Source organism: Amycolatopsis sp. cmx-8-4 (genome assembly GCF_046548675.1).
Lineage (GTDB): Bacteria > Actinomycetota > Actinomycetes > Mycobacteriales > Pseudonocardiaceae > Amycolatopsis.
Genome location: NZ_JAEBDZ010000015.1, coordinates 1 through 110,701, shown reverse-complemented (window position 1 = coordinate 110,701; position 110,701 = coordinate 1). Strand labels below are relative to the sequence as shown.

114 protein-coding genes and 2 pseudogenes (1 of these 116 cut by a window edge) are annotated in these 110,701 nt (G+C 71.3%); 52 read left to right on the top strand and 64 right to left on the bottom strand.

All coding sequences use genetic code 11. The features are described from left to right. The 6 genes from ACLJQZ_RS29265 to ACLJQZ_RS29240 all read right to left on the bottom strand — a co-directional run. On the bottom strand, positions 1-858 hold the 5' portion of the coding sequence (locus ACLJQZ_RS29265; protein ID WP_410623077.1) for an FAD-dependent oxidoreductase. Its footprint begins 570 nt before the window's first position; the window shows 858 of its 1,428 coding nt (coding positions 1-858); it begins with the start codon at positions 856-858; its stop codon lies off the left edge, out of view. Continuing rightward, positions 855-2,903: a molybdopterin oxidoreductase family protein gene (locus ACLJQZ_RS29260; RefSeq protein ID WP_410623076.1), complete on the bottom strand. Its 2,049-nt coding sequence runs from the start codon at positions 2,901-2,903 to the stop codon at positions 855-857. The genes ACLJQZ_RS29265 and ACLJQZ_RS29260 overlap by 4 nt, the downstream gene beginning before the upstream one ends. Positions 2,904-3,229: 326 nt before the next feature. Then, a complete protein-coding gene (locus tag ACLJQZ_RS29255; RefSeq protein WP_410623075.1) occupies positions 3,230-4,027 on the bottom strand; it encodes a TIGR02569 family protein in 798 nt (265 codons plus the stop codon). Between the two features lie 144 nt (positions 4,028-4,171). Continuing rightward, complete coding sequence (gene moeZ, locus ACLJQZ_RS29250) at positions 4,172-5,347, bottom strand: adenylyltransferase/sulfurtransferase MoeZ (protein WP_410623074.1); 1,176 nt, start codon at positions 5,345-5,347, stop codon at positions 4,172-4,174. A 153-nt stretch (positions 5,348-5,500) separates the two neighbouring features. Next, the gene (locus ACLJQZ_RS29245; protein ID WP_410623073.1) at positions 5,501-6,661 is read right to left on the bottom strand and encodes a DUF3152 domain-containing protein; all 1,161 of its coding nucleotides are present in this window, start codon (positions 6,659-6,661) and stop codon (positions 5,501-5,503) included. Positions 6,662-6,741: 80 nt separating this feature from the next. Then, positions 6,742-7,641 carry an alpha/beta fold hydrolase gene (locus ACLJQZ_RS29240; RefSeq protein ID WP_410623171.1) on the bottom strand — a complete coding sequence of 300 codons (900 nt, stop codon included), beginning with the start codon at positions 7,639-7,641 and terminating at the stop codon, positions 6,742-6,744. A gap of 213 nt (positions 7,642-7,854) precedes the next feature. Here ACLJQZ_RS29240 and ACLJQZ_RS29235 point away from each other — a divergent pair, with 213 nt between their 5' ends. Next, positions 7,855-8,481 carry a TetR/AcrR family transcriptional regulator gene (locus tag ACLJQZ_RS29235; protein WP_247061100.1) on the top strand — a complete coding sequence of 209 codons (627 nt, stop codon included), beginning with the start codon at positions 7,855-7,857 and terminating at the stop codon, positions 8,479-8,481. 95 nt (positions 8,482-8,576) lie between these two features. Here ACLJQZ_RS29235 and ACLJQZ_RS29230 read toward each other — a convergent pair whose 3' ends face one another. Both ACLJQZ_RS29230 and ACLJQZ_RS29225 read right to left on the bottom strand, forming a co-directional pair. Next, positions 8,577-9,491, bottom strand: a complete 915-nt coding sequence (locus ACLJQZ_RS29230) for an alpha/beta fold hydrolase (protein WP_410623072.1) — start codon at positions 9,489-9,491, stop codon at positions 8,577-8,579. Continuing rightward, on the bottom strand, positions 9,488-10,396 hold the full coding sequence (locus ACLJQZ_RS29225) for an AurF N-oxygenase family protein (protein ID WP_410623071.1): 909 nt from the start codon (positions 10,394-10,396) through the stop codon (positions 9,488-9,490). Before ACLJQZ_RS29225 ends, ACLJQZ_RS29230 begins: the two co-directional genes overlap by 4 nt. Before the next feature lie 55 nt (positions 10,397-10,451). On the opposite strand from ACLJQZ_RS29225, the gene ACLJQZ_RS29220 reads away from it, so the two are divergent. Together ACLJQZ_RS29220 and ACLJQZ_RS29215 are read left to right on the top strand one after the other, a co-directional pair. Further along, positions 10,452-11,225 (top strand): TetR/AcrR family transcriptional regulator, encoded by a 774-nt coding sequence (locus tag ACLJQZ_RS29220; protein WP_326951771.1) that lies wholly within the window; start codon positions 10,452-10,454, stop codon positions 11,223-11,225. Next, positions 11,222-11,539: a DUF4873 domain-containing protein gene (locus tag ACLJQZ_RS29215; RefSeq protein WP_247061095.1), complete on the top strand. Its 318-nt coding sequence runs from the start codon at positions 11,222-11,224 to the stop codon at positions 11,537-11,539. Before ACLJQZ_RS29220 ends, ACLJQZ_RS29215 begins: the two co-directional genes overlap by 4 nt. 159 nt (positions 11,540-11,698) lie before the next feature. On the opposite strand, the gene ACLJQZ_RS29210 is transcribed toward ACLJQZ_RS29215, so the two are convergent. The 4 genes from ACLJQZ_RS29210 to ACLJQZ_RS29195 all read right to left on the bottom strand — a co-directional run bounded on the left by ACLJQZ_RS29210 (position 11,699) and on the right by ACLJQZ_RS29195 (position 14,632). Beyond that, positions 11,699-12,154, bottom strand: coding sequence for a pyridoxamine 5'-phosphate oxidase family protein (locus tag ACLJQZ_RS29210; RefSeq protein WP_410623070.1), 456 nt, complete (start codon positions 12,152-12,154; stop codon positions 11,699-11,701). Between the two features lie 57 nt (positions 12,155-12,211). Continuing rightward, positions 12,212-13,045, bottom strand: coding sequence for a DUF418 domain-containing protein (locus tag ACLJQZ_RS29205; RefSeq protein ID WP_410623069.1), 834 nt, complete (start codon positions 13,043-13,045; stop codon positions 12,212-12,214). Between the two features lie 583 nt (positions 13,046-13,628). Next, positions 13,629-13,859, bottom strand: coding sequence for a DUF3107 domain-containing protein (locus ACLJQZ_RS29200; RefSeq protein ID WP_410623068.1), 231 nt, complete (start codon positions 13,857-13,859; stop codon positions 13,629-13,631). Positions 13,860-13,978: 119 nt separating this feature from the next. Next, positions 13,979-14,632 (bottom strand): ferritin-like fold-containing protein, encoded by a 654-nt coding sequence (locus ACLJQZ_RS29195; RefSeq protein WP_410623067.1) that lies wholly within the window; start codon positions 14,630-14,632, stop codon positions 13,979-13,981. 439 nt (positions 14,633-15,071) lie between these two features. On the opposite strand from ACLJQZ_RS29195, the gene ACLJQZ_RS29190 reads away from it, so the two are divergent. Both ACLJQZ_RS29190 and ACLJQZ_RS29185 read left to right on the top strand, forming a co-directional pair. Next, positions 15,072-16,700 (top strand): DEAD/DEAH box helicase, encoded by a 1,629-nt coding sequence (locus ACLJQZ_RS29190; RefSeq protein ID WP_410623170.1) that lies wholly within the window; start codon positions 15,072-15,074, stop codon positions 16,698-16,700. A 24-nt stretch (positions 16,701-16,724) separates the two neighbouring features. After that, positions 16,725-18,068: a hypothetical protein gene (locus ACLJQZ_RS29185; protein WP_410623066.1), complete on the top strand. Its 1,344-nt coding sequence runs from the start codon at positions 16,725-16,727 to the stop codon at positions 18,066-18,068. Between the two features lie 110 nt (positions 18,069-18,178). Here the strand turns inward: ACLJQZ_RS29185 and ACLJQZ_RS29180 are convergent, their stop codons facing one another. From ACLJQZ_RS29180 to ACLJQZ_RS29150, 7 genes are all read right to left on the bottom strand, one after another. Continuing rightward, positions 18,179-18,664, bottom strand: coding sequence for a hypothetical protein (locus ACLJQZ_RS29180; RefSeq protein ID WP_410623065.1), 486 nt, complete (start codon positions 18,662-18,664; stop codon positions 18,179-18,181). Between the two features lie 12 nt (positions 18,665-18,676). Continuing rightward, entirely contained in the window at positions 18,677-19,528 is an 852-nt protein-coding gene (locus ACLJQZ_RS29175) for a RecB family exonuclease (RefSeq protein WP_410623169.1), read from the bottom strand. Between the two features lie 162 nt (positions 19,529-19,690). Continuing rightward, the gene (locus ACLJQZ_RS29170; RefSeq protein ID WP_410623064.1) at positions 19,691-22,177 is read right to left on the bottom strand and encodes an alpha-L-rhamnosidase C-terminal domain-containing protein; all 2,487 of its coding nucleotides are present in this window, start codon (positions 22,175-22,177) and stop codon (positions 19,691-19,693) included. A gap of 128 nt (positions 22,178-22,305) precedes the next feature. After that, the gene (locus ACLJQZ_RS29165) at positions 22,306-22,935 is read right to left on the bottom strand and encodes a MarC family protein (RefSeq protein WP_328444842.1); all 630 of its coding nucleotides are present in this window, start codon (positions 22,933-22,935) and stop codon (positions 22,306-22,308) included. Position 22,936: 1 nt separating this feature from the next. Beyond that, a complete protein-coding gene (locus tag ACLJQZ_RS29160; RefSeq protein WP_410623063.1) occupies positions 22,937-23,800 on the bottom strand; it encodes a PHP domain-containing protein in 864 nt (287 codons plus the stop codon). 48 nt (positions 23,801-23,848) lie between these two features. Continuing rightward, complete coding sequence (locus ACLJQZ_RS29155; protein ID WP_247061076.1) at positions 23,849-24,409, bottom strand: PH domain-containing protein; 561 nt, start codon at positions 24,407-24,409, stop codon at positions 23,849-23,851. A gap of 20 nt (positions 24,410-24,429) precedes the next feature. Continuing rightward, a complete protein-coding gene (locus ACLJQZ_RS29150) occupies positions 24,430-24,594 on the bottom strand; it encodes a hypothetical protein (RefSeq protein ID WP_167379843.1) in 165 nt (54 codons plus the stop codon). A gap of 195 nt (positions 24,595-24,789) precedes the next feature. On the opposite strand from ACLJQZ_RS29150, the gene ACLJQZ_RS29145 reads away from it, so the two are divergent. Next, the gene (locus ACLJQZ_RS29145) at positions 24,790-25,203 is read left to right on the top strand and encodes an NUDIX hydrolase (protein WP_410623062.1); all 414 of its coding nucleotides are present in this window, start codon (positions 24,790-24,792) and stop codon (positions 25,201-25,203) included. An 89-nt stretch (positions 25,204-25,292) separates the two neighbouring features. Here the strand turns inward: ACLJQZ_RS29145 and ACLJQZ_RS29140 are convergent, their stop codons facing one another. Further along, positions 25,293-26,399 carry a DUF2332 domain-containing protein gene (locus ACLJQZ_RS29140; RefSeq protein WP_410623061.1) on the bottom strand — a complete coding sequence of 369 codons (1,107 nt, stop codon included), beginning with the start codon at positions 26,397-26,399 and terminating at the stop codon, positions 25,293-25,295. A 7-nt stretch (positions 26,400-26,406) separates the two neighbouring features. Next, complete coding sequence (locus ACLJQZ_RS29135; RefSeq protein WP_328444858.1) at positions 26,407-26,910, bottom strand: MaoC family dehydratase; 504 nt, start codon at positions 26,908-26,910, stop codon at positions 26,407-26,409. A 333-nt stretch (positions 26,911-27,243) separates the two neighbouring features. On the opposite strand from ACLJQZ_RS29135, the gene corA reads away from it, so the two are divergent. The 5 genes and pseudogenes from corA to ACLJQZ_RS29110 all read left to right on the top strand — a co-directional run bounded on the left by corA (position 27,244) and on the right by ACLJQZ_RS29110 (position 30,758). Further along, positions 27,244-28,332, top strand: a complete 1,089-nt coding sequence (gene corA, locus ACLJQZ_RS29130; protein WP_410623060.1) for a magnesium/cobalt transporter CorA — start codon at positions 27,244-27,246, stop codon at positions 28,330-28,332. Between the two features lie 179 nt (positions 28,333-28,511). Beyond that, entirely contained in the window at positions 28,512-29,162 is a 651-nt protein-coding gene (locus tag ACLJQZ_RS29125; RefSeq protein ID WP_410623059.1) for a metallophosphoesterase family protein, read from the top strand. Continuing rightward, positions 29,159-29,995 (top strand): chromosome partitioning protein ParB, encoded by an 837-nt coding sequence (locus tag ACLJQZ_RS29120; protein WP_410623058.1) that lies wholly within the window; start codon positions 29,159-29,161, stop codon positions 29,993-29,995. Before ACLJQZ_RS29125 ends, ACLJQZ_RS29120 begins: the two co-directional genes overlap by 4 nt. A 114-nt stretch (positions 29,996-30,109) precedes the next feature. Continuing rightward, positions 30,110-30,424: pseudogene (locus ACLJQZ_RS29115) on the top strand (helix-turn-helix domain-containing protein); the annotation flags it as partial. Positions 30,425-30,497: 73 nt separating this feature from the next. Beyond that, a complete protein-coding gene (locus ACLJQZ_RS29110) occupies positions 30,498-30,758 on the top strand; it encodes an RICIN domain-containing protein (protein WP_410623057.1) in 261 nt (86 codons plus the stop codon). A 72-nt stretch (positions 30,759-30,830) separates the two neighbouring features. Here ACLJQZ_RS29110 and ACLJQZ_RS29105 read toward each other — a convergent pair whose 3' ends face one another. The 3 genes from ACLJQZ_RS29105 to ACLJQZ_RS29095 are packed head-to-tail and all read right to left on the bottom strand — an operon-like array spanning position 30,831 to position 32,034. Then, complete coding sequence (locus ACLJQZ_RS29105; RefSeq protein ID WP_410623056.1) at positions 30,831-31,052, bottom strand: hypothetical protein; 222 nt, start codon at positions 31,050-31,052, stop codon at positions 30,831-30,833. A 9-nt stretch (positions 31,053-31,061) separates the two neighbouring features. Further along, positions 31,062-31,553, bottom strand: coding sequence for a DUF6232 family protein (locus tag ACLJQZ_RS29100; RefSeq protein WP_410623055.1), 492 nt, complete (start codon positions 31,551-31,553; stop codon positions 31,062-31,064). A 37-nt stretch (positions 31,554-31,590) separates the two neighbouring features. After that, positions 31,591-32,034 (bottom strand): hypothetical protein, encoded by a 444-nt coding sequence (locus ACLJQZ_RS29095; protein WP_410623054.1) that lies wholly within the window; start codon positions 32,032-32,034, stop codon positions 31,591-31,593. Positions 32,035-32,218: 184 nt separating this feature from the next. Between ACLJQZ_RS29095 and ACLJQZ_RS29090 the strand changes: the two genes are divergently transcribed. Then, positions 32,219-32,440, top strand: a complete 222-nt coding sequence (locus ACLJQZ_RS29090; protein WP_410623053.1) for a hypothetical protein — start codon at positions 32,219-32,221, stop codon at positions 32,438-32,440. Positions 32,441-32,502: 62 nt separating this feature from the next. On the opposite strand, the gene ACLJQZ_RS29085 is transcribed toward ACLJQZ_RS29090, so the two are convergent. Then, positions 32,503-33,501, bottom strand: a complete 999-nt coding sequence (locus ACLJQZ_RS29085) for a hypothetical protein (RefSeq protein WP_410623052.1) — start codon at positions 33,499-33,501, stop codon at positions 32,503-32,505. 349 nt (positions 33,502-33,850) lie between these two features. Between ACLJQZ_RS29085 and ACLJQZ_RS29080 the strand changes: the two genes are divergently transcribed. Further along, positions 33,851-34,333, top strand: coding sequence for a hypothetical protein (locus ACLJQZ_RS29080; RefSeq protein ID WP_410623181.1), 483 nt, complete (start codon positions 33,851-33,853; stop codon positions 34,331-34,333). Positions 34,334-34,886: 553 nt separating this feature from the next. Here the strand turns inward: ACLJQZ_RS29080 and ACLJQZ_RS29075 are convergent. From ACLJQZ_RS29075 to ACLJQZ_RS29055, 5 genes and pseudogenes are all read right to left on the bottom strand, one after another. Beyond that, positions 34,887-35,093 (bottom strand): annotated as a pseudogene (locus ACLJQZ_RS29075) (helix-turn-helix domain-containing protein); the annotation flags it as partial. Positions 35,094-35,098: 5 nt separating this feature from the next. Then, complete coding sequence (locus ACLJQZ_RS29070; protein WP_410623051.1) at positions 35,099-35,365, bottom strand: PAS domain-containing protein; 267 nt, start codon at positions 35,363-35,365, stop codon at positions 35,099-35,101. 96 nt (positions 35,366-35,461) lie between these two features. Further along, positions 35,462-36,235: a hypothetical protein gene (locus ACLJQZ_RS29065; RefSeq protein ID WP_410623050.1), complete on the bottom strand. Its 774-nt coding sequence runs from the start codon at positions 36,233-36,235 to the stop codon at positions 35,462-35,464. After that, positions 36,235-36,729, bottom strand: a complete 495-nt coding sequence (locus ACLJQZ_RS29060) for a SigE family RNA polymerase sigma factor (protein WP_410623049.1) — start codon at positions 36,727-36,729, stop codon at positions 36,235-36,237. Before ACLJQZ_RS29060 ends, ACLJQZ_RS29065 begins: the two co-directional genes overlap by 1 nt. A 65-nt stretch (positions 36,730-36,794) precedes the next feature. Continuing rightward, positions 36,795-38,294, bottom strand: a complete 1,500-nt coding sequence (locus tag ACLJQZ_RS29055) for an MFS transporter (protein WP_410623048.1) — start codon at positions 38,292-38,294, stop codon at positions 36,795-36,797. A 117-nt stretch (positions 38,295-38,411) separates the two neighbouring features. On the opposite strand from ACLJQZ_RS29055, the gene ACLJQZ_RS29050 reads away from it, so the two are divergent. After that, positions 38,412-39,077, top strand: a complete 666-nt coding sequence (locus ACLJQZ_RS29050; RefSeq protein ID WP_410623047.1) for a TetR/AcrR family transcriptional regulator — start codon at positions 38,412-38,414, stop codon at positions 39,075-39,077. A gap of 69 nt (positions 39,078-39,146) precedes the next feature. Here ACLJQZ_RS29050 and ACLJQZ_RS29045 read toward each other — a convergent pair whose 3' ends face one another. Continuing rightward, positions 39,147-39,341 carry a PspC domain-containing protein gene (locus ACLJQZ_RS29045; protein ID WP_247061051.1) on the bottom strand — a complete coding sequence of 65 codons (195 nt, stop codon included), beginning with the start codon at positions 39,339-39,341 and terminating at the stop codon, positions 39,147-39,149. Between the two features lie 283 nt (positions 39,342-39,624). On the opposite strand from ACLJQZ_RS29045, the gene ACLJQZ_RS29040 reads away from it, so the two are divergent. Continuing rightward, a complete protein-coding gene (locus ACLJQZ_RS29040; RefSeq protein ID WP_410623168.1) occupies positions 39,625-40,497 on the top strand; it encodes a hypothetical protein in 873 nt (290 codons plus the stop codon). Positions 40,498-40,561: 64 nt separating this feature from the next. On the opposite strand, the gene ACLJQZ_RS29035 is transcribed toward ACLJQZ_RS29040, so the two are convergent. The 6 genes from ACLJQZ_RS29035 to ACLJQZ_RS29010 form a co-directional block, all read right to left on the bottom strand. Then, positions 40,562-41,743, bottom strand: a complete 1,182-nt coding sequence (locus ACLJQZ_RS29035; protein WP_247061048.1) for an ABC transporter ATP-binding protein — start codon at positions 41,741-41,743, stop codon at positions 40,562-40,564. Between the two features lie 2 nt (positions 41,744-41,745). Beyond that, positions 41,746-42,585: a carbohydrate ABC transporter permease gene (locus ACLJQZ_RS29030; protein ID WP_247061047.1), complete on the bottom strand. Its 840-nt coding sequence runs from the start codon at positions 42,583-42,585 to the stop codon at positions 41,746-41,748. Further along, the gene (locus ACLJQZ_RS29025; protein ID WP_410623046.1) at positions 42,585-43,556 is read right to left on the bottom strand and encodes a carbohydrate ABC transporter permease; all 972 of its coding nucleotides are present in this window, start codon (positions 43,554-43,556) and stop codon (positions 42,585-42,587) included. Before ACLJQZ_RS29025 ends, ACLJQZ_RS29030 begins: the two co-directional genes overlap by 1 nt. Further along, positions 43,553-44,875 carry an ABC transporter substrate-binding protein gene (locus ACLJQZ_RS29020; RefSeq protein ID WP_247061046.1) on the bottom strand — a complete coding sequence of 441 codons (1,323 nt, stop codon included), beginning with the start codon at positions 44,873-44,875 and terminating at the stop codon, positions 43,553-43,555. The genes ACLJQZ_RS29025 and ACLJQZ_RS29020 overlap by 4 nt, the downstream gene beginning before the upstream one ends. A 244-nt stretch (positions 44,876-45,119) precedes the next feature. Continuing rightward, positions 45,120-45,635: a general stress protein gene (locus ACLJQZ_RS29015; RefSeq protein WP_410623045.1), complete on the bottom strand. Its 516-nt coding sequence runs from the start codon at positions 45,633-45,635 to the stop codon at positions 45,120-45,122. A gap of 178 nt (positions 45,636-45,813) precedes the next feature. Further along, positions 45,814-47,010: an acyl-CoA dehydrogenase family protein gene (locus ACLJQZ_RS29010; protein WP_410623044.1), complete on the bottom strand. Its 1,197-nt coding sequence runs from the start codon at positions 47,008-47,010 to the stop codon at positions 45,814-45,816. Between the two features lie 140 nt (positions 47,011-47,150). On the opposite strand from ACLJQZ_RS29010, the gene ACLJQZ_RS29005 reads away from it, so the two are divergent. Both ACLJQZ_RS29005 and ACLJQZ_RS29000 read left to right on the top strand, forming a co-directional pair. After that, on the top strand, positions 47,151-47,576 hold the full coding sequence (locus ACLJQZ_RS29005; protein ID WP_410623043.1) for a DUF4190 domain-containing protein: 426 nt from the start codon (positions 47,151-47,153) through the stop codon (positions 47,574-47,576). 41 nt (positions 47,577-47,617) lie between these two features. Then, complete coding sequence (locus ACLJQZ_RS29000; protein WP_410623042.1) at positions 47,618-48,292, top strand: DUF4190 domain-containing protein; 675 nt, start codon at positions 47,618-47,620, stop codon at positions 48,290-48,292. On the opposite strand, the gene ACLJQZ_RS28995 is transcribed toward ACLJQZ_RS29000, so the two are convergent. Further along, positions 48,289-49,200, bottom strand: a complete 912-nt coding sequence (locus ACLJQZ_RS28995) for a slipin family protein (RefSeq protein WP_410623041.1) — start codon at positions 49,198-49,200, stop codon at positions 48,289-48,291. The two genes, ACLJQZ_RS29000 and ACLJQZ_RS28995, sit on opposite strands and share 4 nt — an antisense overlap. 95 nt (positions 49,201-49,295) lie before the next feature. Here ACLJQZ_RS28995 and ACLJQZ_RS28990 point away from each other — a divergent pair, with 95 nt between their 5' ends. The 4 genes from ACLJQZ_RS28990 to ACLJQZ_RS28975 are packed head-to-tail and all read left to right on the top strand — an operon-like array spanning position 49,296 to position 53,171. Continuing rightward, on the top strand, positions 49,296-50,204 hold the full coding sequence (locus tag ACLJQZ_RS28990; RefSeq protein WP_410623040.1) for an aminoglycoside phosphotransferase family protein: 909 nt from the start codon (positions 49,296-49,298) through the stop codon (positions 50,202-50,204). A gap of 10 nt (positions 50,205-50,214) precedes the next feature. Further along, positions 50,215-51,513, top strand: a complete 1,299-nt coding sequence (locus ACLJQZ_RS28985) for a magnesium transporter MgtE N-terminal domain-containing protein (protein ID WP_410623039.1) — start codon at positions 50,215-50,217, stop codon at positions 51,511-51,513. Continuing rightward, positions 51,506-52,015 (top strand): DUF1003 domain-containing protein, encoded by a 510-nt coding sequence (locus tag ACLJQZ_RS28980; protein ID WP_410623038.1) that lies wholly within the window; start codon positions 51,506-51,508, stop codon positions 52,013-52,015. The genes ACLJQZ_RS28985 and ACLJQZ_RS28980 overlap by 8 nt, the downstream gene beginning before the upstream one ends. A gap of 10 nt (positions 52,016-52,025) precedes the next feature. Further along, a complete protein-coding gene (locus tag ACLJQZ_RS28975) occupies positions 52,026-53,171 on the top strand; it encodes an Mrp/NBP35 family ATP-binding protein (protein WP_410623037.1) in 1,146 nt (381 codons plus the stop codon). A gap of 105 nt (positions 53,172-53,276) precedes the next feature. Here the strand turns inward: ACLJQZ_RS28975 and tatB are convergent, their stop codons facing one another. The 4 genes from tatB to sigE form a co-directional block, all read right to left on the bottom strand. Next, complete coding sequence (gene tatB, locus ACLJQZ_RS28970; RefSeq protein WP_247061036.1) at positions 53,277-53,687, bottom strand: Sec-independent protein translocase protein TatB; 411 nt, start codon at positions 53,685-53,687, stop codon at positions 53,277-53,279. 170 nt (positions 53,688-53,857) lie between these two features. Further along, a complete protein-coding gene (locus ACLJQZ_RS28965) occupies positions 53,858-55,375 on the bottom strand; it encodes a S1C family serine protease (protein ID WP_410623036.1) in 1,518 nt (505 codons plus the stop codon). 253 nt (positions 55,376-55,628) lie between these two features. Beyond that, positions 55,629-56,297, bottom strand: a complete 669-nt coding sequence (locus tag ACLJQZ_RS28960; protein ID WP_410623035.1) for a hypothetical protein — start codon at positions 56,295-56,297, stop codon at positions 55,629-55,631. Further along, a complete protein-coding gene (gene sigE / locus ACLJQZ_RS28955; RefSeq protein WP_410623034.1) occupies positions 56,294-56,908 on the bottom strand; it encodes an RNA polymerase sigma factor SigE in 615 nt (204 codons plus the stop codon). Before sigE ends, ACLJQZ_RS28960 begins: the two co-directional genes overlap by 4 nt. 190 nt (positions 56,909-57,098) lie before the next feature. On the opposite strand from sigE, the gene ACLJQZ_RS28950 reads away from it, so the two are divergent. After that, positions 57,099-57,743 carry an O-methyltransferase gene (locus ACLJQZ_RS28950; protein ID WP_247061033.1) on the top strand — a complete coding sequence of 215 codons (645 nt, stop codon included), beginning with the start codon at positions 57,099-57,101 and terminating at the stop codon, positions 57,741-57,743. A 221-nt stretch (positions 57,744-57,964) separates the two neighbouring features. Here the strand turns inward: ACLJQZ_RS28950 and ACLJQZ_RS28945 are convergent, their stop codons facing one another. After that, positions 57,965-59,146: an MFS transporter gene (locus tag ACLJQZ_RS28945; protein WP_410623033.1), complete on the bottom strand. Its 1,182-nt coding sequence runs from the start codon at positions 59,144-59,146 to the stop codon at positions 57,965-57,967. Between the two features lie 62 nt (positions 59,147-59,208). On the opposite strand from ACLJQZ_RS28945, the gene ACLJQZ_RS28940 reads away from it, so the two are divergent. Beyond that, positions 59,209-60,114 carry a LysR family transcriptional regulator gene (locus ACLJQZ_RS28940; protein ID WP_410623032.1) on the top strand — a complete coding sequence of 302 codons (906 nt, stop codon included), beginning with the start codon at positions 59,209-59,211 and terminating at the stop codon, positions 60,112-60,114. Positions 60,115-60,435: 321 nt separating this feature from the next. Here the strand turns inward: ACLJQZ_RS28940 and ACLJQZ_RS28935 are convergent, their stop codons facing one another. Together ACLJQZ_RS28935 and ACLJQZ_RS28930 are read right to left on the bottom strand one after the other, a co-directional pair. Next, complete coding sequence (locus ACLJQZ_RS28935; protein WP_410623031.1) at positions 60,436-61,908, bottom strand: leucyl aminopeptidase family protein; 1,473 nt, start codon at positions 61,906-61,908, stop codon at positions 60,436-60,438. A 90-nt stretch (positions 61,909-61,998) separates the two neighbouring features. Then, a complete protein-coding gene (locus ACLJQZ_RS28930) occupies positions 61,999-62,166 on the bottom strand; it encodes a DUF3117 domain-containing protein (protein WP_005155393.1) in 168 nt (55 codons plus the stop codon). A gap of 198 nt (positions 62,167-62,364) precedes the next feature. Between ACLJQZ_RS28930 and ACLJQZ_RS28925 the strand changes: the two genes are divergently transcribed. Beyond that, complete coding sequence (locus ACLJQZ_RS28925; protein WP_328646084.1) at positions 62,365-63,159, top strand: enoyl-CoA hydratase-related protein; 795 nt, start codon at positions 62,365-62,367, stop codon at positions 63,157-63,159. Between the two features lie 87 nt (positions 63,160-63,246). On the opposite strand, the gene ACLJQZ_RS28920 is transcribed toward ACLJQZ_RS28925, so the two are convergent. From ACLJQZ_RS28920 to ACLJQZ_RS28900, 5 genes are read right to left on the bottom strand one after another with little or no spacing between them, the layout of a single operon-like run. Beyond that, positions 63,247-63,810, bottom strand: a complete 564-nt coding sequence (locus ACLJQZ_RS28920) for a DNA-3-methyladenine glycosylase I (RefSeq protein ID WP_410623030.1) — start codon at positions 63,808-63,810, stop codon at positions 63,247-63,249. After that, positions 63,803-64,261 carry an SRPBCC family protein gene (locus tag ACLJQZ_RS28915; protein ID WP_410623029.1) on the bottom strand — a complete coding sequence of 153 codons (459 nt, stop codon included), beginning with the start codon at positions 64,259-64,261 and terminating at the stop codon, positions 63,803-63,805. The genes ACLJQZ_RS28920 and ACLJQZ_RS28915 overlap by 8 nt, the downstream gene beginning before the upstream one ends. Beyond that, positions 64,258-64,605 carry a DivIVA domain-containing protein gene (locus tag ACLJQZ_RS28910; protein WP_410623028.1) on the bottom strand — a complete coding sequence of 116 codons (348 nt, stop codon included), beginning with the start codon at positions 64,603-64,605 and terminating at the stop codon, positions 64,258-64,260. The genes ACLJQZ_RS28915 and ACLJQZ_RS28910 overlap by 4 nt, the downstream gene beginning before the upstream one ends. Beyond that, positions 64,602-65,270 carry a permease prefix domain 1-containing protein gene (locus ACLJQZ_RS28905; protein ID WP_410623027.1) on the bottom strand — a complete coding sequence of 223 codons (669 nt, stop codon included), beginning with the start codon at positions 65,268-65,270 and terminating at the stop codon, positions 64,602-64,604. The genes ACLJQZ_RS28910 and ACLJQZ_RS28905 overlap by 4 nt, the downstream gene beginning before the upstream one ends. Further along, positions 65,267-65,584, bottom strand: coding sequence for a helix-turn-helix transcriptional regulator (locus ACLJQZ_RS28900; RefSeq protein ID WP_326946299.1), 318 nt, complete (start codon positions 65,582-65,584; stop codon positions 65,267-65,269). The genes ACLJQZ_RS28905 and ACLJQZ_RS28900 overlap by 4 nt, the downstream gene beginning before the upstream one ends. A 60-nt stretch (positions 65,585-65,644) precedes the next feature. Here ACLJQZ_RS28900 and ACLJQZ_RS28895 point away from each other — a divergent pair, with 60 nt between their 5' ends. The 5 genes from ACLJQZ_RS28895 to ACLJQZ_RS28875 all read left to right on the top strand — a co-directional run bounded on the left by ACLJQZ_RS28895 (position 65,645) and on the right by ACLJQZ_RS28875 (position 71,854). Next, the gene (locus ACLJQZ_RS28895) at positions 65,645-66,808 is read left to right on the top strand and encodes a cytochrome ubiquinol oxidase subunit I (protein ID WP_410623026.1); all 1,164 of its coding nucleotides are present in this window, start codon (positions 65,645-65,647) and stop codon (positions 66,806-66,808) included. 3 nt (positions 66,809-66,811) lie between these two features. Beyond that, positions 66,812-67,801: a cytochrome d ubiquinol oxidase subunit II gene (locus ACLJQZ_RS28890; RefSeq protein ID WP_410623025.1), complete on the top strand. Its 990-nt coding sequence runs from the start codon at positions 66,812-66,814 to the stop codon at positions 67,799-67,801. A 9-nt stretch (positions 67,802-67,810) separates the two neighbouring features. Continuing rightward, positions 67,811-69,355, top strand: coding sequence for a thiol reductant ABC exporter subunit CydD (gene cydD / locus ACLJQZ_RS28885; protein WP_410623024.1), 1,545 nt, complete (start codon positions 67,811-67,813; stop codon positions 69,353-69,355). Positions 69,356-69,492: 137 nt separating this feature from the next. Continuing rightward, on the top strand, positions 69,493-71,034 hold the full coding sequence (gene cydC / locus ACLJQZ_RS28880; RefSeq protein WP_410623023.1) for a thiol reductant ABC exporter subunit CydC: 1,542 nt from the start codon (positions 69,493-69,495) through the stop codon (positions 71,032-71,034). Positions 71,035-71,179: 145 nt separating this feature from the next. Then, positions 71,180-71,854: a lysophospholipid acyltransferase family protein gene (locus tag ACLJQZ_RS28875; RefSeq protein ID WP_410623022.1), complete on the top strand. Its 675-nt coding sequence runs from the start codon at positions 71,180-71,182 to the stop codon at positions 71,852-71,854. A 1-nt stretch (position 71,855) separates the two neighbouring features. Here the strand turns inward: ACLJQZ_RS28875 and ACLJQZ_RS28870 are convergent, their stop codons facing one another. Further along, the gene (locus ACLJQZ_RS28870; RefSeq protein WP_410623021.1) at positions 71,856-72,572 is read right to left on the bottom strand and encodes an SDR family NAD(P)-dependent oxidoreductase; all 717 of its coding nucleotides are present in this window, start codon (positions 72,570-72,572) and stop codon (positions 71,856-71,858) included. Positions 72,573-72,642: 70 nt separating this feature from the next. On the opposite strand from ACLJQZ_RS28870, the gene ACLJQZ_RS28865 reads away from it, so the two are divergent. Next, complete coding sequence (locus ACLJQZ_RS28865) at positions 72,643-73,530, top strand: LysR family transcriptional regulator (RefSeq protein ID WP_410623020.1); 888 nt, start codon at positions 72,643-72,645, stop codon at positions 73,528-73,530. Here ACLJQZ_RS28865 and ACLJQZ_RS28860 read toward each other — a convergent pair. Further along, entirely contained in the window at positions 73,479-74,063 is a 585-nt protein-coding gene (locus ACLJQZ_RS28860) for a TIGR00730 family Rossman fold protein (protein ID WP_410623019.1), read from the bottom strand. The genes ACLJQZ_RS28865 and ACLJQZ_RS28860 overlap by 52 nt on opposite strands. Continuing rightward, a complete protein-coding gene (locus tag ACLJQZ_RS28855; RefSeq protein WP_247061002.1) occupies positions 74,063-74,848 on the bottom strand; it encodes a TIGR00730 family Rossman fold protein in 786 nt (261 codons plus the stop codon). Before ACLJQZ_RS28855 ends, ACLJQZ_RS28860 begins: the two co-directional genes overlap by 1 nt. A 382-nt stretch (positions 74,849-75,230) precedes the next feature. Between ACLJQZ_RS28855 and ACLJQZ_RS28850 the strand changes: the two genes are divergently transcribed. The 6 genes from ACLJQZ_RS28850 to ACLJQZ_RS28825 all read left to right on the top strand — a co-directional run bounded on the left by ACLJQZ_RS28850 (position 75,231) and on the right by ACLJQZ_RS28825 (position 85,963). Next, a complete protein-coding gene (locus ACLJQZ_RS28850; protein WP_410623018.1) occupies positions 75,231-76,523 on the top strand; it encodes a tetratricopeptide repeat protein in 1,293 nt (430 codons plus the stop codon). A 508-nt stretch (positions 76,524-77,031) separates the two neighbouring features. Continuing rightward, positions 77,032-79,104 (top strand): M4 family metallopeptidase, encoded by a 2,073-nt coding sequence (locus tag ACLJQZ_RS28845; RefSeq protein WP_410623017.1) that lies wholly within the window; start codon positions 77,032-77,034, stop codon positions 79,102-79,104. Positions 79,105-79,186: 82 nt separating this feature from the next. Further along, on the top strand, positions 79,187-80,461 hold the full coding sequence (locus tag ACLJQZ_RS28840) for a helix-turn-helix domain-containing protein (protein ID WP_410623016.1): 1,275 nt from the start codon (positions 79,187-79,189) through the stop codon (positions 80,459-80,461). 338 nt (positions 80,462-80,799) lie between these two features. Then, on the top strand, positions 80,800-83,064 hold the full coding sequence (locus ACLJQZ_RS28835; protein ID WP_410623015.1) for a M4 family metallopeptidase: 2,265 nt from the start codon (positions 80,800-80,802) through the stop codon (positions 83,062-83,064). 96 nt (positions 83,065-83,160) lie between these two features. Continuing rightward, a complete protein-coding gene (locus tag ACLJQZ_RS28830) occupies positions 83,161-84,768 on the top strand; it encodes a M28 family peptidase (RefSeq protein WP_410623014.1) in 1,608 nt (535 codons plus the stop codon). Positions 84,769-84,910: 142 nt separating this feature from the next. Further along, positions 84,911-85,963 carry a chitinase gene (locus tag ACLJQZ_RS28825; RefSeq protein WP_410623013.1) on the top strand — a complete coding sequence of 351 codons (1,053 nt, stop codon included), beginning with the start codon at positions 84,911-84,913 and terminating at the stop codon, positions 85,961-85,963. A gap of 60 nt (positions 85,964-86,023) precedes the next feature. On the opposite strand, the gene ACLJQZ_RS28820 is transcribed toward ACLJQZ_RS28825, so the two are convergent. Both ACLJQZ_RS28820 and dapE read right to left on the bottom strand, forming a co-directional pair. Next, positions 86,024-86,836, bottom strand: coding sequence for a DUF3152 domain-containing protein (locus ACLJQZ_RS28820; RefSeq protein WP_410623012.1), 813 nt, complete (start codon positions 86,834-86,836; stop codon positions 86,024-86,026). Between the two features lie 214 nt (positions 86,837-87,050). Beyond that, a complete protein-coding gene (dapE, locus tag ACLJQZ_RS28815) occupies positions 87,051-88,121 on the bottom strand; it encodes a succinyl-diaminopimelate desuccinylase (RefSeq protein ID WP_410623011.1) in 1,071 nt (356 codons plus the stop codon). A 56-nt stretch (positions 88,122-88,177) separates the two neighbouring features. Here dapE and ACLJQZ_RS28810 point away from each other — a divergent pair, with 56 nt between their 5' ends. The 3 genes from ACLJQZ_RS28810 (at position 88,178) to ACLJQZ_RS28800 (ending at position 90,636) form a co-directional block, all read left to right on the top strand. Beyond that, positions 88,178-88,585, top strand: a complete 408-nt coding sequence (locus tag ACLJQZ_RS28810) for a hypothetical protein (protein ID WP_410623167.1) — start codon at positions 88,178-88,180, stop codon at positions 88,583-88,585. A gap of 28 nt (positions 88,586-88,613) precedes the next feature. Continuing rightward, positions 88,614-89,603, top strand: coding sequence for a 2,3,4,5-tetrahydropyridine-2,6-dicarboxylate N-succinyltransferase (dapD, locus tag ACLJQZ_RS28805; RefSeq protein ID WP_410623010.1), 990 nt, complete (start codon positions 88,614-88,616; stop codon positions 89,601-89,603). A gap of 100 nt (positions 89,604-89,703) precedes the next feature. Then, positions 89,704-90,636, top strand: a complete 933-nt coding sequence (locus ACLJQZ_RS28800) for a CHAD domain-containing protein (RefSeq protein ID WP_410623009.1) — start codon at positions 89,704-89,706, stop codon at positions 90,634-90,636. A 108-nt stretch (positions 90,637-90,744) separates the two neighbouring features. Here ACLJQZ_RS28800 and ACLJQZ_RS28795 read toward each other — a convergent pair whose 3' ends face one another. Next, a complete protein-coding gene (locus ACLJQZ_RS28795) occupies positions 90,745-92,151 on the bottom strand; it encodes an FAD-dependent monooxygenase (protein WP_410623008.1) in 1,407 nt (468 codons plus the stop codon). Between the two features lie 80 nt (positions 92,152-92,231). On the opposite strand from ACLJQZ_RS28795, the gene ACLJQZ_RS28790 reads away from it, so the two are divergent. Next, the gene (locus tag ACLJQZ_RS28790) at positions 92,232-92,843 is read left to right on the top strand and encodes a TetR/AcrR family transcriptional regulator (RefSeq protein WP_410623007.1); all 612 of its coding nucleotides are present in this window, start codon (positions 92,232-92,234) and stop codon (positions 92,841-92,843) included. Here ACLJQZ_RS28790 and dapC read toward each other — a convergent pair. The 3 genes from dapC to ACLJQZ_RS28775 all read right to left on the bottom strand — a co-directional run bounded on the left by dapC (position 92,840) and on the right by ACLJQZ_RS28775 (position 94,543). Next, positions 92,840-93,931 carry a succinyldiaminopimelate transaminase gene (dapC, locus tag ACLJQZ_RS28785; protein WP_410623006.1) on the bottom strand — a complete coding sequence of 364 codons (1,092 nt, stop codon included), beginning with the start codon at positions 93,929-93,931 and terminating at the stop codon, positions 92,840-92,842. The two genes, ACLJQZ_RS28790 and dapC, sit on opposite strands and share 4 nt — an antisense overlap. Continuing rightward, on the bottom strand, positions 93,928-94,254 hold the full coding sequence (fdxA, locus tag ACLJQZ_RS28780; RefSeq protein ID WP_410623005.1) for a ferredoxin: 327 nt from the start codon (positions 94,252-94,254) through the stop codon (positions 93,928-93,930). Before fdxA ends, dapC begins: the two co-directional genes overlap by 4 nt. Positions 94,255-94,366: 112 nt before the next feature. Further along, positions 94,367-94,543, bottom strand: coding sequence for a hypothetical protein (locus tag ACLJQZ_RS28775; RefSeq protein ID WP_392770729.1), 177 nt, complete (start codon positions 94,541-94,543; stop codon positions 94,367-94,369). A 51-nt stretch (positions 94,544-94,594) separates the two neighbouring features. On the opposite strand from ACLJQZ_RS28775, the gene ACLJQZ_RS28770 reads away from it, so the two are divergent. From ACLJQZ_RS28770 to ACLJQZ_RS28740, 7 genes are read left to right on the top strand one after another with little or no spacing between them, the layout of a single operon-like run. After that, positions 94,595-95,359, top strand: a complete 765-nt coding sequence (locus ACLJQZ_RS28770; RefSeq protein ID WP_410623004.1) for a GNAT family N-acetyltransferase — start codon at positions 94,595-94,597, stop codon at positions 95,357-95,359. After that, complete coding sequence (gene cofD / locus ACLJQZ_RS28765) at positions 95,356-96,339, top strand: 2-phospho-L-lactate transferase (RefSeq protein ID WP_410623003.1); 984 nt, start codon at positions 95,356-95,358, stop codon at positions 96,337-96,339. The genes ACLJQZ_RS28770 and cofD overlap by 4 nt, the downstream gene beginning before the upstream one ends. Beyond that, complete coding sequence (locus tag ACLJQZ_RS28760) at positions 96,332-97,678, top strand: coenzyme F420-0:L-glutamate ligase (RefSeq protein ID WP_410623002.1); 1,347 nt, start codon at positions 96,332-96,334, stop codon at positions 97,676-97,678. The genes cofD and ACLJQZ_RS28760 overlap by 8 nt, the downstream gene beginning before the upstream one ends. Further along, positions 97,675-98,220: an NUDIX hydrolase gene (locus ACLJQZ_RS28755; RefSeq protein ID WP_410623001.1), complete on the top strand. Its 546-nt coding sequence runs from the start codon at positions 97,675-97,677 to the stop codon at positions 98,218-98,220. Before ACLJQZ_RS28760 ends, ACLJQZ_RS28755 begins: the two co-directional genes overlap by 4 nt. Before the next feature lie 26 nt (positions 98,221-98,246). Continuing rightward, positions 98,247-98,744 carry a hypothetical protein gene (locus tag ACLJQZ_RS28750; protein ID WP_410623000.1) on the top strand — a complete coding sequence of 166 codons (498 nt, stop codon included), beginning with the start codon at positions 98,247-98,249 and terminating at the stop codon, positions 98,742-98,744. Beyond that, positions 98,741-99,112, top strand: coding sequence for a GntR family transcriptional regulator (locus ACLJQZ_RS28745; RefSeq protein WP_410622999.1), 372 nt, complete (start codon positions 98,741-98,743; stop codon positions 99,110-99,112). Before ACLJQZ_RS28750 ends, ACLJQZ_RS28745 begins: the two co-directional genes overlap by 4 nt. 3 nt (positions 99,113-99,115) lie before the next feature. Next, a complete protein-coding gene (locus ACLJQZ_RS28740; RefSeq protein WP_410622998.1) occupies positions 99,116-99,421 on the top strand; it encodes a hypothetical protein in 306 nt (101 codons plus the stop codon). 70 nt (positions 99,422-99,491) lie between these two features. On the opposite strand, the gene ACLJQZ_RS28735 is transcribed toward ACLJQZ_RS28740, so the two are convergent. Beyond that, a complete protein-coding gene (locus ACLJQZ_RS28735) occupies positions 99,492-100,388 on the bottom strand; it encodes a DNA-3-methyladenine glycosylase family protein (protein WP_410622997.1) in 897 nt (298 codons plus the stop codon). A gap of 3 nt (positions 100,389-100,391) precedes the next feature. Beyond that, positions 100,392-101,480 (bottom strand): sugar phosphate nucleotidyltransferase, encoded by a 1,089-nt coding sequence (locus ACLJQZ_RS28730; RefSeq protein WP_410622996.1) that lies wholly within the window; start codon positions 101,478-101,480, stop codon positions 100,392-100,394. 141 nt (positions 101,481-101,621) lie between these two features. Between ACLJQZ_RS28730 and ACLJQZ_RS28725 the strand changes: the two genes are divergently transcribed. Next, positions 101,622-102,113, top strand: coding sequence for a hypothetical protein (locus ACLJQZ_RS28725; protein WP_410622995.1), 492 nt, complete (start codon positions 101,622-101,624; stop codon positions 102,111-102,113). On the opposite strand, the gene ACLJQZ_RS28720 is transcribed toward ACLJQZ_RS28725, so the two are convergent. Beyond that, positions 102,110-102,970 carry a glycosyltransferase family 2 protein gene (locus ACLJQZ_RS28720; protein WP_410622994.1) on the bottom strand — a complete coding sequence of 287 codons (861 nt, stop codon included), beginning with the start codon at positions 102,968-102,970 and terminating at the stop codon, positions 102,110-102,112. The two genes, ACLJQZ_RS28725 and ACLJQZ_RS28720, sit on opposite strands and share 4 nt — an antisense overlap. 406 nt (positions 102,971-103,376) lie before the next feature. On the opposite strand from ACLJQZ_RS28720, the gene ACLJQZ_RS28715 reads away from it, so the two are divergent. Next, entirely contained in the window at positions 103,377-103,550 is a 174-nt protein-coding gene (locus tag ACLJQZ_RS28715; RefSeq protein WP_410622993.1) for a hypothetical protein, read from the top strand. Between the two features lie 115 nt (positions 103,551-103,665). Here the strand turns inward: ACLJQZ_RS28715 and ACLJQZ_RS28710 are convergent, their stop codons facing one another. Both ACLJQZ_RS28710 and ACLJQZ_RS28705 read right to left on the bottom strand, forming a co-directional pair. Continuing rightward, entirely contained in the window at positions 103,666-104,814 is a 1,149-nt protein-coding gene (locus ACLJQZ_RS28710; RefSeq protein WP_410622992.1) for a glycosyltransferase family 4 protein, read from the bottom strand. A 54-nt stretch (positions 104,815-104,868) separates the two neighbouring features. Further along, positions 104,869-105,945: a glycosyltransferase family 4 protein gene (locus ACLJQZ_RS28705; protein WP_410622991.1), complete on the bottom strand. Its 1,077-nt coding sequence runs from the start codon at positions 105,943-105,945 to the stop codon at positions 104,869-104,871. 9 nt (positions 105,946-105,954) lie between these two features. On the opposite strand from ACLJQZ_RS28705, the gene ACLJQZ_RS28700 reads away from it, so the two are divergent. Genes ACLJQZ_RS28700 through ACLJQZ_RS28690 form a run of 3 tightly spaced genes read left to right on the top strand, consistent with a single transcriptional unit; the run spans position 105,955 to position 110,573 of the window. Continuing rightward, entirely contained in the window at positions 105,955-106,890 is a 936-nt protein-coding gene (locus ACLJQZ_RS28700) for a glycosyltransferase family 2 protein (RefSeq protein ID WP_410622990.1), read from the top strand. 31 nt (positions 106,891-106,921) lie between these two features. Continuing rightward, a complete protein-coding gene (locus ACLJQZ_RS28695) occupies positions 106,922-109,495 on the top strand; it encodes a glycosyltransferase (RefSeq protein ID WP_410622989.1) in 2,574 nt (857 codons plus the stop codon). Then, positions 109,488-110,573 carry a glycosyltransferase family 4 protein gene (locus tag ACLJQZ_RS28690; protein ID WP_410622988.1) on the top strand — a complete coding sequence of 362 codons (1,086 nt, stop codon included), beginning with the start codon at positions 109,488-109,490 and terminating at the stop codon, positions 110,571-110,573. The genes ACLJQZ_RS28695 and ACLJQZ_RS28690 overlap by 8 nt, the downstream gene beginning before the upstream one ends. Positions 110,574-110,701: the final 128 nt, after the last annotated feature.

Sequence of the window (110,701 nt, the reverse complement as noted above, 5' to 3'; positions counted from 1 at the left end):
GGCCGGGGCGCCGGGGTGGCGGGCGCAGTCGCCGAGCGCGTGGATCCGGCCGTCGCTGGTGCGCAGGACGTCGTCCACGACGATGCCGCGGTCGACGTCGAGCCCGGCGTCCTCGGCGAGGCTCGTCTCGGCGCGGACGCCGGCGGCGACCACGACCAGGTCGGCCGGGACGAAGCTGCCGTCGTCGAGCTTGAGGCCGTCGCCGGGCAGGTAGCTGGCGGCGGTCGCGCCGAACCGGAAGGTGACGCCCATGCCGGTGAGCTGCCGGGCCAGCACGTGCCCGGCGGCCGGGTCGAGCCGGCGTTCCATGACGTGGCGGTTCGGGTGCACGACGGTCACCTGGTTGCCGCGCCCGGCCAGGCCGCGGGCGGCTTCGAGGCCGAGCAGGCCGCCGCCGAGCACCGCGACCGGCGCGCCGAAGCGGGCGGCGTCGAGGATCTCGGCGCAGTCGTCAAGGGTGCGGAAGGTGACCACGCCGGGCCCGGCGGCGAGGCCTTCGACCGGCGGGAGCCACGGGTTGGCGCCGGTCGCGAGCACCAGCGCGTCGTAGTCCACTGTGGATCCGTCGGTCAGTTCGACGCGGCGCTTGCCGCGGTCGATCCTCGCGGCCGCGAGGCCGAGCCGGAGGTCGACGTGCGTCCGTGCGGCCCAGTCGTCGTCGTGCAGCCGGACGCTCGCCGGGCTCATCCCGCCGGCGACGACGGCCGAGAGCAGCACCCGGTTGTAGGCCGCGTGCCGCTCGGCGCCGAGCACGGTCAGCCGGACGCGCTCGGCGGCCGGGTCGCGGCGGCGGATCTCGTCGGCCAGCCGGGCCCCGGCCATGCCGTAGCCGGCGATCACGACGTCCCGGGCGCTCACGCAACACCATCCACAGTGGACAGCGAGACGGCGCACACCTTGAACTCCGGCATCCGGCTGACCGGGTCGAGCGCCGGGTTGGTGAACAGGTTCGCGCGCTGCGCGCCGGGGAAGTGGAACGGCACGAAGACCAGGTCGGGCCGCATTGACTGCACGAAACGCACTTTCGCCGTCGTCTCGCCGCGGCGAGACCGGATCCGCGCCTGGTCGCCCTCTTCGAGCCCGGCGCGCTTGGCGGTGTCCGGGTGGACCTCGACGAACGCCTCCGGCACGACGTCGTTCAGCTCTTCGATGAGCCGCGTCTGCGCGCCCGACTGGTAGTGCTGCAGCACGCGGCCGGTGGTGGCCTGCAGCGGGAACTCGTCGTCCGGCAGCTCGGCCGGGCCGGTGTGCTCGACCGGCACGAACCGCGCGCGGCCGTCCGGGTGGGCGAAGGTGTCGAGGAACATCCGCGGCGTGCCGGGGTGGTCGTCGGCCGGAACCGGCCAGTGCAGGGCCTCGCCGGCGCGCAGGCGGTCGTAGCTGACGCCGGAGTAGTCGGCGATGCCGCCTTTGGACGCGATCCGCAGCTCGTCGAACGCCGTCTCGGCGTCGGCCGGGAAGCGTCCTTCGGGCTGGCCGAGCCGTTCGGCGAGTCCGTTGAGGACGTCCAAATCGGACTTCACGCCTGCCGGTGGGTCGATCGCCCTGCGGCGCAGCAGGATACGGCCTTCGAGATTGGTGAGCGTGCCGTCCTCTTCGGCCCACTGCGTGACCGGGAGGACGACGTCGGCGAGGGCCGCCGTCTCCGACAGCACGAAGTCCGCGACCACCAGGAGGTCCAAAGCGGACAGTCGATCTTGGACCCGCTGGGAGCGTGGCGCCGAGACGACGACGTTGCTGCCGAACACCATCAGCGCCTTCGGCCCGCCTTCCTGACCGAGCGCTTCGAGCAGTTCCGACGCCGAACGCCCAGGCCCGGGCAGCGAGTCCGGTTCGACGCCCCACACACCGGCGACGTACTCGCGGGCGGCCGGGTCGTCGAGCTTGCGGTAACCGGGCAGCTGGTCGGCCTTCTGACCGTGCTCACGGCCGCCTTGGCCGTTGCCCTGGCCGGTGAGGCAGCCGTAGCCGGAGCCCGCGCGACCGGGCAGGCCCAGGGAGAGGGCGAGGTTGATCCAGCCGCCGACGGTCGCGGTGCCGGTGGCGTGCTGCTCGGTGCCGCGCGCGGTGAGGATGTAGGCGTTGCGGGCGCCGGCGAGCTTCGCGGCGGCCAGGCGCATGTCGGCGGCCGAGACGCCGGTGATGCGCTCGGCGCGTTCGGGCCACCAGGACGCGGCGATCCGCCACACCGCGTCGAAGCCGTTCGTCCGTTGGTCCACATAGGACTGATCAAGATGACCGTCGGCGACGACGGCGTGCAGGATGCCGAGCGCCAAAGCGAGATCGGTACCGGGCGCGGGGGCGAGGTGCAGGCTCGCGAGCTCGGCGGTCGCCGTCCGCCGCGGGTCGACGACGATCAGGTCGGCGCCCCGCAGGTGCTGGACGAACGGCGGCATCGTCTCGGCCGGGTTGGCCCCGGCGAGCAGCACGACGTCGGCGTTGCCCAGATCGGTGACGGGGAACGGCATCCCACGATCGGCTCCGAACGCTTTGCTCCCCGCGGCGGCGGCCGAGGACATGCAGAACCGGCCGTTGTAGTCGATCTGCGAGGTCCCGAGCGCGACGCGGGCGAACTTGCCGAGCAGGTAGGCCTTTTCGTTGGTCAGCCCCCCGCCGCCGAAGACCGCGACGGCGTCCGGGCCGTGGTTCTGCTGGAGTTCCCGGACCTTCCGCGCGACGAAGTCGAGCGCGAAGTCCCAGCCGACCGGCTCGAGGACGCCGTTCTCGCGCACCATCGGGCTGGTCAGGCGCCTCGGCGACGTCAGGAGTTCGCCGGCCGTCCAGCCCTTCTGGCACAGGCCCCCGGCGTTGACCGGGAAGTCCCGCGGCGTGACGCGGACGCCGTCGAGGCGCATCCCGCACTGCAGCGCGCAGTACGGGCAGTGCGTGTCGACCTGCGGCACTGGTCACCTCCGGCGTCGTTCGGGATGACCCGACGCTAAGCAGGCCGTGTTACTCGGAATCGACCGGATGTTTCAGGCAGTTGACATTGCGGCGCGACTCACGCGCCCCGCGCAGTGAGGTCAGGGCCGGCCCCACGCCGTGTTGGCCACTCCGGGCAGTGTGAGGGCCACTGCGGGCAGTGTGAGGGCCGCTGCGGGCGGCACGATGGCCGTTCCGGGCGCCGCGCCGGTAGTTCCGGGTGACGGCACGACCGAACCGCCCATCCGGAACGGCCAACTCGGCGACCGGAACGGCCAACACGACGACCGGAGTGGCCAACACGGCGTCAGAGCACGCCGCTGACTTCGCGGGCCGCTACGCGAAGGCTGTCCAGCGCCGCGCGCGTCGACCTCGGGTTCAGGGCGTTGGCCGCCAGGCGGAACAGCACCGCGCGCAGCAGCAGCTGCGGCCACTCCGGCAGGTGCGCCCAGCGCTCCAGCAGCTCGCGGGTCGCGCCGCCCCAGGCCAGGGCGTCGACCGCGACGATCGCCGCGCCGTACTCGCCCGGGCGGTAGTACGGGACGAAGTCGACCAGGCCCGGTGCCGCGTCGCCGTCGAACAGCAGGCCCGCCAGCAGTTCGCCGTGCGCGACCTGGGACGAGAGCTTGATCGGGCGGCGCGCACCGGCCAGGACCTCGAACCAGCGGCCGCCCTTCGTCTCCTCCAGCGGGACTTCGAGTTCTTCCCAGGCGACGCGGTCGGCGACGGCGTCGACGTCCTTCCGCAGGGCGATGAAGTCCGGCCGCGGCAGCCCGACGGTCGCCCGGTGCAGCTTCACCGCGGCGAGCACCGAGGCGTCACCGTGGTGCTCGGCGGTGCCGGCGACGAACCGCGACGCCGTCCAGCCGCCGACGATCCAGCGGCCGTCGGTCGAGCGCACCGGCTTCGCGACCCGCAGGCCCGGCTCGTCGACGTAGTCGAGCGCGCGGGCGGTCCACAACGTCTTGGCCTTGTCGGCGACCGGCTTGAGCACGAGGTCGCCACAGCGCCACGCCGCCGAGTCCGGCAGCGCTTCGCCGTTGTCGGCGAGCCCGCCGAAGGCCGCGCAGACGTGGCCGGGAGGGCGTTCGAGGGTTGACCGCACAAGGACCGACGGTACCCGGCCGGGTGGTCCACGATCGAGAAGACGCGCTGGTCACAGACGGTTTTGAGAACCGGGACGAAACGCCGTGAGGGGCACCCTCACGGCCGCGGGAGCCGGGAGGGTGCCCCTCACGGAGCACAACTGTCAGTAGGTCGGCAGGCTCGGGTCGATCTGCTTGGCCCAGGCCAGCACGCCACCGCCGAGGTGGGTCGCGTCCTTGAAGCCGGCCGCGTGCAGGGCCGCCAGGGCCTCCGCCGAACGGGCACCCGACTTGCAGTGCAGGACGATCGGCTTGTCCTGCGGCAGCTCCGCCAGCGCCTCGCCCGAGAGGATGCGGTCCTTCGGGATCAGCGTCGCGCTCTTGATGTTGACGATCTCGTACTCGTGCGGCTCGCGGACGTCGATCAGGGCGAAGTCGTCGCCGTTGTCGAACTTGGCCTTGAGCTCCGCCGGGGTGATCGTGCTACCCGACGCCGCCGACGCCGCCTCGTCCGAGACCACGCCGCAGAACGCCTCGTAGTCGATCAGCTCGGTGATCTTCGGGGTCTCCGGGTCCTTGCGGATCTTGACCTCGCGGTACTTCATCTCCAGCGCGTCGTAGCTGATGAGCCGCCCGAGCAGCGGCTCGCCGATGCCGGTGATGAGCTTGATCGCCTCGGTCACCATGATCGAGCCGATGGACGCGCACAGCACGCCCAGCACGCCACCCTCGGCGCAGGAGGGGACCATGCCCGGGGGCGGCGGCTCCGGGTAGAGGTCGCGGTAGTTGAGGCCCCTGCCGTTCGGCGCGTTCTCCCAGAACACGCTGACCTGGCCCTCGAACCGGAAGATCGAGCCCCAGACGTACGGCTTGCCCAGCAGCACCGCGGCGTCGTTCACCAGGTAGCGCGTGGCGAAGTTGTCCGTGCCGTCGACGATCAGGTCGTACTGCTCGAAGATCTCCAGCGCGTTCGACGAGTCCAGCCGCTCGGTGTGCAGGTAGACCCGGACCAGCGGGTTGATCTCGGCGATCGACTCCTGCGCGGACGCGGCCTTGAGCTTGCCGACGTCGGACTGGCCGTGGATGACCTGGCGCTGCAGGTTCGACTCGTCGACGACGTCGAAGTCGACGATGCCGAGCGAGCCGACGCCGGCCGCGGCCAGGTACAGCAGCGCGGGGCTGCCGAGGCCACCGGCGCCGATGACCAGGACCTTCGCGTTCTTGAGCCGCTTCTGCCCGGTCACCCCGACGTCCGGGATGATCAGGTGACGGCTGTACCGGGCCACCTCTTCCTTGGTGAGCTCGGCAGCCGGCTCGACGAGCGGCGGCAGTGCTGACATCGGGTCCTCCATCTCGCGCGGATCGCGTCCATCCCACTATGCACAACGCGCGCGGGCAAACAGACCTTCCCAGGTCCGGATCGTGGGACGGCTACCGCGGCGTTCACGGGTTCCGGGTGGCGGAGCCCCCGGCCCGGGGCGAGGCCCCGGATGTCACGGCGTGGGGTTCGGCCAGGAGTTGGTCTTGCAGATCAGACCGTCCTTGGCGACCTTGCCCTTGTCGCCGCCAGGGATGTCGTTGAGCATCGAGACGTAGTCGTCGTTGACGCCGAAGGACTGCTGCATCATCACCGGCGCGGGCTGGTTGTTGCCGCCGCAGCCGACGTGCTGGTTGCCCAGGGCGTGCCCGACCTCGTGGTTGATGGCGTACTGCCGGTAGCCGGTCATGTCGGCGCCGTACGCCTTCGCGCCGCGCACCCAGCGGGCCAGGTTGATCAGGACGCGGCCCATGCTCTTGCGGTAGCAGGACGCCTCGAACTTGATCTGGAACCCGCAGGCGTCCGCTCGGTGCGTCGTCTCCGGCGTGGTGAGGCTCACCTTGAACGACGGGTTCGGGAAGTTCGCGTCCACGCGCTGGAAGGCGACCTTGCCGTCCCACGTCCAGCTCTTGGGATCCGACAGCGTGCCCTGGACGGCCGAGGCGAAGGCGTCGTCACCGGCGTAGCTCGCCGGGTCGATGCCGTCCTCGACTTCGACGGTGTAGGTGTACAGCTTGCCGCTGCCGACCTTCGGGCCGCTGCCGGGCACGGTGTGCCACGCGCCCGCGCCGGCCTGGGTGAAGGGGCTGCCTTCCGGCAGGTCCGCCGTCGGGACCTTGAGGTCGACCGGGGTCGCCGGGTTCTCCGGGATGCCCTGGCCGTCGGCGCCGTCGATGGAGCCGCCGGACGTGTCGCCGCCCGCCGACTCGATCCCGGAACCGGCGCCCTGCTCGGCGATCGGCTCGGCCGGGCTGTTCGCGGTGTTGACGACGACGAGCACGGTCAGCACGACGAGGATCGGCAGGGCGTAGACGCGCCAGCCGTAGGTCTTGGTGAACTTGGCGAAGGCGGTCTTCGGGGGCTCTTCGGCCTGCTTGGCCTCCCGCGCCTGCTCGTGCGGCTTCCAGGACGCGCTCAGGGGCTCGGCGGAGGTCCGGCGGCCACCGGGGCGGTAGCGGTCCTCGCTGACGCGCTGGGCCGGCGCCTTCGCCGGGCGGTACTGCCCGGTGCGCGGCGGCTCTCCGGACTCGGGGGCACCTTGCGCGGGCCGGCGGGCCGACGCGCGGTGGGGAGCCCGCCGATCTTCGCCTCGCGCGTCCTGCTTCACCCGGTCCACCGCACCAGGGTGCCACAGCGCCGAAGCGGCGCCCTCGGCGACTGGCGGATCACGCAGCGATCAGTTGTCACCCGATCGGGCTACCAATTTCCGGCTTCGACGTGCTCCCACATGCCCAGAACCGCCTTCGCCACGACGATCGGCCGCTCCATCTGAGCCACGTGGCCGGTGCGCGGGAGCACGAGCAGCCGGGCCCGCGGGAGCGCGCGGGCGGTGCGCATGGCGCGTCGCGCCGTGATGACGCGGTCCTCCCGGCCCCAGACGACCAGCGTCGGCACCTTCACCAACGGCGCGAGGGACCACAGGGACGCCTTCCCGACCGCCGACCAGGCCCGGAAGATGCCGAACGTGCTGCGCGCCATCGCCGGGGCGGCCCAGGCGAAGGCCGCGCGGGCGCCGTGTTCCTCGGTCAGCTCGTCGAGCCGGCTCTCCGGGAACCTCGACGGGTCCGCGAAGCAGAGCTTGATGACCTGGGCGGCGCGTTCACGCGGGCCGAGCGCGGCGAGCTGGGCGCGTACCCGCGCGCCGACCAGCGGCAGGTAGGCGAACGCCATCCGCGGCTCCGACAGCCGCCGCGGGTCGGGGCGCCGGTCGGGCATGGCGGGTGAGATGAGCGTCAGCGTCTTGACGAGCTCCGGGTGCCGCGCGGCGACGATGAGCGCGATGGCGCCGCCCATGGAGTTGCCGAGCAGGTGGACGGGCGCGCCGACGTCGCGGATGTGCCGCGCGACGACCTCGGCGTGCGCTTCGAGGCTGAAGTCGAACCCGGCCTCGGGCTCGGAGCTGCCGAAGCCGGGCAGATCCGGCGCGGTGCCCCCGGCGACCGGGGCGAGCAGCGCCGCCAGGTCGGTCCAGTTCGTCGACGAACCGCCGAGGCCGTGGAGGTAGACGGCCGGCACGCCGTCCGGGCCCGGCGTGCGGCGGATGTGGAGGCGGGCGGTGCCGACCTCTTCGAACGTCGCCGGCCAGGGCGGCAGCACCGGCTCGAGCGACGGCAAAGCCCTGGTCGAGAGGGGCACGTGGGTCACCGGCGGCCGGGCCGCGCCGACGTCTCCCGGGTCGTGGGCGGAGGTCTTCACGGCTCCAGGATGCCCGACACTTGGCACAGCACGCGTACCGGCGAGTAATCTTCAGGTCGACTTCACGCGGTGGCGACCCCGCCCGTCGAAGGTGGCGAAGACGGGAGGAAGAGCATGACGGAGATGACGCGGTTGCAGCAACGAGGGGTGCGCTTGCCCCGGACCGAGCGCCGGGCCCAGCTCCTCGCCGCGGCGCAGCGGGTCTTCGCCGAGAACGGCTACCACGCCGCCGCCATGGACGAGATCGCCGAGGTCGCGGGCGTCAGCAAGCCGGTGCTCTACCAGCACTTCCCCGGCAAGCTCGACCTGTACATCGCGCTGCTCGAAAGCCATGTCGACGAGCTGGTCAGGCGCGTGCAGGCGGCGCTGGACTCGACAACGGAGAACAAGCAGCGCGTCCCGGCCACGGTCGGCGCGTTCTTCGACTTCGTGAGCAGCGACGCGGGCGCGTTCCGCATGGTGTTCGAGTCCGACCTGCGCGGCGAGCCGGCGGTCCAGGAAGCGGTGGACCGCGCGACCTCGGCGAGCGTGGACGCGATCACGGACACGATCACGGCGGACGCCGGTCTCGACGAGGACAAGGCGCGGCTGCTGGCGGTCGGGCTGGTCGGGATGAGCCAGGTCAGCGCCCGGTTCTGGCTGCAGCACCACCAGTCGATGAGCCAAGAGGAAGCAGTCGCCCTCACGGCCAACCTGGCCTGGCGCGGCATCGGCGGCGGCTTCCCGCTCAAGGACTCCTGATCCGGCCGAGGCCGTCACTTTCGTAGGGAAAGATCCGCCTCAAGGGGCCTCCGACGTATCTTTCCCTATGAAAGTGGCGTTTTGTTGGCAGGGCGTCAGCGGGTGGTGACGGCCATGCGGACCAGGGCCGAGAGGCGGCGGGCCACCTCGTAGGGACGCTCCTGCGGCAGCATGTGCCCGGCTCCCGGGTAGCGGACGAACTCCGCGTGCGGCAGCTCGTCCGCGATCACCTTCGCGTGCGCCAGCGGGCAGAGGCGGTCCTTCTCCCCCGCCAGCACCACCGACGGGACGTCGCAGAGCGCGCCCAGGCCGCCGACACCGCGGTGGGCCGCGATCGCAGTCAGGAACAGCCCCGCGCTCGCCGGGTGGCTGCACAGCAGCTGCTCGACGACGCTGTCGACCTGCGCACGGCTCGGCCGGTCGCCGAAGACCAGGCGCCGCGAACCGGACCGGACCATCCCCGGACGCAGGCGCAGCGTGTCCGACCGCAGGCCTGCCAGCAGGCGAGCCAGTCGCGGCTCGAAGCGCGTGACGCCCCGGCCGACCAGGCCCGGGAACCCGAGCGTCAGCCGGTCCATGTCCCCCGACGACGTCGCCACGAACGCCGCCCCCGCGAGCCGCGACGCGACCAGCGCGGGGTGCCGCTCGGCGAGCACCATCAGCGTCATGCCACCCATCGAGTGACCGGCGAGCACGAGCGGGCCCTTCGGGACGCGGTCGGCGATCAGCTCGGCCAGGTCGTCGGCGAGCCGGGCGATCGACGCCGAGCCCGGGCGCGCGGGCTCGGAACCGCCGTGGCCGCGCAGGTCGTAGCGCAGCACCCGCACGCCGGGATCGAGGTGCGGCAGCACGAAGTCCCACGTGCGGTGGTCCTGCGTCCAGCCGTGGACGAGCACCAGCGTCACAGCCGAGTCGGCGGGGCCGGACTCGGCGACGTGCAGCGCGGCGCCGTCGCTCGCGACGAACCGGTGCCCGAGCGACGGGTTCCGCAGCCGCGACGCGGTCGTCACCGGCCCGCCGGGAGCAGGAAGGACTTGCGCCAGAAGAACTTCCCGGGCAGCCCGACCAGGCCCGACTCCTCCAGGAACGGCATGATCTTCTCCCCGGCCCAGGCGATCGTGCCCTGCCAGTGCGGGTTGTTCAGCGCGGCCTCGACGCCGTCGCGCGGCCGGATCCCGACCGCCTTGTAAACGTTCGGGTTGATGAACGCCCGCGTCACGAAGTACGAGATGAGCGCGATGACGAACTGCTGGTAGGCGATCTCGGCCTTGGACAGCTTCGCCATGCCGCGCGTGACCTCTTCGCGGGCGAAGGTGACGTGCCGCGCCTCCTCCAGCACGTGGATCCGGTTGACCATCCGGACCAGCGGCTGGATGCCGTCGTCGTTCATCTGCTCGCGCTGCAGCCGGTCCAGCACTTCTTCGGCGACCAGGATCGCGCCGTAACGCGCCGGGCCGTAGGAGATCGCCGGCATCAGCTTCGCGAGCTTCCGCAGCCACGGCACCGGGCCGTAGGCGGGGCAGCCGATCCGCGACGCCATCCGCGCGAACATCGTCGAGTGCCGGCACTCGTCGGCGATCTCGGTGAGCGCGAACTGCGCGTGCGCGGACGTCGGGTCCTGCTTGTAGACCTCCTTGAGCAGCATCTGCATCAGGAGGATCTCGAACCACAGCCCGGTGGTCGCGACGCTGGCGACCTCGTGCTTCCCCAGTTCGATGCGCTGCTCCGGCGTCAGCTTGTCCCAGAGCTTCGTGCCGTACAGCGAGGAGCGCTCGTCCGGGATGAACCGCTTGCCCTCGACCAGCGGCGCGGTCCAGTCGATGTCGACGTCGGGGTCGTAGAACTTGTTCGCCGACGACTTGAGCAGCCGCTCCGCGGTCTTTTCGCGATCCGGTTCCTTCAGCGTCCGCGTCATCGCCGACAGCCCCTTCCGAAACATGTAACTTGAGGTAACAGTTACCTCTGGTAGCATCCCCCTCGTGATCGAACGTGTCAAGCGCTCCGGCAAGCCGTCCAAGCCTTCGTCGCGCGGCGAGGAGGCGACCGGCGACGCCCGCCGGGACCGCTGGCGCAAGCACCGGATCGCGCGGCGCAAGGAGTTCGTCGAGGCCGCCCTGCGCGCGCTCGACACCCACGGCCCGGACCTCGGCATGGAGGACGTCGCCGCCGAGGCGGGCGTCACGAAACCCGTGCTGTACCGGCACTTCGACGACAAGGCCGACCTCTACGTCGCCCTCGGGCAGCGCGGCACGGAGATCCTCTTCGAGCGGCTGATCCCGGCGATCAACGCCGAACTGGCGCCGGTGCCGCGGATCCGGATGGCGCTCGACGCGTTCTTCACCGTGATCGAGGAGCACCCGAACCTGTACCGGCTGCTCGCGCACGGACGCCCGGAGAAGCCGGTCGGTTCCGACGTCGTGGCCGAGGACAAGGAACTGATCGCGACGGCGCTGACCGCGCTGCTCGGCGACTACATGCGGATGTTCAACATGGACTCCGGCGCGGCCGAGCCGTGGGCGCACGGCATCGTCGGGATGGTCCAGAACACCGGCGAGTGGTGGCTGGACCGCCGGTCGATGGGCCGCGACGCCGTCGTCGAGTACCTGACGCAGATCATCTGGGCGGCCATCGACGGGCTGAGCCGCCAGCACGGCGTGGTCATCGACCCGAACCAGCCGCTGGAAGCGAACAAGGTGGTCCAGCTGGGCCGCACGGAACCCGTGCCTGTTGAGGAGACGTCATGAGCGACCACGACGAAGACGGCTACAGCGGCGAAGCGACCCTGGTGGTCGACGGCGTCTCGCTGACGGCGCAGGTGGAGCTGCGCGGCTACTTCCAGCCGATCGACGGCTTCTACCGCTGGTACGGCCGGGTGGCGGTGCACGAAGAGCTGGCGAAACTGGCCGGCGGCAAGAAGAAGGCCGTCGAGATCCACGCGGGCGCGCACACCGCGACGGGCGAACTGTCGGACCCGGACCCGTGGGGCCGCTACCGGATCACGGGCACCAGCACGCCCCCGTTCCACGTGCCGACGTCGCTGGAAGAGCTCAACGCCTGAAGTCCGTGAATGCCACATTCACGGACACCAGGTCCCTCGATGGGGCATTCACGGACTTTCGCAGCCGCCCGCGACGACGCTCGCCCGTGAAGGCGCCGCCGCGGGCGGCGCGGTGGAACCGGCTCGGCCACCCGCGCGGTGGCCGTGCCGGGATACGACTCAGGGGTGCCGCGGGCTCGGCAGGTCACGTCCGGGGAGCCAGCCGTTCGCGATGTCCGTCGCGCGCCAGCCGCGGACGCTCAGGCGGACCGCCACCACCGGGGCGTCCAGGAACGGCGCCGCCTCCGGGACCTTCGCCACCAGCGTCTCCCGCACCCGCGTGTCGTCCTCACCGGCGACGACCTCGGCGAGCGCCCGCGCCTGCAGGAACGGCTGCATCGGCGAACCGGTCGACACGACCACCGACACCACCGGGTTCTCACGGATCGCGGCGAGCGTCCGGCCGCGGCGCTCCAGCACCAGGTTCAGCGTGAACGCGTCGTCCTCGGCGAAGTAGACGCCGCCGACCCACGGGCCGTCACTGCCCGAAGTCGCGAGGAACAGCGACTTGTGCGTCGCCAGGGTGCTCCGCACGAGGTCCGCCACGGCGGTCGTCGTGGGCTCGACAGTGGTCATCGACTTGCTCCGGAGGGGTGTCGGTCCGGGCCCCGTGGCGCCGGATCGCCGACGAAGTTAAGCCGGGAAACCCCGACACACCAAGGAAAGCGCACCGATCCGGTGAACCTGGCGGAGGACCTGGTCCGGCCACCGCGAGAAGCGCGCCATCGCCCATTCGAGGGGCCCGCGCCCGATCCGGCGACGCCAGGCCACCGAAGCGAGGAGCGCGACCGCCGAGAAGGCCACGAAATGGGTGAGCGCGAACACGTCCGGGCCGTCACCGTCGCTGTCCCAGATCAGCCGGATCGCCACGAAGTGCAGCACGTACGCGGAAAGCGCGCGGCCGCCGAGATCGGCCAGCGGCCGCAGGAGCCGCTCGACGCGCGGCGCGAGCAGCAGGCAGCCGCCGATCACCGACGCCGCGATGCCGATCGACACCAGCAGGTCGAACGGCGTGCACGACGCGCCGCTCGCCAGCGGCTCCCACGCCCACGTCGTGGTCGGCGGCGTGCCGTAGATCCAGGACTCGTCGAGGTGCAGCAGCGTCTCCGGGCTCATGCCGTAGCTCGCCGCGGCCGGTTCCAGAGCCTGGTAGACGGCTTCGAGGCCGCCGAAGACGCGCGTCGCGAGCCACGAGACGGCGTACGCGCCCGCCGCCAGCGCCGCGCCGCCGAAGCACAGCCGGCGGCGCACCACCGGCGACGTCAGGTCGAGGCGCCCGATCGCCATCCCGGCGAACAGGTAGGCCATCAGGGTGGCCGCCGGGAACGTCCCGGTCAGCAGCAGCACGCCGGCCGCGCGCCCGAGGCCGTGCCAGGTCGCTAAGTCGCCCCACGCGACGTCCGGCGCCGCGAAGACCAGGTCGCGCGGCGCGAAGACGGACCGCACCGCGAAGGACACCAGCGGCATGACCACGGCCGTGACCAGGGCGGCGACGGCGAGCGTGCGCGCCCGGCAGCGCAGCCACGCCGGTCGCGAGCAGGAAGCAGGCGCCGTAGTAGGCGAGGATGACCATGTAGCCGGTGCCGAGCCCGGTGAGCAGGAGGCCCAGCGCGACCAGCAGCGGGGCCCGGGTCGCCAGCCGCAGCGCGACGCGCGTGCGGGCCCGGCCCGCCTTGGGCCGCCGCCCGCCGGACATCAGCGCGATCGAGACGCCGGCCAGCACCGCGAAGAGCGCGGCGGAATGGCCTTCGAAGGGCTTGAACCAGGCGGCGCCACCGCCGTCGAGCGGGTTCGGCCCGAGGTGCACCGCGTACATCCCCAGCACCGCGGCCCCGCGGGCCACGTCGATCCCGGTCAGCCGGACGGCCGGTCCGCTCCGGGGAGCGGGACCGGCCGTGGGCTGGTGTTCGCGGCTCCGTGCCGGAGCCGTTGCTACCGCGTGGACGCCGTCCACCTCATCTCTCGCTCACCTCACCCGAACCCCTGCCGGGGCACGGTTACGGATGGGGCTGAGAGCGAGCTGAGACCGGACGGTTACCGCGGTGTGACGTCAGTCGCCGACGCCGAAGCCGACCTTGCGGGTGTCGGACGGCGCGATCTCGACGTAGGCGATGCGGTCGGAGGGGACGATGTACTTGCGGCCCTTCTCGTCGCTGAGGCGGAAGAGCCCGTCACCGGCCGTCAGGGCCTCGGAGACCAGCTTCTCCACCTCGTCGGGAGACTGGCCACTGGACACCACCAGCTCGCGCGGGGTGTCCTTGATGCCGATCTTGACCTCCACGTGGGACCTCCGCTGGAAATTCGAAAGGGATGTGCTCGGCAAGGCTAACCGAACCGGGTCGTTGCGGTGCCGCATGTCCGCGCCCGGCCACGTCGTCGTGTCCTGGTACTCCATCGGGGTCAGCCCAGGCCGAGGGCCTGCATGCGCTTCGTGTGCCCCTGTTGCAACCTTCGGAACAGTGCCGCAATTCCGGAGAGGTCACCCGATCCGCCGATGATGAGCTCGGCCAGGCCGTCTCGTTCGGCGACGACGTACTGGGCCTGCGTGAGCGCTTCGCCGAGCAGGCGGCGCCCCCACAGAGCGAGCTTGTCGCGGGTCTTGGGGTCGGCTTCGATCCCGGCCGCCACCTCGCGCTCGGCGAAGGCGGAGTGTCCGGTGTCGGCCAGCACGGTGAGCACCAGGTCCTTGGTCTCGGGGTCCAGCCAGCTGGCCATCTCCCGGTAGAGGTCGGCGGCGAGGCCGTCGCCGACGTAAGCTTTGACGAGCGACTCCAGCCAGGACTTCGGCGGGGTCGAGGCGTGCCAGTCGTCGATGTGCTTCGGGAACGGCGCCATCGCGACCTCGATCGCGACGCCGTGCCCGGCCAGGTGCGCGGACAGCAGGCCGTAGTGACCGATCTCGGCGGCCGCCATGGCCGCCAGCGCGGCCCGCCCGGCCAGGGTGGGGGCACTGCGAGCGTCCTCGGCCAGCCGGTCGAACGCGGACAGCTCGAGATAGGCGATCACGCCCAGAAGGTCGACGACGCCTTCGGTGATCTCTTTCGGGTCGGTCACGGCAGCAGGGTATCGCCGAAGCACCCGGGCGTGTCGGGACGAGACCGATCCCACTGCCTCCGGCGTGCCGGGTGCTGTCGAAAAACTGCTGACCAGGTACACTGCCTTTGATATCGAAGCTTCCGCACGTCACTACAGGCGTCGGGATCAGGCAGGCCACGAGGCCCGCCGACGTACTGCAATGTGCGTGCACGCCTCTTCCGGCATTCCCGGGACGGACCGGTTCCGCGCTTCACTTCAGCGCTGGGGACCAGGGTTTACTCCCGGTCGAGTGTCGAAACGGGACTCAGGGTTGTGCGCGCTGGTCACGAGAGAGGCGATCACCCTGACCGCAGAAAATCCCACAACCGAACAGAACTCCCCCGCCGTCGCGCTGGAACACAGCGAGACCGGCCCGGCCGCGCTCGACACGTCGCACCCGCTGCAGGCGGGCGTCGAGGTGGAGCCCGAGGCCCCGACCTTCGCGTCCTTCGGCGTCAAGCCGGAGATCATCAAAGCACTCGCCGAAGTCGGCATCGAGCGGACCTTCGCGATCCAGGAGCTCACGCTGCCGCTGGCGATGGCCGGCGACGACCTCATCGGCCAGGCCCGCACCGGCATGGGCAAGACCCTGGGCTTCGGCGTCCCGCTGCTGCACCGCGTGGAGGTGCCGGGCGACGGCACCCCGCAGGTGCTGGTCGTGGTGCCGACCCGCGAGCTGTGCATCCAGGTCGCCAACGACCTCAAGGGCGCCGGCAAGCACCTCGGCATCCGCACCCTGGCCATCTACGGCGGCCGCCCGTACGAGCCGCAGATCGAGGCGCTCCGCAAGGGCATCGACGTCGTGATCGGCACCCCGGGCCGGCTCCTCGACCTGGCCGAGCAGAAGCACCTGGTGCTCGGCAAGGTCCGCGGGCTGGTGCTCGACGAGGCCGACGAGATGCTCGACCTGGGCTTCCTGCCCGACATCGAGCGCATCCTGCGGATGGTCCCGGACAAGCGCCAGACGATGCTGTTCTCGGCCACCATGCCGGGGCCGATCATCACGCTGGCCCGCACGTTCCTGAACCAGCCGACGCACATCCGCGCCGAGGAGAACGACGCGAGCGCGATCCACGAGCGCACCACCCAGTTCGTCTACCGGGCGCACTCGATGGACAAGCCCGAGGTCATCGCCCGGATCCTGCAGGCGGCCGACCGCGGCCTCACGATGATCTTCAGCCGCACCAAGCGCACCGCGCAGAAGGTGGCCGACGACCTGGTCGAGCGCGGCTTCGCGGCCGCCGCCGTGCACGGTGACCTGGGCCAGGGCGCCCGCGAGCAGGCCCTGCGCGCGTTCCGCTCCGGCAAGGTCGACGTGCTGGTCGCGACCGACGTCGCCGCCCGCGGCATCGACATCGACGACGTCACGCACGTGATCAACTACCAGTGCCCGGACGACGAGAAGACCTACGTCCACCGCATCGGCCGCACCGGCCGCGCTGGCCGCACCGGTGTCGCCGTCACGCTCGTCGACTGGGACGAGATGCCGCGCTGGAAGCTCATCTCGGACACCCTCGGCCTCGACAAGCCGGAGCCGGTCGAGACGTACTCGTCGTCGAAGCACCTGTTCGAGGACCTGGGCATCCCGGCGGGCAAGACCGGGCGGCTACCGCTCGCCAACCGCACCCGTGCGGGCCTGTCGGCCGAGGTGGAAGAGGACCTGGGCGGCAAGCGCCGTGGCCGTGGCCAGGCCCAGGGCCGTGGCAACACCTCCGCCGGCGGCCCCGAGTCGCCGTCGTCGTCTTCGGAGGACGCGCCGCCCAAGCGCAACCGCACCCCGCGCAAGCGGACCCGCGGTGCCGCGCGGGCGGACGAGACGAGCGAGGCCACCGACACCGCGGCCACGTCCGGTTCGGGCTCAGGCTCGGAGCCCGGCGAGGCCACTGCCGAAGGCCGCACCCGGACCCGGCGTCGCACCCGCGGCACCGCCCCGGAGACGGCCGGCCCGGTGGAGAAGGAGTCCGGCGAGAACGCCGAACGCCCGGCTCGACGGCGCCGCCGTCGCCGCCCGGCCGCGACTTCTGATACACCTGCGTCGGCAGACTGAGGCTTTAGCGCGGGGAGCAGGTACGTGAGCGACGAGGACAAGGCTGCTTCTTCCGTGCCCGAGGAAGAACCGGAGCAGCCTTCGGAAGCCGCCGCTCTGGGCTCCGAGGACGTCCTCGACGACGTCGAACCTGCTCCGCCCGCGCCGCGGGTCAAGGCCCGTCGTTCGCCGTGGAATCGCGGCCGGGACCGGGTGCTCGCCGCGGTGATCGCGGTGGTCGTCGTCGCGGTCGCGCTGGTCATCGGCGCGACCAGCGACAGCGAAGGCACCGACCGGACCGAGGCCGACCCGCCGTCGCCGCTGCCCGCGGCGCCGAACACGGTGCCCGGTTCGCTGGCCGAGATCTGGAGCGCCCGCAGCGGCGCGACGCCGGTCCCGGTGGCCAGCGGCGACGCCGTCGTCACGGCGGACGGCGGCGAGGTCGCCGCCCGCGACCCGCTGACCGGGCAGATCCGCTGGCACTACACGCGTGACCTGCCGTTGTGCACGCTCAACGAGACGTGGGGGCGGGTCAACGCCGTCTACCACAAGACCGAGAACTGCAGCGAGGTCACGCAGCTCGACCCGGGCACCGGCCGGATCACCGCCCAGCGCAACGGCAACGCCGAGCTGGGCACCCGGCTGGTCAGCGACGGCTCGCACGTGACCACCACCGGCAAGAAGCTGCTCGACACCTGGCGCGACGACCTGGTGCAGAGCGCCGAGTACGGCCAGGTCCCGGCGCTGGTCAACGCGGGCAAGCAGCCGCGCACCGGCTGCACGTACGGCACGGTCGCGGCGGCGTCGGGCAAGGTCGGCGTCATCGAGCGCTGCCCGGGCGACCCGGCGGACCGCTTGAGCGTCTACAAGGCGGCGCCGGAGAAGGACGACGAGCCCCAGATGGCGTTCAGCTCGGTGCTGGCGGGCAAGCGGGCGCGCGTGATCGCGATGTCGGGCGACCTGACGGCGGTGGTCCTGCCGGACCAGAAGCTCCTGGTGATCTACAACGGCGACGGCTCCCAGCGCGCGGCGTACCCCCTGGACGTCCCGCCGGCCGACCTGGCCGCGGACCCGCAGGGCGGCGTCGAGCAGACGTCCCAGACCGCGGCGAACGTCTACTGGTTCAGCGGCTCGAAGGTGCTGGCCCTCTCCCGCGACGACCTGTCCCCGCGCTGGACGCTGGGCAGCGCGATGGGCCCCGGCGTGACGTTCGCCGGGCAGCTGGTGGTCCCCATCAAGGGCGGCTTGGCGGTGCTGAACGAGAACGACGGCTCCACGATCCGCACGGTGGGCGTCGACCGCCGCGGCTACGCGGGCCCAGTCCGCCTGGGCACGGCCGGGCCCGTCCTGCTGGAAGAACGCGGCGACACCCTCACCGCCCTGAAGTAACCCGTATCCCGCGTGATTCAGCACGTGATCAGCGTGATTGAAGCCGGAACTCGCGAGTTCCGGCTTCAATCACGCGAGTTCCGGGTCTGATCACGCGAGTTCCGGGTTCGTCAGGTGAGCCAGAAGAGGGTCAGGGCGGAGACCACGAACAGGACCACGGCGATCCCCGCGCCGGCGGCGGGAAGGCCGTTGCGGCGGTCTGCGACCCGCTGGGCCAGCAACGCCAGCACCGCGGCGACGGGGTGACCGATCAGCAGCACCGGGCCGGGGCCGGGAGCGTCGGTGTACAGGCAGGCTCCCGCGACCACGAGCACGCCGACGGCCAGGACCGTGAGGCCCGCGGCCAGTGAGCCGGTGAAGCCGCGCCACCAGCGGCCGCCCGGCTTCGCGGGTTTCGCCGCTTCGGCCGCGGCTTGCTCGACGGTCTCCGGTGAGGTGGCGTCAGCCTCACCGCCCTCCGGCGCGTCGGCCTCGGCCGGCGCGTCAGGTGACGGCGCCGCCGGGTCCGCGATGACCGGGTGGGGCGTCGTTCTGTCGTCCGGCCGCGGGGTCGGCAGCGGGACCGTCGCCAGTTCCTCGGTGTCCGGTGAGGCCACTTTCTCTCCTGTTCAGGGCGCGAGCAGGTCCCACGGCTGCATCTGCGGGGCCGTTTCCCGGCCCACAGCGCAGCTCGGCCTGAAGTCGCACCAAGCGCAGCGCCGGTCGGGGCGGGGTGGGAACAACACGTCCTCGTCGCCGCCCGCGTTCAGGGTATCCGTGGCCAGCCTCAGGTCCCCGGCGGTCTCTTCGGCGCGTTGCAGGTGCCGGCGCAGGCTCTCGGGCGTGTGCTCGGCCGCGGCGATCGTGCCGCTCGGGAGGTGGTGCAGCTCGACCGTGGTGCACGGGGTCCGCAGCGTGCGCGCCGACGCCACCGCGTACAGCGCCAGTGCCTGCGACGCCCGCGCCTCGTACTCGTCCGGCGCGCGGCGGCCCGTTTTGTAGTCGACGACCACCAGTTCGCCGTCACGCTGGTCGATGCGGTCCGCGCGGCCCTCGATGATCATCGACGGCCGCTCCCCCGGCTCCGAGTTGACCGGCGCCGACACCCAGCGCTCGAGCCCGACCGGGTCGTGCGTGACGTCGTTGTCCTCGACGTACTCCGCCACCCAGCCCTTGGCTCGCGCCCGGTAGCGCGCGGCCTGCTCGGCGTCCTCGAACCCGGCGTCCTTCCAGTACTCGGCGACGAGCGCGACGGCCTTCTGCGGCACGCGCTTGAGCACCGGCAGGTCGAACAGCGCCCGCAACGCGTTGTGCACCACCGCGCCGAGCGTGCTGTGCGCCCACGGCCCGGTGCGCTGCGGCGTCGGCCGCTGCAGGTACGCGAGCCGGTACCGGCGCGGGCAGTCGTCGAAGGTGGCCAGCCGTGCCGGCGACACCTTCGTCAGCCGCACCGGTTGCGCGACACCGAAATCGAAGCCCATCTGCTCCTTCACGGTTCCCCACGCTACGCACCACCACCGACACTTTCCGCGCCGGACCCGCACCGGCCGCCGCGCCCGCACCAGCGCGCAAAGCCGTGAAGGCCTCCTACCCGGCCATAAGAGCCGGTAAGGAGGCCTTCACGGCTTTTCCTACCGCACCACCTACCGCACCACCAGCACCGTGTGGGTGCCGCCGGTCGCGGCCACCGTCACCGTGCCGTTCACCGCGGCCGTGCGGACGACGCGGCCGTCGAGCAGCACCACGCGACCGGACGGCACCGCCAGCGAGCCGGACGTCCCGCGCGGCGCCGTCACCGTCAGGGAGAACACCGAACCCTGCTGGCCCCACGAAGCCGACAACGCGCCCTTCGGCGTCGGCACCGCTCCGCGCGCCCACGCGACCGAGCCCGGCTTCGGCGAAACCTGCCACGTCGCGAAGCCGGGTGACGTCGGCGAGACGCCCAGCAGCTCGTTCGTCAGCGCCGGGACGACGCCGGTGGACCAGCCGTGCGCGGCCGACGTGTAGCCCTGCTCGTAGTGCGAACCGCCGTCGCCGATGCCCTCCCAGTCCGTGATACCCGGGTCGTGGCTGGTCATCCAGCCGTACATCCGCTTGATCTGGTCGATCGCGGACGCCGCCTGCCCGGTCTGGAACCGCGCCACCAGCTCCGGGTACGACGTGAACGCGTACACGCGCTTCGTGCCGTCCGAAACCAGCGTGTCGTTGTCCATGAACGGGTTCCCGTACGGCAGCGCCCCGGCCGCCAGCCGGGCCAGCGAGGACGAAGACCGCGCCGGCGACGCGATCCCGGCGACGATCGCCTGGCTGTTGCCGTCCTGGCCGTGGCGCACCGCGCCGGTCGCCGAGTCGAGGTACGCCCCCGCCGCCGGGTCCCACAGGTACTGGTTCACCGCGGCCGCGACGCCGGAAGCTCGCGACAGCCACCGATCGGCGTCGGCGGCGTGCCCCGTCGCGCGGGCCATTCCGGCCGCGCCTTGAAGCGCGCGGACGTACAACGCGTTGTAGTACGTCACTTCGCCGGTGCGCGGGAGGAACGCGTAGTCACCGTAGCCGCTGGTGCCGTTGAGGCCCTTCGACAGCAACCCGTGCGCGTCGGTGACCGACGGGTACCACGCGTCGAGCGTCTTCACGAGCTTCGCGTAGTACGAAGACGCGTACGCGGTGTCGCCCGTGTAGAGCACGTAGTCCCAGCTCGCGGTGACCCACCAGAGCGGGTAGTCGAACAGCGGGAGCGTGTAGCCGTTGATCGACGCGGGCGGGATCCAGCCGTCCGCGCGCTGGTGGTCGGCCAGGTCGGCGAGCACGTTGCGCGCCGCCGTGCCGTCCTGGTGCGTCAGGTACTCGGTCAGCCCGGAGATCGCGACGTCGCCGACGTACGGGTCCCGGTCGCGCTTCGCGCCGTCGTGCAGCACGACCTTCCCGTCGAGCGACGGCGAGAACGCGCCGCGGGGGTCCACATCGGACGCTCGGAACGTGTCCATGCCCAGCTCGTTGGTGTAGGAAGCGTTGTACCAGTAGCGGTTCAGGTCTTCGTCGGACGACTCGAACCAGCCGCGGTAGGTGTCCGGCGTGCCGAGGAACGGCGTGAAGTCGAGCGAGACGCCGTTGATCCGCACCTCGCCGGACGGCTGCGTGAGCGGCGCGTCCGACGCGAGCGCGTCGAGGCTGATCCGCAGGTAGCGGAAGCCGCGCAGGCCGTCCGCGCACACCTGCGTGCCGCTCTGGCAGCCCGTCGCGTCACGCCAGACGGACGGCGCCGCGGGCACGGCGATCTGGTCGCTGCCCGGCCCGTTCGAGAAGTCCGACCGGCTGAAGTCGGAGCGTTCGCCCAGGTACTGCTGGGTTTCCGAGGTCGACACGCGGATGCCGGGGTGGTTCGCCGACGCGCCCGCGAAGGAGATCTTCGGGTAGCCCGAGACGACCTTGCCGAAGTCGAGCACCGCGACCGGCGTCGGCGGATCGGCGACCAGCCCCGGCCAGACCTCGGTGACCCGGCTGAACTCGCCCGACGGCGTGGCCTGGTCCTTCGTCACGGTGATCCGGACCTGCGTGGTCGTCACCGCGCGGTCGAACGCCACCGCGCGCTGCACGGCGGTGTTGCCGGTGACCGTGGCCGCGGTGCGCCACGCGCCGCCGTCCAGCACGTCGACCGTGAAGTCCTGCGGCACACCGTCCACACTGGACAGCACGGTGACGCCGGGGAGCGCGACCGCCGCGCCCGAGGTGATCGTCAGGACGTCCGGGTAGGCGCCCAGCGTGTCGTCGTTCCAGAACGTGTCGGTGTTGCCGTCGACCGCGTTGCCGGGGCCGTACGTGCGCGGCTGGCCGTTGCCGCCGTTGTTGGGCGCGTGGAACGACGACGCGGCCGCCGTCGTCCCGCCCGGCCAGGCCGGCTTCGGCGGGGGCGCCTGGCGCTTCAGCGTCGCGACGCCCTGCCCCAGCAGGCCCTTCGGGTTGGTGACGTCGCCGGTGGTGGACAGCACGCGCACCGGCCGGACGTCCCGGCTCGTGGGCGCGACGACGTACTTCTGCCAGCCCGGCGCCGCTACGGCGGACGTGGCGGGCACCGCGGCCACGCCGCTCGCCACCAGGACCGTGACCGGCAGGACTGCTCTGAGCCACTTCATCGAGGCCTCCGCAAGGCACGTTTGAATCGTTTCAACCGCTGAGCTGAGATTCAGGCTGCGGGAGGCGTGGCAACGATGTCAACGCACGGGCGGGATCCTGTCCGGCAGGACAACCCGAGTGGCGGGGGTCAGTTGCCGCCGGCGATGAAGCCGCGCACCGAGTTCGCGACGAGCTCGACGGCGATCGCCGCGAGCAGCAGGCCGGCCACCTTGGCCAGCAGCGTGATGCCGCTTTCCTTGATCAGCCGGATGACGACGCCGGAGTAGCGCATGCAGATGTAGATGATGAAGTGCGTCATCACGATCGCCAGCGCCAGCGCGATGTACGCGCCGATGTGGCCGTCGGCCTGCCGGACGAACACGATGGTCGCGGCGATGGCGCCCGGCCCGGCCAGCAGCGGCGTGCCGAGCGGCACGAGGGCGACGTTGACGTCTTCGGTGGCCGCTTCGGCCTCGTGGCCGTTGCCGGTCAGCAGCTGCAGCGCGATGAGCAGGAGCAGCAGGCCGCCCGCGCCCTGCAGCGCCGGGATGCCGATGCCCAGGTAGGCCAGGATCGCCTGGCCGGCGACGGCGAAGAGGCTGATCACGAGCAGTGACACCAGGACGGCCTGCCGGGCGGCCCGCGCCCGCGTCGCGAGCGGCTTGCGGCCGACCAGGCTGAGGAACACCGGCACCGTGCCGGGCGGGTCCATGATGACGACGAGGGTGATCGTCGCGCTCATGAAGAGCTTGGCGTCGAAGAAGTCGGCGATCGCCATCTCAGCCCTTCACGACCTGGAAACCGGTCGCGCGCGCCACGAGCTCCTCCAGCTGCCCGGGGTCGGTGGTGCATTCGCCGAGGGCGATGGTCTTGTTCGTGCCGTGGTAGTCGCTCGAGCCGGTGACCAGCAGGCCGAGCTCGCCGGCGAGCTCCCGCGTGCGGGCGCGCGTGGCGGGGTCGTGGTTCGGGTGGTCGGCCTCGACGCCGGTGAGCCCGTGCGCGGCCAGGCCGGCGAGGGTGTCCTCGCTGATCGTGGCGCCGCGGCTGAACGCGAAGGGGTGCGCGATGACCGTGACCCCACCGGCCGCGGCGATCATGTCGATGGCGTCTTCGACCGGGGTGTCCCGGCGCGCGACGTAGTAGCCGCGACGGCTGTTCAGGTACTCGGCGAAGGCCTCGTCGACGCTCTTGACCAGCCCGGCGCGGACCAGCGCCTGGGCGAGGTGCGGGCGCCCGGCGGGTGAGTCCTCGGGCAGCAGGCCGAAGATCTCGTCGGCGTCGATGGGCAGGCCGTCGGCGGCCATCCGCTCGGCCATCTTGCGCAGCCGGGTGCGGCGTTCGATCCGCAGCCGGGTCTGCTCGGTGACGACGGCCTCGGCGGCCGGGTCGAACAGGTAGGCCAGCAGGTGGACGCTGATCTGGCGGCCGGTCCCGGGGTCGGTCGAGACGGTCGACAGCTCGGCGCCGGGCACCAGCGTCAGGCCCGGTGGCAGGGCGTCGGTGGCCGGAGCCCAGCCCGCCGTGGTGTCGTGGTCGGTGATCGCGACGACGTCGAGCCCGGCTCTCGCGGCCGCGGCGACGAGGCCGGCCGGCGTGTCGGTGCCGTCGGAAGCGGTGGAATGGGCGTGCAGGTCGATGCGCATCGGGTCCATTGTCGACGATGCGCTACGTCACACCGTCGTCGGGACGCCTCAGCCGACGGGCTTCTTGCCCCGGGCGGCCCGCTGGGCCTTGATCATCGAGAAGCGCTCGGCCTGCTTCTGCTTGTCGCCGAAGACCAGCTCGGAGATCGTGTCGTAGAACTCCTCCGGCCGCGGCAGGAAGTCGATCTTGTTGAGCGCCTGGATCTGACCGGCGGACTCGACCACCATCGTGCCGTAGCCCATCATGCGGCCGGTCGCCGTGCGCACGTAACTGAGGTCGGTGACCTTGCTGATGGGCATCATCAGCACCTTGGTCGTGAACACCCCGGTGGTCATGACGAACCGCTTGTCGGTGACCACCAGCCGCTCGACCCACCACTCCATCACCACGTAGGCGAACCGCAGCACCACGATCAGCGCCACGTACCAGAGGAGGTTCTGGCCGATGTAAAGCGCCGGTGGCAGCAGGTAGGACACCAGGACGCAGATGGCGAGCAGAGCCGCCGCCTCGAAGGTGTCCCACAGCAGCACCGCCCAGTGGCGGCGGATCCGGATGACCCGCCGCTCGGTGTCGAGGAGGTACTCGTCGGGGTCGCGTGGCGCGAACATGGTTCGAGGGTAGCCCCCTATCAGCCCTTGAACACGTTGCTGACGAAGGTGATCACCGATTCGGCCGAGCTGCGCAGGAAGTCGACGATGTTGCCGACAAGGCCCGCGGCCTGACCGGGCTGGGCAATGACGAAGAACAGCACCAACGCGATACCGGCGAGGCCCGCAATCTTCTTCACGTTCACCGCGATCAAATCCCGTCTCTTACGGTGACACCGGACAACAGCAGAAAACTGACTTTTTACGTTGTACCGCACTGAAGGGGCGCGAGGGAGGAAAGTCCCGCGCTTGGGTCAGCACGCCGTCCGGAGTGTACCGTATGGCTACTCTCCGTGTACAGGACATCGGTTTTCACCTCGATCACGTCTACCCTTCGGGACATGAAGGGCTCCACCGGCACCACCGTCCGCTGCGTCGGCGGGATCGCGTACGACGACCAGGGCCGATTACTCCTCATCCGGCGGGCCAACGACCCCGGTTCGGGCCAATGGTCGCTGCCAGGCGGCCGAGTCGAACCGGGCGAATCAGACGAAACGGCCGTGATCCGCGAGATGTGGGAGGAAACGGGCCTCGACGTGATTCCGGGCACACTGGTCGGCACCGTGACCCGCGAACCGTTCGAAATCCACGACTACGCCTGCCGCATCGCGGGCGGCACGCTCACCGCGGGTGACGACGCCACGGACGCCCGCTGGGCCGATGCGGCAGACCTTTCGGACATGGAGGCGGCCGGCGCGCTCGTGGATCTCCTGTATGTGACGCTGCGTGGCTGGAACGCCCTGCCGCGCGCCTGAGCAAGACGGCGTTGGGGTCGAAAACCGCCGGTTCGATCTACGCCGACGGCCGAGCCGGCGCGCAGGGCACCGCTCCGTCCGTCGCCGGGCTACGCCGGGAGCCAGGTCATCCGCTGGCCGTGGGGCGCGGTGCGGGCCAGCGCGTGGGCCTCGGGCTTGCCCTCGGCCCACCGGACCACGCCCAGCGTCGCCAGGCCGTCCGCGCCCGCCAAGTCCGCCCGGCCGGGCAGGACGCCCTCCAGCGCGGCGCCGTAGAACTCCTCCGACACCCACCACAGCGGCCGGGAGGCCGCCAGCGCGGCGAGGGCGTCGACGAAGACCGCCCGCCGCTCGGCCGTGAAGTACGCCAGGACGTGGCTCGTCAGCACCACCAGCGGGGCCTCCGCGGGCAGCGTCGCGGCCGCCGAGGCCAGGTCGTCGACGCCGTCACCCGCGATCAGCGGCGGCCGGTGCTTGGCCTGCTCGGCCGCCGCCGTGCGCAGCAGCCGGATGCGGTCCGGCTGGTCGGCCCAGACGCACGCCTCCAGCCAGGCCAGCTCGTCCTCGTCGGAGAGGTCGACCGGCGACCGGTCCAGCCCGGCCCGCGCCACCACCGCGAGCTTCTTGGGCAGCTTGGGCGCCACGGCGCCCGGCGCCAGGTCGAGCGCGCAGTGCAGCCCGACCGCGGCCTTGGCCGGGCCCGCCGTCAGCTGCTCGCCGCCGTCGCACTGGTAGCGGTAGCCGAAGCGGTCGAGGCCGAGCAGCAGCCCGGCGCTGCAGCCGACCTCCAGCAACGCGACCTTCCCGCCCGCTTCCTTCGCCGCCCGGGCCACGGCCGGGTACAGCAGCGCGGCGCGGCGCACCTCGTTCGTCTGGGTGTAGCGCGACGAGATGAACGCCCGTGCCTTGTCCGCCCGCTCCAGCAGGAACGACCGGAACAGCGGCCACGTCTCGGAATCGACGCCGTCGAAGCCGCCCAGCGACGGGTAGTACCGCGACAGGGGGTGGATCGGGTCGGCCTGGACGAGCCGGTGCGCGGTCGCCATCAGCAGCGTCGCGCGCGCTTCGCCGTCGCGGGCGGCCGTCAGCAGCCCCGCGACGTCGTCGTCCTCGGCCGCCTGCGTCGCGAGGTGGTCGTACAACGGGGACACGCCGCGCGCTTCGACTTCCGCGAACGTGCGCAATGTGGACTTGACGCGGTCCAGTTCGATCGTCATCGGAGCCTCATTCGTGCGGGGTCGGCCGGCCCGGCTGCTCGCCGCCACGGGCTTCCCCGTAGGAGCGCTTCGGCACCATGACCTTCCGCCGGAAGGTGCACACGATCAGGCCGTCCTGCTTGTAGCCGCGGGTCTCCACGTAGACGACGCCGCGGTCGTCCTTGGACTTCGACGGCGTCTTGTCCAGCACCTCGGTCTCGCCGTAGATGGTGTCGCCGTGGAAGGTCGGCTTGACGTGCTTCAGCGACTCGACCTCGAGGTTCGCGATCGCCTTGCCCGAGACGTCCGGCACGGACATGCCCAGCAGCAGCGAGTAGACGTAGTTCCCGACGACGACGTTCTTGCCGAAGTCGGTCGTCTCTCCGGCGTAGTGCGCGTCGAGGTGCAGCGGGTGGTGGTTCATCGTGATCAGGCAGAACAGGTGATCGTCGTACTCGGTGACCGTTTTGCCCGGCCAGTGCTTGTAGACCGCACCGACCTCGAACTCCTCGTAGTACCGCCCGAACTGCACTCGTCTCTCCTGTCCGCGTAACACCGCGTGAGCCTGGTACGACACGCATCCGTAGTGAGGAGTACCCTCAACCATTGGTGTTCGCTCGTCAACGCGAGCCCCACCACTCTCCACGTCACACGTCCGTGCCTGGCCCGAAGGAGGTGAGGAACCCCGATGAGTAGTGGCGATAGTCCGCTCCCTAGTAGTCCCAGCGTTCCCACCTCACCGGCCGGCCGGCTCATCTCCTGGTAGGTCTTCCCGCGGCTTCGGGAGCGCTGGTGTTGCCGGGCGGACCCCGTTCCGCCTGGTCAGTCGTCCTCGCACGACCACGCACGACGCCCAGGAGACCTCATGCCTGCCATTCCCTCGCTCGGCGGCCTTCGCGGCCGCGGCAACAACCGGGCCAAAGGCGTCCCCGTCCGGCCGATCCCGGTGCCGCTGTCCGCGTACGTCGTGGACTGCGCGGTGTACGTCGGCGGCATGCGCCTGCCCGGCCGCTGGACGCACATCGAGGCGATCAAAGAGGTCCGCAAGCGCCACGAGGGGTTCGTCTGGATCGGGCTGCACGAGCCCGACGCCGACCAGATCCAGGGCATCGCGGAGACGTTCGGGCTGCATGAGCTGGCCGTCGAGGACGCGCTCGAAGCGCACCAGCGGCCCAAGCTGGAGCGCTACGACGACACGCTGTTCCTCGTGGTCAAGACCGTCCGGTACGTCGAGCACGAGTCGCCGACGACGGCCAACGAGATCGTCGAGACCGGCGAGCTGATGGTGTTCCTCGGCCGCGACTTCGTGATCACCGTCCGGCACGGCAACCACTCCGGGCTGGCCCGGCTGCGCCGTGAGCTGGACGACGACCCGGAGCGGCTGCAGCTCGGCCCGGCCGCGGTCGTGCACGCGATCGCCGACCACGTCGTCGACCACTACCTCGACGTCACGGGCCGGATCGAGAACGACATCGACGTGATGGAGGCGCAGGTCTTCGCGCCGCGCTCGCTGGTCAGCGCCGAGCAGATCTACCTGATGAAGCGGGAGGTCCTGGAGCTGCGCCGGGCGGTGATGCCGCTGGCGACGCCGGTCCAGCGGCTGGCCGAGGGCTACACGCGGCTGGTGCCGGACGAGGTGCGCTCCTACTTCCGCGACGTCGCCGACCACCTCACGACCGTGTCCGAGCGCGTCGCGGCGTTCGACGAGCTGCTGTCCACCCTGGTCGACGCGACGGTCGCGAAGATCTCGCTGCAGCAGAACACCGACATGCGCAAGATCACGTCGTGGGCGGCGATCATCACCGTGCCGACGATGATCGCCGGCATCTACGGCATGAACTTCGACTACCTGCCCGAACTGCACTGGAAGTTCGGGTACCCGCTGGTGATCACCGTGATCCTGGCGATCTGCCTGTTGCTGTACCGAATATTCCGGAAGAACGGCTGGCTCTAGGTCCCCTTTTTCTTTCCGCCGGAATCGGAGAATTCGTGATGCCTCGCATGCTGTCCAACCTCAAGGCCTGGGCGCTCGCGCTCAGCCTCCTCTGGATCTTCGTCATCACCTTCGTCATCGTCGCCGACCCCGGGTTCGCGCACGGCATGAAGTAGCGCTCGGCGTCGTACCCTGGGGGCGTGCCGAAAGCGCTGGTGGTCGCGGACGAGGTGGACGAGCGGTTGTGGACCGACGCGGTCCGCACCCGCCCCGTCGACCTCGTCATCGGCGCCGGCGACCTCCCCTACGACTACCTGGCCTTCCTGGCCAGCGCCCTGGACGCGCCGTGCGTGTTCGTGCCGGGCAACCACGACCCGGACCTGACCGGCTACACGCGGTACGGCGGACTGTCCATGAAGGACGGTTTCCCGACGGTCTGGCCGGGCCCGGCGGGCGGCGTCAACGCCGACGGCCGGGTCGTCGACGTCGCCGGGATCCGGTTCGCCGGGCTCGGCGGGTCGATCCGCTACAACGACGGGCCGAACCAGTGGACGCAACGCCAGCAGGCGCGCCGGTCCCGCGCGCTGGAGCGGCGCGCCCGGACCCGGCGCCGGCGCGACGGCCGTGACGTCGACGTCCTACTGACGCACTCGCCGCCGCTGGACCTCGGCGACCGCGAAGACCCGCCGCACCGCGGGTTTTCCTGCCTGCACAGAACGATCGACCGCCTCCGCCCGAAGTGGTTGCTGCACGGCCACATCCACCCCCACGGCGAGCCGGTGCCCGACCGGGTCGTCGGCGACACGCGGATCCGCAACGTGGTGGGCCACCGGATCATGGAGTTCTCATGAAGGAAACGGGATTCCCGCGCGCGGACGCCGAAAGCGACTTCCTCCGCGCCCGGCGTCAGCAGGTGCTTTCGCGGCTGTCGACGTGGCTGCGCCGCGAGCCCGACGACGTCAACATCATGCTGCCGTTCCACGAGGTGGTGGAGGCGCTCGGCTACCTCGGCGAGAGCCGGATCGGCCTGCGGGTGATCAAGCTGGACTCGATCGCCGGCACGGTCGACCGCAGCCGCGACTTCGACCGCCGCTTCCGCCCGACGTCCGGCCGCGTCCGCGAGCGCTGGGAAAGACTGGCACTGGCCGCCCGCCGCGGCGAGGACATCCCGCCGATCGAGGTCTACCGGGTCGGCGAGCTGCACTTCATCATCGACGGCCACCACCGGGTCTCGGTCGCCCACGCGCAGGGACTGTCCACAATAGAGGCCTCGGTGACGGTGGTCCGCACCAAGCTCGACCCGAGCGGTATCCGCTACCGCGGCGACCTGATCGTCAAGGACTACCGCAGGTTGTTCCTGGAGCGCGTCCCCTTGACGGGCCACGCGCGGGCGTCGGTGATCGTGTCGGACCCGTGGGACTACGCGAAGCTGGGCGAGCACGTGGAGGCGTGGGGGTTCCGGCTGATGCAGGACGAGGGCAAGTTCTGCGACCGGGCGAGCGTGGCCCAGCGCTGGTTCGAGGAGGAGTACGTCCCGGTGGTGGCCATGCTGCGGCAGGCGGGGATGGTGGGCGACCGGACGGACGCCGAGGCGTACATGTGGGTGGCGGCGGAGCGGTACCGGCTGATCCGCACGCACCGGTGGGACGACGAGGTCATCGAACAGCTGCGGTCGAAGCGCTAGTGCGGTGTCCATTAACGTTCACCGGGTTGGTGACACGCCGGGTGGGGGCGTGACTCCGGATGCGGTGCGGAGCAGGCTTGATCGTGCCGGGTCGGGGTGAAGCGAAGGTGTGTCATGTCCCGACCTGTCAGAGCCCGCCGCCTCAGCGAAAACGAGGGCCACTATCTGCTGCGCCTGGTCAGGTGGGGTAAGCATGAGTCGATCCGGGTCCGTCGGGCGTTGATCATCATGGCCTCGGCCTCCGGCACGACGGTGCCGGCGATCGCCCGCCTGGTAGCCGCGGACGAGGACACCGTGCGGGATGTGATCCACGCGTTCAACGACGTGGGGCTGGCCTGCTTGGACCCTCGCTGGGCGAGCGGCCGTCCCCGCCGGATCAGCGACGCTGACCTCACGGTCATCGTCGAGACGGCCACCACTCGCCCGCGCAAGCAACGGCAGCACGTTCGAGCGGTGAGATTTCGTCGATCACGACGACGACATCTTCCAGGTCCGCAAGGCCGTGAAGCTCAAGCGCATGGACTTGGCCGGGCGCAACGCCAACCAGGTGCCGGTCATCCAGTGGCCATGCTCCGGCATCAACAATCAGCGGTTCCAAGCGAGTCGCGACCTGCCGAACTTCGCGTCCCGCCGGTCGCGCGTCGCGGGCACGAGCACGCACTGCCTGGACGTGCCGGGTGAGCTGGCCCCAGAGGCCGCCGCGATGCAGATCTGGGACTGCAACGGTACGCCCGCGCAGACTTTCGGCGTATTCCCCGTCTGACCGGAGTCACCGTGCACGCCGAGCCGCAGTGTGAGTGCGGCTCGGCGTGCTGTTTTCACGGACCGCTTCCGCTCAAGTTTCCGTGGCCTGCCGGTGGTCGTGGTTGACATCGCCGCGGTGGTCGGCCGTCTTGTCGCCGACAACGTAGTCGCCGCCGTGAACTGCGACGGAGTGGTTGTCGCCGAGGCCCGCGCTCACCTGTTTGCCGATACTTCCCGGGGCGAACTGCTGGATGATGTCGCCGTCCTGGACCTGGTTGTGGTTGTGGATTTCGAACCGGTCATCGCTGTTCATCGAGCACCTTCAAGCTCCCGCGCCGACCTGCTTGCCGGTGCTTTTCGCACCGTACTGCTGAATGACGTCGCCGCCCACGGCGTGGTTGAGGTTGACGATCATCTGGGCCGTGTCGGGATGGCCGATCGCGTCGGTGACCGCCTTGACGAGCTTGTGGATCTCGCTCTGCTCGTAGCTCCAGACGGCGTCCTGCTGAACGCCTGAGGTGTTGAGGACCAGGCCGTAGATCGGGCTCAGCTTGAGCGCCACCGACAGCCGCCAGATCAGCAGCGCCATGACGGCCAGGAAGAGGATGATCCCGCCCGCCGTGGAGCCGGTGCCTACGATCCCGGACACGATCAGGCAGAGGAACGTCCGAACGATGAACGCTTTCACCGCCGCTGCCTTGATCGGCTTCGGGTCGATCCAGCGCGAACCGACGCGCGAGATGTTGCGCAGGGGGTATGCCTCGCTGTCGATCCACAGGATCCCGTTTTCGATCCTGACCTCACAGTCGTCCATGGAAGTTCCTTTCATTGCGCGTGATGGCGGAGAATCTCTATTGTTGCTGCGGGTTGTGGTTGTGGTTCACGTCTCCGAAATGAATGGAGTTCTTGACTCCGGCGACGTAGTCGCCGCCGTGGACCTGAATCGCGGGCGGCGGTGGCGGTCCGCCGGCCAGGAGGGGGACGGTCTTCGTGGAGCGGCTGTCGCCGGCTTGGTTCTCCCAGGCCCGTTTCGCCTCCTGGTAGCGGATTTCCCATTCCGGATAGTTCCAGCGAGGTGCAGGCGCACCTTCCTTGAGTGACTTCAGGCAGGTCTGCACGACTCTGAGGAAGTCATCCGTGTTCCGGGGGAACCGGTTCCCGTCTTTCCAGCCTCGGATGGTTTCATGCCCGATGCCCGATGCGGTGGCCAGTCCTCGGAGGCTTTTCTTCTGCGCATCGACCAGGAGTCCGAAGTCATGCAGGAGCTGGTCGGGCGTCACGCCTGGGCTGTTCAACGGCTACTCCTCGCGCTCTACTGCTCGTGAGATGTCCGAGTGTCCGAGTGTCCGAGTGGTCGGACGCTATTTTCGTCTCGGCGAACTGCGCTGATGGGAGAAGCGTCCCGCCGGGACAAGTGGGTCGGTTGTTTTTGACGAATTCTGAGCCTCGTCAGATTAATTCGATGTGCGAGGTGAAATCATGGAGTTCAAGACCTCTGTTCCTTTCCTGGTTGCTGCCGGGAACGGCAACGCGAGTGCATATCTTCTTGCCTGCGTCCTGCTTTTCCTGGCTGGTTGCATCCAGGGCGCGACGTTCTCGTTCCTGTTCCGGGTCGTGCTAACGTCGGTCGTCGCGCGCCTCAAGGCCGCGTACCGGGCGGCGGCCCTGCTGCGGCGGTGGGTGAGCCGGCCCCGTGACTGACGGTTCACGGCGGTGATCGGTGCGGGTGGGCCCTCAGGTTCGGGGGTCCACCCGGTCGGCGCTCACCCAAGGCTTCCCGGTGGGTCGGCCCAGCGGTACTGGAAGCCGTATGCCAGGTGCGGAGCGAGCCGCCGGAACTCCAGGTGCGCCTCTCCCACGGCGTCGAGTGGGAACGCTCCTGCCGGAGCGGCCGCCTTGTGGGCGAACGCGTCCAGGGTCCTGATGTCCTCGCCGTCCACCTTCCGGATCCAGACCGGCAGGTGGTCGGGGTGGAACTTGACGATGAGGCGGTACCACTGGATCTGGACCTCGCCGGTGATCACGTGGTGGGCGCGGATCAAACCGGCGGGGAAGACGAAGCTCAACGCGAAGCGGTGGGTCTCTCGCTGAGCGATGGCGGACGGCAGGCTGAGGGTGAGCTCGAAGCCCGTCGGAGACAGCCGACGCTGAGACCGTAGCCGGCCGCCGTGCTGAACCCGGGCGGTGAACAGCGGTTCGGCCGTGTCGGGGTGGTCCGGGATCTCGAAGCGGATCGGTATCTCGGTCAGCCGGTCCTGGACGCACACGATTTCACGTTCCTGGTGGACGGACACGGTCGCCGGGTTGCCGTGGGAGCCTGTGTTGTCGACGATGGCTTGGTATTGGCGGACGTAGTAGGACTTGACGAAGTGCCCGCTCGCCGTGGCGCCTGCGGACTCGGCGGCTATCTCGTCGGCCAGCTCGGCTTCGGCGGACTCGATCCTGCGCAACGCGGTGCGGGTGCTCACGGCCAGCTTGGCGGCGAGGTGGTCGACCCGGTCCTTGAACTTGACGAGATGTTCGACCTCGGGGTCTATGGCCAAGCTGACAACGAGGGCGTCCTGGCGGTCGCCGGGCAGCGCTCCCGCACTGGTGAGCAAGCGCTGGGTCAGAGTCGATCGAAGCTGGGAGGGGTCGTGGTGCGCTCCGCACCAGGCCTGCAGACGCGGGCCCAACCGGTCGATCAGATTGGGTGTGAAGACGCCGTATCCTGCTCTCAGGCGACGAATCTCGTCTCTCACCTCGATGACTACTTGATCCATTTGCGGCACCGGGTCAGCATGTCAGCAGTGGGAGCCGAAACGGTCAACGTGCCAAAAACAAGCCACCTTCTGGCAGTTCGAGCTCCGGGGGAGGTCGCAGTGCTCTCGGTAATGGTGCACACCCGGTGGATGGGTCTTGCCGTGCCTGCTGCGACGAGGCTGTCGACCGGCTCAGGTTCGTTCGACACTTGCCCATCCCTCCCTTTCGAGCGTCTCCGGGTGCGATATTCGACTTGATGGAAATGAACGCCATCCGGCGACTTTCGTTCATGATCGGCTGACTAAGGCGGATTGCAAGGGCAGAGTCGCCACGTGGCTGACGACTGTTACACCGAAAGGTGGCAAGACGATGCCTACCTCGCCGCGCCGACCGCAGTCGATCATCGAGCCGTACCACGGCTGGGCAGGGCTGGTACACACCGCACGCCTGGCCGCCGCCGAAGCCAGCGAGACCAGCGAGACCAGCGAGACCAGCGAGACCAGCGAGACCAGCGAGACCAGCGGCCTGGCTGAAACGTTGCCCGACCTAGTGCGGTGGCCGCTTTTGATCCCGATTTTACCAGGCTGCTCGAGGTTGAGGGCGGCCCCATCGGTGGTGGTGTTCGCTGCGGATGCGGGCGCGTTCCTGGCGTTGCGCGGCCAGGACGTCGGGGTGTCGGTCGTTGGCGTTGCGTCAGCGCAGATATGCGTGCAACTCTCGCGCGAGGGCGGGGTGGTTGGGGTAGTCGGAGTTGGCGATGGTGAACTGGCGCAACGGTCCGAACTGCGGCTCGATCGGGTTGGCTCAGGAGGCATTCGTGGGCGTCAGACACAACTCGACCTTGTGGCGTGAACACCAGGTCCGGATCGCGGGTGTGGTGTTGGCCGACAGGTTGTCGCAGATGACGTAGATCGGGGCGCCGTCCGGGCGTGCCTGACGGATGGACTTCAACGCGGCGAGGGTGTACTTGCCGCCCTTGTGTTCGTGCAGCACACCCCACAGCCGGTCCTCGGACAGGCTGTAGCAGCCGTGGAAGTACCGGATGCCGTGGGTGCGTTTTGTAGGTCGCGCGCAGCCGGTCCGGGTGCTTCTGCGCGGCCCAGCAGGTGCCGTGACACGGGCGGATCGACAACGGCCCGAACTGGTCGAACGCGAAACACCGATCCGGAAACCGATCGGTGACCTCCTCGATCCGGTCCAGCTTCGTTTCGAGGTCAGGGTCGCGGGATTCCTTCCAGGTCCAGGTCCGCTGAAACGTGATGGCCCGAGCGTGCAGGATCTGCCGCAGCCGTTCCCGCCCGATGCGCACCACCCGGACCGGCGCCCATCGCGGGTCGGAGCGGCCGTAACGGCCAGTGAGATAGCCGGCCAGCTTGCGGATACTCCAGTGCGTGAACGGCAACCCATACTTGCGCGGGCGAGTGGTGGCCGTCTCGACGATGACCGTGAGGTCAGCGTCGCTGATCCGGCGGGGACGGCCGCTCGCCCAGCGAGGGTCCAAGCAGGCCAGCCCCACGTCGTTGAACGCGTGGATCACATCCCGCACGGTGTCCTCGTCCGCGGCTACCAGGCGGGCGATCGCCGGCACCGTCGTGCCGGAGGCCGAGGCCATGATGATCAACGCCCGACGGACCCGGCGTGCGCCAGCCGCAGGAACGCCGGGTTCGCCGCGCCGACAACACCTTCCGGGTCGACAAGAACGACGCCGGACGGGCAATGTTCGTAGAACGCGGCGAACCGCGCCTCGGCACCCCGCGAAGCCAGGACTTCCCGCGCGAACCCGACGGCCATCGCCTCCCGGTCGGTGGCTCCGGCCCCCGCCATCGCGGTGGCCAGCCGCCGGGCGGCGTCGACGAGATCCGGCGCCACCTCAGGCTCCCACAAGGTTCACCCCTTCGCACTCGATCGGGTTTTCCACCGCACCATGCGAACAGTTCGGCGTCTACCACCCGATCGGGTGCCCCGGTCCAAAGTGGATCTTCAGCCGAGACCGGGCGTGAGCGCCAGCCCCCTGACCTGTACGGCGTTCAACGTCGGTTCCGGCCGCTGGACCGGCAGCGGGACGCCGTTCTGTTCCAGGACACCGCTGTTGCTGGACCAGAACTCGACGTTCATCCCCGGCGCGGTCAGCGACGCGCGATACGTCAGCACGCCGTTCGCGCGCTCGGTCACCTTCCGCAGGCCGCCTTCCTTCAGCTGCTCGACCTCGCAGCTCACCTGGTTCGGGACGGCCGTACCGCACCGCGCCATCGAGAAAGCGCCGCCACTGGAAGCGTCGTCGAGCAACGCCAGGAAGTAGACCGACCCCGTGCCCCGCTCGTCGGTGACCCGGACGCCCATGTGGAACAGGGCGTCCCGCGGCGCGGTCCCCACCGGGTCGGCGATCAGGTGGAACGGGTTCGGCGGCGGCGTTTCCCCCGGGATCGTCAGGCGTTCGACCTTCGCTCCCGGCGGCAGCATCGAGCGCACCGCCTTGTCGACGACGCAGCTCAGCCGGTCGACGATCTGCGCCCGCGTCTCCCCCGCCGACGCCGATGGGCAGCTCGGCCCGGCGATCTCGCCCTGACGCGGCGACGCGAGCACCGTCGCGCCGATGGCCAGCAGCACCACCAGAACTCCCGCCGAAGCCGCCAGCAGCCGGTTGCGCCGCGAGCGGCGGCCCCGTGCCAGGATCCGCGCGCCGTCCAGGCCGATCGGGGGTTCGTCTTCGGTCACGTACGCCGTGAGCGCGGACCGGACGTCGAGGTCTTCCATCACCGCTCCTCCGTCATCGGCGCGGGGAGGGCGGCGCGCAGCGCCTCGACTCCGCGGGCGGTCTGGCTCTTCACGGTGCCTTCGGCGATACCGAGCAGGGCCGCGACTTCGGCCACCGGCAGGTCTTCGAGGAAGCGCAGCACGACCATCGCGCGCTGCCGCGGCGTCAGCCCGGTCAGTGCGCGCTCGAGGTCGACGCGGACGTGGCTGTCGTGCTCCGGTGGGGCCGCCCGTTCGGTTGGCTCGGACGTCACGTGCTCACGGCCCGCTTTCCTACGCCCGGCGAGGAACGCGTTGAGCAGGATGCGCCGCGCGTAGGCGTCGACGGTGTCCGGCCGCACCCGGCGCCACCGCCGGTACAGCTGGACGAACATGGCTTGCACGAGGTCTTCGGCGCTGTGCCAGTCCCCGCAGAGCGCGAACGCCACCCGCCGGAACCGCTGCACCCGCGCGGCGAAGTACTCGCTGAAATCGAGCTCTCTCGACGCCCCCACCCGGCCCTCCTTCGCACATTCTCACCCCTACTAGTGCGCGGAGGGCCGGGAAGGTTCAAGCGGAACTACATGTGGACGACGCCCGGCGCCGCCTCACCCTTCGGGGCGCCCGAACGCAGCAGCAGGGCGCTGAGCACCGCGCCGACCGCGAAGATGACGCCGGCCCAGGTGAACGCCGTCGTGTAGCTCTCGATCGAGGCTTCGGCCACCAGCTGCGGCGTCGGCACCTTGCCCGCGAGGTACGACGTCGCCGCGTTGCCCGCGAGGGTGCTGAGCAGCGCCGTACCGATCGAGCCACCCACCTGCTGCATCGTGTTGACCGCCGCCGACGCGACCCCGGCGTCGTGCGCCTCGACGCCGAACGTCGCGACGCTCATCGCCGGCGCCATCGCCAGGCCGATGCCGAAGCCCATCACCAGCAGCGGGCCGAGGACCCCGCCGGCGTACGTGCTTTCGAGGTCGATGCGGCTGAGCCAGAACAGCCCGACCGCCGCGATCGCCATGCCCGTCGGCACCAGCGGCCGCGGGCCGAAGCGCGGGAGCAGGACGGCCGTCGCCGAGGTGGCGGCCAGCATCAGCGTCGCCACCATCGGCAGGAACCCGAGGCCGCTCTGGATCGGCGTGAACTTCAGGTTCTGCTGCACGTAGAACGTCAGGAACAGGAAGATCGCGAACATGCCGATGGCGAGCAGGAACATCGCCAGGTACGAGCCGCCGCGGTTGCGGTCGAGCAGCACGCGCAGCGGCAGGAGCGGGTGCGAAACGCGCTGCTGCAGCCACACGAAGACGCCCAGCAGCACCACACCCGCGGTGAGGAAGCCCCACACCGAGACCGACGACCACGAGTTCGACCCCGCGTTCGCGAAGCCGAAGACCAGCGAGAAGAGGCCGGCCGACGCGGTGACCGTGCCCGGCAGGTCGAGCTTCGGGCGCGGGCCGGCGTCACGCTGGTTGCGCAGGAGGATCGAGCTGCCGACGAACGCGGCGACGGCGAAGATGATGTTGACGAACATGCACCAGCGCCAGTCGAGGTACTCGGTCAGCACCCCGCCGAGCAGCAGCCCGACCGCCGCGCCGCCACCGCCGATGGCCCCGAACACGCCGAACGCGCGGCCGCGTTCCTTCGGGTCGGTGAACGTCGTGGTCAGCAGCGAAAGCGCGGCCGGCGCGAGCAGCGCGCCGAACACACCCTGTGCCGCACGCGCGATCAACAGCATCTCGATGTTGCTCGCCGCGCCGCCGAACGCGGACACCGCGGCGAAGCCGGCCAGGCCGACCAGGAGGGTGTTCTTGCGGCCGAAGAGGTCCGCGAGCCGCCCGCCGAGCAGCAGCAGGCTGCCGAACGCGAGCGCGTACGCCGTGACGACCCATTGCCGCGCGTCGTTGGAAAAGCCCAGGTCGAGCTGAGCGGAAGGCAGCGCGATGTTCACGACGGTCGCGTCGAGAACGACCATCAGCTGGGCCAGGCCGATCATCACGAGGATCAGCCACCGTCTGGCGTGGTGGGGGTTCTCGGCGGCGCGCGCGTCCCCCGACGGCGCGACGACGAGCGTGGACTCGGTCATGGGTGTCCTCACTGAAAGTGATCAGGAAGCTATGTGGAGTAGGTATCTCCCCTTACGTGGCCCAACGTACACAAGAACCGGAGAAGGTGCCTCTACTTGATTGGTAGAGTGGGACGCATGACACGGGACGCGAGTCCCGCCGCACCGGCGCGGCCGCTGCGGCGTGACGCCGAATTGAACCGCCGCCGCATCCTCCAGGCCGCCCGCGAGGTCTTCGGCCGACGCGGCCTGGAAGCCACCCTGGACGACATCGCGCACCACGCCGGCCTCGGCGTCGGCACGGTCTACCGGCGCTTCCCCAGTAAGGAACACCTGGTCGAAGCCATGTTCGCCGAGCGTATGGAGGAAATCGGCGACCTCGCGGCGGACGCGCTGAAGGCCGAAGACGCGTGGGAAGCGTTCGTCAGCTTCACGTGGAAGGCGGCCGAGCTGCATTCGACGGACCGCGGGCTGCGCGAGATCATGCTGTCCAACAAGTTCGGCCACGAGCACGTCGCGGACGCGAAAGCGCGCATGGTGCCGTTGATCACACAGCTCGTCGAGCGGGCCAAGGCGGCGGGCGGCCTGCGCGCCGACTTCTCCCCCACCGACATCCCCCTGCTGCACATGATGGTCGGCTCGGTGGTCGAGTTCACGTGTGCGGTGGACCCGTCGCTGTGGCGCCGTTGCCTGGGCATGCTGCTCGACGGCCTGCGCGCGGAGCCCGGCAAGGCGACGGAGCTGCCGCACCCGCCGCTGGACGAGCAGGAGATCGACGAAGCGATGTGCTCCTGGCGGCCCTGAGGACCCGGCCGGCACGACAAAACCAGGCGGGTGCCGAAGCTCCCGCCTGGTTCGGCTTACCCGCTTCCGTCACTCGGCCGGGATGACCGCCCACAGGATGAGGTAGGCCACGAACTGGGGGCCGGGCAGCAGGCAGGACAGCACCGCCAGCAGCCGGACCGTGTTGGGCTTCATGCCGTACCTCTGGGCGAGACCGGCGCAGACGCCGGCGATCATGCGGCCGTGGCGGGGGCGGCTCAGTCGCCGGGTGACCGGTGCGCTCATCGTCTTCCCTTTCCTCGAACTTCCGATATACCCACTTCACCACCCGGTCACCCGGTTCCGCATCACTCGCGGGAAGGATCGTTCCCTTAGGGGACGGCGAAAGCGAAAGTCCTTCAGGCACTGCGGAAACCGCAGCTCGCACGGCGGAAAACCGAGGACCTGCGCGTTTGTCGCTCACGAAGCGGAAAATAGTGAGAGATGTCCCCGTCAGGGGTGGCTTTTCGGCCGGATGTGGTGATACTTGCACCCCGTGTACCCGCGTTTGAAGTCTTTGGTCGTCGCGATGATCTGCGCCCTGCTTTCGGCCGGCTGCGCCACCACGCAGGCCGCGTCCGACCCGGCCGGGGGCTCGGGGCCGACGCCCCTGACCGCGTCCGCCGCGCTCGGCGACTTCGGCACCGTCGACTACTGCAGCATGCTCGACGTGCCCAAGGTCGCGGCCGGCGCCGTCGCCGTGCCGACGTTCGAGAGCTGCCAGGCCGACCTCGGCTGGCGCACGATCCTCGTCGGGCCGCTGGCCTTCGACTCCGACCCGAACATCAAGCCCTACGACTACGCGGGACCGGTGCCCGACGGCGTCTCGGTGCAGCAGTCGATGTTCAACGACCACACCGCCTGCACCCGCACGATCATCTTCGCCGACGGCAACCGGCTGGACGTGTCGGTGACCGACAGCGGTCCCGCCGACCAGCCCGGACGCTGCGAGACCGCGGACGCCACCGTCGGCTCGGTGCTCGCCGCGGTCACCGGCGGCAAGGTCGGGCGGCTGACGTTCCCCGAGCGCTCGTGGGGCCGGGTCGCGCCCTGCGCGCTGCTCGACAGCCACGACCTCGACGACCCCGCCGGCCCCGGCAGCCAGCCGACCATCGGGCTGGCCGGGCACAGCTGCATCCGCGGCAAGGTCGGCTTCAAGCTCACGGTGGACACCGCGGGCACGAACGGCCCGGTCGAGACGCTCGGCGGCCGCGAAGCCCAGGTCCGGCTCGCGGGCGCGTTCTGCCTGGTCGACAGCACCCAGCCGGCGCCGGGCCTGCCCGGACGGCGCGAGCTGGCGGAGATCAGCGTGGTCGAGACAGCGGGCACGGCAGGCGACGGCACGTGCGCACTGGCCCGCACCGCGGCGACGTCGATCTACTCGCGGCTGCCGAAGGCCTGAAACGCCCTGAAGGGCACCCTCAGGGACTTGGAGTCCCTGAGGGTGCCCTTCACGGCACTACCGTTCAGTCCTCGTAGGTGAGGTTCTTGCCGTTGGCCGGGTCGAACAGCTTGACCTTGTCCGCGTCGAACCAGACCTGCAGGTCCGAGTTCTCCTTGGCGGCCGATTCCGCCGAGAGCCGGGCCACGATCTGCGACGCCGACCCCGGGACGTCGGCCGAGCCGCTGTCCGCCGCCAGTTCCGCGAGCTCCGCGGACGTGGCGGTTTCCCCGTCGACGGTGAAGTGGGCGAACTTCTCCGACCCCATCGACTCGAGGACGTCGACGTGCGCGGTGAACGTGCCGCCGCCCGTCTTCTGGCCGGCTTCGACCAGCGCCGCGTCCTCGAAGTGCTCCGGCCGGATGCCGACGAGCACCTCACGCGGCGCGTCCGCCTTCTCCACCAGCTGCCGGATCCGATCCGTGAGCGGCGTGGTGCCCAGCGGCGTGCGCAGCTCGTTGTTCTCCAGCGTCGCCGGCACGAAGTTCATCGACGGCGAGCCGATGAACCCCGCGACGAACAGGTTCGCCGGGTTTTCGTAGAGGAACTGCGGCGCGCCGATCTGCTGCACGAAACCGCCGCGCAGCACCACGACCCGGTCGCCCAGGGTCATGGCCTCGGTCTGGTCGTGCGTGACGTACAGCGTCGTCGTGCCGAGCTGCTTCTGGATCTTCGACACCGACGTCCGCATCTGGCCGCGGAGCTTGGCGTCCAGGTTGGACAGTGGCTCGTCCATCAGGAACGCCTTGGGGTTGCGGACGATCGCCCGGCCCATCGCGACGCGCTGCCGCTGACCACCGGAGAGGTTGGCCGGCTTGCGGTCCAGGTGCGCGGTCAGGTCGAGGATCGTCGCCGCTTCCTCCACCTTCGCCCGCACCGTCTTGTCGTCCACCTTGGCCAGCCGCAGCGGGAACGCCATGTTCTCGCGGACGCTCATGTGCGGGTACAGCGCGTAGGACTGGAACACCATCGCGATGTCCCGGTCCTTCGGGGCTTTCTCGTTGACGCGCTTGCCGTCGATGCGCAGCTCGCCGGAGGAGATGTCCTCCAGCCCCGCCACCATGTTCAGCATGGTCGACTTCCCGCAGCCGGACGGCCCGACCAGCACGAGGAACTCGCCGTCGCCGATGGTGATGTCCACTTCGGACACCGCGAGCGCGCCGTCGGGGTACTTCTTCGACACCTTGTCGAGGACGATTTCTGCCATGACTACCCCTTCACCGCACCGGAGGTCAGCCCCGCCACGATGCGACGCTGGAAGAACAACACGAACACAATGATCGGGATGGTGATCACGACCGCGGCCGCGCTCACCTGCCCGGTCGGGTCCTCGAACTGCGAGGACCCGGTGAAGAACGACAGCGCCGCCGGCACCGTGCGCGACGCCGTCGTCGACGTCAGCGAGATGGCGAACAGGAAGTCGTTCCAGCAGAAGATGAACACCAGGATCGCGGTGGTGAACACACCCGGCGCGGCCAGCGGCGCGATCACCTTACGGAACGCCTGGGCCGGCGTCGCGCCGTCCATCTTCGCCGCCTTTTCCAGCTCCCACGGGATTTCCCGGAAGAACGCCGACAGCGTGTAGATCGACAGCGGCAGCGCGAACGTGATGTAGGGCAGGATCAGCCCCGGCCACGTGTCGAACAGCGCCAGGTTCCGCTCGATGTTGAACAGCGGCGTCACCAGCGACACCTGCGGGAACATCGCGATCAGCAGGGAGAGCCCGACCAGCAGCTGCTTGCCGGGGAACTCCAGCCGGGCGATGGCGTAGGCGGCCATCGTGCCCAGCACCACGGCGATCACCGTGGAGATGATCGCGATGCCGATCGAGTTGACCAGTGCCAGCAGGAACTCCGACGTCTGGAAGATGTCCGCGTAGTTCTGCCAGGTCCACGACTGCGGGATGAAGTACCCGTCGGTCAGCGTGTCCTTGGTCTTGAACGAGAGCGAGACCACCCAGAGCACCGGCACCAGCGCGAACACCAGCACGAGGATGTCGACGAGCCCCCAGCGAAGCTTGCGGCCCGTCGTGACGGTTCCCATCACCATCAGCGCTTACCCCCAGTATCCGAACCCGGTGCGGCCGTGCCGAACACCTTGATGAAGATGAACGCGATGATCGCCACCGTGATGAAGATCAGCACCGCCATCGTCGACCCGATCCCGAGGTTGAGCCCCTTGACCAGGTTGTCGTAGGTCTGCATGGACACCGACCCGGTGTCCTGCGCGCCGCCGGTGAGGACGTAGATGTTGTCGAAGATCCGGAACGCGTCGAGCGTGCGGAACAGCAACGCCACCAGGATCGCCGGCTTCATCACCGGCAGCATCACCTTCGTGAACCGCTGCCAGCCGTTCGCGCCGTCCATCGCGGCGGCCTTGAGCAGGTCGTCGGGCACCAGCGCCAGGCCCGCCATCAGCAGCAGCGCCATGAACGGGGTGGTCTTCCACACCTCGGCGCCGATGATGATGAACAGCGACGGCCACTGCTCGGTGAGCGGCGCGCCGTCCGAGGCGAGCCAGTTCGCCAGGTAGCCGGTCTTCGGCGTCCACGCGTAGTACCACGAGAACGCCGCGACGACCGTGACGATGCCGTACGGGATCAGGGCGACCGTCCGGACGAGACCGCGCCCGACGAGCGTCCGGTGCATCACCAGCGCCAGCGCCATGCCGAGGACGAACTCGATCGCCACGGACACGAACGTCAGGAACATGGTCGTCCCGAACGCCGTCCACCAGTACGAGTTGGACAGCACGGCGCCGTAGTTGTCGAAGCCGACGAACTGCTGCTGCGCCGGGAACCGCAGGTCGTACCGCTGCAGCGACAGCCAGATCGAGTAGACGATCGGGTAGCCGGTGACGGCGATCATCACGACGAACGCGGGCGCGCACAGCCAGAGCCCGAGCTTCCGCTCGGCCTTCTTGCCCTCGGACAGGGCGGGTTTGCCCTTCTTGTGGGACGTCGCTCCTTCGGCGACGGTGGCCCCGGCGGTGTCGGCCGGGGTGGAGTCCTGAACGGTCACGGGATCACTCCCTTCGACTGGAGCGCGTCACTGAGCTGCTGGCGCAGCTTGTCCGCGGTGGCCTGCGGATCGATTTCGGCCGGCGGCGACAGGATCTTCGACATCACCGTCGACGCGTTCTGGTAGGCCGGGGTCAGCGGCCGGACCGCGGCGTCCTTCAGTGCGTCGAGGATCGAGTCGCGCATCGGGTACTTGATCGCCATGTTCGGGTTGTCGTCGCCCGCCGGCTTCGACGGGTCGAGCGGCGTGTCGTTGTGGTACACCGATTCGATGGTCGGCGGGACGCCGTCGTTGATCGCCGAGAACTTCTGGTTCTCCGGGCTCCGCAGGCACAGCGCGGCTTCGTACGCCTCGGGCTTGTGCTGTGACAGCGAACTGACAGCGAGGTCGTACCCGCCGATCGTGGTCTTGGCCGGCGTGCCGGCCTCGGCCTGCGGGTAGACGGCCCACTTGAAGTGCGAGACGTCCGACGCCTTGTCCTTCGCGTAGGAGGCGTAGACGAACGGCCAGTTCAGCTCGAACGCGGCGTCACCGCGCTGGAACGTCTGCCGGACGTCGTCCTCCTTCGAGTTGGTCAGCGACGCGTCGGTGATCCCCGAATCGGTGATCTTCTTCAGCAGGGCGAGCGCTTTCACGGCGCCGTCGTCCATCACCACGGACTTGCCGTCGTCGGACAGGATGTGCCCGCCCATCGACGCGACCAGGGTGTTGTAGAAGACGACGAGGCCTTCGTACTGCGCGCCGGTGAAGACGATGCTGTACGGCTTGCCCTGCTGCTTGAGCTCCTGCGACTTCTGGATCGCCTCGTCCCACGTCTTGGGCGGGGTCGGGGTGATCCGGTCGTCGTACCAGAGCAGCTGGATGTTCGTGTTCTTCGGGGCCGCGTAGAGCTTCCCGTTGTAGGTCGCCGTGTCCAGCGGTCCCTGCAGGACGCCTTCGGAGGCCGCGGCCTTGTTCTGGTCCTTCCATTCATCGACCCAGCCGGCTTCGGCGAACTCCGAAACCCAGGTCACGTCGAGCCCCAGTACGTCCATCGCGGTGTCGCCCGCCGCCAGCCGCCGCGCCATCTGGAGCCGCTGGTCGTCCGAGCCGCGCTGGAGTTTGTTGTAGACGATCTCGTAGCGGCCGTTCGCCGCCTTGTTGCAGTTGTCCACGACCTTCTGGAAACTGTCCTCGGGTGCGTAGTACACGTTGATCTTCGTGCCACCGCCCGAGCCGCAGCCGGCCACGAGACCGGTCAGCAATGCCCCTGCCCCCAGCAGGGCGGTGGTGCGGCCGGGCGATCGCCCCCGTTTGCCCGCGCCGATCCTCTTCCCCATCAGGCCTCCTCACCCGCGTGCACGCCGGTTACCGCGGTACCCGGTGGGCACCGCGACGCGATGAGGCTAAACCGCGCCAGCACCCCGACGTGCTAGTGCTCGGGCCGCCGCGCTTGTTGGGCGAGGCCGCCCGACTGGTGTCGGACAACTTATGCCGGGCGATCACACCCCGCAAGCAGTATCGGTAACGATTCAGGCCAGTGCATGCCGAACTGTGATTATCGCCTGATATTGACGGGAAATCTCACGACGACGGCTTCAAGGCCAGCTTCGCCAGCAGTTCCCGCGCCCGCTCGGCCGAGCGCGGCTGGCACAGGACGTCGTACCGGCCCGCGACGAGCTGGCTCGCCGACGAGAAGTCCCGGCGCCCGCGCGACGTGCCGTACCCGATGGCGGCGAACACCAGCCCGGAGAGGATGCCCAGCACGAGCCCGGTGAGCACCTGCAGCACGAAGCCCCGGTTGACGAACAGCCCGAGCAGCACCCCGGCGAACACGCCGAACCAGGCCCCCGAGAAGGCGCCGGTGCCGAGCACGCGGCCCCAGCTGAGCCTCGCGATGACGCGTTCGACGACCATCAGGTCCACGCCGACGATCGTGACGTCGCTGACGGAGAACTCGCTCTCCGCGAGGAAATCGACCGCCTGCTGCGCCTCGCCGTAGGTCGCGTACGACCCGATCGGCCAGCCGGTCGGCGGGGTCGGCAGCCGCGGCAGGCCTTGGGACGCCCGGCCGCCCCCGAAGGGACTACTCACCATCATCACCTGCGCACTCGTGGGTCTTGGTCGTCCATCTTGTCAAGAACGCCCGGACCGTGCGAGCCGCTTACCCCGAAAGGCCGGACACCCCGCCATGTCGACAAGTCGCTTCGCACTTTCATAGGGAAAGATGCGTCGGAGGCCCCTCCGGACGCATCTTTCATAGGGAAAGTGGCGGCCCTCAGGAACGCGACTTGTATTCGCGCAGCAGGCCGCGGCTGATGATCGTCTTCTGGATTTCGCTCGTGCCCTCACCGATCAGCAGGAACGGCGCCTCACGCATCAGGCGCTCGATCTCGTACTCCTTCGAGTAGCCGTAGCCGCCGTGGATGCGGAACGAGTCCTGCGTGACCTCCGCGCAGTACTCCGACGCGATCAGCTTGGCCATGCCCGCCTCGACGTCGTTGCGCTCGCCCGAGTCCTTCAACCGGGCCGCGTTCACCATCATCAGGTGGGCCGCCTCGACCTTGGTCGCCATCTCGGCCAGCTTGAACGCCACGGCCTGGTGCTCGGCGATCGCCTTGCCGAACGTCTTGCGCTGCTGGGCGTACTCCACCGCCAGCTCGAACGCGCGGATCGCGATGCCGCACGCCCGCGCCGCGACGTTCACGCGGCCGACCTCGACACCGTCCATCATGTACGCGAAGCCCTTGCCCGGGGCCTCGCCGAGGACCATGTCCGCGCCGATCTCGTAGCCGTCGAACACCGCCTCGGTGGTGTCGACGCCCTTGTAACCCATCTTGTCGATCTTGCCGGGGATGGTCAGGCCCGGCGCCACCTCGCCGAAGCCCTCGGGCTTCTCGACGAGGAACGCCGTCAGGTTCTGGTGGGGCTTCTCGGCGCCCTCGTCGGTCTTGACGAGCAGCGCGATCAGGTTGGACGAGCCGCCGTTGGTCAGCCACATCTTGGCGCCGTCGACGACGTAGCCGTCGCCGGTCTTCTTCGCGCGCGTCTTGATGGCGGCGACGTCGGAGCCGAGGTCCGGCTCGGACATCGAGAACGAGCCCCGGACCTCACCGGTCGCCATCCGCGGCAGGAAGTGCCGCTTCTGCGCCTCGGTGCCGTGGCGGGTGATCATGTGCGCCACGATGAAGTGCGTGTTGATCACGCCGGACACGCTCATCCAGCCCCGCGCGATCTCCTCGACGACGAGCGCGTAGGTCAGCAGCGACTCGCCGAGCCCGCCGTACTCCTCCGGGATGGTGATCCCGAACAGGCCCATCTCCTTCATGCCCTCGACGATGTCGGCCGGGTAGGTGTCGGAGTGTTCGAGCTCCTGCGCGTGCGGGATGACCTCCTTGTCCACGAACTGGCGGACGGTCGCGAGGATCTCCGACTGCACGTCGGACAGGCCGGCGGTCTGGGCGAGACGGGCCATCACGGCTCCCTTTCCGGTTACGACGCCGCTCCCGGCGCTAGGTTACCGGTGAGTATGACCCGAAACGGGCCACCCTGCTATGAGGGCGCTCACGCCCGGCCCCCTCAGCACCGTAAAGTGCGACCGGAAGGGGAGGAACCATGACTTATCCGCAGGATCCGAACGACCCGTACGGCCAGCAGCAGCCGCAGTCGGGTGGTTTCCAGCAGCCCCCATCGGGCGGCTACCAGCAGCCGGGTTACGGCCAGCAGTACCCGTCGGGCGGCTACCCGCAGCCCGGTTACGGCCAGCAGTACCCCGGCATGGGGATGCAGCCGAAGGAGGGCCCCGGGCTCGCCATCGGCGCGCTGATCTGCTCGATCGCCGGCATCTTCCTGTGCTTCCTGATCGCCGTCGCGGGCATCATCATGGGCCACATCGCCTACAACAAGGCGAAGGCCGGCCAGGCCGAGGGCCAGGGTGTGGCGATGGCGGCGTTCATCGTCGGCTACGCCGCGATCGCGCTCAACATCCTGGGGTTCCTCCTCTTCTTCGGGGTCGGCGCCGCGAACGGTCTCTTCCATTGACCGGCTAAGTTGAGGTCCTGCACGCACCGAGGGGGCCCGCGATGACCGACCCGTCCGGCGACAAGGACCACCCGTCCACGTCGTACGACCCGCCGTCGACCACCGAGTCGTCGTACGACCCGGGGTCCTACGAGCCGCCCGCGACAGCGGACCCGACGTTCGACAGCACGGTCCCGGACAGCACCGTTTCGGACAGCACCGTCGCCCACGACACCGCCTCGGACCACACCGTTTCGAGCGCCACGGCCGCCGACACGACGGTCGCGGGTGCCACGGCGCCGGCGCCGTACCCGGCCGCCGGGAGCCTGCCGCCGGGGGCGTTCGAGACGCCCGCGGCGCACATCCCCGGCACGCCGCACGCGGCCCCGGGCTACCCGCAGCAGACGTACGCGCAGCCGTACCCGCCGGCGTACGGCGCGCCCTACGCGCCGCCGGCGCCGTACGCCCAGCCCTACCCGGGCGCTCCGCGCACCCAGGACAACGCGCTCGCCATCGGCGCCCTGGTCTGCTCGATCCTCGGCTTCTGCTCCGGCATCACCGCGCTGCCCGGGCTGATCATGGGCCACATCGCGCTGAGCCGCACCAACCGCGGCGAAGGCGGCGGCCGCGGGCTCGCCACGGCCGCCGTGATCATCGGCTACGTCGTCGTCGCGCTGTGGGTCGGCTTCTTCACGACCTTCATCATCCTGGGCGTGAACGGCCAGTTCGACAGCTAGTCCGACGTTGGCAATGCCGCGTCGCCAGGACTGCGCGGCGCCGGGGCCGCGTGCCCGTTCGCCTCCGGTTTCGCTTCCACCGCATCGGGTTCCGGCGCGGCCTCGGGAATCGCCGGAGCGGCGGGCGCCGGCGGGGCCGCGGGCGCCGCGGCCTGCTTCGGGGTGTGCGCGTCGAGGAAGCGCAGCAGCTCCACCGGGAACGGCAGGATCAGCGTCGAGTTCTTCTCCGACGACACCTGGACCACCGTCTCCAGCAGCCGCAGCTGCATCGCCGACGGCGTGTCGGCCATCGTCGCCGCGGCCTGCGCGAGCTTGTGCGACGCCTGCAGCTCACCGTCGGCCGAGATGACGCGCGCCCGGCGTTCCCGCTCCGCCTCGGCCTGCCGGGACATCGAGCGCTTCATCGCCTCCGGCAGCGCGACGTCCTTGATCTCGACCTTGTCGATGTGGATGCCCCAGTCGAGCGCCGGGCTGTCGATCATCAGCTCCAGGCCCTCGTTGAGGTGCTCGCGGTTCGACAGCAGGTCGTCGAGCTCGCTCTTGCCGATGATCGAGCGCAGCGACGTCTGCGCGACCTGGCCGACGGCGGCGCGGTAGTCCTGCACGTTGACCGCGGCGACGACCGGGTCGATCACCTTGAAGTAGACGACGGCGTCGACCCGGACGGTGACGTTGTCGCGGGTGATGCCGTCCTGCGCCGGGACCGGCATCGTGATGATCTGCATGTTGACCTTCTGCATCCGGTCCACGAACGGGACCAGCAGTTTCAGGCCCGGCTCCTGCACCCGGGACCGCACCCGGCCGAACCGGAAGACGAGCCCGCGTTCGTACTGCTTGACCACGCGCACGCCGGCCGCGAGCCAAGCTCCGCCCAGTACGACGACGGCGCTGACGATCTCCACCACCATGGCTGCTCCCGGGGTTGCGATTTCCCCTGAAAACCCAGCGTACGCCCGTGGCCACCAGGGCGAAACGCGCTGGACGCGGCGACCAGACTGAGGTCGTGAACGACCTTCGCGTGCCTCCGGTCTTCGCCGCCCGCGCACCCCGCGTGCTCGGCCCCGGAGCCGTCCCCTGGCTGGCCGCCCTGCCGGCCCTCGCCGCCGCGTACGCCCGGGAATGGGGCCTGACGTTCGAGGGCGAGGCGATGCACGGCTACGTCGGTGTCGTCCAGCCCGCGCGCCGGGCCGACGGCACGCCGGTGGTGCTGAAACTGGGCTGGCGCGACGACGAGTCCACCGACGAGCCGGTCGCACTGTCCACATGGGCCGGCCGGGGTGCGGTGCTGCTGCTGGACTCCGCGCCGGACGACGGCGTCCTGCTGCTGGAGCGGCTCGACGCCGGGCGCACCCTCGATCACCTCCCGCTGCGCGAAGCCGTCCCGATCCTGGGCGGGCTCGCACGGCGGCTGGCCGTCCCCGCGCCGCCGGAGCTGACCCGGAGCGTCCGCGCCGAGGCCGCGGGACTGGTCGAGGAACTCCCCCGGCACTGGACCGAGCTGGGCGAGCCGTTCGACCGGCGGCTCGTCGACGACGCCGTCGCGATCTGCCGCGAGCTGGGCCCGGACTCGGGATCGGCGCTGGTGAACGAGGACCTGCACTTCCAGAACGTGCTCGCCGGGCAGCGCGAGCCGTGGCTGGTCATCGACCCCAAGCCGCTGTCCGGCGACCTCGAGTACGGCGTGATCCCGTTGTTCTGGAACCGGTTCACCGAGTCCACACTGGACGAACGGCTGGCGATGATCGTCGCCGCGCTGGAGCTGGACGCCGAAAAAGCGCGGGCCTGGACGCTGGTGCGAGCCGTGCAGAACTGGCTCTGGATGGTCGAGGAGTTCGCCGAATCCGGCGAGGAGAGCGACGACCCGGCCTTCGTCACAGTGCCGGAAATCGCAGCCTGGGCAGCCAGCCGATAGGGTCGGCGCCATGGCCGGGGTCAACAGGGTTTTCGCAGCTCAGCTGTCGGGTTTGCCGGTGTTCGGCCCGGACGGCGAATCCATCGGCCGGGTGCGTGACCTGGTCGTCGGACTGCGGCTGGACGCACAGCCACCGCGGATCCTCGGCGTGGTCGTCGAGCTGGCGACGCGACGACGGGTCTTCGTGCCCATGCTGCGGGTCACCGCGATCGAGCCGACCGCCGTCACCCTCGCCACCGGCTCGGTCAACATGCGCCAGTTCACCCAGCGGCCCAACGAGGTCCTGGTGCTCGGCCAGCTGCTGGACGCGCACGCGACCCTGGCCGGCTCGGACACCCGCGTCACCGTCGTCGACGCCGGGATGGAGCCGACCCGCACCCGCGACTGGGTGCTGGCGAAGCTCGCCATCCGGGAGCGGCGGGTCGGGCTGGGCCGCCGCCGCTCGGCGATGCAGGTGCTGCCGTGGGCGGAGGTGGCCGGGCTCAGCCTGACCGACATCACCGGCCAGCAGCAGGGCGCCGGGCAGCTGCTCATGCTGTTCGACACCATGCGCTCGGTCGACGTCGCCGCGACCATCCGCGACCTGCCGCTCAAGCGCCGGCACGAGGTCGCCGACGCGATGGACGACGAGCGCCTCGCCGACGTCCTCGAAGAGCTGCCCGACGACGACCAGAAAGAGCTGCTGTCCTACCTCGCCGAGGAGCGCGCGGCCGACATCCTCGAGGCGATGAGCCCGGACGACGCCGCCGACCTGCTGGCCGAGCTGGCCCCGGCCGAGCAGAGCCGGCTGCTGGAGCTGATGGAGCCGGAGGAGTCGGCGCCGGTCAGGCGGCTGCTGGCCTACTCCTCCGACACCGCGGGCGGCCTGATGACCCCCGAGCCGGTGGTCCTCACGCCGGACACGACGATCGCCGAGGCACTGGCGCACATCCGCAACGCCGAGCTGCCGCCGGCGCTGGCCAGCATGGTGTTCGTCTGCCGGCCGCCGACCGCGACGCCGACCGGGCGCTTCGTCGGCGTCGTCCACTTCCAGCGGCTGCTGCGCGAACCGCCGGCGGAGCTGGTGGCCAGCGCCGTCGACACCGGGCTGGCGGCGCTGCGGCCCAACGCGACGCTGCCCGAGGTCACCCGCTACTTCGCGGCCTACAACCTGACCTGCGGACCGGTCGTCGACACCGAGGACCACCTCATCGGCGCGGTGACCGTCGACGACGTCCTCGACCACCTGCTGCCCGAGGACTGGCGCGAGACCGGCCTGCACGACACGACCGGCGAGACCGGCGAACAACTGGAGGCCGAACGTGCCTGAGCCGACGTCCGGACGGCGGCTGGACCAGCCCCGCAGCCAGAACCGGTTCAAGCTGAACATCGACCCGGACACCTTCGGCAGGCTCACCGAGCGCGTCGCCCGGTTCCTCGGCACCGGCAAGTACCTGTTCTGGCAGACGCTGCTGGTGATCGTCTGGATCGCGATGAACCTCACCGCCGTGTCGCTGCAGTGGGACCCGTACCCGTTCATCCTGCTCAACCTGGCCTTTTCGACGCAGGCGGCGTATGCGGCGCCGCTGATCCTGCTCGCGCAGAATCGGCAGGAGAACCGCGACCGCGTCTCGCTGGAGGAGGACCGGAACCGGGCCCTGCAGACGAAGGCCGACACGGAATACCTGGCCCGGGAGCTGGCGGCGCTGCGGCTGGCGGTCGGCGAAGTGGCCACGCGGGACTACCTGCGCGGCGAGCTGGACCGGCTGCGCGAGGACCTGGCCGTCCAGCCCAGGAAGGCCAAACCGAACCGCGCTCCTACCGGCTCGTAACATGGACGGGGTGACCAGCACTCAGCAGCTCCCCAGCGTCGACGACGTCCGCAGCGCGCTGAAGAGCGTGCAAGACCCCGAGATCCACAAACCCATCACGGACCTGGGGATGGTCAAGGACGTCGTCGTCGGCGAAGACGGCGTCGTCACCGTCGGGATCTACCTGACCGTGGCCGGCTGCCCGTTGAAAGCGACCCTGACCAAGGACACGCAGGACGCCGTCTCGAAGCTCCCCGGCGTCGCCGACGTCCGGGTCGAGCTGGACGTGATGAACGACGAGCAACGCACCGAGCTGCGGAAGTCGCTGCGCGGGGAGGCCACCGAACCGGTCATCCCGTTCGCGCAGCCGGGCTCGATGACGCGGGTGTACTGCGTCGCGTCCGGCAAGGGCGGCGTCGGTAAGTCGTCGGTCACGGTGAACCTGGCCGCGGCCATGGCCCAGCGCGGGCTCTCGGTCGGCGTCGTCGACGCGGACATCTACGGCCACTCGATCCCCCGCATGCTGGGCACCCGCGAGAAGCCGACCAAGGTCGACACGATGATCATGCCGCCGCAGGCGCACGGCGTGAAGGTGATCTCGATCGGCATGTTCACCCCGGGTAACACCCCGGTGGTGTGGCGCGGCCCGATGCTGCACCGCGCGTTGCAGCAGTTCCTGGCGGACGTCTTCTGGGGCGACCTCGACATCCTGCTGCTGGACCTGCCGCCGGGCACCGGCGACATCGCGATCTCGGTGGCCCAGCTGATCCCGAACGCGGAGATCCTGGTCGTCACCACCCCGCAGCAGGCGGCGGCCGAGGTGGCCGAGCGCGCGGGCGCGATCGCGCTGCAGACGCGTCAGCGCGTCGCGGGCGTCATCGAGAACATGTCGTGGCTGGAGCAGGCCGACGGGTCTCGCCTGGAGATCTTCGGCTCGGGCGGCGGCCGGACGGTGGCGGACTCGCTGACGAAGTCGATCGGCTCGGAGGTCCCGCTGCTGGGCCAGGTCCCGCTGGACCCGCGCCTGGTCGAGCAGGGCGACTCGGGCACCCCGCTGGTGCTGTCCGCGCCCGACGCCCCGGCGTCCGTGGTGCTGAAGGAAACGGCGAAGAGGCTGACGGTCCGGGCACGCGGGCTGGCCGGGATGATGCTGAACGTGACGCCCGCGGGCCGCTGACCCCGAACGCCCCAATGTGGCGTTGGGTGCATCCAAAGCACCCAATGTGGCGTTCGGTGCGTCCAGCGCACCCAACGCCACATTGGGGCGCATGGGAACCTCGGGTCAGGTGGCGTCCGGGTCGATCGGCGGGCGCTCGCCGGGCTTCAGCGGCTCCGGCTGGGGCTTCGTCTGAGCGGCGGTGTAGCCGTTCGTGCCGTTGGTCCCGTTGCCGCCGTTCGTGATGCCCTTGAGGCCGAGCGGGTCGCTGTCACCGTCGAACAGGTGCTGCGTCACCACCCGCTTGGGGTCGAAGTTGCGCAGCCCGCGCAGGTCTTCCAGCGGCTTGCGCAGCTGGTCGAACTCCGGGCCCATCTCCTCGCGAAGCTGCTCTTTCGCCCCGGTCGCGAAGTCGCGGACCTTCTTCACGCTCTTCGCCATCCAGGACGCCGCCTCGGGCAGCCGTTCCGGGCCGAGGATGAAAAGACCGGCGATGATGAGGACGAGGATTTCCCCCCATCCGACACTGTCGAACACCGTCAACCTCCGCTCGGAACCTACTGGCTCAGGGTACTCGCCACCGGCCCCGCTCAAGCAGGCCGAAGGTCGGAACTCAGGTGAACCTTGTTCAGCCGTCGCCCGCCGCATGACACCTGCATTGACCAGCGGTCTGCGCGCGGGGCGCGGCGGGCTACCCAGAACAAGGTTCAGTCGGAAGCCAGGGTTACGTCCACGACGAAGCTGGCGCCGTCACGCGCCAGCGACACCGGGACCACCTCGCCGACGTCGTGTGCTCGCACCGCGACCGTCAGTTCCGCGGAGTCGCGGACCAGGCGGGTGCCGATCTTGGTGATCACGTCGCCCTCCTTGATGCCCGCGTTCGCGGCCGGGCCGCCGGGGGCGACGTTCTTGACCTGCGCGCCCATCGTGGACGAGCCGGCGACCGTCGAGGACGCGTTGATGCCGATGTCGGCGTGCTGGACCTTGCCGTCCTTGATCAGCGCCTTCGCGATCTTGATCGCGTAGTCGCTCGGGATGGCGAAGCCGATGCCGATGCTGCCGCCGTCCGCGCTGGACGAGCGGATCGACGAGTTGATGCCGACCAGCGCGCCGGTGGCGTCGACGAGGGCGCCGCCGGAGTTGCCGTGGTTGATCGCGGCGTCGGTCTGGATGGCCTCGTAGGTGACCGGCGCGGCGCCGTTGTCGCCGCCGGCGGTGATCGGCCGGTTCAGCGCGCTGACGATGCCCGCCGTCACCGAGTTCTGCAGCGCCAGCGGCGAGCCGATGGCCATCACGGTGTCGCCGACCTGCAGGTCCGAAGACTTGCCGATCTGCAGGACGGTCGGGTTGGTGACGTTGACCTTCACCACCGCGAGGTCGGTCTTCGGGTCGGTGCCGACGAGCTTGGCGTCGGTGCGGGTGCCGTCGATGAAGATCGCGGTGATCTTGACGCTCGGATCCGCGGCGGCGGAGCTGATCACGTGGTCGTTGGTGAGGATGTAGCCCTGGGGGTCGATCATCACGCCGGAGCCCTGTTCGCCGGACTCGGCGCCGGGCTTGAACACCTCGAGCGAGACGACGGCCGGGGAGACGCGCTTGGCGATCTCGGCGACCGAGCCGGCCGGGCGCTCCTTGGCGGCCTCGGCTTCGGAGATCGTCGCGGAGCCGGTGAGCTCGGTGCCGGTGTCGGCGGCCCACCAGCCGACGAGCCCGCCGACGGCCCCGACGAGCAGCGCGACGACCCCGAGCAGGATCAGCGCCTTCGGCTGCACCCGGCGGCCGAACAGCACCTCGGGCAAGCTGAGCAACGCCCCGGGCGGACGTCGAGCGGGCTTTTCCTCGTCTTCGGCGGGCATCGCGGGCCCGGCGAGCACGGCCCCGGCGCCCGGATCACGCCAGGGATCACCCGTTCCGGTCCACAGCGGCGGCTCGGCCTGCGACGCGTCCCCGACGGCCTCCCGCGGCCGCTCCAGGAGAACGCCTTCGGCCCCGGGCGGCCGGCTGAACGCCTCGGCCAGCGACTCGGGAGCCGGCGGGGTCAGCTTGACGCCGTTGGCCTGCTGGGGGGCGTAGAGCTTGTCGAACGCCCCGTCGACCCCCTGCGGGCGGCCGAACACCGCGGCCTGCCCCGGATCGACGGCCGGCCGCGCCAGCGGGCGCGGCCCCAGCCGGTCGGCATCACGCGCGCCGGGCTGCTCGGGATTCACGTTCGGCTCGGTCATCATTCCCCGGTGCTGAAGATCAGGTGGCTGGGCGTGACGATACCCAAGCCCAGTGCGCCGAGTCTGCCGGTACGGCGGTGAAATGGCTGTTTCTTGGCCGGAACCGCGAGTTGCCCACAGGCACCCGGCAATGTGGACAAACCGGCGTTGTGAGTCACCGGATCACCGGTTCCGCGGGTGGGCGCCGATAAACTGGACCCGGGGCAGCCCCCCTGGGAGTGGCGGGGGGTGCTCGGATCCGGTCAGCGAAGCTCGGTCAGCGAACGCCGACCGGCACCGCGATCGGCGAGCTCACCGGGGTCGACGTCACCGGGGGAGCAGGCGCCAGGCGGGGGGCCTGGGGCACCGCCATCTGAGCCGGGAGCAGGTTCGCGTTCTGCGGGACCTGGCCACCCGTGTCCGGGGTGCCGTCACCGCTGTCCGCCGTCGTTCCCACCAGGGCCAGCGCGCTCAGCACCAACCCCGACACGACCACACCCGCGCCCTGCGCCGCGCGGCGCTTGAAGCGGCCGCCGCCCAGGACGTTCGGGGACTGGCCGAGCGGTGCCGACGAGCCGAGCGGCGCCACGCCGCCCAGGACGCCCGAGTCGCGCAGGCCGGCGACCCGGTCGGGCCGCTGGACCGCGACGAGCTGGCCGTCGGCGGTGATCGCCAGGTTGTCGGGGCTGCTGGGCAGGTCCGTGTGCTCCGGGATGGACCGGAGGCTCGCCAGGAACCCGGCCGACATCGACGGCGCGCCCGCGCCGCGGATCGCGGCGCAGGCCTGTCGCTGAGCCTGGACATCGCCGGCGCAGGACGCGCAGCGCGTGATGTGCGACGCCGCGCGGTCACGCGCGCCGTGCGAAAGCTCGCCGTCCACGAACGCGACCACGGCGTCCGGCAGCAGGTGCGACTCGGGGAGTCCCCAGCCTCGCGGTGCGGTCATACCGACACCTTCGCAGACTCCGGGGCGTAACTGCGCCGGCGCTCCAGCGAGGCGCGCAGCGCCTGGCGACCACGGTGGATCCGGCTGCGGACGGTGCCCAGCTTGACGTTGAGCGTGGCGCCGATCTCCTCGTACGAGAGGCCTTCGACGTCACACAGCACCACGGCGGCCCGGAACTCCGGCGGCAGCTCGTCGAGCGCGGCCTGCAGGTCCGGGTCCAGGTGGGTGTCGGTGTAGACCTGCTCGGGGCTCGGGTCGTCGCCCACGATGCGGTCGGTGTCCTCCGGCAGGCCTTCCATGCGCACCCGCGAACGGCGGCGGGCCATGTCCAGGAACAGGTTGGTGGTGATCCGGTGCAGCCAGCCCTCGAACGTGCCGGGCTTGTAGGACGCCAGCGACCGGAAGACCCGGATGAAGGTCTCCTGGGTGAGGTCCTCGGCGTCGTGGGTGTTGCCGGTCAGGCGGTAGGCGAGCCGGTAGACCCGGTCACCGTGCTCGCGGACGACCTCGTCCCACGACGGTGGCGTCCAAGCCGCCTCGTCGAGGGACACGGGCTGAACCGCGTCGACGGCCGTATCGGCGTTCTGCATCGTGGGAGCAGGCACCTCCATCTGTGTTTCTCCTGTCTGCTCCACCCAACGCGGGCCACGGGCACGGTGTTCCCGTGCGTCTGGATTCGAGTCTGTCGGCGTTCCTTATGGTTCTAGTGAGACTGGACTGAGAACAGGCTGAGAAGTTCTTCCGGGGTGCTTACCAGGGAGCCTGCGCGGATTTATCGACAACCAACGCTAACCTCCGTGCGTGAACACGCCCACCCCTGCGGCCGCACCGGCCGACTCCGGGTTCGTCGACGGGTACCTGCCCGACGACGAGGTGCTGTCTTCGGCGCGCGCACGGGCCGAGGACCTGGGCTGCAGCCCGCTGAGCGCGGGAGCGGGCGCGACCCTGCGGTTCCTGGCCGCCACGCTGCGGGCGAAGGCCGTCGTCGAGGTCGGCACGGGTGCCGGCGTGAGCGGGCTGAGCCTGCTGCGCGGGATGGCCCCGGAGGGCATCCTGACGTCGATCGACCTCGAACCGGAGTACCAGCGGGCCGCACGCGCGACGTTCCGCGAGGCCGGCTACGCACCGGGCCGGACCCGGCTGATCGTCGGGCGGGCGCTGGACGTCCTGCAGCGGCTGACGCCGGGTGGCTACGACCTGGTGTTCGTCGACTCGGCGCACATCGAGTACCCGGGGTGCTACGAGCTGGGCGTGTCGCTGCTGCGCCGCGGCGGGATCATCGCGTTCCACAACGTCCTGGCGGGCGGCCGGGTGATCGACCCGTCCCGGCGCGACCCGGAGACGCTGGCCCTGCGCGAGGTGGCACGGGCGTTCCGCGAGGACGAACGCCTGGTCCCAGCCCTGCTCCCGGTGGGCGGCGGGCTGTTGGTGGCCGCGGCGATCTGAGCTTGCCGGTCGGCACGATCCGCCTGGTCACCGCCACGATCTGAGCACCTGTCCACAAGTCGGCCCGCCTGTGGACAGGTCGCCGCTCGTGCCGGTTTTGTCGGTGGCCGCCGGTAAACTGGAACGGGGACGCCCCCCAGGGTTGGGCGGGGGTTTGCTTCCGGCGCGGGGGGCGTGTTTCCGGGGCGGGGCGTGTCGCAGAGGCGTCTGGGCGGCTGACCTCAGCTCGGCACCAGCTCGCGGTGCTCGGTGCTGATCCTGGTCCCGGCGCCCACCGCGGCCGCCGCCAGCAGGAGCCAGATCGCCACCAAGGCGATCAGCCAGCCCCAGCCCGCGTCGCCGTCGACGTTCGCGCCGGCCGCGCCGCCGATGCTGCTGCCCAGGTAGTACGTCGCCGTGTACATGCCGCCTACCTGGCCTCGCGCGTCCTCGGGGGCGTCGGCCGCCGCCCAGCCGTTGGCGACCGCGTGCGCGGCGAAGAACGCGCAGGTCAGCACCAGGAAACCGGCGATGACCAGTGGCAGCGAGTCCGGCAGGGTCAGCGCCGCCCCGGCGGCCATCAGCAGCAGCGAGCCGATCACCGCGCGACGACGGCCGACGCGCGCCACCAGCCGCCCGGCCGCCGCCGAGGACACCGAGCCGGTCGCGTAGGCGAGGAACACCAGCGACGCGATCGCCGGCGACAGGTTCAGCGGGTCGCCGGTCAGCCGGAACCCGGCCGCGTTGTAGAGCGCGACGAACGAGCCCATCGCCAGCAGCGCCACGGCGTACTGCGCGAGCAGCACCGGGCGCCGCACCGCCGTCACCAGTCCGTTGACCACGGCCTTGAGCCGCACCTTCCCGCGAGCCGTGCCGGGCGGCAGCGTCACGACGGTGATCGCGGCGCACACCGCGCCGATGCCCGCGACGACGTACAGCGCGCCGCGCCAGCCGAGCGGCCCGGCGGAGAAGCCGGCGGACAGCCGGCCGAGCATGCCGCCGACCGTGTTGCCCGCGATCATCGCGCCGACGGCGGCGGCGACGCCCGCGCGGCCGAGCCGTTCGGCCAGGTAGGCCGCCGCGACCCCGGGGAACCCGGCGATCGCGATGCCCTGCAGCGCGCGCAGCACGAGCAGCGCCGGGTACGTCGGCATCAGCGGCAGCAGCAGCCCGAACACGACCGACGCGACCACCGACGTCACGATCACCGGCCGCCGCCCGACCACCTCGGACAGCGCGGCGATCGGCAGGACCGCGATGGCCAGCGAGCCGGTCGCGACGCTCACCGCGAGCGCCGCGCCGCCGGGGTCGAGGTGGTACTGCGCGGCGAGTTGCGGCAGCACCGGCTGCGGCGCGTAGAGCAGGGCGAAGGAGGAGATCCCGGCCGCGGCGACGGCCGTCTTGACTCGACGGGTGGTGGTCACCACCCGAAAGTAAGCAGCGCTAACCAATACGTCCAATACGCAGTTGGTCCATAATCCATGTGATGACGTATGACTCGCTGTCCGCGCAGGTCGCGCCGCACCTGCGGCTCCTCGTCGCGCTGCGGGCTACGGGGAACGTCACACGCGCGGCCGAACTGCTGGGCGTCCCGCAGCCGACGGTGAGCCGCCGGATCGCGGCGCTGGCCGACGCGCTGGGCGCGCCCCTGACCGTCCCGGACGGCCGCGGCATCCGGCTCACCCGCGCGGCGGAACTGCTGGCCGAGGCGGCCGAGCGGGCCCTCGCGGCAGTCGACACCGGCGTCCGGCTGGCGCGCGAGGAGGTGGCGCCGGAGTCCGGGCACGTGGTGCTCGGGTTCCTGCACCTGCTGGGGCGGACGCTGGTGCCGTCGCTGCTGCGCGGCTACCGGGCGCGGTACCCGGGGGTGCGGTTCACGCTGGTCCAGGGCTCGCGGCAGGACATGCTCGACCGGCTCGCGGGCGGCGAGCTGGACCTCGCGCTGCTCGCGCCGTTGCCGTCGGAGGCGCCTTCGCTGGTTTCGGCGGGGCTGGCCGAGGAGGAGATCCTGCTGTCGGTCCCGACGGGCCACCGCCTCGCGGACCGGCGGCAGGTGCGGGTGGCCGAGCTGGCCGAGGAGGAGTTCGTGCTGCTGGAGCCGGGTTACGGCGTCCGCACGCTGACGGACGAACTCTGCGCGGCGGCGGGCTTCACGCCACGCATCGCGTTCGAGGGCCAGGAGTCCGACACGGTCCGAGGCTTGGTCGCGGCGGGTCTCGGCGTGGCGCTGCTGCCCCGGTTCGGCCCGGGCACGCCGGCGGGAGTGGCGGAAGTACCGCTCAACCCACCGGCGTCACGGACGATCGGCCTGGTGTGGCGCGCGGGCGAGCCGATGACCCCGGCGGTGACGGCCTTCCGCGACCACGTGCTGGCGACAGCGGGGCGCAAGTGAGCCGGCCGCCGCCGGGAAACTCCCCCACCCTTCCCTGGGGGGCGTCCCCGGCTCCAGTCTATCGGCGACCCCCGACGAAGCCCGGCGAAAACGGTCCTGAGCAGCGAGTTGTCCACAATCCAGCCAGGCTGTGGACAACTCCGGGCGGCGCGACGGCAGCGACAGTCCGGCAGCAGTGCAGACAGCCCGGGACGGTCCGGCAGCAGCCGTGGACAGCCCGGGACAGAGCAGTGCAGACAGCCCAGGACAGCCAGGCGACCAGCGCGAACAGCCCGGCAGGAGCACAGACAGCCCGGGCCGCCGCCACGTGGCCTGCGAACCTCAGCCCAGTGAAGCGGCCAGCTCCACCAAGGTCCGGGCCGCGAAGCCCGTCGCGCCCGGGACCACCTCGTTGTAGTTCTTCTCCGACCTCGCCGGGCCCGCGATGTCCAGGTGGGCCCAGGGCAGGCCCTCGGTGAACTCGCGCAGGAACAGCGCCGCCGTGATGCTGCCCGGGCCGCCCGGGGTCTGGCGGACGTCGCCGAACTCGCCCCGGACGTTCTCCGCGTAGTCCTCCACCAGCGGCATGCGCCACCACGCCTCGCCGACCCGCGAACCCGCCGCGACGACCGACGCCGCGAGCGCGTCGTCCGTGGCGAACAGGCCGCCGGTGCGCAGGCCGAGCGACACCTTCATCGCGCCGGTGAGCGTCGCCGCGTCGACGACGACGTCCGGGGCGAACCGCTTGATGCCGTACGCCAGCGCGTCGGCCAGGACCATCCGGCCCTCCGCGTCGGTGTTGCCGACCTCGGTCGTCTTGCCGCCGTAGTGGCGGACGATGTCGCCCGGCCGGTACGCCGACCCCGACACGTGGTTCTCGGCCGCCGGCACCAGCGCGGTGACCCGCACCGGGAGCCCGAGCGCGGCGATCGCGCGGGTCGCGGCGATCACGGCCGCGCCGCCCGCCATGTCCGTGCGCATCAGGTGCATGCCGTCGGCCGGCTTGATCGACAGGCCGCCGGTGTCGAACGTGATGCCCTTGCCCACCAGCAGCAAGTGCTTGACCGCACCGGAAGCGCCGGACGGCTTGTAGGACAGCTCGATCAGCCGCGGCGGCCGCGCGGAACCGCCGCCGACGGCCAGCACGCCGCCGAAGCCCTGCTCCGCGAGCCACTGCTCGTCGCGGATCGTCGCCTCGACGCGGGGGCCGGCCACCTTCGCCGCGGTGTCCGCGAGCCAGGCCGGGGACTTGACGTTCGAGGGGGTGTTCGCGAGGTCGCGGGTCAGCGCCGTCGCGGCGGCCAGCGCCGTCGCCCGCTCGACCAGCTCGGTGTGGCTCGCCACCGCGCGGTCGTGCGTCACCAGCCGCACCGTCCGCACCGCCGGCTTCAGGTCCTCTGTGGACACCTTGAAGCGGTAGCCGCCGAGCAGCAGCCCCAGCACCAGCTCCGTGACGTGCTCGCCGGACGCCTCCTCGGGCAGCACGAGCTGCACCGCGCGGAACGCCTTCCCGCCGTGCTCGACGTCGTCGGCCAACCCCGCGTTCACCGCGCGGACCAGCGCCGCGCCGGTCTTCCGGTACTGCTTCGGCTCGCCGTCGCCGAGCCCCGCGACCCAGCGGGGACCGTCGCCGGGGACCGTCTGCACGTCGCCCGCTTTGCCGGTGATCCGGACGCCGCCGATCTCGACCGGCTCGGCCTCGACGTCGTCGGCCGGCGCGGTCACGAGCCGGACCGTCGGGGTGCCGCGGCGAAGGTCGCCCGCGACCTCGATGTCGAGGAGACTAGTCGGAACGGGGGGTAGCGGATTACGCACAGTGAGCAACCTTCGGGCGCAGAGGAACCGCGACCCCGGCCTCCGAAGGGAGACCGGGGTGCGACGGAAGGACGGTTCTGGGGGGCCGGTTCAGCCGGTGACCTCCTGCAAAGCGGCGCCGAGGTCTTTCGCTTCCTCCGCGGAGAGTTCGACGACGAGTCGCCCGCCACCCTCGAGCGGTACGCGCATCACGAGGCCCCGCCCCTCCTTAGTCACTTCGAGGGGACCATCTCCGGTCCGGGGCTTCATGGCCGCCATAGCGTGCTCCCTCCGTCTCAACCGGCGCGCCCGGGTCGCGCTCGCGTGAAAGCCAGCCGGGTCTTACCGTCCATTGTCCCCTATCAGCGCCTCGGCGCATCAGTGGACCGATCTTTTGCTGCCGTATCGGTGCTGGTATGCGGCTCGCGAGGGGTGTGAGAGTCTCGGACGACCGATGTTTCAGCGCAAGGAGAAGACGTGACCACATCCGACGTCCTGCTGATCGCCGACGCCGACGGGGTGCGCACCCTCACCCTCAACCGGCCGCAGGCGTACAACTCGCTGACCGTCGAGCTGAAGGAAGCACTGCTCGCGGCCCTGCGCGGGGCGGCGGACGACGAGAGCGTCCGGGCCGTCGTGCTGACCGGTTCGGGCAAGGCGTTCTGCGCCGGCCAGGATTTGAAGGAGCACGTCGGGTTGCTGCAAGCGGGTGACCCCGCCCCGCTACACACGGTGAAGGAGCACTACAACCCGATCGTCAAGGCGATCGTGGCCATGGCGAAGCCCGTCATCGCGGCGGTCAACGGCACCGCCGCCGGGGCCGGCGCGGCCTTCGCCTACGCCAGCGACCTGCGGATCGCCGCCGAGTCGTCGTCGTTCCTGATGGCCTTCGCGAACGTCGGGCTGGGCCCGGACTCGGGCGCGTCGTGGACGTTGCAGCGGCTGGTCGGCTACGGCCGCGCCGCCGAGCTGATGCTGCTGGCCCGCACCGTCGACGCCGCCGAGGCGCAGCGGCTCGGCCTGGTCGGCGAGGTCGTGCCGGACGACGAGCTGGCGGCGCGCGCCCAGCAGGTCGCGGCGAAGCTCGCGGCCGGGCCGACCGTGGCGTACGCGAAGATCAAGAGCGTGCTCAACCTCGCCGCGCAGTCGACGTTCGACGAGGCGCTCGACGCCGAGGACGCCGCCCAGACCGCACTGGGCGCGACCGCCGACCACGCCGAAGCCGTCGAGGCCTTCGTCGGCAAGCGCAAGCCGGCCTTCCAGGGCAAGTAAGCAGTCTGCCGCAGCTCGTCGTGAGTGTTTAGGGCGGTTAGAACCGCCCTAAACACTCACGAGGGCCACGGCAGACCCGGGAACCCGTCAGCCCGCCCGGAAGCAGGTTTCGATGTGGTCGTCGACCATGCCGGTGGCCTGCATCAGCGCGTAGCACGTCGTCGGGCCGAGGAACGCGAAGCCGCGCTTCTTCAGCTCCTTCGCCATCGCCTTCGACTCGTCCGTGATGGCCGGGACGTCCGCCATCGTCTTCGGCCGCCGGTGCGAAGAGGGCGCGAACGACCACAGCAGGTCGTCGAGCGGGACGTCCAGGCCGGCGATCGCCCGGGCATTGTTGATCGCCGCCAGGATCTTCGCGCGGTTCCGCACGATCCCCGCGTCCTGCATCAGCCGCTCGATGTCGGCGTCGCCGAACTTCGCCACCTTCACCGGCTTGAACTGCTTGAACGCCTTGCGGAAGTTCTCGCGCTTGCGCAGGATCGTGATCCACGACAGCCCGGACTGGAACGCTTCGAGGCACAGGCGCTCGTACAGCTCGTCCTGGCCGTGGAGCGGCGTGCCCCACTCCTTGTCGTGGTAGTCGATGTAGTCCGGGGTCGAGTTGCCCCAGCTGCACCGCGGGACGCCGTCGGTGCCGATCAGTTCAGTCATCCCCGCCCACCGAATAGTCCTCCGCGAACTTCGCGAACCGCCGCAGCGACTGGCGCACCCCCAGCGCGAACGCCGGCCGCACGACCGGCCAGCCGAGCCGGCCCAGCGGCCCGAACGGCAGCCGCAGGTGCTCGGCCCAGACGAACGTCGAGCGCTGCGCGCCCTTCGGCACCACCTGGAACACGCCGGTGCCCTGCACGACGCTGCCGAAGTGCCGCACCGAGCACCGCACCGGCGGCTCCCAGGTGGTGATCTCCATCTTGTCGGTGAAGCCGATCCCGGCGACGCCGGTGAACGCGGCCAGCCGCGAGCCGACGCTGCGGCCGTTGCCCTCGGTCACCTCGACGTCGGTGCCCAGCATCCACTCGCCCTGGCGCGTCCAGTCCGTGAGCGCGAGCCAGGTCGTCCCGGCCGGGGCGCGGACGTCGACCGACAGCACGAGGTCCGTCACTGGGCGCTCTCCGGCGCGGTCTCGCGCTCGGCTTCGAGCTCGGGTTGACGCTCCGGTTGACGCTGTTCCAGCTCGGCGACCCGGGTGCGCAGCTCGTCGATCTCGACGCCGAGGCGGCGCAGCACCCAGTCCACTTCGGACATCTTGTAGCCGCGCAGCACCAGCTGGAAGCGCACGTCCTCCAGGTCTTCGCCGGTGATGTCCTCGGCGGGCAGCCGCGTCGGCGAGCTGCCCGGCGGCAGCGGGGCCAGCTCCTCACCCCGGCCGAACACGACGGCGGCCAGGAGGAACACCACGGCGGCCACCAGCAGCATGACTACGAGGTAGATCAGCGCGGTCGTCACGCGACGATCGTGGCATACCCGCCCCAGGAACGTCTCGCGAGCACGACGAGCCGCAGGGAAAGAAGCACCCAGGCGACCATCAACACGGCACACGGGACGCTCAGGAACAACCTCGACGCGTCGACGACGCCGGTCGAGCCGATCAGCAGGCCCACCGAGGCGAGGTTGACGCCGACGGCCACCGCGAGCAGGACGCCGCAGAACCGGGCCAGCCGGACGGCGTCCAGGCGGCGGCTGAGCCAGCGGGTGCCGAGCAGCGCGAGCAGGCCGATGACCGGCACGACGAACACCGCGCCGTGGGTGAGGTGCGCGACGAGGCGGTACCACTGCGGCGTCGACGTCGGCAGGTTCGTCCAGGCGCCGTAGGTGAGGATCCGGGCGTAGTCCCAGGACGCCTGCATCAGCGGCACGCCGATGACGAGCTTCCACAGCGTGCGGACGCCGCTGAGCATGCCGAGCTCGGCCTGGTAGTCGCGGGCGACGACGGCCGCCGGGCCGAAGTCGGCGACGGCGCGGCGCTCGGCGTCCTCGTCGCCGCGGCCGCCGGCGCGGTAGGCGTCGGCGGCGTCGTGCAGGCCGTCGCGCGCCTCGTCCAGCAGGTCGGCCTTGAACTTGCCGCAGCCGTGCAGCCGCCGGTCGAGGTCGGCCAGGTACTCGTCGATCATGCGCCCAGCACTCCCCCGATGACGGCCGTGAACTGCCGCCATTCCGTGCGTTCGGCGGCCAGGGCCTGCTGACCGGAGCGGGTGAGCCGGTAGGTGCGCCGCTTGCGGCCGGAGACGACGTCCCACTCGCTGGCCAGCCAGCCGGCCCGTTCGAGCCGGCGCAGCGCCGGGTAGACCGTGCCCGTCGGCAGGTCGAGCGCGCCGTCGCTGCGCAGCTGCAGGGCCTCGATGATCGCGTAGCCGTGCAGCTTCCGGCCGTCGAGGACCGCCAGCAGCAACGCGTCGAGGTGCCCGCGCAAGGAGTCCGCCTTCATGGGTACGCAGTCTACACGTCGACTGGCTACATGTAGTCAGACTATGTGTAGCCTGCCTACATGAACGCACTCCCGGTCGCGAGACTCCAGTTCGCGACGACGACCTCGTTCCACTTCCTGTTCGTGCTGCTCACCCTGGGCTTGGTCACGCTGGTGGCGGTGATGCAGACGCGCTCGGCGCTCGGCGGAAAGCCCGAACTGGAGCGGATGACCCGCTTCTGGGGCCGGCTTTACGTGATCAACTACGCGCTGGGGATCGTCACCGGCATCGTGATGGAGTTCCAGTTCGGGCTGACCTGGACCGGTCTCTCCGCTTTCGCCGGCGACGTCTTCGGCGCGCCGCTGGCCATCGAGACGCTCGTCGCGTTCTTCCTCGAGTCCACGTTCCTCGGGTTGTGGATCTTCGGCTTCGGGCGCATGGGCAAGTGGCTGCACCTGGCGCTGATCTGGCTGGTCACGCTCACGGCGTACGCGTCGGCGCTGTTCATCATGCTGGCCAACTCGTTCCTGCAGGACCCGGTCGGCAGCCACGTCGAGCACGGCACGCTGCGCCTCGACGACTTCGGCGCGCTGTTCACCAACCCGGCGCTGGCCGCGTCGCTGCCGCACGTGGTCGCCGCCGCGATCCTGACCGGCGGGTTCTTCGTGGCCGGCGTCAGCGCGTACCACTTCCTCAAGCGCACCACCGAGATCGAGTTCTTCCGCCGCTCGATGCGGATCGGCGTCGTCGCGGCGCTGATCGGCGCGATCCTGGTGGTCAACCAGGGTTTCGCGCAGTTCGGCGAGCTCGCGATGTACCAGCCGGACAAGCTGAAGGACGGCGGCGTCGGGCTGCCGCTGGGCCTGATGATCATGCTCGGGTTCGTCATGCTGCTCTGCGCGCTGCTCGGCACGGCGCTGCTCTTCCGCGACCGGATCACCAAGGCCCGGTTCCTGCACCGCCTGATGGTCGCGGCGATCCCGCTGCCGTTCGCCGCCGCGATCCTCGGCTGGCTGGTGCGCGAGATCGGGCGTCAGCCGTGGCTGGTCTGGGGGAAGCTGCGCACCGCCGACGCGCTCGCGGACGTCCCGGCCGGCCAGATCCTGTTCTCGTTCATCGCTTTCTCACTGCTGTTCGCCGCGCTCGCCGTGGCCGACTGGGTGCTGCTGGCGCGCGTGGCCAAGCGCGGCCCGGAGCCGGTCGAGCACGACGTCGCCGAACTGCCCGTCCTGAGCGGAGTCTGACCGGTGGTGACCTTCTGGTGGGGCGTTCTGGGCCTGCTGACCTGCGGCTACTTCGCGCTCGCGGGGTACGACTACGGCGTCGGGATGCTGCTGCCCGCGTTCGACGCCGGCGAGCGCAGACGGCGGCAGACGCTCGGTGCGCTCGGGCCGTTCTTCCTGGCCAACGAGGTGTGGCTGGTGGCCGCGGTGGGCGTGCTGTTCGGCGCGTTCCCGCACCTGGAAGGCAAGGTGTTCGCCGGGGCGTACGTCCTGGTCGTGACGCTGCTGCTCGGCCTGGTGACGTTCACGGCGTCGATGCAGCTGCGCAGCCGCCGCCCCGGTGCGCCGCGCGGCGCGTGGACCGCGGGCATCGTCGGCGGCGCGCTGGTGACGGCGGTGTCGTGGGGCCTGTTCCTCGGCAACCTGGTGGCCGGGCTGCCGTTGACCGCCGACGGCTCGCCGTCCGGTGACGTCTTCGCGCTCTTCAACCCCTACGCCGTGCTGTGGGGGCTGGGGTTCGTCGCGTTGTTCTGCTTGCAGGGCGCGGTGTTCCTGGCCGTGCGCGCGCCGGCCGAGCTGACCGGGCGCGCGGTGCGGCTGGCCAAGGCCTTCCTGCCGCCCGCGGCCGGCTTCCTGGTCGTCGCCACCGGATGGGGTTCGGTTGTCCTGCACGGGGTGACGGCGGCGGGCATCGGCGTGGTCGTGCTGGCGTTCCTCGCGCTGGGTTCGGTGTGGCTGGGTCTCGCGCTCGAGCGCCACCGGGTGGCACTGCTCGGGGCGATGACGCTCGCGGCGTGTCCCGCGCTGCTCGTCGGCACGCTGCGGTTCCCCGCGATCCTGGTGGCGGACTCGGGTTACGCGCTCACGACGACCGAAGCGGCGACGTCGTCCGGCACGTTCGCCGTGCTGACGTGGTTCGCGCCGCCCGCGGTGCTGGTGCTGCTCGTCGTGCAGTGGCTGACCTGGCGCGCGCACCGCGCTCCCGTCGACCAGCGTTCGCTGCTGCACTTCTAGGAGGACGTCGTGCCCGCACTGCCCGGACTCCGGCGGTACCTGGTTCTGCTGACCTCGCTCGGCGTGCTTTCGGCGTTCGCGGTGGTGATCCAGGCCGAAGGTCTCGCCACACTGCTCACCGGCGGTGGCTTCTCGTTCGCCTTGGTTTTCGCGATTGCCTGTCGTGCATCGCTTTCCCTGTTCGGTGATGTCCTCAGTGGACGGTTTGCGTCCTCGGTCAAGGCGGGCCTGCGGCGTCGGCTGCTCGGCTCGTCGTCCGACCGGGCGGGCGTCGTCGCGACGCAGGTGACGCGCGGTGTCGACGCCACCGACAGCTACCTGACCGGGTACCTGCCGACGCTCGTCGTGTCGGTGGTGGTGCCGGTCGCGGTGATCGTCCGGCTGTTCACGACGGACCTGACGTCGGCACTGGTCGTGACGGCGACCCTGCCGCTGATCCCGGTGTTCGCGATCCTGGTCGGGAAGCACACGTCGGCGCACACGCAGTGGGACCTGCTCAAGAAGCTGGGCGGGCACTTCCTCGATGTCGTCCGCGGGCTCGGGACGCTGAAGGTGTTCGGGCGGGCGGAGGCGCAGGCGCGCACGGTCCGCGCGATGGCGGACGCGCACGCGGACGCGACGCTGAAGACGTTGCGGGTGGCGTTCCTGTCGGCGCTGGTGCTGGAGCTGGTCGCGACGCTGTCGGTGGCGCTGGTCGCGGTCCCGATCGGCTTCCGGCTCCTGGACGGCGGCCTGGACGCGCGGACGGCGCTCTTGGTGCTGATCCTGGCACCGGAGGCGTACCTGCCGCTGCGGGCGGCGGGCGCGAAGTTCCACGCGGCGGCGGAGGGGTTGACGGCGTTGCGGGAAGCGCTTGCGGTGCCGGTGGTTTCTCTTCGCGCTGGGGCGGTGGTGCGACGCCGGGGTGCGCCTTCGCTGGTCTTCGAGCGGGTGTCCGTCGCTTTCGACGGCGTTCTCGCTCTGTCCGATGTGGACCTTCACGTGCCCGCTGGTTCGCGGCTGGCGCTGGTCGGGCCGAGCGGATCCGGGAAGAGCACGTTGCTGGCGGTGCTGCTGGGGTTCGTGGCGCCGACATCGGGCCGGGTCCTGGCGGACGGGGTGGACGTGCGCGCGCTGGATCCTTCCGGCTGGCTGGCGGACATCGCGTGGGTCCCGCAGCGGCCGACGTTGTTCCGAGGTTCGCTGGCTTCGAACATCGGACTGGGCCTCGCTGAGCCTGACGTCTCCGGCGCGGCCCGCGCGGCGGCGTTGGACCAGGTGGCGGCGGGGTTGCCCCACGGCTACGCCACGCAGGTGGGCGAGCTGGGCGAGGGCTTGTCGGCCGGGCAGCGGCAGCGAGTGGGGCTGGCCCGGGCCCTGGCCCGGACGTCGGCGGGGCTGGTGCTGCTGGACGAGCCGACGGCCCGCTTGGACTCCCGCACGGAGGCGACGGTGCTGTCGGCGACCCGGCGGCTGCTGCCTTCGCGGACGGCGGTGCTGGTCGCGCACCGGCCGGCGATGGTCGCACTGGCGGACCGGGTGGTCGAGCTGCGTGACGGCCGGGTGGCGGCGTGACGTTGTCAAGTCCGGCATCCACAGGCGAGCAGTTGTCCACAGATTCGCGCGCGACCCGTTTTTGCGGGCCAGGGGCGATAGGCTGGGTTCGGGGACGCCCCCCGGGACGGGTGGGGGCTGTCTCGGGACTGTGGGCCGTGTCCACAAAGGACGTTCTCCGGCTCGCCCGGGCCGCGCTGCTCGCCGCCGGGGCCGAGCTGGCCGCCCTCGCGCTCATGGCCACCGCCGCCTGGTTGCTTCTTCGTGCCGCCGAGCGGCCGCCGCTTGCTGCGCTCACCGTGGCCGTCACCGCCGTGCGGACTCTTGCTCTCCTGCGCGGTGGCTTGCGGTACGCCGAACGGCTCGCCGGGCACGAGGTCGTCCTGCGGTGGCTCGGCTCGCTGCGCACCCGCGTCTACCAAGCCCTCGCGCCCGGCTCGCGGTATTCCGGCGGGGACCTCCTCACCCGGCTCGTGTCCGATGTGGACGCTCTGCAGGACGCCGTCCTGCGGTGGTTGCTGCCCGCTGTCGTCGCCGGGATCGTCGGGCTCGTCGCCGTCGGGGTGGTGGCGACGGCGTCCGTGGGGGCCGCGGGAGCGCTGGCCGCGGGGCTCGTCGTCGCCGGTGGGGTGCTGCCTTGGCTGGCGATCCGGGTCACCGCGGCGCGAGCGGTCGAAAACGCGCCGAAACGAGCGGAACTCGCCGAACGCGCCGTCGAACTCGTCACCGGGTATCGGGAACTCGTCGCCGCCGGGGCCCTGGCCGACAAGCGGGACGCCGCGCACGACGTCGTCGAGCAGCTCAGGGAACCGGCCGCGAAGACCGCTCTGCTCGGCGCCGCGGGAATCCTCGTCCAGCTCGTGACCACGATCGCCGTCTGCGTTCTCTGCGACGCCTCCATTCCGTGGACCGCCGCTCTCACCCTCGGCGCCATGACGACGTTCGAGGTCGTCCTCCCGCTGATCACCGCCGCTCGCCGGGTTCCGGAGATCCGCGCGTCGGCGGCTCGCGTGACGGCCGTGCTCGCCACGCCGCCGGCCACCCCGGGCACCCGCACCGTCCAAGAAGGACACTTCAGGCTCGAACGAGCCGGCCTTCGCTACCCGGGACGCGCGCCCGCGCTGCTGGACGTCGACCTCGACCTCGCGCCCGGCAAGCGCGTCGGGATCCTCGGGCCCAGCGGTGCCGGGAAGACCACCCTCCTGCGCCTGCTCCTCGGCCTGGAAACCCCGACCTCCGGCCGCGCCACCCTCGACGGCCACCCGCTCGCCGAGTACGCCGACCTGGCGAAGACCGTCTCCGGGGCGCTCGCCGACGCGCACGTCTTCCACACCACCGTCCGCGAGAACCTCCTGCTCGCGAAGCCCGGCGCGACCGACGACGAGCTGCGCGAAGCCTGCGAAACCGCCGGCTTCGACCTGGCCCTCGACCGCGACACCGGCCCGGACGGCGACGCGCTCTCCGGCGGTCAGCGGCAACGGCTAATCCTGGCCCGCGCGGTCCTGGCGGCGCCCCGGGTCCTGGTGCTCGACGAGCCGGTCGACGGCCTCGACCCCGCGCACGGCGACGCCGTCCTCACCCGCGTCCTCGAGCGCACGCGGGGCAGCGTCGTCCTCGTGACGCACCGGCCCGGGCACCTCGACGGCTTCGACCAGGTCCTCACCCTCGAGGACGGGCGAGCACTCCCCGGACGGCCGTGACCGACCCGACGGTCCGGCGCCGGTAGCACAACGGAAACCGTCCGGTCACCCTTCGCGATCAAGATGTCCTCGTACGCCGCTCGAACCAACTCACGAGTAGCGATCGTGCCATGCTGGAGGCACCGCATCCGAGGAGGAGGACCACTTGATCGCGCAGCTTGTCCGCTTCGTGCTGGGCCCGCTGGCCAGGGCGCTCTACCGGCCGGAGGTGCGTGGCGTGGAGAACGTGCCCGCCACCGGCCCGGTGCTCCTGGCAGCCAACCACCGGGCCGCGCTCGACACCGGCGTGATCACCTTCGCGACGCCGCGGCAGGTCAAGTTCCTCGGCAAGGCCGAGTACTTCGTCGGCAAGACGATCAAGGGCCGGCTGATGGCGGGGCTCCTCGGCGGCCTCGGGTACGTCCCGGTCGAGCGCGGCAACGCCCAGGCCGGCCTCGCCGCGCTCGAAGCGGCGCGCAAGGTGCTCGACGCGGGTGGCGTCTTCGCGATCTACCCCGAGGGCACGCGCTCGCTGGACGGCCGGCTGCACCGCGGCCACACGGGCGTCGGCGCGCTGGCCCTGGCGACGGGCGCGAAGGTGGTGCCGGTCGCGCTGACCGGCACCGAGAACCTCCAGCCCGAGGGCGCGCGCGTCCCCCGCCTGGCCAAGATCGGCATCACGTTCGGCAAGCCCCTCGACTTCTCCCGCTACGAAGGCCAGGACTACGCGCCGGCGATCCGCCGCTCGGTCACCGACGAGGTGATGTACGCGATCCTGGAACTGTCGGGCCAGGAGTACGTGGACACCTACCACAAGCGGCCCAGCGAAGGCGCCGCCTGAGTCACCAGGGCGCCGGGCCCTCTTCGTCGACGAAGGTGCCTGTGGGGCCGTCCTTCGGGATCGTCGCCATCAGGACCGCCGACTCCGCGCCCTGCGCCGCCGTCCGGGGGCCCGAGTGGCGGTTCAGGTCCGTCGCGCAGTGGCCGGGGCAGACGGCGTTGACCAGGATCCCTTCCGGGCGCAGGTCCCTGGCGTACTGCAGCGTCAACGACGTCAGGGCGGTCTTCGACGGCGTGTACCCCGCCGAGATCGGGAGTTCGCTGGCCGGGTCGGCGTTGCGGGCCAGCGACGCGCCGCTGCTGGAGACGTTGACGATGCGCGGTGCGGCCGACCGGCGCAGCAGCGGCAGCAGGGCGTTCGTCACGCTGACGACGCCGAAGAGGTTCGTCTCGAAGATCGCGCGCAGGACGTCGAGGTCGGCCGTGCTGGGGCGCTGGCTCGCCAGGTCGGAGCCCGCCGGTACGGCGACGGCCGCGTTGTTGACCAGGACGTCGAGCCGGCCGTAGCGGGCGTCGATCGCGGCCGCGGCCGCGGCGACCGAAGCCGGGTCGGTCACGTCGAGCACCACCGACGAGCCGCCGATCTCCGCGGCCGCCTGCTCGCCGAGAGCGGCGCTGCGGGCGCCGACGACGACGGTGTGCCCGAGTGCGGCGAGCCTGTCGGCGATCTCGCGGCCGATGCCCTTGTTCGCGCCGGTGACCAGAGTGATTTCGTTCATGACCCCAGCACACCAGCGCGCGGCCGCTTCGAGCCAACACCGGATTCGCATCGGCCGATACCCTGCGGGTATGCAGCAACCGGAAACGCGGGAGCTCGCCTACTTCGTGGCCGTCGCCGAGGAACGGCACTTCGGCCGCGCGGCCCAGCGGCTCGGCATGGCGCAGCCGCCGCTGTCGCGCGCCATCCAGCAGCTCGAACGGCGGCTGGGCGTGACGCTGCTGGAACGCACCAGCCGCGGGGTGACGCTGACCGCCGCCGGCGCGGTTTTCCTTGTGGAGAGCCACAAAGCGCTCGACGCCGTCGCCGCCGCGGTGCGCCGGGCGCAGCGGGCCGGCGAGGCCGTCCCGAAGCTGCTCGTGGCGACGAAACCCGACGGTGACGCCGGCCTGCTCGAGCGGATCCTGCCCCGGTACCGGCAGGACCCGGACGCCGTCGAGGTCGAGGTGGTCGTCTGCGGGATCGGCGAGCAGACGCCGATGCTGCGCGACGGGCGCGTCGACCTCGCGTTCGTGCACCCGGCGCACGACGACCTCGCCGGGTTCGACACCGAGCTGCTGCTGACCCAGGACCAGGTGGCGGTCCTGCACCGCCGCCACCGGCTGGCCTGTCGCAGCGCCCTGGTGCTCGCCGACCTCGACGGCGAGCCGTTCCCCCGCTGGCCGGGGACGGACAAGACGACGAGCGGCCCCGAGGTGCGGGACTCCGGGCAGCTGATGCAGCTGATCGCGCTGGGCCAGGCGGTCGCCGTGCTCCCGGCGTCGGTCCGGCGGCACGCCTGGGCGGACGTCGTGTGCGTGCCGGTGCTCGACGCGCCGCAGAGCTCGATCATGCTGGCCTGGCCCGACCGGACGCGGTCGCGGGCCGTGGCCGCGTTCGTCCGGGCGAGCACCGAAGCCGTGAGCGCTCAGATTCCGGGCGGTCCCGCGGCCCACTTCGGTGGGGCCGGCGGTTCGTAGGTCGCGAACTTGTCGAGCAGCACGGCCGGGTCCGGGTCGGTCAGCAGCAGCTGGCGGTAGTCCGCCTTGACGAACCCTTCCGTCACCATGTGGTCGGCGAAGGTGAGCAGCGGGGCGTAGTAGCCGTCGACGTCGACCAGGCCGATCGGCTTGCCGTGCAGGCCGAGCTGGGCCCACGTCCAGACCTCGAACAGCTCCTCCAGCGTCCCGGCGCCGCCGGGCAGGGCGAGGAAGCCGTCCGACAGGGCCGCCATCTTGGCCTTGCGCTTGTGCATGTCCTTCACGACGTGCAGTTCCGAGAGCCCCGCGTGCGAGATCTCGACGCTCGAGAGCGCCTCCGGGATCACGCCGATCACCTCGCCGCCCGCGGCGAGCGCCGCGTCGGCGACCACGCCCATGGTGCCGACGCTCGCGCCGCCGTAGACCAGCCCGATGCCGCGCTGGGCCAGCAGCTTGCCGAGCGCCGCCGCCTGCTCGGCGTAGCGCGGCGAGAAGCCCATCGACGACCCGCAGAAGACACAGATCCGGCTCATCAGTGGGTGTCCTCCCATGCCTGGTAGGAGTTCTGCACCACGCTGACGGCGTCGTCGATGTCGTCGGTGACGTGCAGCAGGTTCAGATCGTGCGCGCTGACCTTGCCCTCGGCCTGCACGGTCTTGGCGATCCAGTCGTAGAGCCCGCCCCAGTACTCGCTGCCGAACAGCACGACCGGGAACTTCGTGACCTTCTTCGTCTGCACCAGCGTCAGCGCCTCGAACAGCTCGTCGAGCGTGCCGAAGCCGCCGGGCAGGCAGATGAAGGCCTGCGAATACTTGATGAACATCGTCTTGCGGGCGAAGAAGTAGCGGAAGTTGACGCCGAGGTCGACCCACGGGTTCAGGCCCTGCTCGAACGGCAGCTCGATGCCGAGCCCGACGGAGAAGCCGCCGGCCTCGGCCGCGCCGCGGTTGACGGCCTCCATCGCGCCCGGGCCGCCGCCGGTCATCACGGCGAACCCGGCGTTGGCCAGCGCGGCGCCGATCTTGCGGCCGAGCTCGTACTCCGGGTGGTCGCGCTTGGTGCGCGCCGAGCCGAACACCGTGACCGCGCGCGGGACCTCGGCGAGCGCGCCGAAACCCTCGACGAACTCGGCCTGGATCCGCAGCACGCGCCACGGGTCGGTGTGCACCCAGTCGCTGGGCCCGCGCGAGTCGAGCAGCCGCTGGTCGGTCGTGCTGCCCTGGTCACGGCGGTCGCCGCGCAGGACCACGGGGCCCTTCTGGCGCTCGACCGGACGCTCGGGGTACTGGCCGTCGGGGAATTCAGACTGTTCGCTCACTTCCCCATGCTACGACCTCCCCGCCAGTGAAAATGCGAGCGGCGCCGTGGAGGCGAAGTCGATGACCGGCTCGTTACTGGGCCGTGAACTCAGGTCGTCGGCGTGGCGGGATCCCTGGCCGTCGAAGGATTCATCCGGACGAGTGCATTCCTTCGGGCCCGCGGGGAACGGCAGATCCGCGCCGTCGGGTCCATTCACGACCGCGCACTTTCGAAGGTCCGGTGAGGTCACCGCCGCCCCGGCGCTCCAAAGTGGACAGTTGCGGCCGGACGCGTCGACGTCGGCACCGGCCTGGTCGACGCGGGTGCCGACGTCCCGGCCGGCCCGGTCCGACGAGATGTCCGTTTCCGCGCTGTCCACGGCGATGACCTACCGTGGGACGATGACCAGGGCCCCCGCCGAACCGCTCGGCACGCGGATCCGGCGGCTGCGTGCCGACCGCGGCTGGACGCAGCGCGAGCTGGCCGAGCCCGGGTACGACCGGGGTTTCCTGGCGAAGGTCGAGACCGGCAGCCGGCCGCCGTCGGAGGAGATGCTGGCCTACCTCGCGCGGCGGCTCGGCCTGACCGTCGACGAGCTGCGGTTCGGGCGGCCCCCGGGCGTCGCCGCGGACCTGCGGGACGCGCTGGACGAGGGCTACCGGGACCTGGAGCAGGGCCGCGTCGCTCTCGCGGAGGCGCGCTTCGCTTCGGTCGGCCAGCAGGCCGCGGGCTACCACCTCGCCGACGTCGAGTGCTACGCGCGGTTCTGCCAGGCCGAGGTGAAGTGGCAGCTGTTCGACGTCGAGGGCGCGCAGGCGGCGCTGGAGCACGCCGAGGAGCTGGCGGCCGCGGCGCCGCCGTGGCTGCGGGCGATGATCGTGCACCGCTGGTCCGGCTGCCGCTACCTGACCGGCGACGCCGGCGCGGCGATCGCCCGCGTCGAGGAGGCTCTCGGCGTTCTGGCGGGCGACCCGGACGCCGAGTTGTGCCTGCTCAGCGCGTTGATCCACCCGCTGATGGAGATGGGCGGCCTGCACCGGGCGCGCCGGGCGGCGCTGGACGGACGTCGGCTGATCCGGTCGGCCACGCGGCCGGACTTCGTGGCGCGGTTCCACCGGCAGGCGTCGCAGGTGTGGCAAGCGATCGGCGAGGCCGACCGGGCGGAGCAGGACCTGATCGAGGCGTCGCGGCTGTTCGCGTCGGTCGGCTTCGACCGCGACGCGGCCCGCTGCCGCTGGGCCCGCGGCTACCTGCTGCGCCGTCTGGGCCGGCTGGCGGAGGCGCGCGCGGAGCTGACGGCGGCCCGCGACCAGCTCGCGGCGATCGGTTCGGAGGAGGGCGTCGCGGGCGCGACGATCGAGCTGGCCGAGGTCCGGCTGCGCCAGGGCGCGCTCGCCGAGGCGTCGTCGCTGGTCGATGCGGTGCTTCCGCTGCTCACCCAGGACGTCGAGACGCTCGGCGAGGCGACGGGCCTGCTGGGCCAGATCGCCCAGGCCCAAGGCGACCTGCCCGCCGCCACCCGCCTCCTCCGGGAGGCGCTGGAAATCCAGACCCGGGCGTCCCTGCACGCGGCGGCGGTTTCGACGTCCCTGCGGCTGGGAGACGTCCTACGACAACGTGGTCATCTCGACGACGCCATCGCGGCCTACCACCGCGGCCTCGACTCCGCCGAGGTAACCGACACCCCGACTTGACCGACCCTCCAGGAGCGACTTCCGCCCCTGATCACGCGAGTTACGACTCCCGTCACGCGAGTCCCGCGCCCGATCACGCGGATGGCGGCCCCGGTCACACGGCCCTCCCGAGTCCGGTCGACCGGCTTGGCGTGCTCCGGCACGGGTCTCACGTGATCAGGGCCGTAACTCGCGTGTCCGGGGACGGAACTCGCGTGATTGGGGGTCGACACGGCGAGTGGTGTGGACCACTGGGGGTGGCGGTCCGGGAATCCGGGCCGAAACGCAAGTTCCTACGAAAGTAAGTGAATTGGTTCAGACCAGTCGGTGATACCGGCCGTTGCCTGGGGATTTGCGCGGAACGGCGTGATCTTTCCCAGAGGGCACTGGGCCGTTCGGCCCATTGACCGGCAGGCCGGTGGAACCTTTACTCGGATGCGTCCGGCGCCATAACACCAGTTATTCCGGCGGACACATCGCGACCCGGCCGGGCGCACGGTCTCCCCGAGTCCCACCGGAAAGGTTCCCCATGAGATCCCCACGAGGGCTGGCGGCGATCGCCGGCCTGACCCTGACCTTTGCGCTGCCGGCGATCCCGGCCGCCGCGGCAACCGCTCAAGCCCCGGCCCAGAACCCCGAGGCGCTCGCCGCGGTCGCCGCCGACCAGGCCGCGCTCAACGGCGTCGACCAGCTGGCCAAGGGCCCGAGCGAAGCGTTCGTGCGCACCGGCGTCACCCCCGGTGGCGGCGGCCTCTTCTACGCCTCCTACCAGCGCACCTACCACGGCCTGCCGGTCGTCGGCGGGGACGCGGTCGTCGTCGCCGACGGGGCCGGGCGCGTCCGCGCGACCGACGCCGCCAAGACCGCGCCCATCAGCGTGTCCACCAAAGCCACGCTCGGCACCGACAAGGCGAGCAGCATCGCCAAGGCCAGGGTGTCCCGGGTGGACTCCACGAGCGCCCCGCAGCTGGTCGTGCTCGCCGGGGACGCCCCGAAGCTCGCCTACGAAGTCGTCGTCAGCGGCCACAACGCGGCCACGCCCACCCGCCTCCACGTCTTCGTCGACGCGGCCACCGGCGCGGTCCTCGACTCCCGTGACGACGTCCGCACCCTCGCCGGTCCGGGCAAGGGCGCGACGACGAACACGGCGGCCGTCGCGGGCACCGGCAACTCCTACTACGCCGGCCAGGTCTCGATCGACACGTCCGGCTCCGGCAGCTCCTACTCGATGACCGACCCGGGCCGCCGCGGCATCGCCTGCGGCCGCGAGGGCGGCGCGATCTTCACGAAGAGCACCAACAGCTGGGGCAACGGCTCCGGCACCGACCTCGAAACCGGCTGCGTCGACACGCTCTACAGCGTGCAGTCCGAGTGGAAGATGCTGGGCGACTGGCTCGGCCGCAACGGCATCGACGGGGCCGGCGGCGGCTTCCGCGCGAGCGTCGGCCTCAACGACGTCAACGCCTACTGGGACGGCTCCTCGACGCACTTCGGGCACTCCCAGGACAACCAGCGCCAGGCCACGCCGATGGACGTCGTGGGCCACGAGTTCGGCCACGCGGTCTTCCAGACCACGCCGGGCGGTGCCGGTTCGGGCAACGAGAACGGCGGCATGAACGAGTCGACCGGCGACATCTTCGGCGCGCTCACCGAGGCCTACGCCAACAACCCGAAGGACACGCCGGACTTCGTCGTCGGCGAGGGCGTGAACCTCGTCGGCCAGGGCCCGATCCGCTACATGTACAACCCGTCGCTGGTCGGCGACCCGAACTGCTACTCGTCCTCGATCCCCAGCACCGAGGTGCACGCCGCCGCGGGCCCGCAGAACCACTGGTTCTACCTGCTCTCCCAGGGCAGCAACGCGTCCCCGGCGAGCCCGACGTGCAACGGCTCCAGCATCACCGGCATCGGCATCCAGAAGGCCGGCAAGATCTTCTACAACGCACTCCTGAAGAAGACGTCCTCCTGGAACCACAAGGCCGCCCGCAAGGCGACCCTCGAAGCCGCGATCGCGCTGTACCCGGGCAGCTGCACCGAGTTCAACGCCACCAAGGCCGCCTGGGACGCCGTCTCCGTCACCGCCGCCAGCGGTGAGCCGACCTGCACCGGCACCCCGCCGGCCGGCAACGACTACTCGCTGACGCTGTCGCCGACGTCGGCGTCCGTCCAACCCGGACAGTCCGCGTCGACCACGGTGACCACCCGGGTCACCGCGGGCAGTGCGCAGACCGTGCAGCTGCAGGCCACCGGCCTCCCGGACGGCGCCAAAGCGACGTTCAGCCCGGCGAGCGTCCAGTCCGGCGGCACGGCGACGCTGACCATCACCACCGCGGCCACCACCCCGAACGGCACCAGCCAGGTGACGGTCACCGGTGACGGCACCGACGCCGACCACACCGCGCAGTTCTCGCTCACGGTCGGCACCGGCACCCCGCCGACCGGCTGCTCCGGCCTCGCCGAGTGGGACTCCGCGAAGGCGTACGTGCCCAACGACGTCGTGGGCCACAACAGTCACAAGTGGACGTCCACCTGGTACTCGACCGGGGCCGAGCCGGGCGCGCCCGGGTCGTGGGCCGTCTGGAGCGACGCCGGCGCCTGCTGATACCCGCCGCGCGGCGGCGGGTGACTCCCCCGCCGCCGCGCGGCTTCCGGGCATATCCTGTACCAGTGGAAAGGCGAACCGCGTGAGCGTGAGCGGCGAGACCGTCGGCGAGCGCCTGCGTGAACTGCGCACCGAGCGCGGGCTCACCCAGCGGCAGCTCGCCGGACCGCAGTACTCCGCGGCGTACGTCTCGTCGGTCGAGACGGGCGCGCGAACACCGTCGGGTGACGCGCTGCGGTTCTTCGCACAGCAGCTCGGGATCGAGCCCGACGAGCTCCTCGGCGGCAGCTCCCCGCGTGAGCTGCTCGAGCTGGACATCGAGCTCATCGAGACGGCGGAACGGTTCCTGCTCGGTGACGCCCGCCGCGCGACGCCGCGGATGCAGCGCCTCCGGCGGCGCGCCGAACGCCTCGAACGGCCGCGGCAGGAAGGCATCGCGCTGCTGTGGCTGGCCGGTTACTCCCGGGGCGAGGCGCGCACGAAGTACGTCGCGGAGGCCGAAACCGCGCTGGCGAGCGAGCCGCCGCCGGTGCGGGCGATGGTGGCGCCGCTGCGCGCGGCCGTGCTCAGCGACTGGGGCGAGGCGCAGTATTCGTTGCACCTGCTGGAAACCTGCCACGCGGAGCTGCTGCGCGACGGCTACCCGCAGCCGTCGATGCTGCTGACGTTGCGGGCCTGCCTGGCCGAGCGGCACCTGCGTCAGGGCGATCTGGAGCGGGCTTCGGAGTACGCCGACGCGGCGTTGCGCCTCACCCGGGGCGGGCCGGCGGTGCTGGCCGAGCTGACCCGCAGTCACGTCGAGGTGTGCCGCAGCCACCTGGCCGCGGACCGGTTCGCCGACGCGGCGGCGTCGATCGCCGCGGCCTACGACCTGATGCAGGAGCGGGCGCTGCACCCGGCGATGGCGCACTGTCTGCTGGCCAGGGCCCGGGTCCGCGGCCGCCGGGGTGACGTCGAGGGCGCGCTGGCCGACCTCGGCGCGGCGCGGGAGACGGCCTGGCCGGACGACGTCCCGGCGATCACGGTCGAGCTGGCCGGGGAGTACCTCGCGGCGGGCCGGCTGGAGACGGCGGCCGCGTTGCTGGACCAGATCCGCCCGGCCGTCGTGGCGGGCACGGCGCTGGCGGCGGAGCTGCGGCTGCAGCTGGGTTCCCTCGCGCGAGCGCGGGGTGACGAGCGGCGCGCGGCCGAAGACCTGCGGGCGGCGGTCGAACTGGCCACCGGGCTCGGGGCGCGCGGGGTGCTCGTGCGCGCGCTGCGTCCGCTCAGCGAACTCCTCGGCGAGACCGGCCGTCAGGAAGAAGCGGCCGACGTGCTGCGCAACGGCCTGATCGCGCTGGGCGCGGAAACCGACTGAGCACGATTCCTGAGCAATACTAACGATTCTCGGTGATCGACACCCATCCGGCGTTCGGATGGTGTCCGGGACAATCCCTACGAAAGTCGTTCCGGGGCACCCGCCGGGAAGAATCCCCAGTTGCAGGCGGGTTTGTACGAATTGACCCATGAATCCGGAACGCGCCGTTGGTCCGTTCGGCCCATTGACGCCCCCGGCCCCTGATCCTTTACTCGGATGCGTCCGGACGCATACCTGCAGTTAGGCCCCCGGACACGTTCCCCGTACCCCCTGATCCGGTCGCCCTGTTTTCGCGTGCCCGGGCGAACCGTCGTGCCTGCATGGAAGGAAACACCTCGATGACCCATCGTGGGTTCAGAACGGGCTTGGCGGCCGCCGCCGGGCTCGCCATGACGCTCGCTTTGCCGGTGACCCCGGCGAACGCGGCTCAGCAAGCACAACCCGCCGCTCCCGAAGCGGCGGCCGCCCGGGCCGCCGACCAGGCCGCCGCGAGCGGGCTCGACGCCCTCAAGCGCGGCCCGGCCGAGGCGTTCCGGCGCGTCGGCCTGACCGCCGGTGGCGGAGGCCTCTTCTACGGCGCCTACCAGCGGACCTACCAGGGCCTGCGGGTCGTGGGCGGGGACGCGGTGGTCGTGGCCGACGGCGCCGGGCGCGTCCGCGGCACCAGCGCGGCCGAGACCGCGGCGATCACCGTCGGGACCCAGGCCGGGCTCGACGCCGCGAAGGCCGCCGCCACCGCGCGCGCTCAACTGGCCACTGTGGACAGTGTGAGCACGCCGGAGAAGGTCGTGCTGGCCGGGGCGACGCCGAAGCTGGCCTACGAGGTCGTCGTCGCCGGGCGCACCGCGAGCGCGCCGAGCAACCTGCACGTGTTCGTCGACGCCGCCACCGGCGCGATCCTCGACAAGCGGGACGACGTCAAGACGTTCGCCTCCGGAGCCCGCACCCAGGCTCAGCCGGGCACGGTGAACGTCGCCGGCACCGGCAACAGCTACTACGTCGGCAACGTCTCGATCGACACCACGCAGTCCGGCAGCACCTACACGATGCGCGACCCGGGCCGCACCGGCATCAGCTGCGGCCGCGAGGGCGGCGCCGTCTACAGCGGCCCCGACAACGCGTGGGGCAACGGCACCGGCACGGACCTCGAAACCGGCTGCGTCGACGTCCTCTACAGCGTGCAGACCGAGTGGAAGATGCTCAGCGAGTGGCTGGGCCGCAACGGCATCAACGGCAGCGGCACCGGCTACCCGGCTTCGGTCGGCCTCGCCGACGTCAACGCCTACTGGAACGGCTCCTCGACCCACTTCGGGCACTCGCAGGACAACCAGCGCCAGGCCACCTCGATGGACGTCGTCGGCCACGAGTTCGGCCACGGCGTCTTCCAGTTCACCCCGGGCGGTGCCGGTTCCGGCAACGAGAACGGCGGGATGAACGAGTCGACCGGTGACATCTTCGGCGCGCTGACCGAGGCGTACGCCAACAACCCGAAGGACGTCCCGGACTACCAGGTCGGCGAGGGTGTCAACCTGGTCGGCCAGGGCCCGATCCGCTACATGTACCAGCCGTCGCTGGTCGGCGACCCGAACTGCTACTCGTCGTCGATCCCGAGCACCGAGGTGCACGCGGCGGCCGGCCCGCAGAACCACTGGTTCTACCTGCTCGCCGAGGGCTCCGCGCCCGGTGGCGGCAAGCCGAACAGCCCGACCTGCAACAGCTCCTCGGTCACCGGGCTCGGCATCCAGAAGGCCGGCAAGATCTTCTACAACGGCCTGCTGAAGAAGACGTCGTCGTGGAACCACAAGGCCGCCCGCAAGGCGACCCTCGAAGCCGCGATCGCGCTCTACCCGGGCAGCTGCACCGAGTTCAACGCCACCAAGACCGCCTGGGACGCCGTCTCCGTCACCGCCGCGACCGGTGAGCCGGCCTCGTGCACCGGCGGCGGGCCGGACTTCTCCGTCGCGCTGAACCCGGCTTCGGGTTCCGTGCAGCCGGGCGGCTCGGCCACCACGACCGTCAGCACCGCGATCACCTCCGGCGCGGCGCAGTCGATCACGCTGTCCGCGTCCGGCCTGCCCGCCGGCGCGACCGCGACGTTCAGCCCGGCCACCGTCCAGTCCGGCGGTTCCTCGACGCTGACCATCGCGACGACGTCGTCCACCCCGACCGGCAGCTTCCCGATCACCATCACCGCGGACGGGGCCAGCACCGACCACACGGCTTCGTTCTCGCTCACCGTCGGTACCACCGGGTCGTGCGCGCCGGTGACCAACGGGACCCAGCTGAACATCCCGGACTACCCGGGTGCCGCGGTCAGCAGCACGAACACCGTGGCCGGCTGCGCGCGCAACGCGTCCGCGACCACCAAGGTCGAGGTGCACATCACGCACACCTACAGCGGTGACCTGGTGCTCGACCTCGTCGCGCCGGACGGCTCCTCGTACCGGCTGAAGAGCTCCAGCTCCTCCTCGACGCCCAACATCAACACGACCTACACCGTCAACGCCTCTTCGGAGGTCGCGAACGGTGCGTGGAAGCTCCAGATCCGCGACGTCGGCCCGGCCGACACCGGTTACCTGTCCTCCTGGACGTTGACCGTCTAGTCCCAAGTCCGTGAAGGACTCCTTACCGGCTCTTATGGCCGGTAAGGAGTCCTTCACGGCGGTTCTCCCCCACCCCCACCGAAGGAACTCACCGTCATGAAATGGAAGACGAAGCTCGGCGCCGGGGTCACCGCCCTGGCCGCCGTGTTAGGGGTCGTGACAGCGCCCGCGGCTACCGCCGCGCCGGTCACCGCGCTCGCGGCGCCGGACATCTCGCTGGCCAACATCAAGACCCACCTCAACCAGCTGCAGACCATCGCGAACAACAACGGCGGCACGCGCTCCCCACGCGGCGCCGGGTACGCGGCTTCCGTGACCTACGTGGAAAACCTGCTGAAGAACGCCGGGTACACGACGACCCGGCAGACCTGCACCAGCTGCATCGGGCAGTCGCAGAACCTGATCGCGGAGTGGCCTCAGGGCGACGCGAGCCAGGTCATCATGCTCGGCGCGCACCTCGACAGCGTGAGCGCCGGGCCCGGCATCAACGACAACGGCTCCGGCAGCGCGTCGATCCTCGAGACCGCGCTGACGCTGGCCCGCACCAACCCGGCGATGGCCAAGCGCGTCCGCTTCGCCTGGTGGGCCGATGAGGAGTCCGGCCTGGTCGGCTCGAAGTACTACGTCAACAACCTGCCGAGCGCCGAGCGCACGAAGATCAAGACCTACCTCAACTTCGACATGATCGGCTCCAAGAACTGGGGCTACTTCGTCTACGACGACGTCGCTTCGGTCAAGGCGATCTTCGACGAGTACTTTTCCTCGATCGGCATCCAGACCGAGGGGGACAGCGAGGGTGACGGCCGGTCCGACCACGCGTCGTTCAAGAGCGCGGGCATCCCGGTCGGCGGCCTGGCCACCGGCGCCGGCGACATCAAGAGCTCGGCGCAGGCCCAGAAGTGGGGCGGCACCGCGGGTGCGGCGTTCGACAACTGCTACCACCGCGCGTGCGACACGACGTCGAACATCCCGGACGCGCCGCTGGAGAAGAACTCCGACGCCATCGGGTACGCGCTGTGGAAGCTGGCCGTCGCCGCGCCGCAGGGCAACGACTTCTCGGTGAGCCTGAACCCGACCGCCGGGACCGTCCAACCCGGACAGTCGCTCCAGGTCGCCGTGAGCACCACGACGACGTCCGGCTCGGCCCAGTCGATCGCGCTGACGGCGTCCGGCCTGCCCGCGGGCGCGACGGCGTCGTTCAGCCCGGCCACCGTGCAGTCGGGCGGCTCCTCGACGCTGACCATCGCGACCACGTCGAGCACCCCGACCGGGACGTTCCCGATCACCGTGACCGCCGACGGCGCGAGCGTCGACCACACGGCGGCGTTCTCGCTGGGTGTCGGCAGCACGTCGTCGTGCGCGCCGGTCACCAACGGGACCCAGCTGAACATCCCCGATTACCCGGGTGCCGCGGTGAGCAGCACCGCGACCGTCGGCGGCTGCGCGCGCAACGCGTCCGGCACCACCAAGGTCGAGGTGCACATCACCCACACCTACCGCGGTGACCTGGTCATCGACCTGGTCGCGCCGGACGGTTCGTCGTACCGCCTGAAGAGCTCCAGCAGCGACTCGACGGCGAACCTCGACACCACCTACACCGTCAACGCCTCTTCGGAGGCCGCGAACGGCGCGTGGAAGCTGCAGCTGCGTGACGTCGGCCCGGCCGACACCGGTTACCTGTCCTCCTGGACGCTGACCGTCTGAGTGTTTCCGGGGCGCCCTCGCCGCGAGGGCGCCCCGGAGCGTAATTTGTCTAGACCACCCGATCGTAGGTAGTCAGCGGTTCCCGGCGGCACCTATCTTGAGCGGACACGCCGCGTTCGCTTCATCGAAGATGGGAGCCGGTATGTCCGGTCGGAGAACCCGCTTTTTCGGAACCCTTCTGGCGGCAGCGCTGGCTGTCCCGCTGCTCGTGTCGGCCCCCGCGCAGGGGGCGGTGCAGGCCGACACGTGCGCGGTGAAGTCGCGTCCCGCGGGCAAGGTCCTGCAAGGCTATTGGGAGAACTGGGACGGCGCCGCGAACGGCGTCCACCCCGGACTGGGCTGGGTGCCCATCACCGACAGCCGCATCGCGCAGCACGGCTACAACGTCATCAACGCCGCGTTCCCGGTGATCCGCTCCGACGGCACGGTGCTGTGGGAGAACGGGATGGACGCCGGCGTCAAGGTCTCCACGCCCGCCGAGATGTGCGCGGCCAAGGCCGCCGGCTCGACGCTCCTGATGTCCATCGGCGGCGCGGCGGCCGGGATCGACCTCTCGTCGTCGGCCGTCGCCGACAAGTTCGTCGCCACGATCGTGCCGATCCTGAAGGCGTACAACTTCGACGGCATAGACATCGACATCGAGACCGGTCTCACCGGCAACGGCAACATCAAGACGCTCTCGGCGTCGCAGTCGAACCTGATCCGCATCATCGACGGCGTGCTCGCGCAGATGCCGTCGAACTTCGGGCTGACGATGGCGCCGGAGACCGCTTACGTCACCGGCGGCAGCATCACGTACGGCTCGATCTGGGGCGCGTACCTGCCGATCGTCAAGAAGTACGCGGACAACGGCCGCCTGTGGTGGCTGAACATGCAGTACTACAACGGCTCGATGTACGGCTGCGCCGGCGACTCGTACCAGGCCGGGACCGTGCAGGGCTTCACCGCGCAGACCAACTGCCTCAACCAGGGCCTGGTCGTCCAGGGCACCACGATCAAGGTGCCCTACGACAAGCAGGTCCCGGGCCTGCCCGCGCAGCCCGGCGCGGGCGGCGGCTACATGTCGACGAGCCTGGTTTCCCAGGCGTGGCGCGCGATCCCGAGCCTGAAGGGCCTGATGACGTGGTCCCTGAACTGGGACGGCTCGAAGGCCTGGACGTTCGGCAACAACGTCAAGTCCCTGCAGGGCCGCTAGTCCAAAGCCGTGAAGGCCTCCTTACCGGCTCTTATGGCCGGTAAGGAGGCCTTCACGGCTTTACGAGTCGCCGGCGGGGATGGGGTCGTTGTACTCGCCCGACGGGCCGGCGTAGGAGCGGCCGTTCGGGAAGGGCCAGGGGTTCGGGACGCAGCCGTGCAGGCCGAGCGTCTGCTGCTCCATCACCGGCGCCGGCTTTCCCGTGCCGGGGCACAGTTCGTGGCCCTGGCCCAGCCGGTGCCCGGTCTCGTGCGTGACCATGTACTGGCGGTACAACGCGAGCGGGGCGCCGTAGTCCGGGACGGCGTTGGCCCAGCGGGCGACGTTGAGCACGACGTTGCTGCCGTTGCGGCACGACGTGTAGCCGTCCGCGGTGCCGCCGCAGAGCCGGTCGCGGCTGGCCGGGGTGGCCAGGTAGATCGTGAAGTCGGCGCTGTCGTCCGGGCCGACCTGCTGCAGCCGCCACTCGCCGCCGCCGGTCCAGCCGCGCGGGTCGCCGAGGATGGTCCGGATGTCCTTCGCGAACTCGGCGGGCCCGACGCCGTCGATGTCGGTCTCCAGCGCGATCCGGTACCGCATCAGCCGGCCTTGCGTCCCGGCCACCTGGTCGCTGCCCGGGGTGAACATCCACTGACCCGACCCGGTCTGCGGGAAGGTGATCAGGACGGTCTGCGCCTGGATCTGCGGTTGCGGCTGCTGCGCGGGTTGTTCGGCGGGCGGGGGCGGCACGGACGTCGCGTCCGCGATGGCCATGACCACGGGCCCGGCCGCGGGCGCCGCGACGGGCTGGCCTTCACAGGCGGTCACGGCACCGACGACCGCCAGGGCGAGCACGGCGACGGCCGCGGCTCGTCTCGCGGCGGTTTTCGGCATGGGTCCTCCCCAACAGGCGGTGTCACCAGTGGATACGGCTCGCACCGGGGAAAGGTTGCAAGCTCGCGCGACTGTAGAGCTTCACCGCAGTTCAGGGCCTTCGGGCGTGACCACGGCCACTACGCCCCAATGTGGCGTTGGGTGCGTCCAACGCACCCAATGTGGCGTTCGGTGCGTCCAACGCACCCAACGCCACATTGGGGCGCTTGAGTCCTCAGCCCAGGAACTTGCGCAGCACGTCGGCGACCTGGCGGATCTCCGCCGTGCGGACGTTCTCCTGCTGGGTGTGCGCCAGCGTCGGGTCGCCCGGGCCGAAGTTCACCGCCGGCATGCCCAGGGCCGCGAAGCGGGCGACGTCGGTCCAGCCCAGCTTCGCCGCCGCCTGGCCGCCCGCCGCCGCGACCAGCTCGGCCGCCGCCGGGGCGGACAGGCCCGGCAGCGCACCCGGCGAAAGGTCCACAACGGACAGTTCGAAGCCCGCGAAGACCTCGCGCAGGTGCTTCTCCGCCGCCGCCGGGTCGCGGTCCGGGGCGAAGCGGTGGTTCACCGTCAGGACGGCTTCGTCCGGCACGACGTTCCCGGCGACGCCGCCGCGGATCGCCGTCGCCTGCAGGCCCTCGCGGTAGGTCAGGCCGTCGATGTCGACGATGCGCGGCGTGTACCCGGCCAGCCGGCGCAGCGGCTCGGCGAGCGCGTGGATCGCGTTCTCCCCCATCCACGCCCGCGCCGTGTGCGCGCGGGTGCCGGTGAAGCGCAGCTCGACGCGCATGGTGCCCTGACAGCCGGCCTCGATGACGCCGTTGGACGGCTCGCCGACGATCGCCAGGTCCCCGGCCAGCCACTCCGGCAGCTCGCGCTCGATCCGGCCGAGGCCGTTCTTGACCGCTTCGATCTCTTCGTTGTCGTAGAAGACGAACGTGATGTCGTGCTTCGGCTCCGGGAGCGTCGCGGCGAGGTGCAGGAACACCGCGTCGCCGCTCTTCATGTCGACCGTGCCGAGGCCGTGCAGGGTCTCGTCGTCGCCGCTGCCCTCGCGCCGCGACGGCCGGTTGCCGTTCTCCGGCACGGTGTCCAGGTGCCCGGCGAGCACGACCCGCGACCCGCGGCCGAGGTGGGTCCGCGCCAGGACGGCGTCACCGTTGCGGACGACCTCGAGGTGCGGTGCCTGCTTCAGCAGCGCCTCCCGCACCAGCGTCGCGAGCTCGGCCTCGCTGCCGGAGACGCTGAAGACGTCCACCAGGGCGGCGGTGAGGTCGACGAGGTCGGCGTGCAGGTCAAGGCGCATGCCCGGCACGGTACCGGCAGGGCTACGGTGGGTGGGTGCGTAGGTTCCCGGTCGCTGTGGGCGGCGCGTTGCTGGTCCTCGTCCTGTCCGGCTGCGGCAACGAGGCCGGACCGACGCCGAAGCAGGGCGGCGCTCCCGGGCCGGACGCGCTCCCGACGAAGCTGGCCGCGCTGACCGCCGACCAGTGTTACGCCAGCCCGCGGACCCAGCTGCCGAAGGGCTGCGAGAAGTACGTCACGGAGCTCGGCAGCGTCCCCGGCTCGGCCCGCAAGCGCGCCGGCGACAAGGACCCGCAGCTGGTCACCGAGGCGGCCGGGCTCGAGCGGGCCGTCAGCACGTTCCGGAGCACCGGCTGCACCACGGTCGCGGACCCGGGCGGGCCCTGCACGCAGGCGCTGGTCGACATCGCCGCCGCCCTTTCGGGGCTGAAGAAGCAGGTCGACGCCCGGCCCACAGAGGGTTGACCCAGGTCACTCCACTACGGTTGGGGCCGTGAGCGAGCAGACCCCGAACCCCGAAACGACCGGCGCCACCGGCGTCGGGCTGGCCACCGTCGCGACCGACGGGACGGTCCTCGACACCTGGTACCCGCAGCCCAAGCTGACCGAGACCGGCGCGTCCACCACCTCCGGCACCGACGTCCTGAGCGTCGAAGAGGCCACCGAGGTGCTCGGCGAGGCCGCCGCGGCGCTGCTGGGCCCGGACACCGACCGCGGGGTCGAGGTCGTCGCCGTCCGCACGACGATCGGCAAGCTGGCCGACGCGCCGGCCGGCACCCACGACGTCTACCTGCGACTGCACCTGCTCTCGCACCGGCTGGTGCGCCCGCACGGCCAGAACCTCGACGGCCTGTTCGGCCTGCTGGCGAACGTCGTGTGGACCAACCACGGCCCGTGCCCGGTCGACGGCTTCGAGGCGACCCGGTTGCGGCTGCGGGCGCGCGGCGCGGTGACCGTCTACAGCGTCGACAAGTTCCCGCGGATGGTCGACTACGTGATGCCGGCCGGCATCCGGATCGGCGACGCGGACCGCGTCCGCCTCGGCGCCCACCTGGCCAGCGGCACGACCGTGATGCACGAGGGCTTCGTGAACTTCAACGCCGGCACGCTCGGCGCGTCCATGGTCGAGGGCCGGATCTCGGCCGGCGTGGTGGTCGGCGACGGCTCCGACGTCGGCGGCGGCGCGTCGATCATGGGGACGCTCTCGGGCGGCGGCAAGGAGACGATCTCGCTGGGCGAGCGCTGCCTGATCGGCGCGAACGGCGGCATCGGCATCTCCCTGGGCGACGACACGGTCGTCGAAGCCGGGCTGTACGTCACGGCGGGCACGAAGGTCCTCGTGGACGGCAAGGTCGTCAAGGCCCGCGAGCTCAACGGCGTCTCGAACGCGGTCTTCCGGCGCAACTCCGGTACCGGCGCGGTCGAGGTCGTCGCGCGAGCGGGCTCCGGCGTCGAGCTGAACGCGATGCTGCACGCCAACTGAGACAAAAGCCGTGAAGGCCCCCTTACCGGCGATTACAGCCGGCAAGGGGGCCTTCACGGCTTTTTGGATGACGTCGGATTGTTCACCTACCATTCATCTGGTGACCACCGAATCGTTGCCCCACACCCCGGCCGAGCTGGGGCTGCCCGACGTCCCGGTCGAGGCCCGGCCGGCGGATCCGGCGGTCCACCACGTGCGCGCCAAGCTCGACCGGGAGATCCGCGCGCTGCTCGCGCACGAGCCCGGCACGCGCTCCGGCGCCGATCCCGAGGACCTGCACCAGATGCGCGTCGCCCTACGGCGGATGCGCAGCGTGCTGAAGCTCTCGGGTGAGCTGGTCGGCGACGGCGCCGAGCCGGTGCGGGCCGAGCTGGGCTGGCTCGGCCAGTCACTCGGCGAGGTGCGCGACCACGACGTCCTGATCGAGCACCTGCGCGAGGTCATCGCCGACTTCGAGGTCCGCGACCAGCCCGCCGGCCGGCAGCTGGTGTCCCGGTTCGTCTCCGAGCGCGCGACGGCGAAGGGGCGGCTCACCCGGGCGCTGTCCAGCGCCCGGTACTCGACGCTGCTGCGCGAGGTCAGCCTGCTGACGCGGGCGACGCCGTCCACTGTGGACGTTCCGCGGCGCGACCTGATCGCCGGGCTGGCCAAGCCGCACCGCAAGCTCGCCAAGGCCGTGCGCGCGCTGCCGGCCGACCCGCCGGACGACGACCTGCACGCCCTGCGCATCCACGGCAAGAAGCTGCGTTACGCCGCCGAGCTGGCCCAGACGTCGGCGAAGAAGAAGCAGGCCAAGCGGATCAAGGCGCTGCTGACGACCACGAAGGACTTCCAGACGGTGCTGGGCGACCACCAGGACGCGGTGCTCGCGGCCGAGCGCATGCGCACGGTCCTGGACACCGGCGACAGCGCGATCGGCTTCGTGGCCGGCCGCATCGCCGAGCGCGAGCTGACCCGCCGAGCCGAGGCCCGCGCGACGTGGCGAGCCTCCTGGGAAGCCGTCGACGCCGCCGCCAAGGCCCTCCACGCCTGACCCGTCACTTTCCCTAGGAAAGATGCGGCTTCGGGCCCCCGAGACGCATCTTTCCTAGGGAAAGTGACGTCTTCGGGACGGGCGAACGGTCGAAAAGGGACGGTTTTGTCAGGAGATCGACCAGACGTAGTTGTCCGGGCGGATCAGCACCGTGCTGCCGCCCTCGGCCTCGTAGGCCGCGTACGCGTGGCCGCCGTCGTCGACCAGGTCCGTGCCCGTTGCCACGCTTCCAGCGGGCAGGATGCGGTAGCCGTCCGAAGGGGCGTCGCCGAAGGTCAGTTCTGTCGCGTGCGGGCCGCGGAACAGCTCGAACAGGCGGACGCGCTTGCCGTTGGCGTCGGTCAGCGGGGCGTCCGGGGCGCGGTCGCCCGGCCGCAGCGCACCCGTGCCGGCCGGGGACAGCGGGCCGCCGCGGTAGGTGATGTCCAGCTGCTGGGTGTCCTCGCCGCGCTTGTGGGCGTCCTCGTCGCCGTCCTTGTACTTCTGCAGCAGCCCCGTCGAGACGCCCAGCACCCGCGCCGCGACGGTCCGGCGCTCCACCTCGTAGCTGTCGAGCAGCTCCGGGGAGCCGTCGGCCAGCTTCCAGCCGAGGTTGTAGCCGTCCTGGACGCCGGTGTTGAGGCCCTGGCCGCCGGTCGGCGGGTGGACGTGCGCCGCGTCGCCGGCCAGGAAGACCCGGCCGTCGCGGAAGCGCGCCGCGAGCCGGATGTTCGGCCGCCAGACCGTCGACCAGGCCAGGTCGGACAGCACGACGCCGCCGCCGGTCAGCGCGTCGAGGCGGGCCTGGATCGCGGGCAGCGCCGTCTCGACGTCCACGTCGCCGTCGCCGAGCGGCGAGCCGAACTGGAAGTGCGGCGTGCCCGGCAGCGGGCTGAACATCATGCCGCTCATCGGGTTCTCGGGCGTCGCGAACCAGTGGCCGTAGCCGCGGTCGAGACCCTCCGCCCGGACGTCGCCGAGCAGCATCCGGATCGACTCGTCCGTGCTGCCCTCGAACGCGATCCCCAGCGCCTTGCGCACGAAGCTCTTGCCGCCGTCGGCCCCCACCAGGTACTCCGCGCGGACCGTCTCGCCCGTGCTCAGCGTGGCCGTGACGCCGTCGGCGTCCTGCTCGAAGCCGGTCAGCGCGGTGGCCAGTTCGACGCGGACGCCGAACTCGGCGAGCCGGTCGCGCAGGATGCCCTCGGTCTGCGACTGGCCGAGGAACCAGCCGGTCGGGTACGGCTTCGCCGGCGTCGGCTCGACCGGGTCGAACATCATCCGCTCGCCGACGACCTCGCCGCCGAGGTGGATCTTCATCGGCACCGGCGCGGCGCCCTGCGCGAGCACGGCGTCGAGCACGCCGAGGTCCTCGAAGACCTCCAGGGTGCGCGGCTGCAGGCCGTCGCCGCGTGAGCCGACGAAGAACGTCTCGGCCTTGTCGATGATCCGCACGGCGACGTCGCGCCGCGCCAGTTCGATGCCCAGCGTCAGCCCGGTCGGCCCCGCCCCCGCGATCAGCACCGTGGTGTCCATGTCATCCTCCCAGTGAATTGGCATTCAGTGAATCTAGATTCAGAATTACACTGCTAGCGTCCCGCGTCAAGGAGGTGGCGGTGAACCGCAAGGAGAAGGCCGCGGAGACCGAGGCCGCGCTGAAGGCGGCGGCCCGGCGGGTGTTCGCGCACAAGGGCTACCTGAACACCAAGATCACCGACATCACGGCGGAGGCCGGACGCGCGGCGGGGTCGTTCTACAACCACTTCGCCGGCAAGGAAGAGCTGCTCGAAGCGCTCTTGGCCGACATCGCGACCTCAGGCGACGAGAGCGCGCTGACCGAGGGCCACCTCTCGGACTTCAGCGACCCGGCCGCCGTGCGCTGGCACGTGGCGCAGTACTGGGAGTTCTACAAGGAGCACGCGTCGACGATGCGAGCCCTCGGCCAGGCGGCGCTGGTGAACGACGCGTTCGCCCGCACCCTCGCCGGTTTCGGCGCCACCCAGGCGGCGGACCTCAACGGCCACCTCGAGCACATCACGGCCGCGGGCATGCGGCTGCCGGCGCGGCCGGACCTGAGCATCGTGATGATGTACCGGCTGGTCGACAGTTTCGCGCAGATGTGGCTGCTCGACCCGGCCCCCACCGGCTGGACCCCGCCGACCGACGAGGAGGCGGTCGAGGCCCTCACCCGGTTCGTCTACCGGGGTTTCACCGGCCGGGACTACTAGGCGCTGAGACGCTCGACAGCCGCGTCGACGCGCTCGTCGGTCGCCGTCAGCGCGACGCGGACGTGCTTGCCGCCCTTGGGCCCGTAGAACGTGCCGGGCGCGACCAGGATGCCGCGGTCGGCGAGCCACGCCACCGTCGCGTGGGCATCTTCGTCCCGGGTGGCCCACAGGTACAGGCCGGCCTCGGAGTGGTCGACGCGGAAGCCGTTGTCCTGCAACGCCTTCCGCAGTGCCAGCCGACGGCGGGCGTAGCGTTCGCGTTGTGCGGCCAGGGCCTCGTCGTCGGTCAGGGCGGCGACCATCGCTTCCTGGACCGGGCGCGGCACGATCATGCCCGCGTGCTTGCGGATCTCCAGCAGCTGCGCGATCAGCTTCGGGTCACCGGTCAGGAACCCGGCGCGGTAGCTGGCGAGGTTCGCCGACTTCGACAGCGAGTGCACCGCGATCAGGCCCTCGGTACTGCCGCCGGAGACGTCCGGGTGCAGCACCGACAGCGGGTCGGTCTCCCAGCCGAGCGCCAGGTAGCACTCGTCGGACACCACGACGACGTCGCGCTCGCGCGCCCACTCGACGACCTTGCGCAGGTGCTCCACCGGCAACACGCGACCGGTCGGGTTGGACGGCGAGTTCAGCCAGATCATCGCCGGGCGCTGCGGGCCCAGCGCCGTCAAGCCGTCGGACCGCAGGATCGACGCGCCCGCGAGCAGCGCCCCGACCTCGTAGGTCGGGTAGGCCAGCTCCGGGATGACGACGACGTCGCCCTCGCCGAAGCCGAGCAGCCGCGGCAGCCAGGCGACGGCTTCCTTCGACCCGATCGTCGGCAGCACGGCGCCGGCCTCGATGCCGGTGACCCCGTGCCGGCGGCCGAGCGCGGCGATGGCCGCCGCGCGCAGCGCCGGGATGCCGTGGGTCGTCGGGTACCCGGGGATCTCCGAGACCGACGCCAGGGCGTCGCGGATGCCGGCCGGGACCGGGTCGACGGGCGTGCCGATCGAGAGGTCGACGACCCCGCCGGGATGCGCCTGCGCCGTGGCCTTGACCTCGACGAGCGAATCCCAGGGGAAGTCGGGCAGCGCGACGCGGCTCATTCGCCCTGGGGCTGAGGGGGCAGCGCCTTGACGAAGGCGGGGTCGTGGGCGGTCTTGCCGACCTTCGACGCGCCGCCCGGCGAGCCCAGCTCGTCGAAGAAGTCGACGTTGGCCTTGGTGTAGTCCGACCAGCTGTCCGGGACGTCGTCCTCGTAGTAGATCGCCTCGACCGGGCAGACCGGTTCGCAGGCGCCGCAGTCGACGCACTCGTCCGGGTGGATGTACAGCATGCGTTCGCCCTCGTAGATGCAATCCACGGGGCACTCGTCGATACACGCCTTGTCGAGCAAGTCGACGCAGGGCTCGGCGATCACGTAGGTCACTGCGCACTCCTGCTTTTCTCTGCCAACAGCCAGTTGCCACCGACATTACGCGGGACGGCCACCGGTCGGGATGGTGAGGCAACCCTTAGCCATACTCGGGGTATGGCGGGGATCAACGGTCGCGGCGGCGCTTGGGCGGGACGGCGCGGGCGTCGCCGGTGATCACGAACTTGGGCTTGGCGGGCGCACCCTCTTCGTCCGGCTTCGCGCCGACAGCGCGGTTGAAGCCTTCGGAGATGTCGTCCACCAGCTCTTCCTTGTGCCGTTCGTCCTTGCGCTGGACGCCCATCGCACCCGGCCTCCTTCGGAAATCGGTCGCCGCCTCAGGGACAATCTAGCCGTGAACGGTCCCGAAATGCTTGAGATCCGCTGCAGCCGGGCCTGGCCCCCGCTGGCCGAGGCGCACCTCGGCGAGTGGGTGCTGCGCTGGGCCGGCGGCTTCACCGGCCGTGCCAACAGTGTGCTGGCCGTCGGGGACGCCGGGCGGCCGGTCCGCGAGGCCCTGGACGCGGCGTGTGACTTCGCCCACGATCGGGGGATCCCACCGATGGCGCAGGTCGTCCGCGACAGCCCGAACGAGCACGCGATCGTCGCCGAGGGCTGGGTCGAGGCGAAGCGCCACCGCCGTGGCCACGAGGTCGTCGTCCTCACCGCGCCGCTGGCCGCGGCCCCCGCCGTCGACGGCGTCACGGTGTCCGACGAGCCCTCGGACGCCTGGTGGGAGCTGACGCTCGGGCCCGCCGAGGACTCCCCCGCCGCGCGGCAGGTCCTGACCGGCGGGAAGGTCGGCTACGGCGTCGCGACGCTGGACGGCGTCACGGCGGGTGTCGTCCGCGGCGCGCTGGTCGACGGCTGGCTGCACGTCGGCCGGCTCGAGGTCGCCCCGGCCTTCCGGCGCCGCGGGCTCGCGTCCGCGCTGATGGCGGCGCTGGGCGCCTGGGGCGTGGAACACGGGGCCGGCCGCGCGGTGTTGCAGGTCGCGGAAGGCAACGAGGGCGCGCTCGCGCTCTACGCGGGGCTCGGGTACGCCCCGCACCACCGATACCGCTACTGGGTGCCCGCACCCGGCTCGCGCATCGAGGGAGAGGAAGATTCGACGTCGTGAAGATCGTGGTGATGGTCGGCGGAGTGGGCGGGGCCCGTTTCCTGCTGGGAGTCAAGGCAGCACTGGGCATGGCGCCGGAGGGCGCGAGCGAGTCGCCGCACGAGGTGACGGCGCTGGTCAACACCGGCGACGACGTCTGGATGCACGGCCTGCGGATCTGCCCGGACCTCGACACCTGCATGTACACCCTGGGCGGCGGGATCGACAAGGAACGCGGCTGGGGGCACTCGGGCGAGACCTGGGTGGTCAAGGAGGAGCTGGCGGCCTACGGCGCCGACCCGGACTGGTTCGGGCTCGGCGACAAGGACATCGCCACCCACCTGATCCGGTCCCGGATGCTGCGCGCGGGCTACCCGCTCTCCGCGGTGACCGAGGCCCTGTGCGACCGCTGGCAGCCCGGCGTCCGGCTGCTGCCGATGTCGGACGACCGCGTCGAGACGCACGTCGTGATCGACGACCCGGACGGCCGGCAGAAGGCCATCCACTTCCAGGAGTGGTGGGTGCGCTACCGCGCCGAGCCGAAGGCGCACTCGATCGTCGCCGTCGGCACCGACGAGGCCAAGCCCGCGCCGGGCGTGCTCGAAGCCATCGCCGGCGCCGACGCGGTGCTGTTCGCGCCGTCGAACCCGGTGGTGTCGGTCGGCACCACCCTCGGCGTGCCCGGCATCCGGGACGCGCTGCGCAAGACCTCCGCCGGCGTCGTGGGAGTGTCGCCGATCATCGGCGGCAAGGCGCTGCGCGGGATGGCCGACGCGTGCCTGACCGCGATCGGCGTCGAGACGTCGGCCGAGGCGGTGGGCCGGCACTACGGCTCGCGCAAGGACGACGGTGTGCTCGACGGCTGGCTGATCGCCGAAGGCGAGACGGCCGACGTGCCGGGCGTGACCGTCCGCGACGTGCCGCTGCTGATGTCCGATGTGGACGCGACCGCGGCGATGGCCCGCGCCGCTCTCGAACTCGCTGGAGCCCCTGTTGAGTAACACCGCTGACCACGCTTCCCCGAAGCTGGAGATCCTGCCCGTCACCGGGCTGCCCGAGTTCCGCCCGGGCGACGACCTGACCGGCGCGATCGTCACCGCCGCGCCCTGGCTGCGCTCGGGTGACGTCGTGGTCGTGACCAGCAAGATCGTCTCGAAGGCCGAGGGCAGGCTCGTCCGCGTGCCCACCGACCCCGAGGCCCGCGACGCCGCCCGCCGGAAGCTCGTCGAGCAGGAAGCCGTGCGGATCGTCGCGCGGATCGCCCGCACGGTGATCACCGAGAACCCGCTGGGCATCGTGCAGGCGGCGTCCGGCATCGACGCGTCCAATGTGGCCGGTGACGAGGTCGCGCTGCTGCCCGCTGACCCGGACGCGTCCGCGCTCGCCCTGCGCAACGGGCTGCGCGAACGGCTCGGCGTCGAGGTCGCCGTCGTCGTCACCGACACCATGGGCCGCGCCTGGCGGATCGGGCAGACCGACAACGCGATCGGCGCGTCCGGGCTGCGCGTGCTGCACGCCTACCGGGGCACGATCGACGGCCAGGGCAACGAGCTGGCCGTCACCGAGGTCGCGATCGCCGACGAGCTCGCGTCGGCCGCGGACCTGGTCAAGGGCAAGCTGGGCGGGACGCCGGTCGCCGTCGTCCGCGGGCTCCTCCTGGAGGACGACGGTTCGACCGCGCGGACGCTCATCCGGCCCCTCGAAGAGGACCTCTTCCGGCTGGGCACCAACGAAGCCATCGCGCAGGGCCGCCGGGAGGCCGTGCCGGTCCGGCGGTCGGTGCGGCAGTTCAGCGACGAACCGGTCTCGCCGACGTCGATCCGGCGAGCGGTGGGCTCCGCGCTGACCGCGCCCGCGCCGCACCACACGCACCCGGTGCGGTTCGTCTGGCTGCGCGACGGCGCGAAGCGCAAGGAACTGCTCGACGCGATGCGCGAATCGTGGCAGGCGGACCTCAACGGCGACGAGTTCACCCCGGAGCAGGTCGAGAAGCGGCTCAGCCGCGGCGACATCCTCTACCGGGCCCCGGAAATCGTCATCCCGTTCCTGGTGCCGGACGGCGCGCACACCTACCCCGACGCCCGCCGCAACGACTGCGAGAAGACGATGTTCACCGTCGCCGGCGGGGCCGCGGTGCAGGGCCTGCTGGTCGCGCTCGCCGCCGAAGGCCTCGGCTCGTGCTGGATCGGGTCGACGATCTTCGCCGCCGGCGTCGTCCGCGACGTCCTCGGCCTGGACGAGCGCTGGCAGCCGCTGGGCTCGGTCGCGATCGGCATCCCGCTGGCCGAGCCGGCCCTGCGGGGAGCGGCGGCGCCGGGTGAAGGGCTGCTGGAGCTGTGAGCCTGCACGCCGAAGCGGTCGCGACGCTGGGTTCGTGGACGCCTCCGGACGCGTCCCAGGAGTCGCTGCGCCAGGCGTTCCTCGGCTTTCTCGCGGCGCGGGACGACACGTGCCGCCGGTCGTGCGAGGCCGGGCACCTGACGGCGTCCGCGGTGCTGCTGGACCACACCGGCACGCGGGTGCTGCTCACGCTGCACCCGCGCGTCGGCCGGTGGCTGCAGCTCGGCGGGCACTGCGAGCCGTCCGACGCGTCGTTGGCCGACGCGGCGCTGCGGGAGGCGACCGAGGAGTCCGGCGTGTCCGGGCTGCGGATCGGGGACGCGCCGGTGCACCTGGACGTCCACCCGATCACCTGCTCGCTCGGGGTGCCGACGCGGCACTTCGACGTTCGGTACGCCGTGCACGCGCCGCCGGGTGCGGAGCCGGTGCGCAGCGACGAGTCCGACGACCTGCGGTGGTGGCCGGTGGACGCGCTCCCGGCCGGCTCCGAGGATCTCGCCGATCTGGTGAAAGCGGCCGTTTCCGTCGGTGCCGGGCACTAGCCTGGACCCGGGAGAGGGAGGACCACATGGCTACGCAGTTCCCCGATCGGGTGCACTTCCACTCCGGTGGCGGCAGCGGCAGCGGGGTGTTCGGCTACATCGTCGTCGGCCTGCTGATCCTCGCGATCATCGTGTTCGTGATCGTCGTCGCGGTGCGGGTGTCGAAGATGCGGCGCACCGAGGCCATGCGCGCCGGTGGGCAGTTCCCCGCCGCGAACTTCCCACCGCAGCAGGGTTTCGCGCCGCCGTCGCAGAGCTTCCCGCAGCCGGGCGGGTTCGCGCCGGCACCGCAAGGCCCGCCGCCGTCGCAGGGGTTCCCGCAGCCAGGCGGCTTCGCGCCGACACCGCAGCCGTCACCAGGGTTCCCGCAGCAGCAGGCCGGGTTCCCGTCGCCGTCGCAGGGATTCCCGCAGCAGCAGCCGGGCTTCGCGCCGGTGCCGCCGGGTCCCCCGCCGGCTCAGCAGGGCTACTCCCCGCCGCAGCAACCGCCGCCCGGTCCGGGAACGGGGCCGCAGAGCTGGTGAGCCAGATCGTCCCCTTCGACAGCGCGTCCCCGGTGCCGCCGTTCGAGCAGGTCCGCGCCGGGCTCGCGGCGCGGATCAACGACCGCTCGCTGGCCGTCGGCACGAAGCTGCCCACGGTGCGGCAGCTGGCGGTCGACCTCGGCATCGCGCCGAACACCGTCGCGCGGGCCTACCGGGAGCTGGAAGAGGCCGGGCTGATCGAAACCCGCGGCCGCGCGGGCAGTTTCGTCGGCGCGTCCGGCGACCAGACGCGCCGCCGGGCCCAGCAGGCCGCGGCCGAGTACGCGGCGGTCACCCGTAGGCTCGGCCTGGACGCAACCGAGGCGCTGTCGATCGTCCGCGCCGCGCTCGACGAAGGGAGCGGCTGACCCGTGACCGCGCTGATGCTGTTGATCCTGCTGGTGGTGCTCGGGGGCATCGCGGCGGTCGTGATCGTCGTGATCAACGTCTCGAAGCCGAAGCAGCCGCCGTACCCGCCGCAGCAGTTCCCGGGTTACCCGCCCCAGCAACCGGGCTACCCGCCCCAGCAGGGCTACCCGGGCCAGCAGCCGGGCTATCCCCCGCAGCAACCGGGTTACCCGCCCCAGCAGCCGGACTACCCGCCGCAGCAGGGCTACCCCGGCCAGCAGCCGCCGCCGTACCCGCCCCAGCAGGGCGGCTACCCCCCGCAGCAGTAGGAAAAGCCGTGAAGGCCTCCTTACCGGCCATAAGAGCCGGGAAGGAGGCCTTCACGGCTTTCCGGGGTCCTCACATGGCGCGGTATTCGCGTAGTTCGATGCGGGGGCCGAAGCGGGGACGGCGGTGGCCCGCCGCTTCCAGGTAGCGGACCGCGCGCTGCCGTTGCGGCGCGTACGGCGCCAGCAGCTCGGCCATCCCCTCGTCGTCGAGCTTCGCGCCCAGCAGCGCGTGGCCCACCATCGACGGGATGTTGTAGTCCCCGAAGCTCACCGCGTCCGGGTCGCCCCACGCGCGCTGCGCGATCTCCGCGGCCGTCCAGACGCCGATGCCCGGCACGTGCCGCAGCAGCAGCCGGCCTTCGCGGCCGCGCAGCTCCACCGCCCGTTCCAGGTGGTGCGCGACGCGGGCGGCGTTGAGCAGCGCCGTCCGGCGCTTGATGTCGACGCCCGCGCGGTGCCAGTGCCAGTCGTGCAGCGACCGCAGCGCCACCGGCGTCGGCGGCACGCGCAGGCGGTCCGGGGCCGGCCCGGGCGCCCGCTCGCCGAACCGGCGGCACAGCTCCGCCCACGACCGGATCGCTTCCTTGCCGGTCACCTTCTGCTCCAGCACGGCGAGCACCAGCCAGTCCCACACGAACCCGGTCGCGCCGAGCCGCAGGCCGGGGTTCTCCCGCCGGGCCCGCGCGACGACGTCGTGGTGCGCGACGAACCCGCTGTCGTCGTCGTCCGCGCCGAGCAGCGCCGGGACGCCGCTGAGCAGCCGGTCCGCACCGGCACCCCAGGCGGCGGCCTCGATCCGGCCGTCACCCAGCTTGCGCAGGGCGAGCGTGCCGGGGCCGTCCGGCGTGTTCGTCGCCAGCCAGGTGACGGCGCGCTCGTCGGTGAGGATGTTGAGCGACCCGCGCCCACGCTTGAGCGGACCCAGGACCCGGCCCAGGTCGACCTCGAACGCGGGACGCCAGAACATCGGCTACGCGTCGCTCGAGAAGCGGACGGAACCGTCGGGGAGCACGACGTCGGGCCAGATCCGGGCCCCGTCGAGCAGCTCGCACCCGGCGCCGACGGACGCGCCGTCGCCCACCACCACGCCGCGCAGCACCGCGCCGGCGCCGACGCGCGCGCCGTGCCCGAGCACCGAGTTCTCCACGATCGCGCCTTCGGAGACGGCCGCGCCGTCGAACAGCACCGAGCCGTCGATCCGCGCACCCGAGCCGACGACGGCGGCGACGCCGATGGTCGAACCACCGGACAGCTCGGCGTCCTCGGCCACCGAAGCGCCGTCGAGGACCAGGAACTCACCGGTCCGGCCGGGCAGCGCCGACGTCGGCGCGATACCCCGGACCAGGTCGGCCGAGCCGCGGACGAACGCTTCGGGCGTGCCGACGTCCAGCCAGTAGGACGCGTCGACGAACCCGTGGATGTGCGCGCCCTGCTCCAGCAGGCCGGGGAACGTCTCGCGCTCCACCGAGACGCGGCGCCCGGTCGGGATCGACTCGATCACCGGGCGGCGGAAGACGTAACAGCCGGCGTTGATCTGGTCGGTCGGCGGGTTCGGCGTCTTCTCGAGGAAGGCCTGCACGCGGCCGGTTTCGTCGGTGGGCACCGAGCCGAACCGGCTCGGGTCCGGGACGCGCTGCAGGTGCAGCGTGACGTCGGCGCCGGTGTCGTGGTGCACGCGCAGCTGCTCGCCGAGGTCCGAGCCGGAGATGATGTCGCCGTTGAAGACGATCACGTGGTCGGCGCGCAGCTTGTCGTAGACGTTGCGGATGGCGCCCGCCGTGTCGAGCGGCTCTTCCTCGACGACGTACTCCAGCTCCAGCCCGATCGCCTCGCCGTCGCCGAAGTACTCCTCGAACACCTCCGCCCGGTAGCTCGTCCCCAGCACGACGTGCCTGATCCCGGCCTCGCGGATGCGGGAGAACAGGTGGCTCAGGTAGGGCGTCCCGGCTGTCGGGAGCATCGGCTTCGGCGCCGACAGGGTGAGCGGCCGCAGCCGGGTGCCTTTGCCCCCGACCAGCACGACGGCGTCGACAGCGCCGGTTCGGACCTCGGACGTCACGGAAATCTCCTCCTGTATCACGCACCGCTGAGCGACAAGCCGCGGGAAACCCTGACGGAGGTCGCCCGGAGGGCCTACCCTAGACAGGAAACAAGCGGGCCTTTCCCCAGAGGGCCCCGGGTCAGTCGGGAGGCCGAGGGGATGGACCCCCGCGATCGGGCGGACGCCCTGCTCGCACGAGCCCAGGCGCGTGGTGTGTTCGTGGTGACGCCGGACAGCGCCATTTCGCCCATGGACGCCTCGAACACGCAGCAGATACCGCGTGCCGCCATCGACGGCCTCGACAGAAGCCAGGACCCCGACACGACCACGCAGCTGCCGGCGTCGCTGATCGAGGAGAACGACCACCCGCTGGCCGGCAAGTCGCCGACCCGGCGGCTGGAGGCCTCCGGCGCATCGGGCGTCGCCAGCGGCGCGGGTGCGCGGCGCCAGCAGGTGACCACACCGCTGAGCACGCCGTCGCCGACGACGCCGTTGAAGACCCCGGTCACGACGCCGCTCGCGCGCCGGCCCCAGGCCGAGCCGATCACGAGCCCGCTGCAGGAGCCCGACCCGGAGGACACCGGCCTGGTGCCGACGGTGACGCAGAACAACGGCAGGTCCGACCTGTCCCGCCGGCTCGACGGGATCTAGCGGGTCTCGAGCTTCAGGCGGAGCTTGAGGCCGAGCTTCACGGCGGCCAGGACCGGCTTCCAGGCGAGGCCCCGGTGGCGGTCGGCGAGGTAGCGGTAGGCGCTGTCGTGGTGCGCCTTCAGCATCTTCTCCGACGCCTGCGACGTCGAGTGCCCGCCTTCGTGCATCACGCTCGCCGACGGCGCGTAGACGTTCTGCCAGCCCGCCTTGGCCAGCCGGTCGCCGAGGTCGACGTCCTCGAAGTACATGAAGTAGCGCGTGTCGAAGCCGCTGACGGAGTCGAACGCCTCCCGGCGCAGCAGCTGGCACGAGCCGGACAGCCAGCCCGCGACGCGCTCGACCGGCGTGCCGGTCTCCTGGCGGTACTGCCGCGTCCACGGGTTGGCCGGCCAGACCTTGGCGAACGCGGCGTGGCCGATGCCCCGGCCGAACGACGGCAGCAGCCGCGCCGACGGGTAGACGGTGCCGTCGAGGTCGTGGATCAGCGGCCCGAACGCACCCCCGCGCGGCCACCGCGTGGCGACGTCGAGCAGCGCGTCGAGCGAGCCGGGCTCCCATTCGAGGTCGGGGTTGACGACGACGACCCAGCCGTACCGGTCGTCGAGCTCGGCGACGCCGCGGTTGGCGGCGGTCCCGTAACCAACGTTCTCCCCGATGTCGAGCAACTGCACGTTCGCCCGCCGCCGCGTGATCTCCTCGAGGGCACCCTCGACGGAAGCGTTGTCCGCGACGACCACCTTGACCTCGCGCTCGGTGGCCTTCTCGAGGGTGTCGAGGAACCGCTCGATGGTGTCCTCGGAGAAGTAGGTCACGGTCACGACGCCGACGTCATCGCCATAGCGGGAGTCCTCAGTCACCCGGCCATTGTCCACGCGTCACCGAGCGTGAAGCGGGTGCCCCGGGCCAGGAGCAAGGTGAGAGAACTCAGCGGGTCGGCTCGCGTACCCAGAGGGTCGACACGGCGGAGGTCAGGGGCGCACGCCGTGTCGTCGCTCTGATCACGCGTGTCGGCTCCGGAATCACGCGAGTCGGCCCCTCGATCACACGGCTCAGCGGGTGGGAGCGGATTGCGTACCCAGACGGTCAGCTCGCGTACCTGGAGGGTCGGTTCACGAGCCGACCGTCCAGGTACCTGAATCGACGGTCTGGGTACGCGGGCCGACTGTCTGGGTACGCGGGGTCAGCGGGTGCGGAGGTGGCGGGACCAGGCCTTGGCAGCGCGCGTGAGCTGCATTCAAGATCGAACGTCAGGACCACCGGACCTTGCAGCTGGCGCTGGGAGTCCGGCCGTCGAAGACGGAACTCACCTACGAGCACGTCGACTCGACGGCCGAACCGCTGCTGTGGATTTCCGACGCCGTTGCGTGGTGCTTCGGGGCGGGTGGTGACTGGCGACGCCGGGCGAGCCCGTTGATCACCGAAACCTTCACCGTCTGAGAACAGCGAAAAGCCCGCAAGACGACCGTCCGGACGCGTTGCGGGCTCTCATACTCGGTCCCACGGGGACCTCGCACCATCAGGTTACCACCGCCGAAGGCGGCCGGGTAATCGCTCAGCGGGTGCGGAGGTGGCGGGACCAGGCCTTGGCGTACGCCTCCCGGTGGCGTTCCGCGGTTGTCGCCCACGAGAACTCCTTGGCTCGCTGCTGGGCCGCCGTCGCCAGCTCGGACCGGCGGCCCGGGTCCGCCAGGAGTTCCGAGATCGCCGCCGCGACGTCGCCCGCGCCCACTCCGCAGTACGCGACCGCGTCGCCGCCGACCTCCGGGAGCGACAGGCGGCGCGTCGTCAAGACGCAGGCGCCACACGCCATCGCCTCCAGCACCGGCAAGCCGAAGCCCTCGCCCAGCGACGGGTACGCCACCAGCGACGACCCGCCCAGGAAGCCCGCCAGCGTGCCGAACGGCAGGTAGCCCGCGCGGATCACGCGCAGGCGGTGCGGGACGGCGTCCAAGGCCCGCTCGACCTGCGTGTCCCAGCCCGGCTGGCCCGCCAGGACCAGCGCCGGGGCGTCCGGCCGCCCGGCGACCGCGCGGGCGAAGCCGCGGATCAACGCCGGGACGTTCTTGCGCGGCTCCAGCGCCCCGAGGAACGCCACGTACGGCGTCCGCCCCAGGCCGACGGCCGCGCGCGCCGCCGCGACCTCCGCCGGGGACGGCGGGTGGAAACGCTCCGTGTCGACGCCGTGGTGGATGACCTCCACCGACGCGTGGCGCACCGGGCTGACGCGGGCCAGTTCCGCGGCCGTCGCCGCCGACGGGACCACGCACAGCGTCGCGCGGCGCAGCGCCGTCGCCGTCCAGGCGCGGAAGAAGCGGGCCTTCACCGACGAGTGCAGGACGGCGTCGGTGAAGAACGTCGCGTCGTGCAGCGTGACGACCGAGGCCGCCGACGTCGCCAGCGGCATCGTGTAGTGGGGTGAGTGGACGACGTCCGCGCCGAGGCGGCGCACCAGCCGCGGCAGGGTCGCCTGCTCCCAGGTCAGCCGCGCGGTGCGGGTGGTCGTCGACGGCGACGCGGGCACGATGCGTGACCTCGGCGCCAGCCGATCGTAGAGCTGCAGGTCCCGCGGCTGGCAGACGACGGTGATGCGAGCCCCGTCCGCGTCCAGTGCGGCGACGAGCGAATCCACGTACCGGCCCACCCCGCCGCGGTCCGCGGGCACCGCGGTCGCGTCGATCAGGACCCGGGGATCATCGCTCACCCCCGTAGGGTACGGCGGCGACGCAGCGTCATGGTGGGGGAACTGGCAAACCCGCTAGCTACGCCCCCGGCGGTGGATGGCCCAGACAGCTTCCGCGGCGCGACGCCACGTGAACGACTTCGCGCGGTCACGCCCCGACCAGGTCAGCTCGGCGGCCCGCTCGGGTGAACCGAGCACCTCGCGCAGGGCTTTCGTCACGGCCGCCGCGTCGCCGCGCGGGACCGTGACGCCCGCGCCGCCCGCGACCTCGACGAGCGCCGGGACGTCCGTGTGCACCACCGGGACGCCGGCCGCCATCGCCTCCAGCAGGCCCAGCCCGAAGCCCTCGGCGAGGCTCGGCACGGCCAGCACGCTCGCCCCCCGCAGCGCGGTCGCCAGCTCGGCGTCCGGCACCTTCCCCAGCACCCGCAGCCGCTCCGGCGGCAGGCCGCGCTCGGCGGCCAGCGCGACCGGGTCGACGCCGCCCCAGCCCGGCTGCCCGGCGAGCACGAGCACCGTGTCGTCCAGCGCGGCGACGGCGTCGATCAGCACGTCGATGCCCTTGCGCGGCTCGATCGTGCCGACGGCCAGCACGTACCGCGCCGGCAGGTCCAGCGGCGCGTCCCCCGCCGGGACGCGCACGCCGTGCGGGACCACGTGCACCGGGACGTCGACGTCGACCAGCACCGCCAGCTCGTCGGCGACCGCCCGCGTCGGCACCACCAGCCCGGACGCGCGGCGCGCGGCCCGCGCGATCATCGACCGGTGCCAGCTGACGCCACGCGCGGTGAGCGTCTCGGGGTGGGTCCACGGCACGGTGTCGTGCACGGTCACGCTCAGCGTCCGCCCGGCCGGGGTGCGCGGCGGCGCGAACGGCGTCGGCGCGTGCACCGCGTCGCCGCCCGGCCACCAGGGGATCCCCAGCTGCCAGACGCCGATCAGCGCCCGCGGCGGGAGCCCCAGCACCCGCGGGCCCTCGATGCCGTCCAGCTCGGCCGCGCCGACGTCGGCGTGCCGCGCGACGACGCTGGACACCGTCCAGCCCGGCGGCGCGGTCCGCGCGAGCGCGGGGAGCAGCTCGGCCGTGTAGCGCCCGGTGCCACCGGGCACGGGCGCGAGGAGCTGCTCGGCGAGCACGACCAGTTCGGGCACGCGGCTATTGTGCGGGACGTGACGCCGAATCCCGCCACCACGGTGGTAGTCGTGACCTGGCGGGGTGCCGGGCACGTCACCGCCTGCCTCGACGCGCTCGCCGCGCAGACGCGTCCACATCGGACGCTCGTGGTGGACAACGCCTCCGACGACGGGACGGCCGCGCTGCTCGCGGCGCACCCGAGCAAGCCGCGAGTACTGCGTCTCCCCCGCAACACCGGCTACGCGGGCGCGCTCGCCGTCGCCGTGAAGCAGCTCGAGACGCCGTTGATGGCGTGGCTCAACGACGACGCCGAACCCGAGCCCGGCTGGCTGGAAACCCTCGAAGACACGCTCGGGAAGTCGCCGCTGGCCGCTGCCGCGACGGCGCTGCTCGTGCTGCCCGGCGGCAGCGTGCAGTCCGCCGGGGTGCGGCTGACCGCCGACGGCCACGGCGCCGACCTCACCGAGCCCACGGGCGAGATCTTCGGCTTCTGCGGCGGCGCGGCGCTGCTGCGCGTCGACGCCCTGCGTGCCGTGGGCGGCGTCCCGGCGGAGTTCTTCTGTTACTACGAGGACACCGACACGGCGTGGCGGCTGCGGCTGGCCGGCTGGGACGTCGTCGCGGCGCCCGGCGCCCGGGTCCGGCACGCCCACGGCGTCAGCAGCAAGCCCGGCTCGGTGCCGTTCCACCGCTGGAACGAGCGCAACCGGCTGCTCATGCTGCTGCGCTGCGCCCCCCGCGGCGTCGCGCTGAACCAGGTGGCCCGGTTCGCCGTGTTGACAGCGGTGCTGCCGCTGCGGCCGGGCGGCCCGACCGCAGCGAACTTCCGGTTCGGCCTGCGCTGCCGGGTCCTGGCCGAGGTCGGCGCGCGGTTGCCGGCGACGCTGCTGGCCCGGCGCCGGATCGGCCGTCGCGCGGCACTGGGCCGAGGCGCGGTCTGGGAGGCATGGGCCGGCCTTTAAGCTTGCGAGCATTCCGACGAAGGAGCTGGCTTTGGCGCAGGGGGAACAGCAACCGCTCGTCTCGGTGGTCGTGGTCAACTACCACGGTGCCGACGACACGATCACCTGCCTGCGCGCGCTCGCCGACCATGACTACGCCGACCTCGAGCTGATCTGCGTCGAGAACACCCCGGGCAGCGCCGACGCCGCGCGCATCCGCGAAGCCGTCCCCGGCGCGCGGGTCATCGAGGCCGGCCGCAACACCGGGTTCGCCGGCGGCTGCAACCTCGGGGCGCGCCACGCCAAGGGCACGGTCGTCGCCTTCCTCAACAACGACGCGCGCCCGGCGCCCGGCTGGGTCTCAGCCGCCGTCGCCGAGCTGCGCGCGCAACCCCGCGTCGCCGCCGTGGCCAGCAAGGTCCTCGACTGGGGCGGCACCGGCACCGACTTCGTCGACGGCGGCCTGACCTGGTTCGGCATGGGCTACAAGCGCCACGCGGGCAGCCCGCTGGCCGACGTCCCGGCCGCCGAGCACGAGGTCGCGAAGGACGTCCTGTTCGGCACCGGCTCGGCGCTGTTCGTCCGCGCGAGCGTGTTCGCCGAGGTCGGCGGCTTCGACGAGCGGTTCTTCATGTTCTACGAGGACGTCGACCTCGGCTGGCGGCTCAACCTGCGCGGCTGGCGCGTCCGGTACGTGCCGGAGTCGCGCGCGTTCCACCGCCACCACGGCACGATGGCCTCGGTCGACGCGCCGGAGACCGGCCGCGAGACCTTCCTGCTGGAGCGCAACGCCCTGGCCGCGCTGTACAAGAACCTCTCCGACGAAACCCTGGTCAAGGCGCTGCCGGCGGCGCTCGCGCTGGCCGTCCGCCGGGCCACCGCCCGCGGCGACCTCGACGCGACGCAGCTCGACCTCGAGCAGGGCGTCGGCCCGATCGAGTCCGGCGACGTCGCGATCCCGCGGACCACGCTGGCCGGGATCCTCGCGATCGACCAGTTCGTCGAGCTGCTGCCGTCGCTGGCGGAGTCCCGCGCGGTCGAGCAGGCCGCCCGCGTGCGCACCGATGCCGACCTGCTTCCCTTGCTGCGCAAGGCGTTGGAGCCCGCGTACCCGCTGCCGCGTTACCTCGCCGCGCACGACATCCTCGTCGAGGCGTTCGGCATCGAGAAGGCGTTCGGGCAGCGCCGCAAGATCCTGGTGATCACCGGCGACGCGCTCACCGAGCGGATGGCCGGCCCGGCGATCCGCGCCTGGAACATCGCACTCGCGCTGTCCGCCGAGCACGACGTCCACCTCGTCACGACGAACCCGCTGGCCACGCCGCCGCCCGCGCCGTTCCGGATCAGCGCCGGCAAGCGCCACGAGCTGGAAGCGCCGATCGTCTGGGCCGACGTCGTCGTGCTGCAGGGGCACGTGCTCGAACTCGCACCGTCGCTGAAGAAGCAGCATTCGGGCAAGATCGTCGTCGCCGACCTCTACGACCCGATGCACCTCGAGCTGCTGGAGCAGGGCAAGGGCGTCGCCGACGACAAGCGCGCGGCGGACCTGGTGGGCGTCACGAAGGTCCTCGACGCGCAGCTCGAACGCGGCGACTTCTTCCTGTGCGCGTCCGAGCGGCAGCGCCACTTCTGGCTCGGCCACTTGGCGGCGCTCGGCCGTCTTTCGCCGCGCCTCTACGACGCCGACCCGACCACGCAGTCGCTGCTCGCGGTCGTCCCCTTCGGACTGTCGCCGGAACCGCCCGCCCGCACCGGGCCGGGCCTCCGCTCGGCGCTGGGCATCGGCGGCACCGACCACGTCGTGATCTGGGCCGGCGGGGTGTACAGCTGGTTCGACCCGCTGACGCTGGTGCGCGCGATCGACGAGCTGCGCCGCCGCCGCGGTGACGTCCGGCTGGTGTTCCTCGGGATGAAGCACCCGAACCCCGAGGTCGCCGAGATGGACATCGGCGCGCGGACGATCCGGCTGGCGGATTCGCTGGGGCTGACCGACAAGCACGTCTACTTCAACGAGCAGTGGGTGCCCTACCACGAACGCCAGAACTGGCTGCTGGACGCGAACTGCGGCGTCACCACGCACTACGAGCACGTCGAGACGACGTTCGCGTTCCGCACCCGGGTGCTGGACTACCTGTGGGCCGGGCTGCCGATCGTCACCACCGACGGCGACTCGTTCGCCGACCTGGTGCGGGCCGAGAAGCTCGGCGTCGTCGTCCCGGCCGAAGACGCCGGGGCGCTGGCCGACGCGCTGGAAAAGTCGTTGTACGACGAGGAGTTCGCCGCGGGCTGCGTCGAGCGGATCGCCGCGGTGGCACAGCGGTACGCCTGGCCGGAGGCGTTGAAGCCACTGGTCGAGTTCTGCCGCGACCCGCGCCCGGCGGCCGATCGCCTGCCCGGGTCGGCCGACCTGGTGACGACGCCGGCGGTGCGCGGCCGGGCGATGCTGCGCCGCGACACCGACCTGATCCGCGAGTACCTCGCCGACGGCGGGCCGTCCGAGCTGGCGCGGCGCGTCGGCGGGCGGGTCGTCAAGGTTGCCCGCCAACGCCTTTCGGGGGGCCCAGGGGGGCTTGTCCCCCGGCTGGGGTCCGGGGCTCGGCCCTGGAGGTCACAGCGTCGTGGCTAAACCGCTTCGCGTCCTCCTCGACGGCACGCCGCTGCTCGGCGCCCGCACCGGCATCGGCCGGTACACCGCGGCGCTGAGCGAGGAACTGGCGTCGAACCCCGAGGTGGACACGCGCGCGGTGGCGTTCACGCTGCGCGGCTGGCGGCGGCTGCGGCACGTGCTGCCGCACGGCGTGCGGGCCCGCGGGATGCCGGTGGCGGCGCGGCTGCTGCGGATGACGTGGCTGCGCTCGGACTTCCCGCCGGTGGAGCTGTTCGCCGGCTCGACCGACGTCGTGCACGGCACGAACTTCGTGCTGCCGGGCCGGTTCCGCGCGGCGGGCGTCGTCACGATCCACGACCTGGCCTTCATCGACCATCCCGCGGAGCTCGCCCCGAGCGACCGCGACCTCCCGGAGCTGGTCCGCCGCGGCGCCCGCCGCGCGGACGTGATCTGCACCCCGACGGCCGCGGTGGCCGACGCGGTGGCGGAGCGGCTGGACGTCGACCGCGCCAAGATCGTCGTGACGCCGCTGGGCGTGAACGCGGCGTGGTTCACCGCGCGCCCGCCGGACGACGAGCGCCGCGCGCGCCTGGGCCTCCCGGCCCGGTACCTGCTGTTCGCCGGGGCGGCCGGGCCGCGCAAGGGCCTCGACTGGCTGGTCCGCGCGCACGAAGCGGCCCCGGACCTGCCGGACCTGGTGTTCGCCGGCCCGGGCCCGTTCCCCGGCACGTCACGCTCGCGCCAGACCGGCTATCTGTCCGATGTGGACCTGCGCACGGTGGTCGCGGGCGCGTCGGCGCTGGTGCTGCCCTCGCGCGACGAGGGTTTCGGGCTGCCGGTGCTGGAGGCGATGGCCTCGGACGTCCCGGTGGTGTGCACGGACATCCCGGCCCTGCGCGAGGTCGCGGGCGACTGCGCCAGCCTGGTCCCGTACGGCGACGTCGACGGCCTGGCCGAAGCCCTGCGCACCGCGGTGATCGACCCGCACGCGGTGGCGACGTCCGCGGCACGGCGCGCCCAGGCGGCGAGCTTCACGTGGCACACGTGCGCGGAACTGACGGTGGGCGCGTACCGCCTCGCCTCAGGCCGCCACTGACCCTGGGTTTCAAGCGCCCCAATGTGGCGTTGGGTGCGTCCAACGCACCCAATGTGGCGTTGGGTGCGTTCAGCGCACCCAACGCCACATTGGGGCGCATGAGAAGCCGGGTGTCAGGGAGCCGCGAA

What these genes read in the sequence shown, in the direction of transcription:
- ACLJQZ_RS29005 (WP_410623043.1), top strand. Translation starts at nt 47,151, where the DNA reads ATGACTTATCCGCAGGATCCGAACGACCCGTACGGCCAGCAGCAGCCG.
- ACLJQZ_RS28835 (WP_410623015.1), top strand. Translation starts at nt 80,800, where the DNA reads ATGACCCATCGTGGGTTCAGAACGGGCTTGGCGGCCGCCGCCGGGCTC.
- ACLJQZ_RS28870 (WP_410623021.1), bottom strand. Translation starts at nt 72,572, where the DNA reads ATGAACGAAATCACTCTGGTCACCGGCGCGAACAAGGGCATCGGCCGC.
- ACLJQZ_RS28830 (WP_410623014.1), top strand. Translation starts at nt 83,161, where the DNA reads ATGAAATGGAAGACGAAGCTCGGCGCCGGGGTCACCGCCCTGGCCGCC.
- ACLJQZ_RS29065 (WP_410623050.1), bottom strand. Translation starts at nt 36,235, where the DNA reads ATGGAAGACCTCGACGTCCGGTCCGCGCTCACGGCGTACGTGACCGAA.
- ACLJQZ_RS28725 (WP_410622995.1), top strand. Translation starts at nt 101,622, where the DNA reads ATGGACCCCCGCGATCGGGCGGACGCCCTGCTCGCACGAGCCCAGGCG.
- ACLJQZ_RS28995 (WP_410623041.1), bottom strand. Translation starts at nt 49,200, where the DNA reads ATGGTGGTGGAGATCGTCAGCGCCGTCGTCGTACTGGGCGGAGCTTGG.
- ACLJQZ_RS29140 (WP_410623061.1), bottom strand. Translation starts at nt 26,399, where the DNA reads ATGACGATCGAACTGGACCGCGTCAAGTCCACATTGCGCACGTTCGCG.
- ACLJQZ_RS28965 (WP_410623036.1), bottom strand. Translation starts at nt 55,375, where the DNA reads ATGATGACCGAGCCGAACGTGAATCCCGAGCAGCCCGGCGCGCGTGAT.
- ACLJQZ_RS29215 (WP_247061095.1), top strand. Translation starts at nt 11,222, where the DNA reads ATGAGCGACCACGACGAAGACGGCTACAGCGGCGAAGCGACCCTGGTG.
- ACLJQZ_RS28985 (WP_410623039.1), top strand. Translation starts at nt 50,215, where the DNA reads ATGGCCGGGGTCAACAGGGTTTTCGCAGCTCAGCTGTCGGGTTTGCCG.
- ACLJQZ_RS28850 (WP_410623018.1), top strand. Translation starts at nt 75,231, where the DNA reads ATGACCAGGGCCCCCGCCGAACCGCTCGGCACGCGGATCCGGCGGCTG.
- ACLJQZ_RS29055 (WP_410623048.1), bottom strand. Translation starts at nt 38,294, where the DNA reads ATGACCGAGTCCACGCTCGTCGTCGCGCCGTCGGGGGACGCGCGCGCC.
- ACLJQZ_RS29165 (WP_328444842.1), bottom strand. Translation starts at nt 22,935, where the DNA reads ATGGCGATCGCCGACTTCTTCGACGCCAAGCTCTTCATGAGCGCGACG.
- sigE (WP_410623034.1), bottom strand. Translation starts at nt 56,908, where the DNA reads ATGGAGGTGCCTGCTCCCACGATGCAGAACGCCGATACGGCCGTCGAC.
- ACLJQZ_RS29225 (WP_410623071.1), bottom strand. Translation starts at nt 10,396, where the DNA reads ATGACGCGGACGCTGAAGGAACCGGATCGCGAAAAGACCGCGGAGCGG.
- ACLJQZ_RS28820 (WP_410623012.1), bottom strand. Translation starts at nt 86,836, where the DNA reads ATGCCGAAAACCGCCGCGAGACGAGCCGCGGCCGTCGCCGTGCTCGCC.
- ACLJQZ_RS28865 (WP_410623020.1), top strand. Translation starts at nt 72,643, where the DNA reads ATGCAGCAACCGGAAACGCGGGAGCTCGCCTACTTCGTGGCCGTCGCC.
- ACLJQZ_RS29120 (WP_410623058.1), top strand. Translation starts at nt 29,159, where the DNA reads ATGAAGGAAACGGGATTCCCGCGCGCGGACGCCGAAAGCGACTTCCTC.
- ACLJQZ_RS29155 (WP_247061076.1), bottom strand. Translation starts at nt 24,409, where the DNA reads ATGTTCGCGCCACGCGACCCCGACGAGTACCTCCTCGACACCGAGCGG.
- ACLJQZ_RS28860 (WP_410623019.1), bottom strand. Translation starts at nt 74,063, where the DNA reads ATGAGCCGGATCTGTGTCTTCTGCGGGTCGTCGATGGGCTTCTCGCCG.
- ACLJQZ_RS28750 (WP_410623000.1), top strand. Translation starts at nt 98,247, where the DNA reads ATGGCTACGCAGTTCCCCGATCGGGTGCACTTCCACTCCGGTGGCGGC.
- ACLJQZ_RS29085 (WP_410623052.1), bottom strand. Translation starts at nt 33,501, where the DNA reads ATGGATCAAGTAGTCATCGAGGTGAGAGACGAGATTCGTCGCCTGAGA.
- ACLJQZ_RS29205 (WP_410623069.1), bottom strand. Translation starts at nt 13,045, where the DNA reads ATGCCGCTGGTGTCCTTCGCGGTGCGGTCCGTCTTCGCGCCGCGCGAC.
- ACLJQZ_RS29170 (WP_410623064.1), bottom strand. Translation starts at nt 22,177, where the DNA reads ATGAAGTGGCTCAGAGCAGTCCTGCCGGTCACGGTCCTGGTGGCGAGC.
- ACLJQZ_RS28735 (WP_410622997.1), bottom strand. Translation starts at nt 100,388, where the DNA reads ATGTTCTGGCGTCCCGCGTTCGAGGTCGACCTGGGCCGGGTCCTGGGT.
- ACLJQZ_RS29010 (WP_410623044.1), bottom strand. Translation starts at nt 47,010, where the DNA reads ATGGCCCGTCTCGCCCAGACCGCCGGCCTGTCCGACGTGCAGTCGGAG.
- ACLJQZ_RS28920 (WP_410623030.1), bottom strand. Translation starts at nt 63,810, where the DNA reads ATGACTGAACTGATCGGCACCGACGGCGTCCCGCGGTGCAGCTGGGGC.
- corA (WP_410623060.1), top strand. Translation starts at nt 27,244, where the DNA reads ATGCCTGCCATTCCCTCGCTCGGCGGCCTTCGCGGCCGCGGCAACAAC.
- dapC (WP_410623006.1), bottom strand. Translation starts at nt 93,931, where the DNA reads ATGAGCCGCGTCGCGCTGCCCGACTTCCCCTGGGATTCGCTCGTCGAG.
- ACLJQZ_RS29175 (WP_410623169.1), bottom strand. Translation starts at nt 19,528, where the DNA reads ATGGGCTTCGATTTCGGTGTCGCGCAACCGGTGCGGCTGACGAAGGTG.
- ACLJQZ_RS29090 (WP_410623053.1), top strand. Translation starts at nt 32,219, where the DNA reads ATGGAGTTCAAGACCTCTGTTCCTTTCCTGGTTGCTGCCGGGAACGGC.
- ACLJQZ_RS29160 (WP_410623063.1), bottom strand. Translation starts at nt 23,800, where the DNA reads ATGCGCATCGACCTGCACGCCCATTCCACCGCTTCCGACGGCACCGAC.
- ACLJQZ_RS29235 (WP_247061100.1), top strand. Translation starts at nt 7,855, where the DNA reads ATGACGGAGATGACGCGGTTGCAGCAACGAGGGGTGCGCTTGCCCCGG.
- ACLJQZ_RS29045 (WP_247061051.1), bottom strand. Translation starts at nt 39,341, where the DNA reads ATGAGCGCACCGGTCACCCGGCGACTGAGCCGCCCCCGCCACGGCCGC.
- ACLJQZ_RS28825 (WP_410623013.1), top strand. Translation starts at nt 84,911, where the DNA reads ATGTCCGGTCGGAGAACCCGCTTTTTCGGAACCCTTCTGGCGGCAGCG.
- ACLJQZ_RS28960 (WP_410623035.1), bottom strand. Translation starts at nt 56,297, where the DNA reads ATGACCGCACCGCGAGGCTGGGGACTCCCCGAGTCGCACCTGCTGCCG.
- ACLJQZ_RS29080 (WP_410623181.1), top strand. Translation starts at nt 33,851, where the DNA reads ATGCCTACCTCGCCGCGCCGACCGCAGTCGATCATCGAGCCGTACCAC.
- ACLJQZ_RS29030 (WP_247061047.1), bottom strand. Translation starts at nt 42,585, where the DNA reads ATGGTGATGGGAACCGTCACGACGGGCCGCAAGCTTCGCTGGGGGCTC.
- ACLJQZ_RS29100 (WP_410623055.1), bottom strand. Translation starts at nt 31,553, where the DNA reads ATGGACGACTGTGAGGTCAGGATCGAAAACGGGATCCTGTGGATCGAC.
- ACLJQZ_RS29040 (WP_410623168.1), top strand. Translation starts at nt 39,625, where the DNA reads ATGATCTGCGCCCTGCTTTCGGCCGGCTGCGCCACCACGCAGGCCGCG.
- ACLJQZ_RS28795 (WP_410623008.1), bottom strand. Translation starts at nt 92,151, where the DNA reads ATGGACACCACGGTGCTGATCGCGGGGGCGGGGCCGACCGGGCTGACG.
- ACLJQZ_RS28905 (WP_410623027.1), bottom strand. Translation starts at nt 65,270, where the DNA reads ATGATCGACGAGTACCTGGCCGACCTCGACCGGCGGCTGCACGGCTGC.
- dapE (WP_410623011.1), bottom strand. Translation starts at nt 88,121, where the DNA reads ATGCGCCTTGACCTGCACGCCGACCTCGTCGACCTCACCGCCGCCCTG.
- ACLJQZ_RS28895 (WP_410623026.1), top strand. Translation starts at nt 65,645, where the DNA reads ATGAACGCACTCCCGGTCGCGAGACTCCAGTTCGCGACGACGACCTCG.
- ACLJQZ_RS29000 (WP_410623042.1), top strand. Translation starts at nt 47,618, where the DNA reads ATGACCGACCCGTCCGGCGACAAGGACCACCCGTCCACGTCGTACGAC.
- ACLJQZ_RS29015 (WP_410623045.1), bottom strand. Translation starts at nt 45,635, where the DNA reads ATGATGGTGAGTAGTCCCTTCGGGGGCGGCCGGGCGTCCCAAGGCCTG.
- ACLJQZ_RS29105 (WP_410623056.1), bottom strand. Translation starts at nt 31,052, where the DNA reads ATGAACAGCGATGACCGGTTCGAAATCCACAACCACAACCAGGTCCAG.
- ACLJQZ_RS29035 (WP_247061048.1), bottom strand. Translation starts at nt 41,743, where the DNA reads ATGGCAGAAATCGTCCTCGACAAGGTGTCGAAGAAGTACCCCGACGGC.
- ACLJQZ_RS29020 (WP_247061046.1), bottom strand. Translation starts at nt 44,875, where the DNA reads ATGGGGAAGAGGATCGGCGCGGGCAAACGGGGGCGATCGCCCGGCCGC.
- ACLJQZ_RS28930 (WP_005155393.1), bottom strand. Translation starts at nt 62,166, where the DNA reads ATGGCGGCCATGAAGCCCCGGACCGGAGATGGTCCCCTCGAAGTGACT.
- ACLJQZ_RS28940 (WP_410623032.1), top strand. Translation starts at nt 59,209, where the DNA reads ATGACGTATGACTCGCTGTCCGCGCAGGTCGCGCCGCACCTGCGGCTC.
- ACLJQZ_RS29050 (WP_410623047.1), top strand. Translation starts at nt 38,412, where the DNA reads ATGACACGGGACGCGAGTCCCGCCGCACCGGCGCGGCCGCTGCGGCGT.
- ACLJQZ_RS29210 (WP_410623070.1), bottom strand. Translation starts at nt 12,154, where the DNA reads ATGACCACTGTCGAGCCCACGACGACCGCCGTGGCGGACCTCGTGCGG.
- ACLJQZ_RS28900 (WP_326946299.1), bottom strand. Translation starts at nt 65,584, where the DNA reads ATGAAGGCGGACTCCTTGCGCGGGCACCTCGACGCGTTGCTGCTGGCG.
- moeZ (WP_410623074.1), bottom strand. Translation starts at nt 5,347, where the DNA reads ATGTCAGCACTGCCGCCGCTCGTCGAGCCGGCTGCCGAGCTCACCAAG.
- ACLJQZ_RS29145 (WP_410623062.1), top strand. Translation starts at nt 24,790, where the DNA reads ATGAAGGGCTCCACCGGCACCACCGTCCGCTGCGTCGGCGGGATCGCG.
- ACLJQZ_RS28845 (WP_410623017.1), top strand. Translation starts at nt 77,032, where the DNA reads ATGAGATCCCCACGAGGGCTGGCGGCGATCGCCGGCCTGACCCTGACC.
- ACLJQZ_RS28775 (WP_392770729.1), bottom strand. Translation starts at nt 94,543, where the DNA reads ATGGGCGTCCAGCGCAAGGACGAACGGCACAAGGAAGAGCTGGTGGAC.